Raw genomic sequence first — 114,954 nt, forward strand, 5'->3', positions numbered from 1 at the left:
CGGTGAGCACATTGCGGTGCGCCTCGATCGAGATCTCGTCTTCCGAGAAGCCGGCAACCGCCATCGAGATGCGATAGGCGTTCTCGCCGGTGCGCTCGATGTTATAGGGCGGATAGGTCTGCGCGCTCTCGGGCTGGCCGAGCGTGTCGAGCATGGTGAACAGCCGGTCGAAACCGACGGTCGAACGATAAAGCGGGGAAAAATCAACGTGACGCATGATGTGTTCTCCTGTTGAGCAACATGGTTTGCGTTTGACCCGGTACGAAACCCTCGAAAGGCGTTCCGGATAGGCCAGCGGCCCCGACATCGGCGGCCGCAACCTCCATTTGGGAAGCGGAAAAGCCCATTTCAAGAACTTCGCGCACCAACTTTCCCTTCGATTTTTTCGCTCGATGAACGCCAGATGAACCGAGGCTTCGGCATCCGTTCAGCCTGGGCTCGCTAGGCTGCAGTCGACAATACGGATATGCGGCGCCTCGATCGGTGCGCCGCGACGAGGCCGACCGGGTGTAACGTCCCTTCCTCCCGGATCGACAGAGGCCGGAAGCGCGCCGCAGGTGCTTCCGGCCTTCCCGTTCAGGAAAGCGCGCATCCCGGACCTTTGCTTTTGGCGCATGGGCGTCTATCACCGTGGCGACGCCTGGCCCGCTCGGGCAAGAAGCAATCAACGAAGCGCCGAATGACGGACCTTTTCTATCTGACTGAGGGCAATCCGCCGCCGCAGAACGCTGCCGGCGGCTTCTTCACCACCCGCGACGGCAGGAAGATCCGCTACGGCGTTTTCGCCGCCGTCGCCCGCCCGCTCCAGGGCACGGTGGTGCTGCTGACCGGCCGCAACGAGTGCATCGAGAAATATTTCGAGACCATCCGCGATCTCGCCGACCGCGGATTCGGCGTCGCCACCCTCGACTGGCGCGGCCAGGGCGATTCCAGCCGCCTGCTGCGCGACCGGCAGCGCGGCTATGTCCGCAGCTTCCGCGACTACACCCGTGATCTCGAGCAGTTCTTCGAGGAGATCGTGCTGCCCGATTGCCGCGGCCCCTATTACATCCTCGCCCATTCGACGGGAGCGGTGATCGCGCTGCTTGCCTCGCCGTCGATGGTCAACCGGGTGCGACGCATGGTGCTGATCGCGCCTTTCCTGGCCGTGCCCGACTTGCGGGTTTCGATCGCCACCATAAGGCGCGTCTGCGCGGTGTTCTGCGCGCTGGGCCTCGGCCGCCTCTATGCCGCCTGGGGGCCGCGCCCGAAATTGCCGACGCCCTTCGAAATGAACAAGGTGACGTCCGACCCGGAGCGCTACCGGCGCAATACCGACATTTACAGGGCCTGGCCCCACCTTGGACTCGGTGGTCCGACCATCCGCTGGCTGAAGGCCGCCGCCGCAGCCGCGGAGGCGGTCAGCGACCGCGATTTCATGGCAAGGATCCAGGTACCGACGCTGATCGTCGGCGCCGGCGCCGACCAGGTGGTCTCGACCAAGGCGGTCGAATCCTATGCCAGACGGCTGCGCGTCGGCTCGTTGTTGATGATCGACGGCGCGCATCATGAGATCCTGCAGGAGAGGGATCTCTTTCGCGAGCAGCTCCTGGCGGCCTTCGATGCTTTTGTTCCGGGAACCGGCGACGCTGCCTGATCACGGAACGACGCCGCGGATCAGCCGCGCAGCGCCGCCATTGCCGCGGCGTGCAACTCCGGCGTCGCCGCCGCCAATATGTCGCCGCCGTTTTCCGCCGGCCCGCCTTCGAAGGTGGTGACGACGCCGCCCGCCTTCTCGATGATCGGGATCAGCGCCACGATGTCGTAGGGTTTCAAACCCGGATCGGCGACGATATCGACGCTGCCCGCCGCCACCATGGCGAAGGCGTAGCAGTCGGTGCCGTAGCGGGCGAGCTGCACCTGTTTCTCGAACGCGTCATAGCGGTTGCGCGCCGCGCCCTTGAACAGCGCCGGCGTGGTGGTGAACAGGGTCGCCTGCGAAAGCTGCGTCGTCTTGCGCGTCGCGAGCCTGCGCGGGCCACCCGGGCCTTCGTAATGCGAGCCGGAGGCATTGGCATAGAACAGCTCGCCGGTGAAGGGCTGCGACATCAGGCCGGCTACGGCATCGCCGTCGATCGTCAGTCCGACCAGCGTTCCCCAGACCGGCAGGCCGGAAATGAAGGCGCGTGTGCCGTCGATCGGGTCGATGACCCAGACATGCCGGCTCGAAATGTTCTCGCTGCCATGCTCCTCGCCGAGGATGCCGTGATCGGGATATTCCGCCGAGATAAGCGCCCGAATCGCCCGCTCGGCCTCGCGATCGGCCTCCGTCACCGGATCGAAGCTCTCCGCCAGCTTATTGGCGACTGCGGCCTGGCTGCGGAAGCGAGGCAAGGTTTCGGCGGCGGCGGCACGCGCGATGCGCCGCATGAAGTCGATGCTGATATCCAAACCACTCTCCCCGTTGCGGCAACCATCTCGCAGCCGCTGTCTTCTTGTCGGACCGGAGCGTGAAACCGGGTCAGGCGCCCTCGCCTGTTGCCTCAAAGTCACACGTCAGGCGCCGAAACCGGATTTGCACATCATATTGAATTAAAAAAGCCTGAAGTCGATTGACATTTGTGCATCGCACAATACTTTTGTTCTCGGACAGCTTATCCTGTCCATGCCCTCCTTGGGCGTTTCCTCCCTAGACTTCGACCGTGTCGTGAAAACGATGCGGTCTTTTTTTGAGCTGCGGTTCCCAGCGCCGCCGTCATTCGGCGGCGAGCGGCAGGTCGAGGAAATGATAGCCGGGCATCGAAATCAGTTCGGCCGAAAACCGCGTCAGGTCGTCGGCTAAAGCGTCGAAGCCGGCCGATTTCTGGAATGTCCGCTCGTTCATGTAGAGCCCGCGATTGACCTCGATCTGCAGCGCGTGGAGATGACGCGCCGGCCGCCCGTAATGTTCGGTTATGAAGCCGCCGGCATAAGGCTTGTTATGCGCGACAGCGTAGCCCATTCCGGTGAGCAGGCCGATCGCCCTCTCGGTTAGAGCCGCGCTGGCGGAAATGCCGAAACGATCGCCGATGATGAAGTCCGGCCGCGCGCCATTGTCGCCGACCCGGACGCTGGCCGGCATCGAATGGCAGTCGATCAGCACGGCATAGCCGAACCTGGCGTGGGTCCTGGTCAATAGCCGCTTCAGCGTCTCGTGATAGGGCTTGTAGACGGCCTCAATGCGTCCCACGGCCTCGGAGAGCGGCAGACGCCCGGGATAGATGTCGAGCCCCTCCCCCACCAGCTTCGGCACGGTGCCCAGCCCGCCCGCGACGCGGGCCGAACGGATATTGCAGAAGGACGGCACCGGCTCCGCGAACATGCGCGGATCGAGTTCCCACGGTTCGCGGTTGACGTCGAGATAGGCGCGCGGGAAATTTGCTGCCAGCATCGGCGCGCCGAGCGCGACGGCGCCGCCGAACAGTTCATCGACATAGCAATCCTCCGAGCGGCGTATGGCGTTGCGGTCGAGCCGCACCATGGCCAGGAAGCGCTCGGGATAATGGCGGCCGCTATGCGGCGAGTTGAACAGGAAAGCTACGCGTTGCTCGGCGCCCGATCGGATTTCGAAGGGTGGTGTGACCGAAAAATCCTCGGCTGCCGTCTTCAATTTGAACGAACCAGGACGAAGCACTGCATCATGATGCGAAACTGCCATCTTGCGCCCGGCATGTCCAGCATTTCAGCCCCGCGAAACGCACAGTCTAAGTGGTCGCGACAAGGCCAACGTTCACTTGATGTTTACCGTCTCCTCCTCATATACAGGATGGTTAACGGGCTTGCCCGGCGGCAGGCTTGGGGCGGGTGATTCGGACGGGATACGATGGCACGCATTCTTCTGGCGGAAGACGACGACGATATGCGCCGGTTCCTCGTCAAGGCGCTGGAACGCGCCGGCTACCAAGTGAGCGATTTCGACAACGGCGCCAGCGCCTATGAGCGGCTGCGCGAAGAGCCTTTTTCGCTGCTTCTGACCGACATCGTCATGCCGGAGATGGACGGCATCGAGCTTGCCCGCCGCGCCACCGAGATCGATCCGGATCTCAAGGTCATGTTCATCACCGGCTTCGCTGCCGTCGCGCTCAATCCGGATTCCAAGGCGCCCAAGGACGCCAAGGTGCTGTCGAAGCCGTTCCATCTGCGCGATCTCGTCAACGAGGTCGAGAAGATGCTTCAGGCCGCCTAAAGGGTTTTTCCGGCCGACGCATGTCGTCCAAAACGGCGCAGCGGCTGGGAAAACGACATCCACAAAAACAAAGATCTAAGCGCGTCACTCGAACCCGTTTCGACGCGACGCGCTTTAGGCATCGGCGCTTCCGCCGCTGCGGCAAACGGAGCTTTCTTTTCTTGTTCCTGCTATTGACGCGCCGGACCAAAAATGGTGTATGCGCGGCTTCGGATGGGCGTGTAGCTCAGCGGGAGAGCACTGCATTGACATTGCAGGGGTCACAAGTTCAATCCTTGTCACGCCCACCATCCTTTCAACAACTTAGCTAAGCCGTTGTGCCGATTGCACAGAAACTCCGGGTCGAAGATTTCCAACCGCGACCCGGAACCAAAGCGGACGCGTTCCGTTGCACGCCAAATGGGGACTGGCTGCAATGGCCGAAGACGACGACCGTTTCTGGAAGGTCTATATAGATTCCATCAAATTGCGCGCCGAGCGGTATCGGCTTCGAGCCGAAGTCGATGCCGAACGGCAACAAGCGCGACGGATCCGCAGCGAACTGCAATCGGCCCGAGAGCGAGCCTGGATATTCCGGCAAGGCCCAGAAGATCTCTAACGCACCGTGCAACTGATCTGACGCTCGCGAGTTCACCTTCATCGTCGGCAACTAGCAAAGGACGCCGGCGGCTGAGAGACAGCGACCGCGCTCCCGTCTGAACCAAGACCGGAGACGCGCCATGCGAGACCGATTTCCCGACAATCCGCGTCCGCGCCCTCTTCAAGCCGAGAGCGACAGGAAACTCCTCGCCCAAACGCGAGATGTGATCAATCGTTCGAGGCAGAAGCTCATCGACACAGAACCGCAGATCGATCCGCACCGGTTGAAGCGGATTTCTCGCAAAGCCACTGGGGTCTAGACCTCGGCCTGCGGGAACATGCCGCTACTGCCGATCGGCCGGCCTAATGATGGTCCACGACCGCGGTGCCAACCTCCTCCAGTTGAAGTTCGACTGCTGCCGGTCCAAGCCCGATATCAGGGTTACAATTTTCGCCAGCGGCAGGGAAGCGAGAGGCGACCCTCTCAGACGCCCGAGACGGCGCAAAGCGCTTTCATCCTGGCGACGGCGAGATCTGGATCGGCCAGCAATCCCGCCTGATCGGCGAGACGGAAGACATCGGCGTAGTGGCAGATGCCGCGCGCCGACTGCATGCCGCCGACCATAGTGAAATGATCCTGGTGGCCATTCAGCCAGGCCATGAAGACGATGCCTGCCTTGTAAAATTCCGTCGGGGCTTCGAAGATCTTGCGCGACAGCGGCACGGTCGGCGCCATCAGCGCGTCATAGCCGGCCCGGTCGCCCTCGGCGAGCCTGGCCAACGCGGCGTTGGCCACCGGGGCGATGGCATCGAAGATGCCGAGCAGCGCATGCGAGTGCCTCTTGCCGTCCCCCGCGATCAGCTCCGGATAGTTGAAATCGTCACCCGTGAACATCACCACGCCTTCAGGCAAGCGGTCGCGCAGCAGCACCTCCTTATGGGCGTCGAGCAGCGATATCTTTATGCCTTCGACCTTGTCGGCGTGCCGCTCGATGATGGCGACCACGGTGTCCAGGGCGGTATCGAAATCATTGCTGCCCCAATAGCCCTTGAGCGCCGGATCGAACATGTCGCCCAGCCAGTGCAGGATCACCTTGCCGGAGGCTTGGCCGAGGATGCGGTCGTAGACGCGGGCATAGTCGTCCGGGCCTTTGGCCACGGCCGCCAGCGCGCGGCTTGCCATCATGATCGCCTTGCCGCCCCCGCCTTCGATAAAGGCGAACTGCTCCTCATAGGCTCGGATCACATCGTCCAGCGACTTTGCCGCGGCCGGCGCCAGATGGTCGGTGCCGGCGCCGGAAGCGAGATCGGCGCCTTTCACCGTGCGCGCCTCGGCGATCGAGCGCCGGATCAGTTCTTTCGCGCTCGCCCAGTCGAAACCCATGCCGCGCTGCGAGGTGTCCATCGCCTCGGCGATGCGGAAGCCGAGCCGCCACAGGTGATGACGGAACGCCATGGTCTTGTCCCAGTCGACCGCCGGCCGCGACCAGGGATCGGTCATGGCGAAGGGGTTGGCGACGACATGGGCAGCGGCATAGGCGACGCGCGGGAAATCCGCGCCGATGATGGGCTGCGCCGGTTGGCCGACCAGCCGGTAGCCGACACGATCGCCATTCTTCGCAGGCAGGATGATGTCCATCGAAATCTCCCTTTGTGGCAGCCTATAGATGGAACGTTCCAATAAATCAAGAACCTTTATGATCCCTGCGACTGAAGCGATCCAACGCAGCGCTGCGGCCCTAAGCCCATACATTTTCTGGCCATCGATCAATTTTTCGAAATCGACATGATTCCCAGTTGACTCCGGTTTGACGCAATGTTTAGAACGTTCCAATAAATTTTAGCGCCGGACGCGGAGGAAGCACGGATATGGCCAGCCGGGCCAAGGCGACGATCCTGGATATCGCCCGCGAGGCCGGCGTGTCCAAATCGACGGTATCGCTCGTGCTGCAAGGCAGCGGGCTGATCCGGCCTGAGACCGCGGTCAAGGTCCGCAAGGCGATCGAGGATGTCGGCTATGTCTACAACCGCGGCGCCGCCAACCTGCGCAAGGCGCATTCCAACGTCATCGGCATGGTGATCAACGATCTCACCAATCCCTTCTTCGCCGAGCTGGCTGTCAGCATGGAGCGCGTCTTTCAGGCCGCAGGCATCGTGCCCTTCATCGCCAACACCGCGGAAAATCCGGTCCGCCAGGAAGAAGTGCTGAAGTCGCTGCTGGAACAGGGCGTCGCCGGTCTGATCGTCTCGCCGGCGCGCGGCACCACGCCCGGCGCCTTCCGCCGCATCGAGGCTGCCGGCGTGCCGGTCGTCTTCGCCATGCGCCGCCTGCCCGAGAGCCGCATCCCCGCAATCGCGCCCGACAACCATCGCGGCGCCTATCTCGCCACCCAGCATCTGATCGGCAAAGGCCACCGCCGGCTGGCTTTCTTCGGCGGTTCGTCCGACCTCGTTGTCTATCACGACAGGCTCGGCGGCTTCATCGAGGCCTGCGAGGCGCTTGGCATCCCGGCCGCCAACCGAACGATCGTCGAAGGCGAGACCAGCCGCAGAGGCGGCATGGCCTGCCTGGAGACCGCGCTTGCGGCAGCCGAGCCGCCGACAGCCGCGCTTTGCTTCAACGACGCCGTCGCTTTCGGCGTCATGCTCGCGCTGCGCAAGCGCGGCCTGGAGGCCGGGGCCGACTTCGCCGTGGTCGGTTTCGACGACGTGGCCGAGGCCGAGCACTACATGCCGGCGCTGACCAGCGTAGCCGTCGACACCCCAGGCCTTGGCGAGCGCGCCGCCCACGTCATGCTGAAGATGATCCAGTCGCGCACGACGCGCGCCGAGGACCATATCGGCGCGGTCAGCCTCGTGGTCAGGGAAAGCTGCGGCCCGAGCCGCAGCGCGCGCGGCACTGGAATGGGAGACGCGGCATGAGCGTGAGATGGGGCCTGATCGGCGCGAGCACGATCGCCAGGCAGTTCATGATCAATGCCATTCGCGCGCAGGCCGACGGCGAGGTTGCCGCCGTGATGAGCTCCAGCGCAGAGCGGGCTCAAGGCTACGCCAAGGAAAACGGCATTCCTAAAGCCGTCTCGACGCTCGATGCGCTGCTTGGCTCGAACATTGATGCCGTCTACATCTCGACCACCAATGAGTTGCATCTCGAACAGGGGCTGGCCGCCATCAAGGCCGGCAAGCATGTGCTCTGCGAAAAGCCGCTGGCCCTGACCAGCGCCGATGCGCGCAAGATGGTGGCGGCGGCCAGGAAAGCCGGCATCGTGTTCGGCACCAACCATCATCTGCGCAATGCCGGCGCGCACCGCGCGATGCGCGAGGCAATCGCAACCGGCCGTATCGGCAAACCGATCGCCGCGCGTGTCTTCCATTCCGTCTATCTGCCTGAAAGCCTGCAGGGCTGGCGCATCACCAGGCCCGAAGCCGGGGGCGGCGTGGTGCTCGACATCACGGTGCATGATGCCGACACGCTGCGCTTCGTGCTCGGCGACGATCCGGTCGAGATCTCGGCCTTCACACAGTCGGCCGGCATGGCCGGCGGCGGGCTGGAGGACGGCGCGATGTGCATCTGGCGCTTCAAGTCCGGCGTCATTGCGCAATCGCATGAAGGCTTCACGACCAAATTCGCCGGCATCGGTTTCGAAGTGCATGGGTCGGAGGGCTCGCTGATCGCCACTGATGTGATGACGCAGAAGCCGGTCGGCTCGGTGCTGCTGCGCACTGCAAATGGCGAGGAAGAGCTGAGCTTCGATCGCGAGGACCTCTACACCCGCTCGCTACGCCAGTTCCATGCCGCGATCCGCGGCGAAGGCCAGCCTTCGGCCACCGGCGAGGACGGCATCTGGTCGCTGGCATCCGCCGAAGCAGCGCTGCAATCCTCGAAGACCGGCAAGGCCGTGATCATCGATCCGCAACTCGGGAGCCTCGCGTGATGAAGCTCGTCACGGCAGCGCATGCCGCCAGCCTGATCAAGGACGGCATGGTTGTCTCGGTGTCGTCCTCGAGCGGCCTCGGCTGCCCCGACGCCGTGCTCGCCGCCATCGGCGAGCGCTTCGATGCGGAAGGGCATCCGAGAGCGATCACCACGCTGCACCCGATCGCCGCCGGCGACATGTACGGCATCAAGGGCATCGACCATCTCGCCAAGCCTGGCCTGCTCAAGCGCACGCTCTGCGGCTCGTATCCGTCCGGCCCCTCCTCCGCCGAGCCGCCGCGGATCTGGCAGATGATCGGCGACAACTCGGTCGCGGCTTACAACGTGCCCTCCGGCATCCTCTTCGACATGCATCGCGAGGCGGCCGCCAAGCGTCCCGGCGTGCTGACCAAGGTCGGCCTCGACACCTTCGCCGACCCGCGCCACCAGGGTTGCGCCATGAACGCCGCCGCCAGCGAGCCGATCGTCTCGGTGCAGCAGTTCGACGGCGAAGAGTGGCTCTATTTCCGCGCAATCGTCCCCAACGTCTCGATCATCCGCGCCACCTCCGCCGACGAGCGCGGCAACCTCACCTACGAGCATGAGGGCGCCTATCTCGGCGGTCTCGAACAGGCATTGGCTGCCCGCAACAATGGCGGCATCGTCATTGCGCAGGTGAAGCGCATCGTCGAGAACGGCACCCTCAAGCCGCACGATGTGCGCGTGCCCGGCGTCTTGGTCGACCATATCGTGGTCGCCCCCGATCAGTTGCAGACCACGCAGACGGCTTACGACCCGGCGATCTCGGGCGAGATCTTCCGGCCGCTCTCCACCTTCCGCACCCCGGAGATGAACATCCAGAAGGTGATCGCGCGCCGCGTCGCCATGGAGTTGCGCGACGGCATGGCCGTCAATATCGGCTTCGGCATCTCCGCCAACGTGCCGCGCATTCTTCTCGAGGAAGGCCAGCACGGCAAGGTCACGTGGGTGATCGAGCAGGGCGCGGTCGGCGGCGTGCCGCTGCTCGACTTCAAGTTCGGCTGCGCCTCGAATGCCGAGGCGATCATGCCCTCGCCGCACCAGTTCATCTATTTCCAGGCCGGCGGCTTTGACGCCTCGCTCCTGTCCTTCCTGCAGATCGACCGCCACGGCTCGGTCAACGTGTCGAAGCTTTCGGCGAGACCGCATGTGACGGCCGGCGCCGGCGGCTTCGTCGATATCACCGCGCGGGCGAAGAAGATCGTCTTCTCCGGCTTCTTCAATGCCGGCGCCAAGCTTTCGCTGGCGAACGGCGCCCTCCGCATCGACCAGGAAGGCAAGGTGAAAAAGATCGTCGAGGAGGTCGAGCACATCTCCTTCTCCGGCAAGCGCGCGGTCGCGCAAGGCCAGGACATCACCTATGTCACCGAACGCTGTGTGATGAAGCTGACCCAGGCCGGGCTGATGGTGACCGAGCTGGCGCCCGGCATCGATCTCGAACGCGATGTGCTGGCGCAGGCCGACACTCCGCTCGCCGTCGCAAACGACGTCAAGATCACGCCGGCGTCGCTCTATCAGGATCGGCCGATCGGCCTGTCGCTCAACGGCGGCGCTTCGCTTGGAGGGGCGCATGGCTGAGCGCCTCGTCACCTTCGAGCAGGATGGCGCGATCGGTACCGTGACGCTCAGGCGGCCGGAAAAGTTCAACGCGCTCGACATTCCGATGCTGCGCGCGCTCGAAGCCGCGCTCGACAAGGCCGAGCTGGCCGAGGGTGTCCGTTGCCTGCTCATCAGCGGCGAAGGCAAGGGTTTCTGCGCCGGCGGCGACGTCGAGGCCTGGGCACAATTAAGCGCCGCCGATTTCCAGGTTCAATGGGTGCGCTACGGCCATCGTGTCTTCGACCGGCTGGCGCGGCTTCGGCAACCGACAATCGCCGTGCTGTCCGGCCATGCGCTGGGCGGCGGCTTGGAATTGGCCGCCGCCTGCGATTTTCGCGTCGCCGAAACCCAGATCAAGCTCGGCTTTCCCGAAACCTCGATCGGCGTCGTGCCCGGCTGGTCTGGTACGCAGCGCGCCGTGCGCCGCTTCGGCGCGCAAACGGTGCGGCGCATGGCAATAGGGGGCGAAGTCCTGCTGGCGAACGAGGCGCTTGCCCTCGGCGTCGTCGACCGCGTCGTCGAAACCGGCAAGGCCTTGGATGAAGCAAAAGCCTGGGGAGAAAAGATCGCCGAGCGTGGTCCGCTCGCAACCGAGGCCGCCAAGCTGATGATCGGCATTGCCGAAGGCGAGGAAGACGCCGCCGCGACGGAAGCGCTGGCCAGCGGCTTCATTGCGCTCACCGGCGATCTCAAGGCCGGTGTCGGCGCCTTCAAGGCCAGGCACAAGCCGGACTTTTCGAGATCTTGAGAGAAGATACGATGAACGCACCGCTTAACATTTCCATGCCGGTCGAAGCGTCTCGGGCGCCGAAGAGCTACAAGCTTCTGATCGACGGCAAACATGTCGGTGCCCGGGATGGCCGCACGATCGAACGCAACAGCCCCGGCCACGGTTTTGCGGTTTCACGCTATGCGCAGGCGGGTGCTGCGGAAGTCGACGCTGCGGTGCAGGCCGCGCACAAGGCCTTCGAGGCCGGCGCATGGCCGCGCATGAAGGCTTCGGAACGCGCCGCGGTGCTGCTCAAGGCGGCCGATCTGATCGAGGGCCGACTGGAAGAGATTGCCAGGCTCGACGCGTTGGAATCCGGCAAGCCGATCGCGCAGGCGCGCGGCGAGATCGGCGGCGCCGTCGACATCTGGCGCTATGCCGCTTCGCTTGCCCGCACGCTCCATGGCGAGAGCTACGCCAATCTCGGCGATGACATGCTGGGCGTGGTCGTGCGCGAGCCGATCGGCGTCGTCTCGATCATCACGCCGTGGAATTTTCCCTTCCTGATCGTCAGCCAGAAACTGCCCTTCGCGCTCGCCGCCGGCTGCACTGCCGTGGTCAAGCCGAGCGAGATGACCTCGGCCTCGACCTTCGTGCTCGGCGATATCCTGCTGCAGGCCGGCCTGCCGGCGGGTGTCGTCAACATCCTCGCCGGCCTGGGTAGCGATGTCGGCGCGCCGATGGTCAGCCATCCGCTGGTTGAGATGGTGTCCTTCACCGGCTCGACCCGCGTCGGCAAGATGACCATGGCGGCGGCGTCCAGTTCGCTGAAGAAGGTGTCGATGGAGCTCGGCGGCAAGAACGGCCAGATCGTCTTCCCCGACGCCGATCTCGAAGCAGCGGCGGATGCCGCAGTCTTCGGCGGCTTCTTCAACGCCGGCGAATGCTGCAATGCCGGCAGTCGGCTGATCGTGCATGAGGCGATCGCGGACGACTTTCTCGGCGCAGTCAAGGCGCTGGCCGAGAGGGTGAAAGTCGGCGATCCGCTTGACGACCGCACCAAGGTCGGCGCGATGATCTCGGCCGACCACATGGCGAAGGTAGCCGGCTATGTGACGGCGGCCAAAACCGGCGGCGGCAGCGTCTTCAGCGGCGGCGGACAGCTCGCCTCCAACGCCGGCCAGTATCTCGATCCGACCATTGTCCGCAACGTTACCGAGGACATGGAAATCGCGCGCGAGGAAGTCTTCGGGCCGGTGCTGTCCGTGCTCACTTTTGAAACGATTGAAAGAGCATTGCACATCGCCAACAACACGCCCTATGGTCTGTCTGCGGGAGTGTGGAGCGCCAGCATCGACACATGCATGTCGGTGGCGCGCGGTGTGCGTTCGGGGACGGTTTGGGTGAATACGTTCATGGAGGGTTATCCCGAACTGCCCTTCGGCGGCTACAAGCAATCCGGTCTCGGACGCGAACTCGGCAAACGCGCCGTGGAGGACTATACCGAGGAAAAGACAATCCAGTTTCATCGCGGCCAGCGCACCGGATGGTGGCTCGGCTGAGTTGGGAGACCCCGGCGGTCACTCCGCCGGTTATGTGAATGCAACAAGGGAGGTAGTACATGTTGCGCAAACTGCTTATCGGAACGGCTCTTGCGACGAGCTTTGCGTTCTCGGCGCATGCCGCGGACGTCAAGGAAGTGCAGATGCTGCATTGGTGGACATCGGGCGGCGAAGCGGCTGCTCTGAACGTGCTGAAGCAGGATCTGGCCAAGGAAGGCTATGCCTGGAAGGACGTGCCGGTGGCCGGCGGCGGCGGCGACGCCGCCATGACCGCTCTGAAGGCGATGGTCGCGGCCGGCAACTATCCGACTGCCTCGCAGATGCTGGGCTACACCGTGCTCGACTATGCCGCTGCTGGCGTCATGGGCGACCTCACCGAGACCGCCAAGAAGGAAGGCTGGGACAAGAGCGTTCCGGCCGCCCTGCAGAAGTTCTCCGTCTATGACGGCAAGTGGGTCGCGGCTCCGGTCAACGTCCACTCGGTCAACTGGCTGTGGATCAACAAGGCCGTGATGGACAAGATCGGCGGCACCGAGCCGAAGACCTTCGACGACTTCATCGCCCTGCTCGACAAGGCCAAGGCCGCTGGCGTCATCCCGCTGGCGCTTGGCGGCCAGAACTGGCAGGAAGCGACAATGTTCGACTCCGTCGTGCTGTCGACCGGCGGACCGGAATTCTACAAGAAGGCGATGAACGACCTCGATGAGGAGTCGCTCAAGTCCGACACGATGAAGAAGTCGTTCGACAACCTTGCCAAGCTCGTCACCTATGTCGACCCGAACTTCTCGGGCCGCGACTGGAACCTCGCCACCGCCATGGTCATCAAGGGCGATGCGCTGGTTCAGGTCATGGGCGACTGGGCCAAGGGCGAGTTCCACGCCGCCAACAAGACCCCGGGCACGGACTTCCTCTGCTACCGCTTCCCGGGCACCGACGGCTCGGTGATCTACAACTCCGACATGTTCGGCATGTTCAACGTTCCGGACGACCGCAAGGCCGCCCAGGTCGCTCTGGCCACCGCCACCCTGTCGAAGAGCTTCCAGTCGGCTTTCAACGTCGTGAAGGGCTCGGTCCCCGCTCGTACCGACGTGCCGGACACCGACTTCGATGCTTGCGGCAAGAAGGGCATCGCCGACCTTAAGGCGGCTAACGAAGGCGGCAAGCTGTTCGGTTCGTTGGCCCAGGGCTATGGCGCGCCCCCGGCTGTCGCCAACGCCTACAAGGACGTCATCTCGAAGTTCGTCCATGGCCAGATCAAGACCTCGGACGAAGCCGTGACCGAATTGGTCAAGGCGATCGACGACGCCAAGTAAGGCGTTTTTGCTGGAGCAATTCCAGGAAAAGTGCATAGCGGTTTTCCGTTCGGAATTGCATAAACAAAACCACTCGAGTTTCCCCCGCTCCGGCGGGGGAGGTCTCCTGTCGAGACGATATACGGGATTGCTGCCTTGTGTGCGCCGCACGCTGGCTGGTCCCCAATAACCGGTACTGGATGAGCCGATGAGCACAGTCGCCGAAACCCAAATCAAGCTGACGCCGGAACACGACGCCCGTCCCGGCGCCTCCGTCCGCTCGCGATTGCAGGACCTTTTGCCGAAGATCGTCCTGGCGCCGAGCTTCGCGGCGACGATCGTCTTCGTCTATGGCTTCATCCTGTGGACGATCTATCTGTCGTTCACCAACTCCAAGACCTTCCCATCCTACGACATCACCGGCGCCCGCGCCTATCAGCGGCTGTGGCGCTGGACCTTCGAGAGCGACCCGCCGTCGAGCTGGTACACCTCGATCACCAACATGGGCATTTTCGGCTTCCTCTACATCCTGATCTGCCTGGCGCTCGGCCTGTTTCTGGCCATCCTGCTCGACCAGAAGATCCGCGGCGAAGGCATGCTGCGGCCGATCTATCTCTATCCGATGGCGCTCTCCTTCATCGTCACCGGCGTCGCCTGGAAATGGTTCCTCGACCCCGGCCTCGGTCTCGAGCAGACGCTACACCAATGGGGCTGGACGAGCTTCCATTTCGACTGGATCAAGAACAAGGATTTCGTCATCTACACGGTGGTGATCGCCGGCGTCTGGCAGGCTTCCGGCTTCATCATGGCGATGTTCCTGGCCGGGCTTCGCGGCATCGACGGTGAGATCATGAAGGCCGCGCAGATCGACGGCGCAACCACCTTCCAGCTCTACCGCCGCATCGTCATTCCGCTGCTCAGGCCGGTGTTCCTGTCGGCCTTCATCGTGCTCGCGCATCTGGCCATCAAGTCCTATGACCTTGTCGTGGCGCTGACCAGCGGCGGACCGGGCGGTTCGGCCTGGCTGCCCTCCAACTTCATGTATGAGTTCACCTTCAAGCGCAACGAGATGGCGGTCGGCTCGGCCAGCGCGGTGATCATGCTGATGACGCTGACCGCGATCATCGTGCCTTATCTCTATTCCGAGCTCAGGGAGAAGCCGCGATGAGCGCCGTCACCTCACCGGCCCGCCAGGCATCGAGCGGCGTCAGCGCCAGGACGATCAACCGCATCGTCATCTACGGACTGCTTGCGCTGTTCGCACTGTTCTACCTGATGCCGCTCTTCGTGATGCTGGTCACCTCGTTCAAGACCATGGACGAGATCCAGAACGGCAACATGCTGGCGCTGCCGCAGTCGCCGACCATCGCGCCATGGTTCAAGGCCTGGGGCGAAACCTGCGTCGGTCTGACCTGCGCCGGGATCAAGGGCTATTTCTGGAACTCCATCAAGATGGTGGTGCCGGCGGTGCTGATCTCGACGCTGCTCGGCGCGCTCAACGGCTATGTGCTGACCAAATGGCGCTTCCGCGGCCACACGCTGGTCTTCGCGATGATGCTGTTCGCCTGCTTCATTCCGTTCCAGTCGGTGCTCTTGCCGATGGCGACCATCCTCGGCAGCATCGGCCGCTTCGGCGCCAGCCTGCAGAACGCGACGGGGTTCAACTTCGGCCTCGGCAACTCGACGGTCAACCTGGCCTTCGTCCATGTGGTCTACGGCCTCGGCTTCACCACCCTGTTCTTCCGCAACTATTACGAGGCCTTCCCGACCGAACTGGTGAAGGCGGCGCAGGTCGACGGCGCCTCCTTCTTCCAGATCTTCCGCCGCATCATGCTGCCGAACTCGATGCCGATCTTCGTCGTCACCGTCATCTACCAGTTCACCAACATCTGGAACGACTTCCTGTTCGCTTCCGCTTACGCCGGCACCGGCGACGTGATGCCGATGACGGTGGCTCTCAACAATGTCGTCAACACCTCGACCGGCGTCGTCGAGTACAACGTCAACATGGCCGCGGCGATGATCGCCGCGCTCCCCACCCTGATCGTCTATGTCGTCGCCGGCCGCTATTTCGTGCGCGGGCTGATGGCCGGCGCGGTCAAGGGCTGACCCTATTTTCTGAAGGAACGACCATGGCTTTTCTGGAAATTGATGGGCTGAAGAAGCGCTTCGGGAATGTCGAGATCCTGAAGGGCATCGATGTCGAGCTCGAAAAGGGCGGCTTCCTGGTGCTGGTCGGCCCGTCCGGCTGCGGCAAGTCCACCCTGCTCAACACCATTGCCGGGCTGGAAACCATCACCGAGGGCCAGATCCGCGTCGACGGCCGCGCGATCAACGATCTGCATCCCTCGAAGCGCGACATCGCCATGGTCTTCCAGAGCTACGCGCTCTATCCGAACATGACGGTTGCCGGAAACATCGCCTTCGGCATGGAGATGCGCGGCGTGCCGGCGGCGGAGCGCCAGGCGGCGATCGACAAGGTGGCAAAGATACTGCAGATCGGTCACCTGCTCAACCGCAAGCCCAGCCAGCTTTCCGGCGGCCAGCGCCAGCGCGTCGCCATGGGCCGGGCGCTGGTGCGCGACCCGAAACTCTTCCTGTTTGACGAGCCGCTTTCCAATCTCGACGCCAAGCTGCGCGTCGACATGCGCATCGAGATCAAGCGCCTGCACGCCACGACCGGCACCACGATCGTCTATGTCACCCACGACCAGATCGAGGCGATGACGCTGGCGACCAAGATCGCCGTGATGCGCGACGGCGAGGTACAGCAGTTCGGCACGCCGGCCGAAGTCTACAACAACCCCACCAATGTCTTCGTCGCCGATTTCATGGGCTCGCCGGCGATGAACCTGATCCCGGCCAAGATCGGCGCCAATGGCGGCGGGCTCTCGGTCGTTCTCGATCGTGAGGCGCGCCAGCCGATCACTCTGTCGCTGCCCGGCGCGCCGACCGGCCTGGCGGCCTTCAAGGACAAGCCGGTCATTTTCGGCGTGCGCCCGGAAGCGCTGACCGATCCAGAAGGCGCCGAGCGCAACGGATCCGAAATCGCCACCGCCGACTGCCACATCGAAGTGGTCGAGCCGGCGGGATCGGACACATTCGCCGTCACCAATCTCGGCGGCAAGGGCGTGGTGGCGCGGCTGCGCGCCGACGCCAGGATCCAGCCCGGCACCAGCACGCCGCTGGCCTTCAATCTCAGCAAGGCGGTGTTCTTCGACCCGGCGACCGAGAAGCGCATTCTCTGATGCATGTCGCCCAAAAGTGGATCCGGTTTTGGGGCAGCGACATGCGTCAAGACAAAGATCTAAAGCGCGTCGTTCCCGTCGGTTCAGTCACGACGCGCTTTAGACCATGACAAATCCAGATATCGTCATCATCGGCTCCGGCATCGGCGGCGCCACGATCGCCTCCGGCTTGGCCGGCAGCGGCGTCTCGATCCTGATCCTGGAACGCGGTGAACCGCTGCCCGCGACGCCGCATGCGCGCTCGACGCGGTCGATCTTCGTCGACGGGCATTACCGGCCGAAGGAGATGTGGCGCGAGGCCGGCGGCGCCGCGTTCAACCCCGGCAATTACTATTATGTCGGCGGCAACTCGAAATTTTTCGGCGCGGTGCTGATCCGCTACCGCAAGGAGGATTTCTCCGAGCTGGAGCATTTCGGCGGTGTCTCGCCGGCCTGGCCGTTCTCCTATGACGAGTTCGAACCCTGGTATTCGAAGGCCGAGCAGCTTTTCCGCGTGCGCGGCGCGCTCGGCGAGGATCCGACCGAGCCGTTCCATTCGATTCCCTATGCCTTCAAGCCGGTGCCCGACGAACCTTCGATCGCGCGTGCCCGCGCCGAGCTCAAAGGCCTCGGCCTGCATCCGGCCTCGCTGCCGCTCGGCGTCGACATCGAAGCCTGGCTGAAGGAGGGCAAGACCGGCTGGGATGCTTTTCCGAACACCGGGCAAGGCAAGGTCGACGCCCAGACCGGGCCTCTGGCGGCGGCGCTCAATGACAAGAACATCAAGCTCGAAACCGGCGCCCATGTCGACTGGCTCGAGGCCTCGCCGGACGGCAAATCGATTGCCGCCATTCATTACACGCAGAACGGCGCGCAAAGGACGCTCTCGCCGAAGCTGGTCATCCTGTCGGCCGGCGCGATCAACTCCGCCGTCATCCTGCTGCGCTCGCCCTCGACAAACGGCAAAGGCCTCGCCAACAGTTCCGACCAGGTCGGCCGCAATTTCATGAACCACAATTCGAGCGCGATGCTGGCGATCGACCCGCGCCGCCGCAACGACGCCGTCTACCAGAAGACGCTGATGCTCAACGACTATTATCTGTCGGACGGCAAGGGCGGTAAACCACTCGGCAACGTGCAACTGCTCGGCAAGATCGACGGCAACATGCTGCGGGCCAATGTGAAGCTGGCGCCGAGATTCGCGCTCGATTTCATGGCCGGCCACGCCGTCGATTGGTACCTGATGTGCGAGGACCTGCCCGATCCTGAAAGCCGCATCCTGGTCGACGGCAAGGAGATCGTCATGCAGTGGCGGCGCTCCAACATGCAGTCGCTGGAAGGCCTGACCAAAGTGATGCGCGAAAACTTCCGCGCCTGCGGTTACCCGATCGTGCTGTCGCGCCCCTTCGACAAGCGCACGCCCTCGCACCAGTGCGGCACGGTGCGCATGGGCAACGACCCCGCGACGGCGCCACTCGATACGTTCTGTCGTGCTTACGACCATAAGAACCTGTTCGTCGTGGACGCCGGCTTCCTGCCGACCTCGGCGGCGGTCAATCCGGCGCTGTCGATCGCAGCCCAGGCGCTGCGCGTGGCAGACCATATCCGCAAGAGGGAGTTCGCGGCATGACCCGCCCGGCAGCCATCGTCACCGGCGGCGCGCGCGGCATCGGCCTTGCCTGCGCCGAGGCGCTGGCCGATGCCGGCTTCGATATTCTTGTTGCCGACCTTGCGGACAAGCCGGCCGATGGACTTGCCGAAAGCATCGCCGCGCGCGGCGCGAAGTTTGCCTATGCCAGCTGTGACATCGCTGATCTCGCCGGCCATCCAAAACTGGTCGCGACGGCGGTGGACGCCTTCGGCAGCATCGATTGCCTCGTCAACAACGCCGGCATAGGCGCCGTCGTGCGCGGCGACCTTCTGGAAATGAAGCCTGATAATTTCGACCACGCGCTAAACATCAATCTGCGCGGCACGGTGTTCCTCAGCCAGGCCGTCGCCAAGGCGATGCTGGCGACACCCGCCAGCTTTGCGAGGTCGATCGTCACCATCACCTCGGTCAGCGCGACAATGGCCTCGCCGGAGCGCGCCGACTACTGCATCTCAAAGGCAGGGCTTTCGATGTGGGTGAAGAACCTGGCGCTGCGGCTCGCCGCGGAAAACATCGGCGTGTTCGAGGTGCGGCCGGGCATCATCCGCACCGACATGACGGCAGGCGTATCCGCCAAATATGACGCGCTGATAGAAGGCGGGTTGGTTCCGGCCAAACGGTGGGGCGAGGGCGCCGATATCGGCGCTGTGGTGGCCGCACTAGCGAGCGGAAAATTCGGCTTTGCAACCGGATCGGTCATCGATGTCGACGGCGCGCTCTCCGTGCCCCGTTTGTGAGTGAGTGGAACCATGGCTGACTACATCATCGTTGGCGCCGGACCGGCCGGTTGCGTGCTGGCCAACCGACTGAGCGAGGAGCCGACCAATTCAGTCCTGCTGCTCGAAGCCGGCGGCAAGGATTGGCACCCGCTGATCCACATGCCGGCAGGCTTCGCCAAGATGACCAAGGGCATCGCTTCCTGGGGCTGGTCGACGGTGCCGCAGAAGCACATGAAGGACCGCGTCTTCTGGTACACCCAAGCCAAGGTTGTCGGCGGCGGCTCGTCGATCAACGCCCAGATCTACACGCGCGGCAACGCCCGCGACTATGACGCCTGGGAGAAGGAAGAGGGCCTAGCCGGCTGGGGCTATCGCGATGTGCTGCCCTATTTCAAGCGCGCCGAGAACAACCAGCGCTTCGCCAACGATTATCACGGCGACCAGGGGCCGCTCGGCGTTTCCAACCCGATCTCGCCGCTGCCGATCTGCGAGGCCTATTTCCGCGCCGGCCAGGAGATGGGAATCCCCTTCAATCCGGATTTCAACGGCGCCAGCCAGGAAGGCGTCGGCTATTACCAGCTCACCCAGAAGGACGCGCGGCGCTCCTCCGCCTCGGTCGCCTATCTGAAGCCTATCCGCGCCCGCAAGAACCTGACGGTCAGAACCGATGTACTCGTCACCCGCGTCGTCGTCGAGAAAGGCCGCGCCATCGGCGTCGAGATCGTCGACAAGCCGGGCGGAGAGAAGACGATCCTGCGCGCGGAACGCGAGGTGATCATCTCCTCCGGCGCCATCGGCTCGCCAAAGCTCTTGATGCAATCCGGCATTGGCCCGGCCGATCATCTGAAGTCGGTCGGCGTCACGCCGGTCCATGACCTGCCCGGCGTCGGCTCCAACATGCAGGACCATCTCGACCTGTTCGTGATCGCCGAATGCACCGGCGACCACACCTATGACAACTATGCCAAGCTGCACCGCACGATGTGGGCCGGCCTGCAATACGTGCTTTTGAAGAAGGGCCCGGTCGCCTCCAGCCTGTTCGAGACCGGAGGCTTCTGGTACGCCGATCCGACCGCCGCCTCGCCCGACATCCAGTTCCATCTCGGTCTCGGCTCCGGCATCGAGGCCGGGGTCGAGAAGCTGAAGAATCCCGGCGTGACGCTGAACTCCGCCTTCCTGCGCCCGCGCTCGCGCGGCACGGTGCGATTGAAGAGCGACGATCCCGCCGATCATCCGCTGATCGACCCGAACTACTGGTCCAATTCCTACGATCGCGACATGTCGATCAAGGGCCTGCGGCTGGCGCGCGAGATCATGCGGCAGAAGGCGCTGCAGCCTTTTGTGCAGCGCGAGGTGCTGCCCGGCCCTGCCCTGCAAAGCGACGCCGATCTCTTCGACTATGCCTGCCGCTCGTCCAAGACCGATCACCATCCCGTCGGCACCTGCCGCATGGGCCATGATGCGATGGCTGTGGTGGCGCCCGATCTCAGGCTGCGCGGCATCGACGGCCTGCGGGTCTGCGACGCGTCGGTGATGCCGCGTGTCCCTTCCTCCAACACCAATGCGCCGACCATCATGGTCGGCGAGAAGGGCGCCGATCTGATCCTCGGACGCGAGCCGCTGCCGCCGGCCGTGTTCAAGGGCAATAAGGCGGCTTGAGGGAAGAACAATGATCCGCCACTGCGTCTTTGTCCGCTTCGGCGACCGCACCTCCGCGGCCGAGCGCGCCGCGATTCACGCCGATCTCGAAGCGCTGCGCTCGGCCATCGACGGCATGGGCAAGGTTCATTTCAGCGCCAATGTCAGCCCGGAGTCGTTCGCGCGCGGCTTCGGCCATGGCTTTACCATCGATTTCCGCGATGCTGCCGCCCGCGACGCCTATTTGGCGCACGAGGCGCATCAGCGCGCCGGCGCTCGCCTGGTGGCCGCGCTCGAAGGGGGCACCGACGGGCTGATGGTCCTCGACTTGGAGTTTACGGAAATGTGACCGCCGGTTGATCGGAAACCGGCAAATGACCCGTTCTCTTTTGCACCGCATGGAACATATCGTTCCTTTCGCGGATGCAAAGGAGCAGCGAATTGAGTCTCACCTCGGAGCAGAAGAAAACCGTACTCGCATCTTTCCTGGGCTGGACGCTCGACGCTTTTGATTTCTTCCTTCTGACATTCCTGCTCACCGATATCGCCGCTGAATTCCACACCGATGTCCCGGCGGTCTCCAAGGCGCTGTTCCTGACCTTGGCCACGCGATTCATCGGCGCGTTCTTGTTCGGCATGCTGGCCGATAGATATGGGCGCAAACCGCTGCTGATGCTCAACATCGTCAGCTATTCGGTGATCGGGGCGCTGGCGGCCTTCTCGCCCAATCTCGGCATATTCCTGGCGCTTCGGGCGCTGTTCGGCATCGCGATGGGCGGCGAATGGGGCCTTGGCAGCTCGCTCGCCATGGAATCCATTCCGCCCAGCGCCCGCGGCATGGTTTCGGGCATACTGCAATGCGGCTATCCGGCGGGATATCTGCTGGCGGCAGTTGTCTATGGGCTGCTCTACGGCCAGAAGATCGGCGATTTCACCTTCGGCTGGCGCGCCATGTTCCTGCTGAGCTTCGTGCCGGCGCTGATCGTGCTCTTCATCCGCTCGCACGTGCCTGAATCGCCCGCCTTCGTCTCAGGCCGGGCGCAGGCGCGGCCAGGCCTCCTCGTAACGCTGCAGAAGCACTGGGGCATCGCGCTCTATGCCGTGGTGCTGATGATGTTCTTCAACTTCTTCAGCCATGGCACGCAGGACCTCTACCCGACCTTCCTGAAGAAGCAGCACGGCTTCGATCCGCACACGGTGAGCTGGATCACCATCGTCGCCAATATCGGCGCCATTGTCGGCGGTCTGGCGTTCGGCGCGCTGTCGGAAAAAATCGGGCGCATAAACGCCATCACGCTCGCCTGCGTCATTGCCCTGCCGGCTATTCCGCTCTGGGCCTATACGACGACGCCCTTCATGCTGGCGCTCGGCGCCTTCATCATGCAGGTGGCGGTGCAAGGCGCCTGGGGCGTCATTCCGGTGCATCTCAACGAGCTATCGCCGGGCTCCGTGCGGGCGACCTTGCCTGGCTTCATCTACCAGGCCGGCAATCTGGCGGCCTCCTATGGCGGCCCGTATCAGGCCGGCATCGCCGAAGCGCCGGGAGGCAGCTATGGCTATGCGCTGGCATTGTTTGCCGGCGTGGTCGCCGTCTGCATCATCGTCGTGATCCGCTTCAGCCCCGAGAAGCGTGGCGAGGTCATGACCGTGATCGACCGGGAAGTCAGCCCAGTCTGAGCGCCACCACGCCCGCGACGATGCCCAGCGCCGCGGCGGCGCGCCATGCCGTCATCTTCTCGCCCAGCGCCAGCACCGAGATCAGCATGGCGAACAGGATCGAGGTCTCGCGCAGCGACGCGACCGAGGCGATCGGCGCCTTGGTCATCGCCCACATCACTATCCAGTAGGCGGCGCCGCTGAGCACGCCGGTGAAGAGGCCCGCCTTCCAGTCCCGCGCCAGCAGGGGCAGCGACTGCGGCCCGCGAAAGGCGATGCACAGCACCAGCGCCCAGAGGGCGTCGCAGACGAACAGCCAGGCCGCATAGCTTTGCGCGGTTGCCGCCAGCCGCGCGCCGCTGCCGTCCGACAGCGTGTAGCTGGCAATGAAGATCGATGTGCCGAGCGCGAAGCTGACGGCGCGCAGATTGAACCGTTCAAGATGCACACCGCCGCGAAACGACATGACCAGCGTGCCTGCCGACAGAAGCACGATGCCGAAGATGGAGAGTGGCGCCGGTATCTCTCCGAGCAGAACGATGCCGCCGAGCGCGGAGAGCAGCGGCGCGGTACCGCGCGCCAGCGGATAGGTCTGAGCGAAATCGCCGGCCTTGTAAGCGCCGATCAGAAACGTCCGGTAGCCCATATGGAAGAAGACCGAGGCGAGGATGAATGGCCAGACCTCGGCTTTCGGCACTTCAACGAAAGGCAGCGCCAGCAGCGCCGCAGCCCCCATGCCGAGCGTCATCAAGGTGATCGACAGGAAGCGGTCGAGGTGCACCTTGACCAACGCGTTCCAGATCGCGTGCATGGCGGCCGCCGACAGCACCGCGAGGAAGACGAAAAGCGTCATGCCCGCCTCACCCGCCTGCAAGCCCAGCGGCGATGCCTGGCGTTTCCAGATCGATATCGACCCTGAGCGGGAAATGGTCGGAGGCCACTTCGCCGATATCGGCGCTCACGGAACGCACCCGCCCGGCCAGCATGCCGCCAACGAAGCAATGATCGAGCCGGCGTTTCGCCAGCTTGCCCTCGATGATCTTTTCATGCGTGTGGAAGTCCGCCACCGGCTTGGCGGCGACGGCTGCGGCATCGACGAACCCGTCGATATAGACGGCGCCGCGATGATAGGGCGTGCTGCCGACGATGCGCCGGTATTCCGCACTTCCCGGCTCCATGTTGAAATCGCCGAGCCAGATCGCCGCCAGCGGGTTTTCCGGCTCCGGCTCGCCATTCGCCCAGTTGCGCTGCGGCTCGTCATCGGCGCCGCTCCAGGGACCGCCATCGGACGGCGCGCGGCGCTGTTCGGCGAGCAGATAGTCGATCTGCTCCAGCCGCTCTTCGGCCGCGATATGGGCAAGATGCAGCGAGAAAACCCGCACCGATCCCGCCGGCGTCCGGATCATGCACTCCAGTGCGGCGTTGCGCGTGTTGAGGGGCTTGAGCGTGCGGCGCAGCGGCAGCGCATGCAGCCGCGACCAGACGATCGGCAGCTTCGACAGAAGCATCGTGCCGAACTGCCTGCGTCGGTTGACGATGCGCCCGTCACGCTTTTCGCTGGCGTCCATGTCGAAGGCCGGACCGTACACCCAGTGATAGTCGGGCAGCAGCTTGGATAGGATTTCCGGCTGGTCGTCGCCGTTGCTGCGCTGCCAGTGCCGCTCCACTTCCTGCAGGGCGACAATGTCGGCGCCGTCGACGAGGCGCGTGGCGCGCGCCAGATCGTAGCGGCCGTCGCTGCCGTAGCCGTACTGGATGTTGTAGCTGACCAGCTTCATCGATTAACCGGCTGAATATCCGGCCACGGCACTAGCGCCTCGGCCATCGCGTTGCAATGGACGCCATCGACGTGCGGGATGGTCCAGTCATGACCGCCGACCCTGGCATCGTCTAGGTCGTGAGCGACTGGAACCGCCCCGCCGGCGATGCTGCCAGCTCGGACCAGTCGATTTCTTCTTCCAGACGGTGATAGGCTTCGTCGCCGATCGTACCGTCGCGGCGCAATTCTTCGAGCCTATCGCGCTGCCGCTTGATGGCATAGAGGCGCAGCCGGTCGTATTCGGTGGCCGCCTGCGCATCCTCAGGATTCTCGGCGATCTTTCGTTGGGCCTCGTACTGCTCGCGCACGACGTCCGCAGCGGCAGACGTCTTGCGGCTCAGGACGTCGAGCGCGGCTTCCATGATGGCAACGCGTGCCTGCGCCACTTCGCGATCTATCGTCGTATCCTCTTCGAAATTGAGCCAGCGCAGCAGCGGCTTCAAGCTCATGCCTTGCAGCACCAGCGTGCCGAGCACGACCGCAAAGGCGGCAAGCACGATCGGGTCCCGGCCAGGGAAATTGGCCGGCAATGCAATGGCCACCACCAGGCTCACCAGCCCACGCATGCCGCACCAGCCGACAAGCAAGGCGCCCCCGAATGTCGGCGCATCCCGCCTTTGCTCTTTGCTGTCGAAGCGGGCGAACCGCCGTATGATCGCGACGTAGCCAAACACCCAGACGAGGCGTGCCACGACGACAACGGCCAGCACCGTTGCGGCGAAGACAAATTCATCGCCCTGCCCATCGCCGGAGAGCCTGCCGACGATCGACCGGGCCTGCAGGCCCATCAGCACGAAAGCCAGCACATTGAGCACGAACACTGCCGACTCCCAGACCGAGTAGGTGCTGACGCGGCGTCTGGCCGACATCTGGCGCGGCGCGGTGCGCGCGATGGTGATGGCATAGACGACGATGGTGATGATGGCGGAAAGGCCGATCCTGTCGGCGATGATCCAGACGGCAAAGGTTCCGGCAAACTGCACCACGGTGCTGCTTGCCGCATCCTCGATGCGCGTCAGCGTCAGCAGCGAGAGGCGGCCGAACAGATAGCCGGCGGCGACGCTGCCGACCGTCGACAGAAGGATCACCGGCACCGCATCGCTCAGCATGACCGAGCCGACCGCGGCCGAAACGGCGATGCGGTAGATCAGAAGCGCCGTGGCGTCGTTGAGCAGGCTCTCCCCTTGCAGGATGGCGTTGAGGCGGTGCGGCACCTTGAACTGGCCAAGCACGGCGCTCGCCGCCACGGCGTCCGGCGGCGCGACGATGGCGCCGAGCGCGATCGCCGCCGCGATCGGCAGACCGGCCATCTTCCAGCCGACGAAGGCGACGACCACGGTGGTGAAGACAACCGCGCCCAACGCCAGCAGCACCAGCGACAGCCGGTAGCGCTTCAGGTCGCGCAGCGACGTATCATAGGCGGCATCGAGAAGCACCGGCGCGATGAACAGGGCAAGCGCCAGTTCCGGATCGATCTCGATGGTCGGCGCACCTGGCAGAAAGGCGATCCCCACTCCGGCCAAGGCCAGCAGGGAGGGATAAGGTATCCCCAGCCATCGCGACAACGCCGTCAGCCCGACGGCGATCAGAAGCAGAATGAGGGTGAGCTCGAAAAGCGCCATGACTCATCGTAGCGATGGAACCAGGCCTTTGGCACTGCAAAAAACGAATGGTGAATGGTGAATGGTGAACGGGCATCATCAGAGAGAATTCGAGCACGTAACGTGCTCTCTTCGCCGACTACCATTCACTTATTCACTATTCACCCTAGTGCAGCACCAGCATGTCGCCCGACGAGAAAGAGATGTCCGCCTTCTCGCCGACGACAGGCGGCGGCGTCGCCGAGTTGTTGAAGGTGTCGAGCGATACCGTGTTGCCGCCGATGCCGACGCGCACCCGGATGACCGAGCCGAGGAAATGCACTTCGGCGATCTCGCCCGAAAGGCTGGTGTCGTGGCCGGGCTGGCGTCCGAGCGAAATCGCTTCGGGCCGCAGCGCCAGCGACAGCGTGTCGCCGGACTTCGACCCGTTGAGCTTGCCCTTCAGCGAGACTTCCTGCGTGTTGACCCGCACCTTGCCGGACGCGGCATCGGTGACCTTGCCTTCCAGCACGTTGAGCGTGCCGACGAAATTGGCAACGAACTTGGTCGCCGGCCGGTTGTAGATCTCGAACGGCGTGCCGACCTGTTCGGCCTTGCCGCCATACATGACCGCGATGCGGTCGGAGATCGACAGCGCCTCTTCCTGGTCATGCGTCACGAAGATGGTGGTTATGCCGAGCTTCTTCTGGATCGAGCGGATTTCCTCTCGCAGCGAAATGCGCACTTTGGCGTCCAGCGCCGACAGCGGCTCGTCGAGCAGCAAAAGCTTCGGCTTCGGCGCAATGGCGCGCGCCAGCGCGATGCGCTGCTGCTGGCCGCCGGAGAGCTGGTAGGGATAGCGGTCGGCCATCTGCGGCAGCCTGATGATGTCGAGCATCTCCGCGACACGGGAATCGATGGCCGCCCTGGGCATGCCCGCCACCTTCAGTCCGAACCCGATATTCTGCGCCACAGTGAGGTTGGGAAACAGCGCATAGGCCTGGAACACCATGCCGATATTGCGCTGGTTGGGCTTCAGCCTGGTGATGTCCTTGCCGCTAACCACGATCTTGCCGGCCGAGGGCTCCTCGAAGCCGGCCACCATGCGCAACACCGTCGTCTTGCCGCAGCCGGACGGACCGAGGAAGGAGACGAATTCGCCCGGCGCGACATCGAGGTTGAAATCCTCGACCACGGTTGTGGCGCCGAAGGACTTTCGCACATGCTGGATGGAGAGGAACGGCTCGGCCATGGCTTTTTCTTTCGGTCGGTACTTCGCTCAATTGGGGCGGTTCGCCGATTTCGGCGCGAAACGGGACAAGATCTGGATCAGCGACATGCAGCCCCAGGTTATGACGAACGCGATGATCGACAGCGCCGCCGGCTCATAGGCGCGGTTGGCCACAAGATTCTGCAAATACGGGCCGAATGCCGGCCGGTTGAGCAGGCTGGCCATGGTGAATTCGCCGATCACGATGGCGAAGGTCAGGAATGCGCCCGAAAGCACCGCGATCAGCACATTGGGCAGGATCACGCGGCTGATGATCGTGCCCCAGCCGGCGCCCAGGATCTGCGCTGCTTCCGTCAACGTGCGCACGTCGATGGTGCGAAGCCCGGTGTCGACGGCGCGGTACATGTATGGCAGTGCAAGCGTTGCATAGCCGATGACCAGCAGAGCATTCGCGCCTGGATTGGTTGCCAGGAACGGCAGCGGCGAATTCGACCCATACATCCTGATATAGCCGAAGACGATGACGATGGCCGGGATCACCAGCGGCAGCAGCGTGATGAACTCGACGATCGGCCTGATCTGCGGCATGCGAAGGCGGATCCAGTAGGCCGTAGGCACGACGATCAGCACGCCGAGGAGAATGGTGAAGATGGCGACGACCACCGAAAACATGAAGGTCGCCTGGAACTGGCTGTCGCCGAGCACGACCTTGTAGGCGTCCAGGGAATAGACGCCGCGGCGCATGCGCAGCGAGAACTCGATCGTCGCGATCAGCGGGATGAAGAAATACGCCGTGCCGAGGACAAAGACGACCCAGGCCCAGAACCTGCCGGATTTCATTTCAGCCACCTCTCCGAGCGCGTCCGGAACCAGATGTAGAAGATGTTGGCAAGCCCGGTGATGACGATCATGCCGAAGGCGATCGCGTAACCGAGATGGGCATTGTGCAGCACGTCGCCGCGGATCTGGGCGTAGAGCAGGATCGGCACGATGTTGAGCGACGAGCCGGTCAGCGCATAGGCGGTGGCGATCGCCCCGAAGGCATTGGCGAAGAGCAGGATGACGGTGCCGAGGAAGCTCGGCCAAAGCACCGGGATGACGACCAAGCGCCAGTATTGCGCCTGGGTGGCGCCGAGCGTGGCGGCGGCTTCGCCCCATTCCCTTTTTAGCCCGTCGATCGCCGGCACGATGATGACCACCATCAGCGGAATCTGGAAATAGACATAGGTGATCGTCAGACCCCAGAACGACAGCAGGTTGAAGCCATGCGCATAGATGTTGAACCCGACCAGCGTGTTGAGCAGCACGGTGACGAGGCCCAGCCGGCCTAGCGTCGCGATGAAGGCGAAAGCCAGTGGCACTCCGGCGAAATTGGACGCGACACCGGAAAACGTCAGCGTCCCCGACCGTATCCAGTTGGGCAGGCCCCCGCGCACGATGGCGATGGCGATGGCAAGACCGGCGAAGGCGCCGATCAGCGATGACGCCAGGCTGACCTTTATCGAAATCCAGTAGGCGGCAACGATGTTGGCCGAAAAAAGCGCGACGATGTTGGCGAACGTGAACTCGCCCGCCTCGTTCTGGAAGGCGCCCAGCATCAAGTAGAGCGTGGGCAGGATCAGGAACATGACGGCGAAGACGAAGAACGGCGTTACGCCAAGCCAGTGCGTCGGCAGCCGCATTGCGCGCGCTTCGCCGGGGGGTGCGGCCTTGCCCGCAATTGCCTGATTGGAAACCGAGAAATCGGTCATGCGCCGGCTACCGTTTTTGGGAAGGAGTCCGGGCGGCCATCGGGCCGCCCGGACCATCTTGATGCTTACTTCACATTGGCGCCGACAACGGCGTCCCAGTTCTTGGTGATGGCTTCTTTCGCCTTGCCCTGTTCATCGAGCGTCGGAAACACCGCGGCCGCATAGGACTCGGCCGGAGGCATCTTCGCCAGCATATCCGCCGGAACCTTGCCGTTCTTGGCGAGATCGTTGAAGCGGATCGGGTGGCAATAGCCCTTCAGCCAGCCGATCTGGCCTTCGTCGGAGTAGAGATATTCCAGCCAAAGCTTGGCCGCATTCGGATGCGGCGCGTAAGCGCTGATCGCCTGCACGTAAACGCCGGCGACAACGCCGGTCTTCGGCACAATGACGTCAACGGGGGGATTGCCCTTCAGCGTGTCGCGACCGGAGAGCGCGTTGTAGTCCCAGGTGACGAGGATCGGCGTCTGGCCCTGGGCGAGCGTCGCGGTTTTGCCGATGACCGGCACGAAGTTGCCGGCGGCATTGAGCTTCTTGAAAAACTCGAGCCCGGCAGTGCCTGCGGCTTCGCCAGCGGCAGCGCCGCTGGCAAGGCCGGCGGCGTAGACGGCCTGGATAGCCTGGTTCGAAGCGCGCGGATCGCCGGCAAGGGCAACCGAGTTGGCGAATTCAGGCTTCAGCAGGTCGGCCCAGTCGGTCGGCGATTCCTTGACCAGATCCTTGTTCACCTGGAACGAGAGCACGCCATAATAGTCGCCTGTCCAGTAGCCGTCAGCGTCCTTGGCGCTGTCCGGAATGGAATCCCAGGTCGAGACTTTATAAGGCTGGATCAGGCCGTCCTTCTTGGCGGACGGACCGAAGGACAGGCCAACGTCGATGACGTCAGGTGCCTGCGGGCCCTTGTTGTCCTTGTTCGCTTTGATCGCCTCGATCTCATCGCCGGAGCCTGCATCCGGGTTGAGCTCGTTGACGGTGATCTCCGGATACTTCGCCTTGAAGCCGGCGATGACGTCGCCGTAGCCGCACCAGTCGTGCGGCAGCGCGATGGTGGTGAGCTGGCCCTCGGCTTTCGCCGCCTTGACGAGATCGTCCATCGCGTCGGCGGACGAAATCACCGTCGACGCAAACAGCGCCGCGGCCGAAAGGGAAAGCACTTTCCCCGTGAATTTGAACATGTGTTCTCTCCGTTGAACTGACGCCATTGGACGCCTGCGATGCGGTATCGTTTTCGTATGACAGCCAGATGAAAGCTTTGTGAAAGCGGCACCCCGCAACACGAAAAAGTAAACTCTCTTTAACCGGCTGTAGCAATCGCTTCGCGATTCTTTTTCCGGCTAATTATTCTCGTCCTTGCATTCCGCCCGTTGCCCTTTCCTTTCCCCTCGTTTCCAGATCAACTTTCCGCTGCAAATTGGTTTACACAGACCCTGCGATGGCATTTTCGAGCAGAGCAAGCGCCCCTTTCTTGGTGAGCTTGACCGGATTGCCGCCGGCGGTCGGATCGACCACCGCCATGTCGGCGATCAGTGTCTTGCGGTTCTTGTCCATGTCGAGGCCCTTGATCAGGCCGGGCAGCGCATGCGGCACCTTGAGCTCCTTGCGCAATTTGATGACGGCTTTTGCGAAGCCATCGAAGCCGCCCTTGATGCCGCAATAGGCCGCGAGCCGCGCGATGCGGTGCTCGATCGCATCGCGGTTGAAGGCGAGGACATAGGGCATGAACACCGCATTGGTCATGCCGTGATGGGTGTCGTAGAGCGCGCCGATCGGATGCGACAGAGAGTGGATGGCGCCCAGCCCCTTCTGGAAGGCGGCCGCGCCCATCGCGGCCGCGCTCATCATATTCGCGCGGGCGACCAGATCCTTGCCGTTGGCGAAGGCCTTGGGCAGGTTTTCGAACACCAGCCGGATGCCTTCCACGGCGATGCCGTCGGCCATCGGATGATAGCCCGGCGCGCAATAGGCTTCGAGGCAGTGGGCAAGCGCGTCCATGCCGGTGCCGGCCGTGATGAAGGGCGGCATGCCGACCGACAGCTCCGGATCCGCAATCACGATCGCCGGCAGAAGCTTCGGATGGAAAATGACTTTCTTGGTGTGGGTCTCTTCATTGGTGATGACGCCGGCGCGGCCGACCTCGGAACCGGTGCCCGCCGTGGTCGGCACCGCGATGATCGGCGCGATCGCCTCCGAGTTGGCGCGCGTCCACCAGTCGCCGATGTCCTCGAAATCCCATACCGGACGCGTCTGCCCGGCCTGGAAGGCGATCAGCTTGCCGAGGTCGAGCGCCGAGCCGCCGCCGAAAGCGACGACCCCGTCATGCTTGCCTTTCTTGAACACGGCGATGCCGGCGGTCAGGTTGGACTCGACCGGGTTCGGCTTCACCTCGGAAAAGACGCCATAAGGCACCTTGGCATCGTCGAGGATCTTCAGTGTCGAAGCGACGACGGGCAGCTTCGCCAGGCCCGGGTCGGTGACGAAAAGCGGGCGCTTGATGCCTGACGCAGCCAGCGCGTCCGGCAGTTCCTTGATGCGCCCCGCGCCGAAGCGGACGGTGGTGGGGTAGTTCCATTTGGAGGTGAGCTTGGACATGGATTGTCTTTCGAATTCAGATCGCTTCGCGCAGGTGGTAGGATTTCGGCCGGGTCAGATTGTCGTAGCCGATGGCAGACAGCGCCGCGCCCTTGCCGGTGTCCTTGACGCCGGTCCAGACCAGCGCCGGATCGAGATAGTCGCAGCGGTTCATGAACACGGTGCCTGTCTGGACCCGGTCGCCGATCGCCACGGCGCGCTCGGTGTCGCGCGTCCAGATCGAGGCCGTCAGCCCATAGGGGCTGTCGTTCATCAGTGCGATGGCTTCCTCGTCGTCGCGCACCTTCATGATGCCGACGATCGGGCCGAAGCTTTCCTCGCGCATGACGCTCATCTGGTGGTCGACACCGGTCAGCACTTCCGGCGCCAGATAGGGCGAGCCCGGCCTGTCGTTCTCCACCTTCATGTCGATATGCGCCTTGGCGCCCTTGCGCAGCGCCTCTGCCTTTTGCTCGCGGATCAGGTCGGCGAAGCGTGCCTGCGCCATCGGACCCATGGTCGTCGCCTGCTCCAGCGGATTGCCGACGACATAGTTCCTGGTCTCGGCGACAAAACCTTCGACGAACTCGTCATAGACCTTTTCGTGCACGTAGACGCGCTCGATGCCGCAGCAGCATTGGCCGGAATTGTAGAAGGCGCCGTCGACCAGATTGGCGACCGCATGGTCCATTTTGGCGTCGGGAAGGACATAGGCCGGATCCTTGCCGCCGAGCTCGAGACCGAGCGTCATGAAGGTGCCGGCCGCGGCTTTCTCGATGGCCCGGCCGCCGGCGACCGAGCCGGTGAAGTTGACATGATCGATCTTGCCCGAGCCGAGCAGCCTTTCGGTCTGGTCGTGGTTCATGACCAGGTTCTGGAACAGGCCTTTCGGCAGGCCCGCCTTGTCGAACGCCTGCTGGAAGCGCTCGCCGACCAGCAGCGTCTGCGCCGCATGCTTGAGGATGACCGCGCTTCCGGCCATCAGCGCCGGCACGATCGTGTTGACCGCGGTGAGATACGGATAGTTCCACGGCGCGATCACCAGCACGACGCCGAGCGGCACCTTCTTGACATAGCGGCGAAAGCCGTCCTTCGGATTGGAGGCCATGATCGGCTTCAGCGCGGCTTCCGCGATCTCGACCATGTAGCTGGTGCGTTCCTTGACGCCGCCGAACTCGCCGCCATAGCGCACCGGCCGCCCCATCTGCCAGGCGATCTCGGGCACGATCTCGTCGCTGATGCCGACCAGCGCTTCCAGCATCGCCAGCATGTACTTGCCGCGCTCCGCGACCGGTGTCTCGGCCCACTTCTCCTGCGCCGCCCTGGCGCGCTCTACCGCCGCGTTGATCGCCTGATCCGTCGCGACCGGCCGCTCGGCATAGATCGAGCCGTCGATGGGTGATTTGAGTTTTACGGTATCCAAGAAGACGTCTCCAAATTGACTCTTTCAGCAGGCGATGGCTCTGACATGACCCTGCGCGGCATAGGCCAAAATGGCCCTGTCACGCGTTACGATAGTCAAATCGCGCTCCCGCGCGGTCGCTATCAGAATTCGATCCATTGGATCGCTGTGAACGACACCTGGAAGGTAGGAGGCCGCTATGAGAATACGTGGCGTCACCCCTTCCACTGTGACGGCCGCCGCCTCAACGAACTCGTCGAACCAACGGTCGGGCGTCTTCGTGGACGGCAACCTGCCCTTCGACACCAGCATGCCCATCTCCCATGCCGACATGACCGATACGTTCAGCGTGCCGGACTGAGGAGCCTTGCTGATAGCCGTTGTCGCCGCATCGGCTATCGGTTCGTCCTGCGAGATCCAGATGACCGCGCAAGTGTCCAACAGAAGGTTCTCAGTCTTCATAGACCTTGCCCCAATCCTGCTCGACAGGCTCCGTCAGATCGACCTCTGGGAGGATAGTAAGCGTTCCCTTCATGCAGCCGAAGATCGGGTGCCGTGTCGGCGTCCCGCCGATCTCGGCCTGAGCCGATTCGCCGAACCCCTTTGAAGTGCCGGAACCTGGCTGAACGCGCCGAAAGACCAGATTTTCGCCCGCTATATTGACGGACTCAGTCTGGAACCCCGCGGCCAGCCACTCCTTTGTCATTGGATTGTTGCTGGGGTTATTGCTCCACCAAGCCGGATACTGCTTGGACGCCGGCAGCTTTTCGCCAAGCAGCTTCTCGATGTCGCTGAACGACATCGGAACCCGCTCGCCGGTTTGAGCCATAAGATACGAACGCAAAGGCGAATACTTTCCCATTCTCACGCTCCCGAACTCAACCAGCCAAGGCTACAGCTTTAGTTAGGTTCAGTCAACGTCGACTACAGCTTTAGTAGCGTTCAAACCCCCGGTGCAGTTCCCAATCCGTGATCCGGCGGTCGTATTCGAACTGCTCCCAGCGGGCGGTGTGGACATAGTGCTCGATCACCTCCTCGCCGAAGGCCTGCTTCAGCATCGTGGAGCCTTCCAGCGTCTCGGCGGCATCGCGCAGCGTCTTCGGGATTTCCGGCAGTTGCGACGCCTGATAGGCGTCGCCGACAAACGGCTTCTGCAGCTCCAGCTTCTCGTCGATGCCGGCGAGACCGGCCGCGATCAGCGCGGCGAAGGCGAGATAGGGGTTGAGATCGGCGCCGCCGATGCGGCATTCCATGCGGATGCCTTTGGTACCCTCGCCGCACAGCCGGAATCCCGCCGTGCGGTTGTCCTCGCTCCACATGATCTTGGTCGGTGCGAAGGTGCCGGCCTGGAAGCGCTTGTAGGAGTTGATGTACGGCGCCAGGAACCAGGTGAACTCCTTGGCGTATTTGAGCTGGCCGGCCGCCCATTGCTGGCCGAGGCTCGACAGCGTCCATTCGGCGTTTTTGTCGAAGAACAGCGGCGTCCCGCCGTCGGCGCTCCACAGCGAATTATGGATGTGGCTGGAATTGCCGGCGAGCCCGTAATTGTACTTGGCCATGAAGGAGATGGCCTTGCCTTCGGAATCGGCGATCTCCTTGGCGCCGTTCTTCAGGATGACGTGGCGATCCGCCATCTCGAGTGCTTCGGCATAGCGCACATTGATCTCTTCCTGGCCCGGACCCCACTCGCCCTTGGAATTTTCGATCGGGATACCGGCTGCCTCCATCTCGTTGCGGAGCCGGCGCATGACGCCTTCTTCCTTGGTGGTGATGCCGATCTGGTAGTCGCCGATATAGGGCGAAGCGCTGTCGAGCCCTTGCCAGTGCTTCCTGCGCGCCGATTCATAGGTTTCGCTGAACAGGTAGAATTCGAGCTCGGAGGCGAAGTAGCCGATATAGCCGCGCTCGCTCAGGCGCTTGACCTGCTTCTTCAGGATCGCGCGCGGCGAATGCGCAAGGTCCTCATGGTCGTGATGATCGAGCACGTCGCAGATGACCAGCGCCGTCTTCTCCAGCCATGGGACGCGCCGCAACGTCGACAGGTCGGGTTTCATGACAAAGTCGCCATAACCCTTCGACCAGCTCGCCGCCTTGTAGCCTGGCACCGGCTCCATATCGATGTCGCAGGCCAGCAGATAGTTGCAGCCATGCGTCTCGCCATGCGCGGAATCGACGAAATACTGGGCCAGGAAGCGCTTCCCCGCGAGCCGGCCCTGCATGTCGACGATGCAGGCCAGCACCGTGTCGACCTCGCCGTTCGAGACCGCTTTCTTCAACTGATCGAACGAGAAATTCCCGGCCATTCCTTTGGCACTCCAACACTTGTCGATTGAAAGGGAGAAACGAAGCCCTGGCCGGCGTGACGCCGGCCAGGGCGATGACGTTCGATATCAGTGGCCGGTCTCGCCGACCGCCTGCTCTGCCGCCTTGATCGCCGCCTGGCGCGCCGCGATAATGTCGCCGAGCGGCGGCCCCTGGAAGCGGTTGCGCTCGAAGGCGAACCAGACGACCGCCGTCAGGATGAAGAAGCCGACGGTGATGTAGAGCGCCCAGTCGTTCGGCGGCTGGATGCCGATGACGAAGATCAGGATCATCGACACGATCGAGAGCAGACCGAACAGCATGAAGATGCCGCGGCCCATGTTCCACGGCCCCATCTTGTCCCACTTCGGCGTCCCCCAGGCCATCATGCCGAGCACGATCGGCACGGTGAAGGAGAGGAACAAGAAGATGACGGTGCAGGACACCACAATCGTGTAGGCCGAGGTGCCGGCGACCGAGACCACCGACGAGCCCCACACGAACAGCACCGACAGGATCGAGGCTGTCCAGATCGCCGCCACGGGCGTGCGATAGGTCGGGCTGACCTTGGAAAGCGCTGCCGAGCCCGGCAGGCCGCCGTCTCGCGAGAAGGCGAAGATCATGCGCGAGGCCGAAGTGACGGTGGCAAGGCCGCACAGCAGCTGTGCCAGGAACACGACGAGATAGACGAACTCCTTCAGTCCGGTTCCGACGCGCTGGTCGAAGGCCCAGAAGAACACGTTCCAGCCCTGCTTGGCGGCCTCGTCCATGTTCGGGATCATCAGCACGAAGGCAGCCAGGAACAGGTAGCCGAACAGCGCCGACCAGATGACCGACATGACCATCGCGCGCGGCACGGAAGAAGCCGCCTTGATGGTTTCCTCCGACGTGTGCGCCGAGGCGTCATAGCCGGTGATCGTATAGATCGGCAGCAGGAGGCCAAGCGCGAAGACCCAGGCGTTCGAGACCTGCGGCCACACGCCGCCTCCGGCATCGCCTGAGTAGTTGTGGAAGGTGAAGAGGCGGCTGAAGTCCCAGGTCTCGGCCGAGAGCAGGCAGACCACCGCGATCAGGATCGAGCCGAAGAAGATCAGATAGCCCGAAAAGTCGGTGAGCTTTGCCGTCAGCTTGATGCCCAGATGGTTGATTAGCGCCTGCGCGCCGGTGATGATGACCAGGAAGATCGTCTGGGTGGTCAAGTTGTTTTCAATGCCCAGCGCCGGCCCGAAAGCGCCGACGAAGAAAGTCCAGGTGCCGACATTGATGGCGCCGAGCACGGTGATCAGGCCAAGCAGGTTGAGCCAGGCGGTAACCCAGCCGGTGCCGCGATTGCCGAGGATCGAGCCCCAGTGATAGAGGCCGCCGGCCGTCGGATAGGCCGAGCTGATCTGCGACATGGCGACCGCGAAGGTGAGCGACACGAAACAGCCCACCAGCCAGCCGATGCCGATGCCGATGCCGCCGGCGCCGGAGGTCGCCTGCGCCAGCGAGTTGATGCCGCCGGACAGGATGCAGATGATGGAGAAGGAAACCGCGAAATTCGAGAAGCGGCTGAGGCGCCGCTCCAGTTCCTGGGCATAGCCCATGCTGTGGAGGACTTGTATGTCCTCAGCCTTGTCGACTTCGGTGTAGTCATTTGCTGCCATGTTGGAAGTCCCCTGTGGTTTCTTAGCTGGCCGACTGTACTGACTTTCCCATTGCGCGTTGTCGGGAGCCCCTGGCCTCCTCGGGCTCCAGATTCGAGAATATGCCTGTGAGCAGATCCGCCCATTTCCGCTGCCCGGTCTCGCCGGAGATCTCGTCGTTGCGGATTTCGATCATCGCGCAGGCAAGGCCGCGCGAGCGCGCGTGCCGTTCCAGCGTGAAATAGACGCGGTCGGCCGGCGAATAGGGTTCGTTGACGCCAACGGTGACGCCGGAGAGCCGCTTGAGCGCCGATATCAGCGGCGCGGCGAGCCGGCGATCGTCGTCATGGATGATGCCGATATGCCAGGGACGGGTCCTGCCCTTATAGACCGGCGTGAAGGAGTGCACCGACACCAGGCGCGTTTCCTGGCCGAGCGCCAGCCGCTGCTCGATGATCTCGGCGATCGTGTCGTGGAACGGACGCCACGCGAGATCGATCCGCTCCGCGCGTTGCTTGCCGGAGAGATTCGAATTGCCCGGAATGGCCGTCGCCTCGCTGACCGGCGGCACGAGGTCCGGCGCGTCGAGCGGGCGGTTGCAGTCGATCACCAGGCGCGAGATGCGGGTTTCGACCAGCGTGGCGTCGAGCGCGTCGGCCATCCGGCTGGCGACCGGCAGCGCGCCCGGATCCCAGGCGATATGCCGGGAGAGATCCTCGGCGGGCAGCCCGAGCGTTCCGAATTCGGCGGGCAGGAAGTTCGAGGCGTGGTCGCAGGTGAGGACGAAGGGGCTCGAGCCGCCGGGGTTGGTCACCCTCACGGTCTCCGACGGTGCAAGGCTGGCGCGCCGTGCTTTCTCCATACTGCCGTCCCCTCGGGAGCGCTGTATCTTATGTTACGTAATTTGCCTCATTGCGCCCCTGTGAATGATTTCATACAGTTTACGCGGCTTTGTCAAACGCGGAATTCCGAAAACGGCGGCGACCGGGTCAAAGGGTGGGGAAAACGATGATCTCCAGTATTGCCGAACTGATTTCGGACCGCATCGGCACCATGCCGGCAGGCGAGCGCCGCGCCGCGCAGACGCTGATTGCCAACTATCCGCTGACCGGGCTGAAGACCGTGGCCGAATTCTCGACCGCGGCGGGAGTCTCCTCACCGACGATTCTGCGTTTCGTCGCCAGGTTGGGTTTCCAGAACTATCCCGAATTCCAGTCGGCGCTGCAGGATGAACTGGCCGCGCAATTGCAGTCGCCGGCCTCTCGCACGCTCAACTCGGCGTCGCCCGCCAATGGCGGCGCCGTTTCGCCGATGCTGGAGGCGACGCTCGACAACATGCGCGAGACGTTCCGGCACCTTACCGACAAGCAGTTGGCCGACATTGCCGCACGGCTTGCCGAGCGCCGCGGCAAGACCTTTCTGATCGGCGGCCGCTTCACCGATCCGCTGGCGCGCTACATGGCAGCCCATCTCGCCATCATCCAGCCAGACGTCTACCACCTCGCGGGCCAGGAGAGCATCTGGCGCGACCGGCTGATCGACATGGGCAAGCGCGACGTGCTGGTTATCTTCGACATCAGGCGCTACCAGGAAAGTCTGCTCCGCTTTGCCGAGAAGGCGCACCAGCGCGGCGTCCAAATCGTGCTCTTCACCGATCAGTGGCTCTCGCCGATCGCCCGCTTCGCCCGCCATGTGATCGCCGGGCGTACCGCCGTGCCTTCGGCCTGGGATTCATCCGCCGCCCTCTTTGTCGTCGCCGAAACGCTGATCGGCGCGGTCACAAGGCAACTCGAAGCCGCCGGCGCCAAGCGCATCCGCGACCTGGAGAGCCTGCGCTAGGCAGTTCCAGGTAGCGTGCAACGGCTTCCGTTCGGTTTTGCTTTAACCGAATGGCGGCCGGCGCCCCCCAAATTGCGGCAAAAGATGCGACCGAAGCGATGATCCCGCTTCACGTTACCGAGATTTAATGTGCACGTTTGCGTGATAATTGCCATAAAACGCTGATATTATGATGTGGCGTGGCCGGTATCGCTCTCACGCCGTATCGTCGCTCAGCCTGCTTCCACTTGGAACCGGCGGACGATTCTGCCGCTGGAGTGTCAATGTCGAGCTGGAAACAGATTGTTCTTGCGTTTGTGATCGTGGTTGCCGCTGCGGCCGCCTGGGCGCGCTTCTATCCCGGCGCGCCTGAGGTATTGGCACGCTGGGGTATGGACTGGGCGATTGCGGCGACGCCCCCCGCCACGGGAAGCATCGAGACCGGTTCGGCCCGGTCCGGTCGCAACCGCGGCGGCCAGATCGTGACCATTGTCGCCTCCCCTGCCGGCACCGCCACCATCAACGACAGGCTTCAGGCGATCGGGACCGGCCGCGCCAATGCGACAGTCACCGTCAATCCATACTCTTCCGGCCGCCTCACCGAACTGCCGGTGCAGTCCGGCACCCATGTCGAAAAAGGCGATGTCATCGCCAGGCTCGATTCGGAGACGGAAGTGATTTCGCGCGACCGTGCCAAGGTCGCGCTCGACGACGCCCAGGCGAAGCTCGATCGGGTCAAGTCGCTGCGAGCCTCCAATGCCGCCACGCAAGTTGCCGTCGCGGATGCCGAGGTGGCGCTCGCCAATGCCAAGCTGGCACTGCGCGACGCCGAGCTCGCGCTCGAGCGCCGCTCGGTCGTCGCGCCTATCGAAGGCACTGTCGGCATCCTGCCGATCGCCGCCGGCAACTATGTCACCAGCCAGTCGGCGATCGCCACGCTTGACGACCGCTCGAGCATATTGGTCGATTTCTGGGTGCCGGAGCGTTTTGCCGCGGCTGTAAAGGTCGGACAGCGATTGTCGGCCACGCCGCTGGCCAACCCCAACCAGGTCTATTCCGGCACGGTTTCGGCCATCGACAACCATATCGACGAGAACAGCCGCACGCTGCTCGTCAAGGCGACGATCGCCAACCCGGCGGATTCGCTGCGCGCCGGCATGTCGTTCCAGATCGCCATGAAATTCCCCGGCGACACCTATCCGGCCGTCAGCCCACTGGCCATCCAGTGGGGCACCGACGGCGCCTATATCTGGACCGTCGAAAACGGCAAGGCAAAGCGCGTGCCGGTGCGCATCATCCAGCGCAACACCGAGACGGTGCTGATCGATGCTCCCGTCGAGAGCGGCGATATGGTCGTGACCGAAGGCACGGAGAGTGTCAGCGAAGGCGGCGACGTCCGGATCGCCGGCGAGGACCGCGCCACCGCGGCCGAAGGCTCATGAGCGCCGCCGGCGACCAGACCGCGGGATCGGGCCTGACCGCGCTCTTTATCCGCAGGCCGGTCATGGCCTTCGTGCTCAATACGCTGATCGCGGTCGCCGGCCTCGCAGCCTTCTGGGGCGTCGAAATCCGCGAACTGCCGGATGTCGACCGCCCGGTCATCACCGTCAACACCACCTTCGAGGGCGCGGCCGCCGAAACCGTCGACCGCGAGTTGACCGACCCGATCGAAGGCGCCGTCGCGCGCGTCTCGGGCGTCAAGTCGATCTCGTCGACTTCATCTTTCGGCCAGAGCCGCGTCACCATCGAGTTCAACGACGGCGTCGATCTCAATGTCGCCGCCTCCGATGTCCGCGATTCCGTCAGCCGCATCACCAACCAACTGCCCGAGACCGCCGATGCGCCGCGCATCGTCAAGGCCGACGCCAATTCCGACCCGGTGATGCGGCTGGCGGTCACGTCCGACACCATGTCGGTGCAGGACATGACGGTGCTGGTCCAGGACCGCATCGAGGACGAGCTCGCCGCCGTCCCAGGGGTCGCCGACGTTCAGGTATCCGGCGACCGCGACAAGATCTTCCGCATCGACGTCGACCAGAACAAGCTGGCAAGCCATGGCTTCACCGTGGCGGATTTGCGCAAGGCGCTCGCCTCCGTCGCCTTCGATTCCCCGGCCGGCTCGATCACCACCACCAACCAGGACCTCGTCGTGCGCACGACGGCCGACGTGACCACGCCGGAGGAATTCGAGAGCATCGTCATCGGCGGCGCGACGCGCATCCGCGACGTCGCCACCGTGACGCTCGGCCCCGACATCGGCCAGACCTCATTGCGCTCCGACGGCAAAACCGGCATCGGCCTCGGCATCATCCGCCAGGCGGAATCGAACACGCTCGATATATCGACCGGCGTCAGGGCTGCCGTCGAGAAACTCCAGGCAAATCTTCCGCAAGGCATGTCGATCAAGGTCACAAGCGACGATGCCGTCTTCGTCAACGGCGCGGTGCACGAGGTTGAGATCGCGCTCGCGCTTTCCGTCTCGATCGTGCTGATCGTCATCTACGCCTTCCTGCTCGACTGGCGCGCGACGCTGATCCCGGGCCTGTCGATGCCGGTCGCCATGATCGGCACCATCGCCGCGATCTATCTCGCCGGCTTTTCCATCAACATCCTGACGCTGCTGGCGCTGGTTCTGGCGACGGGCCTCGTCGTCGACGACGCCATCGTGGTGCTCGAAAATATCGTGCGCCGCCGCAACGAGGGCATGGGGCCGCGCGCGGCCGCCGTGCTCGGCACCCAGGAAGTCTTCTTCGCCGTCATTGCCACGACGCTGACCCTGGTCGCCGTCTTCGTGCCGATCTCCTTCCTGCCGGGACAGACCGGCGGGCTCTTTCGCGAGTTCGGCTTCGTGCTGGCGATGTCGGTACTGCTCTCCTGCGTCGTGGCGCTGACGCTCTGCCCGATGCTCGCCTCGCGCATGCTGACCAGCGCCTCTCTTCACCACGAAGGCGGCAGCGGCGTGGGCGCTCGCATCGGCGGCGCATTGCATCGGCTCTACAAGCGCTGCCTGCATGCCTGCCTCGGCGCCCCCTGGATCGTAGTGCTCGTCGCTATGCTCTTCGCTGGCACCGCCTTCACTTTGTTCGGCACGATACGTCAGGAGCTGACGCCGACCGAAGACCGCGCCGTCGTTTTGCTGCGCATCAACGCGCCGCAAGGAGTCAGCCTCGACTACACGACCGAGCAGATGCGCAAGATCGAGCGGCTGATCCAGCCTTTGCGCGATTCCGGCGAGATCCGCAGCACCTTCGCGAATGCCGGCAACAACGGCGCCTACAATAGCGGCTTCATGGTGATGACGCTGGCGCCGTGGGCCGAGCGGACGCGCAGCCAGCAGGAGATCATGGCTGAGATCAGCCGCCTGACGAAGCAGGTGCCAAGCGTCCGCGTTTTCCCGGTTCAGCCCAACAGCCTTCGCATCCGCGGCGCCGGCAGCGGCCTGCAATTCGCCCTGGTCGGCAACGACCGCAAGGCGCTAAGCGCGGCGGCGGTGCAGATCGTCGAGGAGATGCGGCAGGATCCACGCTTCCAAGCACCGCGACTCTCCGTCGACCTTACGCAGCCGCAGCTTGCCGTTGCCATCGACCGCGAGCGCGCCTCCGACCTCGGCATCGACATCACCGGGCTTGCGGACACGCTGCAGGCGATGCTCGACGGCAACGATGTCGTCGACGTCTACATCGCCGACCGCAGCTATGGCGTGAAGTTGGTCTCGACCACCAATCCAATCAACGATCCGACCGATCTGGAAAACATTTTTCTGAAAACGTCGGACGGCCGCTTCGTGCCGATGTCGACCATCGCCACGCTGACCGAGCGCGCCGTGCCGCCGTCCCTCACTCGCGAGCAGCAGCAGCCGTCGGTGGCGATCACCGCCAATCTGGGCGGCAGCTTCGCGCTCGGCGATGCGCTGACGCGCGCCGAGGAAATCGCAACACCGCTGCTGCCGTCGGACGCGCGGATCGTGCCGCTGGCCGAGGCGGCGACGCTCGGCGAGAGCAACAGCGCCATGGCGACCATCTTCGGTTTCGCGCTGGTCATCATCCTTCTGGTGCTGGCGGCCCAGTTCGAGAGCTTCGTCAGCGCCGTCATCATCATGGCGACAGTGCCGCTCGGGCTCGCCTGCGCCATCTTCGCGCTGCTTTTGTCGGGCACCAGCCTCAATGCCTACAGCCAGATCGGCCTGGTCCTCCTGGTCGGGGTCATGGCCAAGAACGGCATCCTGATCGTCGAGTTCGCCAACCAGCTGCGCGACCGCGGGCTTGGCGTGCGCGAGGCGATCGAAGAGGCCGCCACCATTCGCCTTCGCCCGGTGATGATGACGATGATCTGCACCGTGCTCGGCGGCGTGCCGCTGGTGCTGGCTTCGGGCGCAGGCGCCGAAGCGCGCGTGGCGCTCGGTTGGGTGATCGTCGGCGGCCTTGGCCTGGCGACCGTCTCCACGCTGTTCCTGACCCCTGTCGCCTATCTCTTGCTTGGCCGCTTCGTCACGCCCAAGGCGCATGAAGAAGCCCGCGTGAAGCGCGAACTCGAGCAAGCCGCCTATGCCAATGTCGAGCCGGCGGAATAGTGGACAGGTACCAGCCAGGCAGCTCAGCTACTTGCCGGTGAAATCGGGCAGCTGAATGTATGGATTGCGCTGATCGTAGGAATATCGTGGCTCGCCTTTGCCTGACGAAACGGCACCCGCTATGAGCACTCCTTTCGGCCCAAACTGATAATCGATGCCGGCACAAAGATGCGCGAGCGTTTCATAGTCGAAGTTGCGCAATTCGCTGCCGGCTGCGAATGCAGCCGCTTTCAATGCATCCGACGAAAGCGAGCCGAGCATGCTATCGCGATAGGCCCTGACCTTGGCCTTGCTGAGCCGCGATGACTGGCATTCAGAGCCGACGACGCGCGCCAACATGATATTTCTAATTGCGGTCGATGCTGCATCATTCAAAGAGGCCGAATATTTATTGAGAAAATAGTTCGTACCGGGATCATTGGTCATCGACTTGCGCCAAATGGGCGGGAACTTGTCGGCGGCCTCGGCACTAAATGTACCTGCCATGGACACCAGGAGGAATCCGACAAACCACCGTAACCTCATAGACGCGACCTCGAGTTATTTTGATCAGGGCTTAACAAACACCTTGCCGTTCGGCTTGGCCAGCTCGTCCGACAGACTGGCCATGGCCTCGTCCAGCGGCATCACCGCTGTCACATCCGTCGACCAGCGCCCGTCGGAAAATCTCTTTTGTGCCTCCAGCACCGCCGGGCCGAGCCGGTCGCGGAACTGCCGCATCCATTCGGCCAGCCAGAAGCCTTCGATGCGCTTGTGCTGGAAGATCAGTTGGCCGGGCTCGCGGATGACAGTCGCCTCGGCGTCGAGCCTCCCATAGACGATCCAGCGCGAGCGCTTCGGCATGACGTTGAAGATGACCGAGGCAAGCGGTCCGGTGACTGCGTCCAGGAAGATGCGGGGCTGCTCCGCCTTCATCACCTCGCGCAGCGCGGCCTCGAAATCCGCCGCCTTCTCGTTGAGCGCATGGGCGGCGCCCAGCTCTTTCAGCAGCGGGATCTGCTCGTCGCGGCGCACGGTGACGATCGGCCGAAAACCCTCCTCTTTCGCCAGTCCGATGATCAGCTTGCAGAGCTGGCTGGCGCCGGCAGTCATGATGAAGGCCTTCTCACCCTCCTCTCTGACGATGTCGAACATGGCTAAGGCGGTCAGCGGATTGACGATCATCGCCGCGGCGTCCTCGTCGCGCACCGTGTCGAGCAGTGGAATGCAGGAAGCTGCCTCGGCGACCGCGTATTCTGCCCAAGCACCCCAGTTCGATACGCCGGTGGCGAAGGCGACGCGCTTACCCGCAAGGCTTTTTGCGTAGGCGTCCTCACCAGTCGCGACGACAACGCCTACGCCCTCAAATCCGGCCGGCCGGCCCTGCACACGGGGCTGGCCGTATTGCCCTGTGATGAAGGCGATATCGGACGGGTTGATTGAGGCGAGACTGACCTTGATCAGCGCTTGTGTCGGACCAGGCGCCGGCACGGCGATGCTGCCGGCCTTCAAATAAGGCTCCATCGCCTCCAGCACGCTGGCCGAAGGCGTTTTGCTGTAGCCGTCGCCGACAAGCAGCAAGCCTCGCATTTCCGATGGAAGCGTCATGGCGGTCAGATCTTCTCCTGGGTGTATTTCCTGAGCTCGGCGCGCGCCACCTGCCGCCGGTGCACGGCGTCCGGCCCGTCGGCCAATCGCAGAGTTCTCAGATGCGTCCACGAGCGGGCGAGCGGTGTGTCCTGGCTGATGCCTTGCGCGCCGAACATCTGCACCGCCTCGTCGGTGACCTTGAGCGCGACGCTCGGCGCTACCACCTTGATCTGGCTGATCCAAGGGGCCGCAGCGCGTGCATCGCCCTGGTCGATCATCCAAGCCGCCTTGAGGCACAAGAGCCTCGCCATCTCTATCTCCATGCGGCATTCGGCGACGATGTCGAAATTGGCGCCGAGCTTTGCCAGCGATTGGCCGAACGCCTCGCGCCGCACCGAACGCTGGCACAGCATCTCCAGCGCCATCTCGGCCTGGCCGATCGCGCGCATGCAATGATGGATGCGGCCTGGCCCAAGCCGTCCTTGCGCGATCTCGAAGCCCCTGCCCTCGCCGAGGATCAGGTTCGCCGCCGGCACCCGCACATCCTCGAACCTTAGATGCAAATGGCCATGCGGCGCGTCGTCGTCGCCATAGACCTGCATTGGACGGAGCTTGGTGATCCCCTCGCTCTCCGCCGGCACCAGGATCATCGAATGCCGGCGATGCTGCGGCTCCTCGTCCGAGCCGGTCCTCACCATGACGATATAGATGGCGCAGCGCGGGTCGCCGGCCCCGGACGCCCACCATTTCTCGCCGTTAAGCACATAGTCGTCGCCCTGCCGCTCGCAGCGCATCGAAATATTGGTGGCATCGGATGAGGCGACGTCCGGCTCGGTCATCAGATAGGCCGAGCGGATCTTCCCTTCGAGCAGCGGCTCCAGCCACTGCCGCTTGTGCTCTTTTGAGCCGTAGCGCTCCAGCACTTCCATATTGCCGGTATCGGGCGCCGAGCAGTTGAAGGCCTCGGCGCCGAGATGCGCCTTGCCCATCTCCTCCGCCAGATAGGCATATTCGACCGTCGACAGGCCGTAGCCGCGCTTGGAATCGGTCAGCCAGAAGTTCCACAGCCCGCGCTCCCGCGCCGTCTTCTTCAGCCCTTCGAGGATTTCGGTCTGCCTGGCCGTGTAAGTCCAGCGGTCACCGTTTCTGCCGACCTCGGCGAGAAACTCCTCGCCGAGCGGCGCGATCTCGTCGCGCACCATCGCGGCCACGCGCTGATGGATCGGCTTCAGCCGCTCGGTCATGCCGAGGTTCATGTCCGCCATCGGTTCCGACCCTTTCGCTCCTTTATCCGTGGCAAGGATGACCGTACTTCGGCTAGCCTTGTCAACGCGAGTCCTTCGGTTCCGGCCGGGACGAGGCGCGCGGGAGGAATTATGATGAGCTATCTCGACAAGCTGTTCTCGGTGGTCGGCAAGACCGCGCTTGTGACCGGTGCCGCAACAGGCATCGGCCGCATGGTCGCGACCGGACTGGTGCAGGCCGGCGCCTCCGTGATGATCGCCTCGCGCAAGGGCGAGGACTGTGTGCGGGTCGCCGACGAAATCAACGCGCAGGGCGGCTCCGGTCGGGCCGAGGGATTTGCCGGCGACGTGTCCAGCGAAGCGGGCATCGCCGCGCTGGTTGCCGAGGTGAAGGTCCGAACGGACCGGCTGCACATCCTGGTCAACAATGCCGGCATTTCCTGGGGCGCGCCGCTCGCAGAGTTTCCCTACCACGCCTGGGCCAAGGTGTTGGGCGTCAACGTCACCGCCGTCTTCCATCTGACGCGCGAGCTTTTGCCGCTGCTCGATGCCGCAGCAAGCGACGATGACCCGGCCCGCGTGATCAATCTGGGCTCGGTGATGGGCACGCAGCCGCTGGCCGACGATGCCTATTCCTACACCGCCTCCAAGGCTGCGGTGCATCACCTGACGCGCACGCTGGCGATCGAATTCGCCGCCCGCCGCATCACCATCAACGCCTTTGCGCCCGGTCCCTTCCAGAGCCGGATGACGGCCTTTGCCACCGCCACGGAGGAGCAGGCGAAACGTGTCGGTAGCCATGTTCCGCTCGGCCGCATCGGCGTGGCGGATGACATTGCCGGCGCAACGCTCTATTTGTGCAGCCGTGCCGGAAGCTATGTCACCGGCGCCATCCTGCCGATCGACGGCGGCCAGTCGGTGCAGCACGGGATGACATTGTTCAAGGAGTAGGACGCCCGGTTCAAGCAATCGCGATCCGGGCGGGGTGCGGAGGACATCAGCGTGGAACCGATCAGTCTCGATACGCTTCTGGCCAGCGTCGGCAAGGAAGTCGGCGTGTCGCCCTGGCGCACGGTGACGCAGCGCATGATCGATCAGTTCGCCGACGCCACCGACGATCACCAGTTCATCCATTGCGATCCGGAACGGGCCGCGCGCGAGACGCCGTTCGGCGGCACCATCGCGCACGGCTTCCTGTCGCTGTCGCTGCTGTCGGCCATGACCTTCGAGACCATGCCGCCGATCGAAAACACCAAGATGGGCGTCAATCACGGCTTCGACACGCTGCGCTTCCTGGCGCCGGTGAAGACCGGCTCGCGCATCCGCACCCATTTCGTGCTGGCCGACGTCAAGGTGCGGCCTTCGGGATGGGTGCAGACGGCGCACGACGTCACCATCGAGATCGAAGGATCGAAGAAGCCGGCGCTCACCGCGCGCTGGCTGACCCTGACGCTGATCGAGCGCCAGCCCGAGACCGCATGAGCGGCGACGCCAACGCGCTCGACCAAGCAGCGCTTGCGCCTTATCTCGAAGCGCATGTGCCTGGTTTTTCCAAGCTTTGCGCGGCCGAAAAATTCAAGTCCGGACAGTCGAACCCGACCTATCTGCTGACCGCCGCCAGCGGCCGCTACGTGCTGCGCGCCAAGCCGCCGGGGCAGTTGCTGAAATCGGCACATCAGGTCGACCGCGAATTCCGGGTCATGCAGGCGCTGAGCACGACCTCCGTGCCGGTGCCGCGCATGCTCCATCTTTCAGGTGAGATGACGCCGATCGGCCGCATGTTCTACGTCATGGAGTTCCTCGACGGGCGCATCTTCTGGGATCCGTCGCTGCCGGATACATCCGGCAATGACGAGCGTGCCGCGATCTACGACGCCATGAATGCGACCCTCGCCGCCCTGCACCAAGTCGATGTCGAGGCTGTGGGCTTAGGCGATTTCGGCAAGCCCGGCAGCTATTTCCAGCGCCAGTTCGCGCGCTGGACAAGTCAGTACCGCGCCTCCGAAACCGAAAGCATAGCCGCTATGGATCGGCTGATGACCTGGCTAGAGACGCATATGCCGGCCGATGACGGCCGGGTCTCGCTGGTGCATGGCGACTACCGATTGGACAATATGATTTTCGCCAAGGACGAGCCGAAGGTCATCGCCGTGCTCGACTGGGAACTGTCGACGCTTGGCCATCCCTTTGCCGACCTCGCCTATCAATGCATGCAATGGCGGCTGCCGCATGGGTCGGGCTTTCGCGGCCTAGACGGCATCGACCGCGCCTCGATCGGCCTGCCGTCCGAGGAGGCCTATGTCGCCGCCTATTGCCGCCGGCGCGGCATCGACGGCATCGGCAACTGGACCTTCTTCCTCGCCTTCTCCTTCTTCCGCCTGGCGGCGATCTGCCAGGGTGTCTACCGCCGCGCGCTGGACGGCAATGCCTCCAACCCGGAAAAGGCCAGGACCTATGGCGAGGCGGTGAAGCTGCTCGCCGCGCTGGCGGTGGAACTGATTGACAAGAAAAGTTGAGGGAGCCAAGCCACGGGCCGTTTCGATGGAGCGACGGTGTTTTAGCCGGTGCGACAGGCGGCCTCGGCAGCGGCGCGGCCAAAGCCTTCGCCACTGAGGGCGAGCGGCCATGCGCTGGCGCTGGACGGCGGCATTAGCGCGATCTAGTTCGGAAAAAGTGGGTAGCGGCTTTCCTGTTCAAAGCGTTAGGGCGTATCTTGGGGAACCAGGCCGCTCCCTTGTCCGTTTCCGTACAGCGTATATAATTTTGTCAGGCAACCAACCATAAAGGCAGGCGGAAATTGCCGCTGAGCGTTCAGAAACGCCGCGAGAAACAGAAAGCCGAGCTTCGTTCCGAACTGGTCGACGCAGCTCACAAGCTCGTCCAGGAAGAGGGTTACGAAGGGCTTACCATCCGCAAGCTTGCTAAGCGGGTCGGCTACGCGCCGATGTCGGTCTATTCCTATTTTGCCGACAAGCAGGACATCCTGTTCGCGCTCGCCGAGGACGCGTTCGAAACGCTTGCCCGCCGCATCGAGGAGCACCCGGCTGACAATCCCGTTGAGGCGCTGAGGGCTGTTATGACCGAGTATGCCGCCTTCGGGCTCGGCAATCCCAATGAATACCGCACCGTCTTCATGACAGAGAAGACCCGGCTGCCGGAGGGCCGCAGCTACGAGGACATGGAAGAGAGCAACCCGGCGATGAAGGTGCTGATCAAAAGGGTCGAGGCCTGCGTCGCAGCCGGCAAGCTCAAAGGCGACCCGCGCGCCATAGCCACCATGCTGTGGACCGTCGGCCACGGCACGATCTCGCTGCTGATCACCTTTCCCTTCTATCCGTTCGGCGACCCCCAGGCCTATGTGAAGCGGATGTGCGACTTCATGCTGGCCTCGTTGTCGGCGCAGGACATATCCCCGCTCACCGAAACACCGGTCAACTGCTGACCGGCTTCGCCGGTTTGACACAACGCCGGTCGCTTGATTCGCGACGCCGGTTACTCGGTTCAAGCTAATTTGTCGTACGCGTACAAATTCCCTCTTGAATTCAGCCTCCATTAACCGTATCTGTACGCTGTGACGTACATGTACGATCGGAGACGGAAAGATGAAAAAGACAATCCTCGCGCTCGCTGCCTTGCTGGCTTTCTCGGGCGCCGCTTTCGCTGGCGGGAGCCAGCCGGCCAAGCACGCCCCTGCGGCCTGCACCCAGACTCACACCAATCAGGCGCTCGACTGCGCCGCGACCGGCTCGGTGGAAAAGCCCGATGCCGCCAATATCCAGACGACCAGGGGCCCGCGGCTCGGTATCGACGTGAACCCTTGGTTCGTACCCGGCCTCTAATCAGGCCAAATCGCGAACGAAAACCGGCGGCGCTTGGCCGCCCGTTGTTCGTTTCGCCTGAAGCCCAATTTGACTGCGGCGGCGGCTCTACTTCTTGCGCGACTTCATTCCAGGCAAGGTCTTGGCCCTGCCAGGCTTTGCCGGCCCGCCGGGGATGGTGGTGCTGGTAATCGACACCGGATCGCTGGCCGGGAAGGTGTCCTCGAGGCCTTCCTCGAGCTCTTCTTCCTCGATCTCGCGATCCCGCTCCAGCGAACGGACCGCCTCTGTCTTCTTGGGCGTCTTCGGCGCGGATTTGGACGGCATCGGCAGTCTCCTCGCAAGCCGCAGAAACGGCCCGGACCGGTGAAGGTTCCCCGAGGCCGGCCCTTTCGGACCGGTTGGCGCAGGATCAGTTCGCCGCGTCGCTCGCCGCTTCCGACAGCAAAGTAAATACATAGTCCGAGAAGGAACGCCAGCATTCCACCCGGAACGTGTCTTCAGCGGTACGCAGCAGCACGATCTCGGACTTGCCGAGAATGGTGCGCGATGCTGCCCCGACCGGGAAGGCCTCCAGCGACAGGTCCTGTGGGCAACCGGAACTGACCGTCACCGCGGCCGCCGGGCCGGCAACCGAGATCGCCACATTGCGATGCGAGATGCCGACCGCGGAGTGCAGCGCCGAGACCGTGGCGCAGTCGGCCAGCGGATCGTTGCCGGCATCGTCGATGACCAGCCATTCGTCCGGCCCGAGCCACAAGGCGGTGCGCCCGCCTTTCGCCGCCGAGCTCTTCGGCTTCGCCGGCAGCGTCACGCCGAGCGCCTTGGAGAGAGCGGCGACGGAAGCTTCGGGCGCGCGCAGCGAGATGCGTTCGGCCGGCGGCAGGATCTCGACCTTGACGCCCGGCGCCGACACCGCGCGGCCAGCAAGTGCCGGACGCCGTTCGACGGCAGCTGAAGCGTCGGCGGCTTTTGTCTTGGCGGCAGCCTTAGCCATTGAGGCGCTCCCCCTTTTCGTCGACGAACACCATGCCGGTGACCTCCACCTCGATCGTGCCGTTCGGCATCGGCACATAGAGCGTCTGGCCCATGCGATCACGGCCGCCGGCGACCAGCGCCAGCGCGATCGAGCGCCCGCAGTTCTCCGACCAGTAGCTGGAGGTGACGTGGCCGATCATCTTCATCGGGATCGCCTGTTTCGGATCCTCGACGATCTGCGCGCCTTCTTCCAACACGACCTTCGGATCCTTGGCCTTCAGGCCGACCAGTTGCTTGCGGCCCTTGGCGACGAGATCCGCGCGCATCATACCGCGGATGCCGACGAAGTCGGTCTTCTTCTTGCCGACCGCCCAGTCGAGACCGGCATCGTTCGGCGTCACCGTGCCGTCCGTATCCTGGCCGACGATGATGTAGCCCTTTTCGGCGCGCAGCACGTGCATTGTTTCGGTGCCGTAAGCGGTCGCGCCATACTTCCGGCCTTCGGCCCACAGCGCTTCCCACACCGCTTCGCCGTAGTCGGCCGGCACGTTGACCTCGAAGCCGCGCTCGCCGGTGAAAGACATGCGGAACAGCCGCGTCGGCACGCCGCAGATCTTGCCTTCGCGCACCGACATATGCGGCAGTGCCTCGTCCGACATGTCGATGCCTTCGACCAAAGGTTCGATGATTTTCCGCGCGCTCGGCCCCTGCACGGCGATCACCGCCCATTGCTCGGTGATCGAGGTCAGCCAGACATTGAGATGCGGGAACTCGGTCTGGAGATAGTCCTCCATGTGATGCATGACACGCGGCGCGCCGCCGGTGGTCGTCGTCACATGGAAGCGGTCCGGCGCCAGCCTGCCGACGACGCCGTCATCATAGATGAAGCCGTCCTCGCGCAGCATGATGCCGTAGCGGCAGCGGCCGGGCTCCAGCTTCTCCCACGGGTTGGTGTAGAGCAGTTCCATGAACTTCGCCGCATCCGGCCCGACCACCTCGATCTTGCCGAGCGTCGAGGCGTCGAACAGGCCGGCCGCTTTGCGCACCGTGACGCATTCGCGGTTGACGGCGGCGTGCATGTCCTCGCCGGCCTTGGGGAAATACCAGGCGCGCTTCCACTGGCCGACATCCTCGAACACGGCACCTTGGGCGGCCGCCCAGCCATGCGTCGCCGTGCGGCGCGTCGGGTCGAACAGCGCGCCACGCGCATGGCCGACGATCGAGCCGAAGGTGACCGGCGTATAGGGCGCGCGGAATGTGGTGAGACCAACCTGCGGGATCGGCTTGCCGAGCGTCTCGGCGGCGATCGCCAGGCCGTGCATGTTCGACGTCTTACCCTGGTCGGTCGCCATGCCGTTGGTGGTGAAGCGCTTGACGTGCTCAATCGAGTGCATGCCTTCATGCACCGCCTGGCGAATGTCCTTGGCGGTGACATCGTTCTGAAAATCGACGAAGGCCTTGACCGTGGTGCCCGGCCCGGCGCCGGGCGCAGCGCCAAGCATGCCGCGTGACCAGCTTTCACTGGCATCGACCTTCGGCTTGGCGCCCTTGCCCATCTTGCCGCTGGAATCCTTGCCGCCGGCGTCCCTTGCCGCCTGGGCGCCTGCCGCATAGGCCTCGTCGACCGTTGCCTCCAGACCGTCCGTGCCGTTGCAGGCGCCGACCGAGACGCAGTCCTGCGCATAGGTCCCCGGCACGAAGCGTCGCGCCTCCTCGTTGAAGGCGACCTTGCCGCGCGACTGCGAGAACAGATGCACCGACGGCGTCCAGCCGGCGGACATCAGGATGGCGTCGACCGCGATCCTGCGCTCGCCGCCGCCGTTCTTCGGCTGCACCGTCATCGACGATACGCGCAGCTTGCCGCCGGCGCTAACCACAGCGCGACCGAAATTGATCTCGATGCCGAGGCTCCTCGCTTCGTCGATCACCGCCCCCGACGGGTTGTCGCGCAGGTCGACGATGGCAGCGACATTGACGCCGGCCTTCCTCAGGTCGATCGCGGCCGCGTAGGCCGAGTCGTTTGCCGTATAGACGCCGACATTCCTGCCGACCGCCACGCCATAGTGGTTGAGGTAGGTGCGCGCCGCCGATGCCAGCATGACGCCCGGCCGGTCGTTGTTGGCGAACACCATGTGCCGCTCGATGGCGCCGGTCGCGAGCACGACCCGCTTGGCGCGAACCTGCCACAGGCGCTCGCGCGCCAGCTCCCGGCCGGGGCTCTTGAGATGGTCGCTGACCCGCTCGACCAGGCCGACGAAGTTCTGCGCGTAGTACCCGAAAGCTGTCGTGCGCGACAGCACTCGGACATTGTCCATCGCCTTGAGTTTGGCGATCGCGGCTTGTGCCCAGGCAAAGCCGTCCTCGCCATCGATCCTGGCGCCGCTCTCGAAGCGCAGGCTGCCGCCGAATTCGGCCTGCTCGTCGGCGAGGATCACCCGCACGCCGGTTTCGGCTGCGGCAAGCGCTGCGGCGATGCCGGCCGCACCGCCGCCCAGCACCAGCACGTCGCAATGCGCGTAGCGCGCCGCATAATGGTCGGGATCCGGCCGGTCGGGAGAAACGCCAAGGCCGGCCGTCGCGCGGATCTTCGGCTCATAGAAGTTCAACCAGGCCGACTTCGGCCACATGAAGGTCTTGTAGTAAAAGCCGGCCGAGAACATCGGCGAGGCAATGTCGTTGACCGCGCCGACATCGAAGGCGAGCGAGGGCCAGCGGTTCTGCGAATTGGCGGTGAGCCCGTCATAGAGCTCCTGCACGGTCGCGCGCACATTCGGTGTCTTGCGCGCGTCGTCGCGAACGATCTGCACCAGCGCGTTGGGCTCTTCCGCGCCGGCCGACAGGAAGCCGCGCGGCCTATGGTATTTGAAGGATCGGCCGACCAGATGGACGCCGTTGGCGAGCAAGGCCGAGGCCAGCGTGTCGCCTTCGATGCCGAGATAGGACTTGCCGTCGAAGCTGAACGAGGCTGTCTTGGCCTGGCTGAGGCGCCCGGCGCCGGAGATGCGGAACGACGCGTTCATTTCGAGGCTCCAGGCAGCTTCGCGGGCCTCGGCTCGCCGGCCTTGTAGGTCATGACGAACTTGTCGGTGACGGTGTCGCGCACGGCGTTGAAGAAGCGGGCGCAGCCATGGATATGCCGCCAGCGCTCATAGATGACGCCTTTCGGGTTCGAGCGGATGAAAAAGAATTTCTCGAAATCGTCTTCGCTTTCGGCGGCAATGTTGGTCGGGCGCGCGATATGCGCCTCGCCGGCATTGCGGAACTCGAGTTCCGGGCGCTCTTCCTCGCAATAGGGACAGCGGATGAGAAGCATCTAGGTTGATCCTACAATTCTCCATGGCCGACGCGGACGCCGGCCGGTTGATCGCAAAGCCTCTGGCAGGCCATCTCGGCCATCATCAATGCGCCACCGCCGCCGCCGCCGCTTCGTCGATGAGACGGCCGGTGCGGAAGCGCTCGAGCGTGAAGGGCGCGTTGATCGGGTGCGGGTCGTCCCTGGCGATGGTGTGGGCAAAGACGTTGCCCGAACCTGGCGTCGCCTTGAAGCCGCCGGTGCCCCAGCCGCAATTGACATAGAGGCCCTTGACCGGCGTCTTAGCCAGGATCGGCGAGCGGTCGGGGGTCACGTCGACGATGCCGCCCCAGGAGCGCAGCATCTTCATGCGGGTGAAGATCGGGAACATTTCGCAGATGGCGTCGAGCGTGTGCTGCAGGATGTGCAGGCCGCCGGTTTGCGAATAGGAGATATACTGGTCGGTGCCGGCGCCGATGACCAGCTCGCCCTTGTCCGACTGCGAGATATAGGCGTGCACCGTGTTCGACATGATGACGCATGGCACCACCGGCTTGACCGGCTCCGAGACCAGCGCCTGCAACGGATAACTCTCCAACGGCATGCGCACGCCGGCCATATCCATGATGACCGACGAATGGCCGGCCGCGACGACGCCGACCTTCTTGGCGCCGATGACGCCGCGCGTCGTCTCGACGCCGGTGACCGCGCCGTTGGCCGCACGCTTGACGCCGGTGACCTCGCAGTTCTGGATGATGTGCACGCCGCGCGCCGAGGCGCCGCGCGCATAACCCCAGGCGACCGCATCGTGGCGGGCCGTGCCGCCGCGGCGCTGCAGCGCGGCACCCATGACCGGATAGCGCGCCTCCTTGGAAATGTTGAGCGGCGGACAGAACTCCTTCGCCTGTTCCGGCGTCAGCCACTCATTGTCGATGCCGTTGAGGCGGTTGGCATGGATGTGGCGCTTGAACACCTGAACGTCATGCACATTGTGCGCGAGCATCATGACGCCGCGCGCCGAATACATGACGTTGTAATTGAGCTCCTGCGAGAGCCCATCCCACAGCTTCAGCGCATGGTCATAGATGCCGGCGCTCTCGTCATAGAGATAGTTGGAGCGGATGATGGTGGTGTTGCGGCCGGTGTTGCCGCCGCCGAGCCAGCCCTTTTCCAGCACCGCGACATTGGTGATGCCGTGCTCACTCGCCAGATAATAGGCGGTGGCCAGGCCGTGGCCGCCGGCGCCGACGATGATGACGTCGTATTCCTTCTTCGGCTCGGGTGAGGTCCATTGCTCTTCCCAGCCCTTGTGGCCGCGCATCGCCTCGCGGGCAATGGCGAATACGGAGTATTTCTTCACGTTCAGCCTCGCGCCAAAAATCGCGGATCTCGGCCGGGCATCCCCCGGCGCGCGTGGTGTATCACTAGCGAAAGCGCGTAGCCACCCTTGCGCTGTTTGCGACGGCGCTTGCCGTTTTGCGCCGCGGCTGCGCGGCGCATGCCCGACAACTCGCATTCCGATCGGCCAGTCAGCTTTCGGGTGGCTGCCGAAATGCCGATTTGCGACCAAGCATCCCACCACCGGCTGGACCGGCATAGAGAAAGGATGAGAAATGTTCGCACTCACCAACAAGGTTGCCATCGTCACCGGCGCCAGCTCCGGCATCGGCCGCGCCACGGCCGGTCTATTCGCCGAGCAGGGCGCCAGTGTCGTCGTCGCGGCGCGCCGCCGGGCCGAGCTCGATGCACTCGTCGGCGAAATCGAGACGGCCGGTGGAACCGCAATTGCACTCGCCGGCGATGTCCGGGACGAAGCCTATGCCAGAGCTCTGGTCGAGCTTGCGGTCGAAAGGTTCGGCGGCCTCGACATTGCCTTCAACAATGCGGGCGCCGTCGGCTTGATGGCGCCGGTACCGGAGATGGCGCCGGCGAATTGGCACGACACGATCGACACCAATTTGACCAGCGCCTTCCTCGCCGCAAGGCACCAGATCCCGGCGATGCTGGAGCGCGGCGGCGGCTCGCTGATCTTCACCTCGAGTTTCGTCGGCTATACCGCCGGCATGCCGGGCATGGCCGCCTATGCCGCCGCCAAGGCGGGGCTGATCGGGCTGACGCAGGTGCTGGCCGCCGAATACGGCCCGAAAGGGCTGCGCGTCAACGCGCTGTTGCCCGGCGGCATCGACACGCCCGCAGCGACGTTCAAGACGCCGGAATCGCGGACATTCGTCGAAAACTTGCATGCCTTGAAGCGTGTGGCCCGGCCCGAGGAGATCGCCCGCTCAGCGCTCTACCTTGCCTCGGACGCCTCAAGCTTCACCACTGGCACGGCACTGTTTGCCGATGGTGGCGTCTCGATCAATCGGACGTGAATCATCTGACGGTCGGCAGCCATGCTCATCCGCTGAAATCGCTCGACGGGGCCTTGCATTCCGGTCCGTTTTGACGATTTGGTTTCCCGTCGAAAACGGATCGGAACGATGCTGCTGATCAGAACCTATGTAGCCCAGAGCGCCATCGAAGGCGTCGGCGTTTTCGCCGCCGAGCCGGTCAGGAAAGGTGCCTCCATCTGGCGGCTCGATCCCGATTTCGACCGGCTGATCCCCATGGAGAAATACGAGAAGGCGCCGCCGCATCTCAAGGAATTGCTCGACCGCTACGCCTATCCGAGCCCGGACAAGCCGGGTTTCATGGTATATGAGGTCGACAATGGCCGCTTCATGAACCATTCCGAGCGGCCGAACACGGATTTCTCCCAATATGGTGGCGCCACAGCGACCCGGGATATCGCGGCCGGCGAGGAAATCACTTGCGACTATGGCGAATTCTTTGAGGATTTCGCCCGTCTGCATCTTGCGACCGCCTAAGGCTCAGACCGGCAAGGCACGGCGCTCGGGCTTCCGATCGTGGTTTCCTGCAATCAACGGTGGACAGCACGGCCTGATTCTGCTATCAGCCGGCACAATTCGCGGTGCAGGTCACTGCGGAGGCATGTGGCTATGGGCTGCTTGCCTGAGATTTCAAACCCGAAGACAGGATTGCACGTGCAGGTACTCGTCCGCGACAACAACGTTGATCAGGCGCTTCGCGCGCTGAAGAAGAAGATGCAGCGCGAAGGTATTTTCCGCGAAATGAAGATGCGCGGTCACTACGAAAAGCCGTCCGAGAAGCGTGCCCGCGAGAAGGCGGAAGCCGTCCGCCGCGCCCGCAAGCTGGCCCGTAAGCGCGCCCAGCGCGAAGGCCTGCTGCCGATGACCCCGCGCCCGGCTCCGGCTGGTGCTGCCGGCGCATCGCGTTCGCCGCGCTGATACCGTCAATTTTTCGTCCTTTTCGAAGGATACCGAGGGTGGCGCGATGCGGAATCGCCGCCACCTTTTTGTTTATGTGTTCGAGCCGGTTCGGAGAGGGAACGGACCTGACGGCGCGGCGCCAGTGAGGACTGAGATGAACGCAATTACCGTGGAGCGCAGAACCGCTTTTCGCGGCTTCGCCCTGACGGCGGCCCTGCTTTCGGGCCTGACCCTTGCAGCATGCCAGACGGCCCCGACGGGGGAGTTCAACAGTATCGACAAGGCGCAAGGCTCGACCGAGAACATCTCCTCGCTGTCGGCTGTCATCCAGCGCAATCCTCAGGATCCCGAGGGTTACAATGTGCGCGGCTCGGCCTATGGCCGCGGCGGCCAGTACCAGGCGGCGCTCAAGGATTTCGACACCGCCATCCAGCTCAATCCGAACTTCTATCAGGCCTATTCGAACCGGGCGCTCATCCAGCGTTTCCTGGGCAACCAGCAAGCAGCGCTTGCCGACTATAACCGCTCGATCCAGATCAACGCCAATTACGACGCCGCCTATATCGGCCGCGGCAATCTCTATCGCAAGGCCGGCCGCGTCAACGACGCCTTCAACGATTTCCAGAAGGCGATCCAACTCGACACGACCGACGCCCGCGCCTACCACAATCGCGGCCTGATCTATCAGAGCCAGGGCCAGCATAAGTTCGCCATCGAGGATTTCTCGACCGCCATTTCGCTGGCGCCGGACGCAGCCGAGCCCTACAACGGCCGCGGCCTGTCCTATCTGGCCATGAATGACGAGGACAACGCCTTCGCCGACTTCAACATGGCCATCAAGCTCGACGGCAAGAACGCCGAGGCCTGGGCCAACCAGGCGCTGATCTACGAGCGACGCGGCGACAAGGAAAGGGCGGCCAAGTCCTACCGCGAAGCTGTCCACCTCGACCCGAACTACCAACCCGCCAAGGACGGCCTGTCGCGCACCTCGGCCGGCGCCAGCTGATCGGAAGCTAAGGCCGCCCGGGGGTCCGGTCGCCCGCGATGGGTCTATTGCGGCGCTGACACGCCGATGTGGCCGTTAGTCGCCAACGGCGATGTGTTGGCTCGCCATGCTCGCGCCAAGTTTTGGGCGGAACGCTCCTCGCACCTCGACCGTTTAACCGGGGCCGTTTGTTGCGAAAGGACCTTTCCGATGATCAAGACACTTGCCTGTGCCGCCGCCGCGCTTGCCGCCACGGTCCTCGCTTCTCCGGTCAGCGCCGGCACGCTCCGGCTCGGCACGCTCGATTGCACCATCGACGGAGGCACCGGTTACGTCATCACCTCCAACAAGGGCGTGTCCTGCGTCTTCCGCCCCTATCATCACGGCCCGGCCGAGCTATACACGGGCATGATCTCCAAGCTCGGCGTCGATATCGGCCGGACGCATCAAGGTCAGCTTGTCTGGGCGGTTCTCGCCGCCACCCGCCACCATGACGCAGGCGATCTCGCCGGCAGCTATTACGGCGTCAACGCGGAGGCGAGCGTCGTGACCGGTGGCGGCGCCAATCTTTTGGTCGGCGGCCTCGACGGCGCCTTCATGCTCGAGCCGCTGAGCGTCCAGGCGCAGACCGGCGTCAACCTCGCTGTTGCCGTGGCTTCGCTGGACCTCGTCCACTCCTATAAGTGAAATTTCAAATCAGTTAGCACCGATACGGCCCGGGACTCTCGCTCCGGGCCGAATTTTTAGCGCGCTGCTCGCCGATATCGCCGAAATGCCTCTTGAGCTCAACAGCGCTTGAGGTTCTACAAGCCCTGCCGAACTGGATCTGGCGCTTCGTTCGCAATGTGGATGAGGTTGCGGAAAACAAGCGGGAGATCGACGTGACGGCAGCAGGCGGCGGCAAGGTGGCCGGCAACAAGGTGGACTGGCGAGCACTGTGGGCAAGCGGCGACCTGGCGCGTTTCTGCTTTGTCAGTCTCGGCATCCTGCTGCATGCCACCAACGAGACCATGGTGGCGACGGTGATGCCGGCCATGGTCGGCGAGTTGGCCGGCGTGCAGCTCGTGGGCTGGTCGCTGGCGATCTATGAGCTCGGCGCCATCGTCGCGGGTGCGGCCGCCGGGCGGCTGGTGAGCTATGTCGCGCTGCGCTCCAACATGATGGTCGCCGCCCTGCTCTACGCAGCAGGCGCGCTGATCTGCGCGGCGGCACCCTCCATGCCGTTCTTCCTCGCCGGGCGGCTGGTCGAGGGACTTGGCGGCGGCGCGCTGGTGTCGCTCGCCTTCGTTTCGGTCGAGCGTCTCTTTCCGCGCAACATCTGGCCGCAGCTCTTCGGCATCATGTCGGCGATCTGGGGCGTCGCCGCCTTCAGCGGACCGCTGCTCGGCGCTGTTATGACCGAGTTCCTGTCGTGGCGCTGGGCCTTTGGCGTCTTCACTTTCGGCGGCGCGGCGATGGCGCTGGCGAGCTTCATCGTGCTGGACACGCCGGAGGCGACGAGGCCGCAGGCGGGCAGCGGCACGGCGACGCCCTTTCCCTATCCGGCGCTTGCCTGTCTCGCCATCGCCGTCGTGCTGATCGCTGCCGCCGGCATCGACATCGCCCTGCTGCGCTCGTCGCTGCTGCTGGCCGTCGGGCTGATCGGCCTGGCGCTTTTCTTCCGCATGGATGCCCTCAGGCCGCGCTCGCGCCTGTTTCCGGCACCTTTGTTCTCATGGCGCTCGCCGCTTGGCTCAGGCATGACGATGGTTGCGGCCTTCTCGGTAGCGACCTGCACGTTCACCATTTACGGGCCGCTGCTGCTCACCACGCTGCACGGCATTCCGATCCTGACCACCGGCTATATCATCGCTGCCGAATCCATCGCCTGGTCGATCCTGTCGATCCTCATCGCCAATGCGCCGCTGGAACGCGAAAGACTGATCATCGTCGTCGGCGCGCTGATGATCGCCTCCGGTCTTGCCGGTTTCGCCTATGCCATCCCCGCAGGTTCGATCCCGCTGATCCTGCTCTGCGCTCTGCTGCAGGGCGGCGGCTTCGGCGTCTGCTGGCCGTTCCTGACGCGCGTCATCGTCGCTTCGGCCCGCGACGGCGAGCAGACGATCGCTTCGGCCGCCGTGCCGACCATGCAGCGGATCGGCTACGCGGTGGGCGCGGCCGTTGCCGGCATTGTGGCCAACGCCAGCGGCTTCTCGCAAGGCCTCAATCGTGACGCGGCTGCAGGCGTGGCCGGCTGGCTCTTCCTCGCCTTCGTGCCGCTTGGGATCCTCGGCTGCATCGCCGCGCTGCGGATCGCGCTGCCGCCAATGCGACCGCAGGCAGCGGCCAGCTAAACCACTGTCGTTTTCAGCCGCTCGGCAATCGATGCGGCGAGCCGTGTCGCCACCTCGTCCTTGCCCATCTCCGGCCACTCCTCGACGCCCGTGCGCGAGACGATGCGCACCTTGTTGCGATCGCCGCCCATAACGCCGGAAGGGCCGATGCCGCTCCCATGCGAGACGTCGTTGGCGACGATGAGATCGGCGCCCTTCTTCCTGAGCTTGGCCTCGGCGTTGCCGATGAGGTCCTGCGTCTCGGCGGCAAAGCCGACGACAAGACCGGGCCTCTGCGCATGATGGCCGACGCCCGCCAGGATGTCGGGATTCTCGACCATCTTGAGCGACGGCGGGCCCTTCCCTGCCACCTTCTTGATCTTTTCACCGGCGGCATTCGCGGTGCGCCAGTCGGCGACGGCCGCGACGAAGACAGCCGCGTCCGCCGGCAAAAGGCTCTCGACCGCTTCCTTCATCTCGGCCGCTGTTTCCACATGCGTGGTCTTCACCCCGGCCGGATCGGCGATGTTGACCGGACCGGACACGAGCCGGACATCGGCGCCGAGCTTCGCCAGTGCCGCCGCGATCGCATGGCCCTGCTTGCCGGACGAACGGTTGGCGATGTAGCGCACCGGATCGATCGGCTCATGCGTCGGCCCCGAGGTGACGATGATCTTGCGGCCCGCAAGCGGCTGCGGCTTCTCATCGAGCATCGCCTCGATCGCGGCCACGATTTCCAGCGGCTCGGCCATGCGGCCTTCGCCCGCCTCGTTGCTTTCCGCCATCTCGCCCTTGGCCGGCCCGACAAAGGCGATGCCATCCTTCTGCAAGGTCGCCCGGTTGCGCCGCGTCGCCGGATGCGACCACATCTTCGGATTCATCGCCGGCGCCATCAGCACTTTCTTGTCGGTCGCAAGCAGCACCGTCGAGGCAAGATCATTGGCATGGCCGTTGGCGAGCTTCGCCATCAGGTCGGCGGTGGCCGGCGCCACGACCAGCAGATCGGCCTCGCGCGACAGCCTTATGTGGCCGACATCGTGCTCGTCATTGCGGTCGAAGAGTTCGGTGAAAACATGGTCGGCCGAAAGCGCGCCGACGGACAACGTGGTGACGAATTCCTGCGCGGCTGATGTCATTACCACCCGGACAGAAGCGCCGCGCTCGCGCAGGCGCCGGGTCAGATCGAGCGATTTGTAGGCGGCGATCCCGCCGCCGATGACGAGAAGGACGCGTTTGCCGGAGAGCGTTCCGCGAACTGACGGCCTGCCGGGCATGTCGGCGATAGGCGGTGCTTGCTGGCCGGGGCCGGTCAGCGCGCGCAACGTCTTCTCGATCTGGTCGATGCGGTCGGCCTGTCCTGCCCGGCCCTCAACCGCCGCCCTGATCATCGCCCGGGCCTGCTCCTCCATCGAGCAGCCATTTTCGGCAGCCAATTGGCGCAGCAGGTCCTTAACTCCATCGTCAAGGTTGCGGATCGTGATGCTGGCCATCTGATTGCACCCGCTTCAAACTAGCGCCGGCAATGATAGCAATGCAATCAAACCGCAGCAAGGCGGCGGGCGGTCAGAAAATCCGCCACGCGATGTAAATCAGCGTCAGCGCAATGATCCACAGCGCCACGCGGCCGGAGCGGGTGTGGCGCGCCTCCGCCTTGCCGATCGCGCGCGCGGTCGCCTCGTCGAAGCGCAAGCCATGCTCGGCCATCAGGTCGATCTCACGCGACAGCCGCTCGGTGCGAACCGCAATGTCCGGCGCCTGCCTCGCCAGCGAGATCAAAGCCTTGCCGGCGTCCCGCGCGTCCGAGAGCACGCCGCGCGGGCCGAGATTGCCCGCGATCCAGTCGCTGACCACCGGCTCCGAAGTCTTCCACATGTTGAACGCCGGATCGAGCGTGCGGGCCACGCCTTCGACCACCACCATGGTCTTTTGCAAAAGCACCAGCTCGGTCCGCGTCGCCATGTCGAAGAGGTCGGTCACCTCGAACAGCAGCGTCAGAAGCTTGGCCATCGAGATCGTGTCGGCCGACTGGCCGTGGATCGGCTCGCCGATGGCGCGGATCGCCTGCGCGAAGGCCGAGACATTGTGCTGACGCGGCACATAGCCGGCCTCGAAATGCACCTCGGCGACGCGCCGGTAGTCGCGCACGATGAAGCCGTAGAGGATCTCGGCCAGAAAACGCCGCTCCTTCTTGCCGAGCCTGCCGGCGATGCCGAGATCGACGGCAACGATGGTGCCGTCCGGTTCGACGAACAGGTTGCCCGGGTGCATGTCGGCATGGAAGAAGCCGTCGCGCAGCGTGTGCCTGAGGAAAGACTGGACGAGATTGGCTGCGATCGCCTTGAGGTCGTGACCGGCGGCAGCAAGGCCGGTCAGATCGTTCATCTTGACGCCGTCGATCCACTCCATGGTGATCACGTCGCGGCCGGTCCGCTCCCAATCGACCGCCGGCACGCGGAAGCCCGGATCGTCCTTGGTGTTCTCAGCGAGCTCGGAAAACGCGGCGGCTTCGAGCCGCATGTCCATCTCGACCTTGGTGGTCTGCGCCAGCGTCTGGGTCACCTCGATCGGCCGCAGGCGGCGCGATGAGGGGATGTACTTCTCCTGCAGGCGGGCGGCGAGGAAGTAGCTCTCGAGATCCTGGAAGAAGCGATGGCGCACGCCGGGGCGGATGACCTTCACCGCGACCCGTGAAGCCTTTCCGTCGCGAACGACTTCGGCGCCGTGCACCTGTGCGATCGATGCCGCCGCGACCGGCTCGCCGAACGTTGCGTAGAGATCCTCGATCCTGCGCCCGAGCGAGGCTTCGATCGCCGCGACCGCTTCCGCCCTCGGAAAGGTGTGCATCTTGTCCTGCAGCAGCGCAAGGTCGACCGCCATGTCGTTGCCGACGACGTCGGGCCGCGTGGCGAGGAACTGGCCGAGCTTCACATAGGACGGCCCCAGCCGCACCACCGCCTGCGCCAGCCGGTCGCCGCGCAGATGGCTTCGGGCGCGGCGGCGGGTGAGCACGCGCGCCAGCCGCCAGCCGAGCTTCGGCATACCGGAAAGCTCTTCGCCGGGCAGCGCCGCGACGACGCCCTCGCGGACCAGCACCCAGCCGGCCCTGGCGAGCCGGAAGCCGGCGCCAACGCTGGTCATCGGACGCCCTGCCTCAAAGCTTCCAGCCCGAATGGAGCGCCGCGATGCCGCCCGAATAGTTGCGGAAAGTGACCCGATCGAAGCCGGCCCGACCAATCATAGCCGCGAAGTTCTGCTGGTTGGGGAACTTGCGGATCGATTCGACCAGGTAGGAATAGGGCTCGCCGTCGCCGGTCACCGCCCTGCCGATTTTGGGAATGGCGTTGAACGACCAGGCCTCGTAGGCCTTGTCGAGCAGCGGCATGTCGACCTCGGAAAACTCCAGGCATAGGAAGCGCCCGCCGCGCTTCAGCACACGAAAAGCCTCGCTCAGCGCCACATCGATGCGCGGCACATTGCGGATGCCGAACGCGATCGTGTACGCATCGAACGTGCCGTCATCGAAGGGCAGCGCTTCGGCATTGGCCTCGACGAAATCGGTCTTTTCCGAGAGGCCTTTCTTCTCGGCCCTGTCGCGGCCCACTTCGAGCATCGAGCCGTTGATGTCGAGCACCGTGGCATGCGCATGGCGCTGGCTTGCCTCGATGATGCGAAAGGCGATGTCGCCGGTGCCGCCGGCGACGTCGAGCACCTTCCAGCCCGGCCGCTTCGGGGGGTTGAGCCAGGCGACCATCGCGTCCTTCCACACGCGATGCAACCCACCCGACATCAGATCGTTCATCAGGTCGTATCGATTGGCCACCTTGTGAAAGACGTCATTGACGAGCGACTGCTTGTCGCCCGCGCCAACCTTCCTGAAACCATAGGAGGTTTCCATGCCGCCCGCGGCCGTGGTTCTCTCAACTGACATTATTTCGATCCGCCATAAAACCGGCGGGACCATAGCCGATCGATGGGGCGGGCGCTATTGTCCAAGGCGCGGTTTTCGGCCGCGCTTTCAGAACGGGTCGGGGAAGAGTTTGCCACGATTTTCCACCCGGAATCGGCGCCACGACAGAAGAATACCGCACGGGATGGCCGCATGATCTTGAAAGCCGAATTGCACTGCCACATCGAAGGGGCAGCGGCGCCCGACCTCGTCGTCAGCCAGGCCCGCAAATACGGCAAGGACCCTTCGCTCTACATCCAGAACGGCTCTTTCGTCTGGCACGATTTCACGTCTTTCCTCGCCGCCTATGATTTTGCTTCCGACCTGTTCCGCACCGAGGAGGATTACGCCCGTCTAACCGATCATTATCTCACCAGCCTCGCTCGCGACGGCGCCATCTATTCCGAGGTCTTCACCTCGCCGGATCACGCGAAAAAGGCCGGGCTTTCGCCCAAGGCCTATACGGACGCGCTGGGCGAAGGCATGGCCCGCGCCAAGGCGAGGACCGGCATCGAGGGGCGCATGATCGTCACCGGCGTACGCCACGTCGGCGTCGAGGCGATCGAGCAGGCGGCGCGCTTTGCGGCGCGCTGCGGCCATCCGCTGGTCACCGGCTTCGGCGTCGCCGGCGACGAGCGCATCGGCGATTTCGAGGATTATGTGCGGGCTTTCGAGATCGCGCGCGAGGCCGGCCTCGGCATCACCATCCACGCCGGAGAACTGATGGGCTGGGAAAGTGTGGCGGCAGCGCTCGACCATATTCGCCCGTCGCGGATCGGCCATGGCGTGCGCGCCATCGAGAACCCGGACCTCGTTCGCCGCATCGCCGCCGAGGGCGTGGTGCTGGAATGCTGCCCCGGCTCCAACATCGCGCTCAAGGTGTTCGATAGTTTCGCCACGCATCCTTTTCCGGCGTTGCGCGCGGCCGGCTGTAAGGTGACGCTCAATTCCGACGACCCGCCCTATTTCTGGACCTCGCTGAAGCGCGAATACGACATCGCCGCCGAGCATTTCGCGATGGACGACAAGGCGCTTGCCGCCGTCACCAGGACGGCCATCGAGGCCGCCTTCGTCGACCGGAAGACCAAGGCGATGCTGATGAGCCGGCTCGACCCCAAGGGCTGGTGAAGGTGAATGGTGAACGTTTGCCGGCGGCTTCAGCGTGTCAACCAATCATCGGCCCATCAGGACTCGCAAACCGGCTCACTATTCACTATTCACTACTCACCATTCACTGGAGAAGATCATGCAGGGCGTCACCGTCGTCGACCACCCCCTTGTCCAGCACAAGCTGACCATCATGCGCAAGAAGGAGACCTCGACGGCAGGCTTCCGGCGGCTGCTGCGCGAAATCTCCCTGCTTCTCGGCTACGAGGTGACCCGCAACCTCGAACTGACGACCACCACGATCGAGACCCCGATCGAGGAGATGGAAGCGCCGACGCTGGAGGGCAAGAAGCTGGTTTTCGCCTCCGTGCTGCGGGCCGGCAATGGCCTGCTCGAAGGCCTGCTCGATCTGGTGCCGGCGGCGCGCGTCGCCCATATAGGCCTTTACCGCGACCATGAGACGCTCGAGGCGATCGAATATTTCTTCAAGGCGCCGAGCGACCTTGCCGACCGTCTGGTGATCGTGGTCGATCCGATGCTTGCGACGGCCAATTCCGCGATCGCGGCGATCGACAAGCTGAAGGGGCGCGGCGCCACCAACATCCGCTTCCTTTGCCTGCTGGCCGCGCCCGAAGGCATCGAGCGCTTCACCAAGGCGCATCCGGATGTCCCGATCTTCACCGCTTCGATCGACCGCCAGTTGAACGACAAGGGTTACATCATGCCTGGCCTCGGCGACGCCGGCGACCGCATGTACGGAACCAAGTGAGATCTTTTCTTAACCGGTCGTTTACGAAACGCCGTGGTTCCGGCGCGCGTTAAAGCCGAAAACACCATGTCGGCTTAAGGATCGAACCTTCACGAAGGTCGATCCATGCTGCGCAAGCTTCTTCTCCTTGGCGTCTTTGTCGGAAGCTCGGCATCGATTCCGATCGTCTATCAGTCGAACCCGCAGATGGTGGAAACCCTGCTGAGATCGGCGGTTGCTTCGAAGCCGGCGCCGCCTGAGGCTCAGCCGGACGTCAATCTCGCTTCGGTTCCAGCCAGGCCGGCGGCGCCGATGCCGCTCGGCCGCCAGGTGCTGGTCAATGCCGACCAGCGCGGCCATTTCACTTCCGCCTTCAAGTTCAACGGCCGTCAGATAGACGGCATGATTGACACCGGCGCCACGCTGGTCGCGATCAACATATCGACGGCGCGCCGGATCGGCATCTCGCTCAATCAGTCGGATTTCAATCAACAGGTGAACACGGCGAACGGCGCCATCAAGGCCGCCGTGGTCACCGTCGACCGGCTGCAGATCGGCAAGATTTCCCTCGACAACGTCCAGGCGGTGGTGCTCGACGATCGAGCGCTGCAAACCAATCTGATCGGCATGAGCTTCCTGCAGCGGCTGCAGAAATACGAAGTCCAGGACGGCGCGCTGTTGCTCGTTCAATAGGCGCGATTTTACAGCGGCAGTATCCGCCTGAGCACCGTCTTTTCTGCGGGCGGCTTCGAGTGACCGACCGTATAGGCGGCGCGCACCGCGACGGCGGCAGCCTCGGCGTCGGCCTCGGTCCGCGCATGGACCAGCGCCAGCGCCTCGCCCGCATGCACCTCCGCGCCGACCGGCATCAGCCGGGTGAGGCCAACGGAATGATCGATCTTGTCGTCCGGACGGATGCGCCCGCCGCCCAGCGCAACGACGGCGAGCCCGATTTCGCGCGTCGCGATCCCGGTGACGAAGCCGTCCTCGGCCGCTTTGACCGCCGATTCCACTGCCGCCTTCGGCAGATATTTCTCCGGATTCTCGACGAAGTCGGCGGGGCCGCCGAGCGCCGTCACCATGCGTGCGAACACCGCCGCGGCGCGGCCGCCGGCAAGCGTCTCGGCCGCGCGCCTGATCCCGTCCTGGTTGGACGAGACAATTCCCGCCGATTGCAGCATCTCGGCGGCAAGCGCCAGCGTGACGTCCTCCAGCCGGCGGTCGCGGAAGCGGCCGGTGAGAAAGTCGACCGCGTTCTTCACCTCGACCGCATTGCCCGCTGCCGAGGCCAGCGGCTCGTTCATGCCGGTCACCAGTGCCGAAGCGTTCAGGCCGGCGCCATTGGCGACCTCGACCAGGCTGTTCGCAAGTGCGGCCGCATCGCGCGACTTCTCCATGAAGGCGCCGTTGCCGACCTTGACGTCGAGCACAAGCGAGCCGAGCCCGGCGGCAAGCTTCTTCGACAGGATCGAAGCCGTTATCAGCGGCACCGATTCCACTGTGCCCGTCACGTCGCGGATCGCGTAGAGCCGGCGATCGGCCGGCGCCAGGTCGGCGGTCTGGCCGATGATGGCGCAGCCCGTCTCGAGCACCGTCCTGCGGAACCGCACCAAATCCGGCTGGCTGACGTAACCGGGAATGGCATCCATCTTGTCCAGCGTGCCGCCGGTATGGCCAAGCCCGCGGCCGGAGATCATCGGCACATAAGCGCCGCAGGCCGCGACGATCGGCGCCAGCATCAGCGAGACATTGTCGCCGACGCCGCCAGTGGAATGCTTGTCGGTGACCGGCCCCGGCAAATCGGACCAGTCGAGCACGTCACCGGAATCGCGCATCGCGAGCGTCAGCGCCACTGCTTCCTCGCGACTCATGCCTTTGAGGAACACCGCCATGGCGAAGGCGCCGATTTGGCCTTCCGAGAGCGTGCCGGCCGTGATCCCCTGGATGAAGGCCGCGATCTCGGGCATCGAGAGCTTGTGGCCGTCACGCTTGCGCCGAATGATTTCCTGGGGCAGCATCAGCTTTCCGGCAAATCTTCCTCGAAGACGCGCCGCAGGATCGTCGCCAGCCGCGCGCCGCCGACCGGCGCCATGTCCTTGGTTTCCTGGTGCGAGAGTTCCGCCCCGGTCATGCCTGCCGCAAGGTTGGTGATGACCGAGCAGGCTGCGACCTTGAGGCCGAGGAAGCGGGCCAGGATCACTTCGGGCACGGTCGACATGCCGACCGCGTTGGCGCCCATGACGCGCGCCATGCGGATTTCGGCCGGCGTCTCGAAACATGGTCCGGAAAACCACATGTAGACGCCCTGGTGGAGCGCGGTGCCGGTCTCCTTGGCCGCCGTCTCGATCGCCTTGCGCAACCCCGCATCATAGGCCTCGGTAAGGCCGACGAAGCGGCGGTCGCTCGGCTCGCCGATCAGCGGATTGGAGCCGGAAAAGTTGATGTGATCGGTGATCATCATCACCGAGCCCGGTCCCATCTCGGAATCGACCGAGCCGGCGGCGTTGGTGAGGATGAGATGCGAGATGCCGATGCCGGCAAGCACCTCGAGCGCCGGGCGCATCGCGGCGGCATTGCCGTGCTCGTAATAGTGCGCGCGCCCGGAAAGCATCAGCACCGGCGTGCCGGCGAAACGCCCTGCCACCACCTCGCCGGCGTGGCCGGAGACGCCGCTGCGCGGGAAGCCCGGCAGTTCGGCATAGGGGATGCGCCTTGCGTCCTCCACCTGGTCGACCAGCCCACCAAGGCCGGAGCCAAGCACAAGCGCCGCGGTCGGGGCCAGCCCGTCCAGTTTCTCGACCAAATGATCCAGCGCTTCCTTCATTTCAGGATATCGCCCCTGAAGCCGTAAGGCAGCATGTCGCCCATCGTGACCGTCTCGGCCACGCCGGTATTGTCGCAGAGATAGAGCTTCGTCTCCGGCCGGCAGAATTCCGCCAGCCGCTGCCGGCAGCCGCCGCAGGGCGAGCATTTGGCCATGCGCTCGGCGATCACCGCGATCTCGGTGATCTTGCCGCCGCCGCCCATGATGTAGTGGCCGAGCGCGGTGGTCTCCGCACACCAGCCTTCCGGATAGGATGCCACCTCGATGTTGGCGCCGGTGAAGACGCGACCGTCCTCGGTGCGCAGCGCGGCGCCTACGGGAAACTTGGAATAGGGCGCATAGGCCTTGGCCATCGCCGTCCTGGCCGCTTCGAACAGATCATGCGACATTTGCTTCTTCTCTCCCACGATCTTGTTCAAATTGCCGGTTGCCGAGACTGCCCGAGCCTCAGCGTTCCTTGACATAGGGCACGCCGCCGGCGCGCGGCGGGATCGCCTTGCCGATGAAGCCGGCGAGCAGGATGACGGTGAGCACATAGGGCAGCGCCTGCATGAACTGCACCGGCACTTTGCCGAGGATCGGCAGCGGCGAGCCCTGCAAGCGGATCGATGCCGCGTCGAGGAAGCCGAACAGCAGGCAGGCGAACATCGCGTTGACCGGCTTCCATTTGGCGAAGATCAGCGCGGCAAGCGCGATATAGCCCTTGCCCGCGGTCATGTCCTTCACGAAGCCGCCATTCTGGACCATGGAGAGATACGCGCCGGCGACGCCGGTAAGGATACCGGTGCAGATCAGCGCCCGGTAGCGCAGCCAGGCGACCGAAATGCCGGCGGTGTCGACGGCGGCCGGGTTTTCGCCCACGGCGCGCATCCTGAGACCGAAGCGGGTGCGGAACAGCACCCACCAGGTGAACGGCACCATCGCGAAGGCGAAGTAGACCAGGATCGAATGGCCGGAGATCAGCTCGGCATAAACGGGCCCGAGGATCGGCACGTTGCGAACGGCTTCGGCGCCTGGCCACACGATCGCCTCGAAGCGCTCGCCCGGCTGCAGCGCCGGCGTGCGGCCGCCCTGCTCGAACCAGGCCTGGCCGAGGATGATGGTCGAGCCGGCGGCGACGAAGTTGATGGCGACGCCGGAGACGATCTGGTTGCCGCGATGCGTGATCGAGGCGAAACCATGCACCATGGCGAAGGCGACCGAGATCAGGACGGCGGTGCCGAGACCGATAAAGGCCGAATGGAAGACCGATGCCGCTGCAGCGCCGGCGAAGGCGCCGACCAGCATCTTGCCTTCGAGACCGATATCGAAGATGCCGGCCCGCTCTGAATAGAGGCCGGCAAGACAGGCAAGCAGCAGCGGCACCGACAGGCGGATGGTGGAATCCAGGACCTGGACGATCGCGTTGAAACTGTCCATCTCAGGCCCCTTTCCCCTTGACCGCCTGCATGCCGACCGATTTCGGGCTGACCGATGCGAACAGCGCCTGGATATAGGGCCTGAACATATGCTCCAGCGCGCCGGCGAAGAGGATGACCAACCCTTGAATGATGACGATCATGTCGCGGCTGATCGCCGGCATCTCGAAGGCTAGCTCGGCGCCGCCCTGGTAGAGCATGCCGAACAAGATCGCCGCCAGCACGATGCCGACCGGATGCAGCCTGCCCATCAGCGCGACCGCGATGCCGACATAGCCTGCGCCCGAGACGAAATCGATCGCCACATTGTGCTGGTCGCCCATCACGGGGTTGAGCGCCATCATGCCGGCCAACGCACCCGAGATCATCATCGCGGTGAGGATGATGCGGGTTTCCGAAATGCCGGCATAGCGCGCCGCTTTCGGACTATGGCCGTAGGTGCGCATCTCGTAGCCGAGCTTGGTGCGCCAGATCAGCAGCCAGACCAGGAACGCCATCGCCAGCGCCAGCAGGAAGCAGATGTTGAGCGGCGCCGAGCGGATCTTGGCGCCGAACAATTCGATCATCCAGTTGAGCTTCGGCAATTCCGCGCCGGCCAGGAAATTGCGTGTCTGCGGGGCCTGCGATCCGACCGGCTTCAGCGGACCGACCAGTAGATACACCATCACCGAGGCGGCAATGAAGTTGAACATGATGGTGGTGATGACGATGTGCGAGCCACGCTTGGCCTGCAGGTAGGCCGGGATGAAACCCCAGAGCGCGCCGAACGCCGCCGCGGCGACGATCGCCATCGGAAATATCAGCCACCAGGGCAGGACGCTGTCGAAGCTCAGGCAGACGAGCGCGATGCCGAGGCCGCCGATATAGGCCTGGCCTTCGGTGCCGATGTTGAACAGGCTGCAATGCGCCGCCACCGCCACCGACAGCCCGGTGAAGATGAAGGTCGTGGCATAGAACAAGGTGAAGGCGATGCCTGTGCCCTTGCCGAAAGCGCCTTCGACCAGGATGACGGCGGCGCGGAACGGATTTTCGCCGACCAGCATGACGACGAAGCCCGCGACGATGAAAGCAACCGACAGGTTGATCAACGGAATCAACCCATAGTCGGCCCAGGCCGGCAGCTTGGCGTAAGGCGTGCTCATTCGGCGGCCTCCTGGTGCTCGACACCGGCCATCAAGAGGCCAAGCTCGCCTTCCGTCGCTTCCGGTCCGCGTTCGCCGACGATGCGGCCGGCGAACATTACCAGGATGCGGTCGGACAGCGAGCGGATCTCGTCGAGCTCGACCGACACGACCAGCACCGCCTTGCCCTGATCGCGCATGGCGATCAGCCGCTTGTGGATGAATTCGATGGCGCCGACGTCGACGCCGCGCGTCGGCTGGCCGACGATCAGCACGCCGGGATCCTGCTCCATCTCCCTGGCCAGCACGATCTTCTGCTGGTTGCCGCCGGAGAAATTTGCGGTCTTCAGCCGCGGATTGGCGGGACGGATGTCGTATTTCTCGATCTTGTCCTTCGCGTCGGCCATGATGGCATCGACGTTCAGGAACGGTCCCTTGAGATAGCGCTCGTCGTCGTGATAGCCGAGGATCGAGTTCTCGTTCTCCTCAAAGGCGAGCACCAGCCCGACATGGTGGCGGTCTTCCGGCACATGGGCGAGACCGCGGTCGCGCAATTCGCCGGGATCGGCCTTGCCGGTCAGCTCGATTGGCTTGCCTTCGAGCATGACCTCGCCCGAGACGGCGTGCCGGATGCCGGAGATCGCCTCGAGCAGCTCCGACTGGCCGTTGCCGGCCACGCCGGCGATGCCGACGATCTCGCCGCCGCGGACGTCGAAGGAGACGTCGTCGACCATGGTGACGCCGCGTGAATCCTTGACCGTCAGGTTCTTGACCGAGAGTTTTATCGCACCGGTCTCCGACTGGCCCTTCTCCACCCGCAAGAGCACGCGCCGGCCGACCATCAGTTCGGCCAATTCGCCGACCGTCGTTTCCCTGGTCACCCTGGTCGCCACCATGGTCCCCTGGCGCATGACCGAGACCGTGTCGGTAACGGCCATAATCTCGCGCAGCTTGTGGGTGATCAGCACCACCGTTTTTCCCTGTTCCTTCAGCTGCTTGAGGATGCGGAACAGATGGTCGGCCTCGGCTGGCGTCAGAACCCCTGTCGGCTCGTCGAGGATCAGGATCTCGGCGCCGCGATAGAGGGCCTTGAGGATCTCGACGCGCTGCTGCAGGCCGACCGGCAGTTCCTCGATGATGGCGTCGGGATCGACCTCGAGGCCGTATTCGCGCTCCAGTCGTTCGAGTTCGGAGCGCGCCTTGGCGATGCTGCTCTTCAACAGCGCGTCGGTCTCGGCGCCGAGGATGACGTTCTCCAGCACCGTGAAATTGTCGACCAGCATGAAATGTTGGTGCACCATGCCGATGCCGAGCGCTATCGCGTCGTTTGGGGTGTTGATCGACACCGGCTTGCCCGCCACGCGGATTTCGCCGCTGTCGGCCTGGTAGAAGCCATAGAGGATCGACATCAGCGTCGATTTGCCTGCGCCGTTCTCCCCGACAATGCCATGGATGGTGCCGCGCGTGACTTCCAGGTTGATGTCGCGGTTGGCGCGCACGGCGCCAAAACTCTTGTTGATGCCTATGAGCTCGATTGCGGCTTGCGCCATGCAGCCTGTCCCACTCGTTATTTTTTTATCGCTTGGTCAAAATGCCTAGCATGATGCCCCGCCCGTGCCAATTGGCCGGAACGCCATTCACTCTCGACAAATCCCCCCGCGCTTGTCAATTTCGAAGGTGGCCGGGAGCTTCACATTCACAGAGACCGGGATGATGACGATGCCTGACGATCGGCTGACGACGCTGGAAATCCGCGCCGCCGAGCAGGAAAAGACGATCGAGGAACTGTCCGGCCAGATCGCCGAGCAGTGGACGGTGATCGAGCGCATGGAACGCAAGCTGGCCGCCCTTGCCGACCGATTCCTGGCACTGGAGGAGCAGGCCGCTCCCGACGTGCCGGTGACCAAGCCGCCGCACTACTGAGCCTGCAGGGGGAGCGAGCGAGTTCGAGGAGAACGGTCATGGCCGGTGAAGGAGACCGCATCGCAAGGGCCGGCGACTATGTCTTCGGCCTAATGGACGAACGGGAACGCGCTCGCGCCGAGCGCGACCTACAGATCGATCCCGCCTTTCGCGACGCGGTGCTGCGGCTTGCCGAGCGCATGCGTGCTTTGGAGCCGCAGGGAGCGTCGGGCACGGCTTCGGATGAGCGCTGGCAGCTTGTCCAGCGCCGGCTTGGCGAATTGCCGCAAATGCGGTTTGCCAGGCTGGACAAGCGCGATGCGAAGCCGCAGCCGATCGTGATCAACAAGATCGAGCGCAAGCCTTATGGCGTCGGCCTGCATTCCCTTGGCGGCCGGCTCGGCCTGGCTATCGCGCTCGCCCTGGCGGCCGCCTTCGCGCTGGGCTATCTCGCCGGCACGCTATAGGGCGCACGACATCAAAAGCATCGGCTCGCCCTGCTGCTCGAAAGCTTCCGCTGCGGTCCAGCCAAGCGCTTCGTAGAAGGATCGTGCCTGCCAGGTGTAGAGATAGAGCCGGTTAACGCCGGCCGACGCGGCGTGGCCTTTTATGGCCCTGACCAGCGCCGTGCCAACGCCCTGCCCTCGATACGCCTCGTCAACAACAAGCCCGGCGAGCCACGGCGTCAGATCATGCGCCGGGTCGATCTCGTTGCGGACGAAGAGGCAGCTTCCGATCGGCGATCCGCCGAGGCGGGCGACGACAGCCGCCTCGAACCCGTCGCCTGCGATCAGCCCGCGAAGTCCCGCAATATCCTCTGCAAGCGTCCGCCCGGTGCCTTCAAAGAAGGCGGCCAGGCGCAGCTTGGCGATCGTCTCCACATCGCGCTCCCTCATGGCTTCGATAATCGGTTGCATGATGCTGGTCCGAAAAACAAACCGCCGGGCAAAAAGCCCGGCGGTCGAAGAAGCCTCGTGCAGTTGCCGATCAATATGGGCAGTTGTTGTCGGTGGTGTAGTCGTGCACCTGGACCTTGCCGGCGATAATGTCGGCCTTGGCCTTCTCGACGGCCGCCTTCATCTCGTCCGTCACCAGCGCCTTGTTGTTGTCGTCCATGGCGTAGTCGACACCGCCTTCCTTGAGGCCGAGATTTTCGACGCCGCCCTTGAAGGTGCCGTTCTTGCCGTCCATGAAAGCATTGTAGACGGCAACATCGACGCGCTTCATCATCGAGGTCAGCACCTTGCCGGGCTGCAGGCCGTTCTGGTTGGAATCGACGCCGATGCCGAGCTTGCCGGCATCCGCGGCCGCCTGCAGCACGCCGACGCCGGTGCCGCCAGCCGCGGCATAGACGACGTCCGCGCCCTGATCGATCTGCGTCTTGGCGATCTCGCCGCCCTTGGCGGGGTCGTTCCAGGCAGCCGGGGTATCGCCGGTCATGTTCTGGATGACCTCGGTGGCCCCGGCAGACTTGGCGCCGCCGACATAGCCGCATTCGAACTTGCGGATCAGCGGGATGTCCATGCCGCCGACGAAGCCGACCTTCTTCGACTTCGACGCCATCGCAGCCAGGATGCCGACGAGGTAGGAGCCTTCGTTCTCCTTGAACACCAGCGAGCGGACATTGGGCAGGTCGACGGCATCGTCGATGATGGCGAAGTTGAGGTCGGTATATTCGGCCGCGACCTTCTTCAGCGCATCTTCCCAGGCAAAGCCGGCCATCACGATCGGGTTGCGGCCGTCCTCGGCGAAGCGGCGCAGCGCCTGCTCGCGCTGCGAAGCGTTGGAGACTTCGAACTCGACATAAGCGACGCCGGTTTCCTTCTTGAATTTCTCGGCGCCGTTATATGCAGCCTCGTTGAAGGATTTGTCGAACTTGCCGCCGAGATCGTAGAGGATGGCCGGCTGGACATCCGCGGCGAAGGCCGGGAGAACCATTGCGGTTGCGGCCAGGAGGCCGAGAACGATACGTTTCATGTGATCCACACCCTGTCGGTTATTTTCCGTTTGCACCGCAAACCCTGCCCGGTCCTCCGGCAGGCATGCGACGTCAGGCAGGAAGTGTATGCCCCTCCCGCTCGCGGCCAATCTGGCACGGCCCGAAACAAAATTCACGTGGAATTTTGACCTGTTGGAAAAAGCGTGAAGGCCGACCGTTTCGGGCGGAGTCCGCGTCAGTTGGTTGGGGCGAATTCGTGGCGCCGCCGGCGGTAGCCGAGGGCGTAGAGCAGGAACGCCAATACCGCGAACACGGCGAATCCCGGCTGTCCGAGCACCCAGGCGATGATCCCGTCCCAGACCAGCGGACTGGCCTTGGCGCGCACATAGGTCTCGAACGCAGCGCGCGTGTCGGGCGATACCGCCAGCCAGCTTGCGTTGAGCGGCGTCATGACCGGCGCCGACGCCGCGACGGAGCGCGTGGTGTCGATCACCGCCATGATGACAGAAATCGACAACGCAACCATAGCCGCCAGCCGAAAGATGAAACGCAGCATCCAACGCACTCCCCGGGAAAACTCCCATCTGCCCCGCCAAACGACATAGAGCGTGCAAAACCGCCACGCAATCGCGACACGTGATTTTGAGTTAGGTGCTCCGCGCCGCTTTGCGCCGGTTGACGCGCCAGATGGCGAAAATCCCGCCGCCGACGGCGCCGGTGATCAGGACGCCCAAGCCGATGAAGACAGCAAAAAACCCGCAGGCGCCCTCGAAGCAGCTCATATGGGTGGCGTCGGCGATTAGCGACCCCGCCAAAAATCCGATGCAGGCGCCGATGGCGCCGCCAAGGATGATGCCGAGCAACGCGGCGACGAGCGAGACCAGGAGCGGCGGGCGTTCGGCCTCGGCATTCGCATACACCGTCTCGGCGCCGGCGCCGCGCCGCAAGAGGTAGATGCAGAGCAGGCCGATGGCGATCTCGGCGACCGTGAAGCCCAGCGCTTCGGCCGAGAAGACGAAATCGGGCACAAGAAGCGTGTAGGCCTGACGCACGACGAGCCAAAGGATGATGGCGACTTGCCAGATCGTATAGTGACGCGGGAAACGCGCCGACCGGTTGAAGGCGAGGCCGAGCAGGTAAAGCCCCCACAGAATGGTCACGACGCCACCGGTCAGCCCGCCGTAGATCAGGAAGAGCACGCTTTCCGGCAGATTGAAGTCGCCGATCAGCCGCCAGCTCGAGATCAGGCCATAGGCCGATAACCCCATCACGATGAGCAGCCACGCCACCGGGATGAAGGAGAGCCCGCTGTCGGGCCGGCCCGCGGGCTGCTGGTTGATCGATGCCATGTCAGGACAATGCCCCTCGCAAAGCCCAAGCAGTTCCGGGAACTGCGTCGTGGTTTTCCGTCCGGAAGTGCACAAAAACAACGCCTCAGGCAGTCGACAGGCGGCCAGAGCCGAAGTCAAGCGCGGGAAACTCCGCCGGCCAGCCTGTGCACAGCATTCGGCTGCATGGCAGGCCACCGGAGCAGCTTTCGCGCCATCCACGGCAAAAGCCACGGAATGACTTGGCATTCGCTTTCGGATCGACTAGATGAGCCCCGCGCCTGTTTTGCCTAGACGGCTAGAGGTGCCGGGAAAGGGTTGCCTGCCGGTTGAAGGCACCCCAACTTTAGGCCGAGAGGCCTTCCCGAGGGAGATGCATCTCCCCAACCCGCGCGGCGAAACCGGCCGACGCGACATGCAAGACGGAGAGGTGGCCGAGTGGTTGAAGGCGCACGCCTGGAAAGTGTGTTTACGGGAAACCGTAACGCGGGTTCGAATCCCGCTCTCTCCGCCAGCAATTTTCCTAATACTATGATGTTTTCAAGCTGTTAGCGAAGAGGGAAGGCACCTCAAAGCCGAAGCATCCTTGAACTGTGCAACAAGCTGCTCCGAATCCGCTTAGTCCGCCAAGACACCACTGACCGGTGACGGTATGGCTGCCCCAATCAGGATTGCCTGCAATGGGGCCGGGTAGCGGCATGGCTGGTTGTCGATAACTCCGTCCCGAAAACGGAAGCGCAGGTTTCTGCTGCCAGGGCAATGTGCCTAATAATGGTCGCTCAGCATCCCTCCGCCACTATCTGAAAGCGCAGGTCGCCGACCTGCGTCTCGGCAGTTGTAGCGGTAGGATGGCATGATTGCGGCATCGCGACGGCTCTCGAACATGAATGTGCGCAATTCGACAGCCACGTGCCACAATCCCTTCGTATCTTCATCGGGACAAGCAAGGCAGATATTGGCGTCGACGGCGCATTTGCGACATCCTGTTCCCGATATCGGACGTGACCGCAGTGAACATAGCCGAACATCCGATCAAGCGCTCTCTCTTCTTCTTTCTGGTGCCGGATTTCACCATGGTCGCCTTTGCGACCGCGCTGGAGCCGATCCGCATAGCCAATCGGATGCTCGGCTACGAAGCCTACAAGTGGCGGCTGGCCAGTATCGACGGGCAGCCCGTGTCCGCTTCGAACGGGGTGTTGTGTGCGGTAAACACGTCATTGAAAGACGAGCGGCGAAAGTTGGCTGGCCTCGATAGGCTATCGATGGTCATCGTCTGCAGCGGCACCAACATCGAACGATATTCGAACAAGTCGGCCTTTGCATGGTTGCGCGAGGAACATAGTCGCGGCGTTGCAATCGGCGGTCTCTGCACCGGCGCCCATGTGCTGGCTGCTGCCGGGCTGCTTTCCGGCAAACGTTGCGCCATCCATTGGGAAAATCTGCCAGGCTTCGCCGAGGCATTTCCGAATGCGCATGTGTTTGCCGACCTTTTTGAGGTCGATCAAGAGATCCATACATGCGCCGGCGGCACGGCCGCTCTCGATATGATGTTAAAGCTGATCGGCGATGATTTCGACGAAACTCTCGTCAGTCGCGTATGTGAGCAGGTGCTGACCGATCGAGTGCGGAGCGCAAGCGATGGCCAGCGGCTTCCTTTGCGCGCGCGGCTCGGCATTCAGAATTCAAAAGTGCTGACCATCATCGAACTTATGGACGCCAATCCGTCCGAACCAATATCGATACGCGATATTGCCAAGCAAGTCGGACTGTCGCGGCGGCAGATCGAGCGTCTTTTCCGGGATGAGATGGGGCGCTCCCCCGCCCGCTACTATTTGGAGATACGCCTCGAGCGCGCACGGCACATGCTGATCCAGTCATCCGTGCCCATAGTCGAAGTAGCTATCAAGTGCGGCTTCGTTTCGGCGTCGCATTTTCCAAATGCTACCGCGAACTCTACGCCCAAACGCCGCAGCAGGAACGATTGGACAGGAAATATCCCTCCGCGGCGTGAACGGTATCAGTTTTGCCGCTTCAGGCCGGTTCGGCCACTCAATTTGTACGTCTACAGGCATCGCGCCGCGCAAGCACAGCGACCAGGCTGACTCGACGTCGGGTTTTCACAGCGAGCGTTCTTGACGCGCCGCAGCATGGCGCGCCTTGCCCGGGTGGGCATTGCCCTACCCGAAATCGAAGAATCCCTACTGACTCGCCGGCTTCCTCCTATCCCCTTTTCCCGCCCTTTCTACCCTGACGGGTGTGGTGGGGGAGGGGCAAATCCGACACTTCCAGAACGACGTGAATGGCCGGAGCTTCTCATTGCGAGGCGACCTGAGCCGTCCCTGATTTTGGCCCTCAGAAAGGTCAGTATTTTTCGCGTACGCACAATTCGAAGGAAAGTATTGAAGAAATAGTTCCAATAGATATCGGAGAGTCAAGCATGTCCAGTACAAGCAGGCTACGAGGCATAGATCCGGCGGTATTCTGGCCGGCCATAGCGATAACTGCCGCGTTCATCTTATGGGGAGCTGCCGCCCCGGATAGCCTCGCCACTGTGACGAAAGCCACGCTTGCAGCGATCATCAATGGTTTCGGGTGGGGCTTTGTTGTCTCGACGGCGATGTTTCTGGCCTTTGCCGGGTTCCTGGCGATCAGCCGTTTTGGCAAGATCAGGCTTGGAGCCGACGACGAGCTGCCGGAGTTCAGCACCGTTTCCTGGGTATGCATGATGTTCAGCGTCGGCATGGGCATCGGACTGATGTTCTGGGGCGTTGCCGAGCCAGTTTTCCATTTTGGCGCGCCGCCTCACGGGTTGGCGGCCCCGCAGTCTAAGGAAGCTGCGCTGATCGCGATGGAATATGCCTACTTCCATTGGGCCCTGCACCCCTGGGCGATCTACGCCATTGTGGGTTTGGCGATCGCTTACTTCACCTACCGCAAGGGCCTGCCTATCCTGATCTCAAGCGCATTCACCCCTTTGCTTGGTAGCGCCGTCAACGGACCGATTGGCAAGACGATCGATATTCTCGCCCTTATCGCCACGCTATCGGGACCGCGACATCGCTGGGTCTTGGCGCACAGCAGATCAACAGCGGTCTGAATTTTCTCTGGGGAACCGGCGAGGGGACAGGCATTGCCCTGGCGATCATCGCCGTGCTGTCGGTGCTGTTCATACTTTCGGCAGTGTCAGGGGTCGGCAAGGGCGTCCAGTTCCTAAGCAACATGAACATGGTGGTCGCCGCCGCGCTGCTGCTCTTCTTGGCCGTCGTCGGCCCGACCGTCTTCATCCTCAACACCTTCACCGAAGCGCTCGGCGAATACCTCACCAATCTCGTCGCCATGTCGTTCCGCACCGCCGCCTTCAGCGACGGCAAATGGCTGAGCAGCTGGACCATCTTCTACTGGGCGTGGTGGATTTCCTGGGCGCCTTTCGTTGGCGTTTTCATTGCGCGCATCTCCAAGGGACGGACCATCCGCGAATTCGTCATCGGTGTTCTGCTCATCCCGAGCGGCGTGACCTTCCTCTGGTTCACCATCATGGGCGGTACCGCTCTGCACTCCGAACTGGTGGGGGTCGGCGGCCTTGTCGAGGCCGTTAACACCAAGGGGTCCGCCATCTCACTTTTCGCCTTGCTCGAACAATATCCGGGAACTGCTATCACCTCGTTCGTTGCGATCTTTCTTGTGGCGATCTTCTTCATCTCGGGAGCGGATGCCGCCTCGATAGTGATGGGTATGCTGTCATCTCGGGGCACGCTTGAGCCCGCACGGCTCATTGTCGTCCTCTGGGGTATCCTTGCGGGAGCATCGGCCTGCGTGTTGCTGGTGATGGGAGGCTTGGAGGGCCTGCAGACCGCGTCGATCATCGCGGCAGCCCCCTTCCTCGTCGTCATGGTCGGGCTGTGTATCTCGCTGTGGATTGCACTGCTGGATGACCTCGAAGGGCGGGCCGAACCGGTCGCTCCCCTGCCCGAAGCGTCGCCTCTCATCGCGACAGTCGCGGCAGAGTAGGCTAAGCCGCAGCCGGCCAACAACCGCACCTGAGAAATCAACTTCAGGTGCGGTTTGTGGCGGTACGCGAATGCGATCGGTGCTGCTCATCGTCGCCGCCGGGTCAAGCCAGAACCAAATGCAACTGGGTGCTCGAAGGGAGGGCGAAGATGATAACCGACCCGCAAATCTGGCTCAGCCTGCTGACGCTTAGCTGACAACTCGAAGGACGCTCTCTCCGCCAGCACTCTAATGGTCGGGATGGCGGCAAGCCTGATCGTGGGCGGCTCAGATTGCACGCCGCTCTGAGGTGTGGATCGGCCTATGGTTCGTCCTTGTCGATCCCGATGCTCTCGCCCTCGCCATGCACCTGGTTCCGGTCCCAATCGTTGGTCTTGTCAGGCGTTTTCGCGGCAGCTTTTTGGTTTTCCCGTTCCTTGTCCTTGCGGGGCTCAGGACCGGGCAGATCGCGCGATGATTTGGGTTCCATTGAGGTGTGTCCCTGTCGGTCGAACAGAACCCAACGTTGGCTGCGTTCGAATGTTCCGGCGCTCTGCCGGCGATATGCATTGCAAGGACATCCCGGCGTCCTGCGGAAGGAACCGGGCAGCCCACAGATACGTTCTGGCGCTCATGGATGAGCTTGTTGAACGTTTCGGGCAGCAAACCTGGCTGCCATTTTCCGTAATTTCAGCCAGGCTTTTGCTGGCTGCGGTTCTTGGCTCACTCGTCGGCATGGAGCGCGAATGGCGTAACCGGCCGGCCGGGCTGAGGACGCATATCCTGATCTGTCTGGCAACCGCCTTGATCGCCATACTGGCCATCGAAATCACCCATCTCCCCGTCTTCGATGGGCAGGAGATAGCCATTGACCCCATCCGCCTGATCGAAGCCACAACTGCCGGCGTCGCATTCCTGGCTGCAGGGCTAATATTCTTCTCCAAAGGGGAGGTTCAGGGGCTGACGACCGGCGCGGGAATGTGGCTGGCCGGTGCCATTGGATTGGCAGTGGGTCTCGGGTTCTGGCAGATCGCAATTCTTGGCACAGTCTTGGCGCTGATCGTGCTAGGGCTTTTGCAGCTGGTGCAGGTTGCCCCAAAGGACGAGCAATAGTCGGAGCATTTGGAGGCAGGGCGTCCAATCCCTGCGCTTGTCGGCGGTACAGGGTTTTTGCTGAGTTGCAGATTCCGACCGTCTCGGCCGGCGCACTCGTGGCAGATCATGACCTGTCACCAGATCCCAGTGCAGACACCCATGGTCTGGCCCGACAAGGCAGGAATCTTCCTAGCCATTTTCGGCTCTGCGCAGCAGCCGCGACAGGTGCTGCCGATGCATCGCCTGCATGTCTTCAAGCAACTGGAGGAAGCGCAGGGCGTCATCGGTCGGCAATCCCTGATCGCTGAGGTCGGCAACCAGCTCGTGCTGGCGGCGAAGGTGCCGCTCGCCTTCGTGAACATGCCGCCTGGCCATTTCGATGTCATCGTCGATTGCCATTTACCGGAACGTCGCTGGTGTCGTGACGTTCCTCGGGTGGGCTGTCCAAGATTGGAACTGATTGCGCGGCCATGACTTGTTATGGGAGCGGTCGTTTCCCGTTGGGACGTAGCCGTCTCGGCAGCACAAAGCCCGTCGCTTGCGCTCATTGGCTGCGACGGGCTTTTCAAGTCTTAGAAAATGTTAATGTCGGTCGCCGCAAGCGCGGCGCATAATGGAACTCTGCCCCGCTGCGCGGGGTAAGGGCCCGGCCTGTATGTCAAGCCCCCAACCCCGCCCGGCAGGCCGGGCTACTTTGATCCACAAAAGCGAACTTTTGCATCGTCCGGTCCGCCGCGTGGCGAACGGCGGCCTGCGGCACGTGAAGGCAGCCGAACGTCGTCAGCGTCTGGCGAGACAACGGATCGGCGCGCAACGCGAATGCACGGCGGAACCAATAAGCAAGGGCGCGGTTGGGACAGATGGTCGCCTATAACGAAACAACTGATCCCGCGCTTACCGGTGCGCGCGGTCGAGGCCGGATTTTGCGCCCTCGTTTCTGGCCGTTCGGAAGGAAACGAGGCCATCCTCACGAGCGGCATCTGTGTCGGCCTCATTCTTATGAGAACCGGGAAGCAGTCGCGCACGCCCTTGGTCTTAGTCACCAACAGACAAGTTCGTTTGCCGGGCACGAGCCGCTTGCAATAGCTCTGCATCACCTCCCGGGAGTTCTTTGGTGATCGAAGACGATAGCGTCTGTCAGTGGGAACGAATTGACTGCTTGGTTATCGGTGGCGGTCCGGCCGGCTTGGCAGCAGCGACGTATCTCGGGCGCTTTCGCCGCCGGGTCGTCGTTGTCGATTGCGGTCAAAGCCGCGCGAAGCTCATTCCGATTACCCGCAACTGTCCCGGCTTCCCCGACGGCATAGCCGGCGCCGAACTGCTGAATCGGCTGCGGCAGCAGGCTTTGCAGAGCGGAGCCGATCTTAGGCACGATATAATCCACGAGATTGGCCGCGACGGAACGGATTTTATTGCGATCGGTTCGACAGCCATTCGTTCCCGCGCGGCGCTCCTGGCTACTGGCATTGTCGATAAGCTTCCAGAGACGCCTTCGGCAGACGATATGATCAGAGCCGGCACCTTGCGCCTCTGTCCGATCTGTGACGGCTATGAGGTGATCGATAAGCGCGTCGCAGTCCTGGGCCCGGCGGAAGAGGCGGTGAAGAAGGCATTGTTCATGCGGACCTACACTCGCGACGTCACCGTACTGACGACCGATGCTTCGAGTGAAATTGATGCAGATGCCGGCCGACTGATCCACGAAGCTGGAATCCGGCTCGAGCCCTGCATCCCTCATTCGCTACGACCCTCGGGAGAGCAGGCCACCATTCAACTCTCCAACGGAACAGCATCCTCATTCGATACCGTCTATCCAGCCATGGGATGCAGGGCAAGGTCGCAACTTGGCCTAGATCTCGGGGCGACATGCGACGAGCTTGGAAATCTTGTCGTGGATGCGCATCAGCGCACGGTCGTGCCAGGCCTGTATGCCGCTGGCGATGTGGTCAACGAAATCAATCAGATTGCTGTCGCATTCGGCCACGCCTCGATCGCGGCCACCGACATGCATAACTATCTCGACGATGCCAAGTGCTAGAATTCACCGGTGGATTGCGATGCATCTTGTTCAGATCCTGCTTCCCTGCTCGGACAATGACGGCCAGCCTTTCGCTCAAGAAGATTTCGACCGCGTGAAGGAAGAACTGGCGAGTCGCTTCGAAGGCGTTACTGCTTACCTTCAGGCGCCTGCCGACGGTTTGTGGAAAAAGGGTGCCGAGTCCAACGCCGACAAGATTGTGATCTTCGAAGTCATGGCCAACGAGGTCGATCTCATCGACTGGCGTGAACGCCGGATCGCACTCGAGCGGTGGTTTCGACAGGAGAAGGTGGTTATCCGCTACATGCCGATCGCGCTGGTGTAGTCGTTCTTGTCCATGCACGGAAAATCAAAGCCGGCGCCTCTCCTCCCGGCGTAGCTCAGATGAGCTCGCTCGGCCCGTCGGCATCAGCCGGTCCCGAACCATTCGATGGCCGGGCGGGTGATCATCAGCCATAAGATAGCGGCGACCGCGCCGAAGGCCGGAAAGCCGAACATGAACCAGAGCCGGAAAAGCCGGTGATAGCGCGGCGGAAGCAGCTGGCCGGCTTTCGCCGCCGCCAGGGCAAGATCGCGCATCTCCATCTGCATCCAGACCACGGGAAGCCAAAAAACACCGGTCACGACGTAGAGAAGGATCGACAGCGCGATCCAGCCGTCCCAGAGCGAATAGCCGACGAGCCAGGCAAGCGCGACGCCGGTGATCGGTTGCGCCACAACTGCCGTTGCCGTGAACAGGAAATCGGCAACCACGACAATGCGCGCGACAGCGGCCACGGTAGCCGGGTTGCCGGTCCGGTGTGCAAGCAGCATGAAGAAGGCGATGCCAGCGCCCGTCCCCAGCAGAACCGCCGCGCCCACGATATGGAGATATTTGAGACCGAAGTAGAGCATCAGCGCTCCTCCAGGATCGCCAATGCGACGAAGTGCAGAAGAACGATCGGCAGGATCTTCATCAGCGGCCCGAGCGGTTCATTCCACAGATCGGGCCGCAGGAGCGTGCCGGCCAATGCATAAAAAACGCATACGCCGATCGCTCCCCAGAGCCCAACGCGCGCGGTTTTGCGAAGCGCGATGAGAAGGCCGATGACCAGGTCGGCCAGCGCGCCGGCGATGACCAACGGCGCCGCCAGCGCGCTCACCGCGGTACCGATCAGGAGTTGGACGCCGCTCTGCCATCCGGTTGTCAAGGATATGATTCCGGTCATGATCCAGAAGAACGGCAGCACCGTGAAGATCGCGGGTTTGATGAAGTAGAGGCCGGCAAACCACCTGTCCTGCACCGTGGCTGGGTTTGCGGCGAGTGCTGTCGGGAGACCTCGCGGCTCGATCCCGGTTGTCGCCTTCCAGGGTCCGGGATCACCGGTTGCTCCCCGGCTGATCTCAAGGGCGGCGTTGGTGCGCATGGGAGGGCGCCATCCCAGCACACTGACGGCGTCACCCAGCCGATAAAGTAGACGCGCCGCCCATCTCGGGAGAGCCAGGACGCGAGCCTCGTCCCATCCAAGCCACCTGCGGTAATGCGCGACTACCTCCTCCATGGCGAAGGCGTCCGGACCAGCAAGGTCGAGAGCGATCCGTGACGGGCTGTCAGGGCTGAGGAAAAACGCCACCGTTTCGACCACGTCCTCAAGTTGAACCACCTGCAGACGGCCGGAGCCGGGCGTGGAGGGCAGCAGAGGAAGCGCGGCAAGGCCGCGAAACAGGGCGCTCGCTCCAAAAACGGGGCGGCCCAGAACGACGGAGGGTCTCAGCACGACCCAATCCAAGTCGAGCGTCATCAAGGCCTCCTCGCCGGCATATTTGCTGGCGGAGAAGGCCGAGGCTTGCTCACGATCGACGCCGATAGCGGAAAAGTGGATGACCCGGCGCACCCCGGCTTGCTGGCAGGCACGAAACAGCGCCGCTGCGCCCAATGCATGAACCCCTGTCGTATTTTCGCTGGCGCTGTCCTGCAGAACACCGGCACAATTCACCACCACGTCAACGCCTTGAAGAGCACTGCCCCAGTTCTCGGGGGCGAGCGCCTTCGCCATATCGATGGCGACCGTTCCCACCTCCCCCGCCCGGCTTGGTCGGCGTCGTGAGGCCCGCACGACCTCGTGCCCTGACGCGACCAAACGCGCGCACACCGCTGTGCCGATGAGACCGTTCGATCCCGTTACGAGAACCTTCATTGCCGATGTCCCGCCGGACAAGACAGCGCGGCGGGCCGAAGGGTCGGATCGTTCCGCAGAACGCGCCGCCCGGTCACCGGCTTCTCCTCTCGGCTTGCTGGTCGCGCCCTGTTGGCCGGTTGCCGGAGGAGTCGAACGCCTCGATGGCGGCGCGTTCCATTTCTCTCAGTGATCTCGAAAGCGTCAGGCCCCAAACGACATGAGCTGCAATCATCAGCATGTTTCTCCTGATGGGGTGACGGTGCGCCGGGGTCAGAATGCGGGCGGCGGGAATCCAACCGAGATAGCTCAGCGCCCAGATGCATAAGCCGTAGGCGACCCCACTCCCTCCAGTGGTGGGCAGCAGGGCAAACAAAGCACCGGTGAGACCGCCAAACCCGAAATGCGCAAGCAGTGTTCTTGAACGTGCTTCGCGCTCGTCAACGGCTGGAAAAGTGCGGTCGACGATCTCGCGAGGCGGAAGCGAATAGCGCTCGTCGTCGGGCAGGACTGCGTGCAGGCGCCTCATCGTTGCTGTCATCGCCATGGTCGCCGCGACGCCTGCCACAGCCCCAAGCAACGCCTTATCGAGCGGCCGCATTGCTCACCATCTCTTCTCCATTGGGATCGAAAGACGACCTTTGCGTCCAGCCTGACGTCGACGCTTCAGGCCAGAAGCAAGAATCAACGCCGTCGTCCTCGACCCTCACTTCGCTTTAAAACCTCCATCAACCCGGCAAGCCGGTCAGGGAGCCACCTCTCGGTCCGAAACAGCGGAAGTGCACGCAGATGGCGCCTCATTATCTCACTGGAAAACTGGCGCCTCAGTAGCTGCGCAACCTGCTCATTATTATGTCTTCCATGTCCAACCATTTTCGTGACCGCAATCGGTTCGGTCACCAAACCGGCAAGACTTGCAGTTTGTTCCTGGACAGCTGAGCTCTTCTGCCAGCTCCATTATGCTAAGTGCTCGTCGTCCTGTTCTGAGGTTGGCCATCCGTGTTTTCGCCGAATTGCACCCGACGACGGGCGCCGATATTGGAGCACGACCGGGGCGGGTCGCACCAAGAATGGTGACATGGGCGGCGCCGCCAACATCCAGAAGGCGCCGGCGCGGGCAGCAGCCGCCACTCGCAGAACCAGGTAATCCTATTGGCCGCGAAGCAAGCTCTCGAAAGCTTCCTCGAACAGCCTGGCCATCTCGGCATAGCCGTCGTCGGACGGATGCAGGCCGTCGCCGCAATCGAAGGCGGCGAGCAGCCTCGACGGGTTGGCGGGATCGGCCAGCGCGCGCTCGAAATCGACGACGGCATCGGCTTCGCCCGATGTCCTGATCCAGGCGTTCACCGCCTCGCGGTCGCGCTCCTTGGTCGGAGAGTAGAAGGTTCTGAGCGGCTGGCCTCCGAAGGCGCCCCCGAAGGGCGGCAGGGTGCCAAGCAGCACCTTGATGCCGTTGAGGCGGGCGCGTGCGATCAATTGCCGGTAAGCCGCGATCAGGCTTTCGACGGCGACGGCCTCCTGACGGCCGGCAAGCATGGTTTCCGGCCAGCCGATGTCGTTGATGCCTTCCAGCACCGAGACCCACCGGACGTTGGGAAAGCCCAGAACGTCGCGGTCGAATCGGGCGAGCGCGTTGGCGCCGCGGGCGCGGCTGGCAAGCACGCGGTTGCCGCCGATCCCCTGGTTGAGGACGCCGATGCCTGACAGCCGGCCGCTTTTCGCAAACCGCTCCGCCAGCCGGTCCGGCCAGCGCGCATTGCCGTCGACGGTCGAGCCGAAGCCGTCGGTGATGGAATCGCCGAGACAAACCAGAGAGCCACTGTCCGGCCCGCTCTCGACCAGCACGGCGCTGAGGAAATAGCGGCTGGTCGAGGTCTGCTGCACCGGCAGTTCGGCTGCGTCGGCGAAGTCGCCGATTTCGGAAATGTAGGCGGTCTGCTGCGCCTCGTAGTGATAGGTCTCGATCGGCGCGAAATCGGGGAAATAGAGGCTGATCGCGATCTGCCCGAGATCGGCAACCGATAGGTCCACAACATCGCCGAGAAGCGGCGCGCCGGGCGCCAGATCTGCCTGCGTCTCGCCGCCGAACGTCACCTGCCGGATGCTGCCGGCGCCGACCGCGCCGTCTTTCGCGGCAAGCGCGACGGTCGCGGCGCCGATCCGTATCGGCGAGGCGCCATATTCGTTGGACAGCCTCAATCGCAACCTCTCACCGCCGGTGCTGACGCGCACGACTTGGCGTACCGTCTGCCGGTGGAAGCCATAGAGCACGGCGTCTCCCGGCCAGACGTTCATCGGGCTTGCGCTCCAGGTTCCGATCCAGTGCTTCATTCTCTCCATCCCTTCGGTTTCGCCGCGCTGCCCTCGCCAGACAGATAGTCGCGGCTTGCGGCGCGAGCTACCGGTTGCGCTTTCCGCGACACATAGATTTTTGACTCCGAATGCAACGCGCCGGAGGTCGAGCATGTTGTAGCGCAGTCGTAATCGCGGCCTCGGCTTTCACTAGCGGAATCAAAAAAGTACTAACACCCGCCCCGGAACGTGGTGGCTGGCCGGATAGCGCGCGCCTAGCCTGATCAGATCGTCCGGTGGAGGAAACGTTCCGGGGGATGTTTGGGGCTGAGTGCCCCGCCGGGCGGGCTTGGTGGAAAGCTCTACCGGCAAAGATTCCAACCATTTCAGGGAGCGAGACATGGGTTGCGAGACCAAGAGCTTAACATTGAACCGCCGCGCGCTTTTGCAGGGCGCGGCAGCCACTGCCGGCGGCCTGTTGCTGGCGGGCGGCGAGCGCGCCGCGGCGCAGGGCACGACCTCCAAGGTTGTGGCCTGGGAGACCGGCTATCTCGGCTTCTTCTTCTTCGTCGTGCTGCAGGAGGCGCTGAAGCGCAAGGTCGAAGGCCTCGGCCTGGAATTCGTCGGCAAGGACGCCAATGGCGATGCCAACGCGCAGGTCAACGACTGGAACAGCCTGCTCTTGCAGAAGCCGCGCTACCTCATTTCCGACGCGCTGGATTCGGAGCTGCTCATCCCACTGAGCAAGAAGGCGAAGTCGCTCGGCGTGCCGCTCGGCATGGTCGACACCGTGCTTACCGGCGGAGAGGTAGCCGCTTCGGTGACCTTCGACAACAAGCAGTCGGGCGTCATGGCGGCGGAGAAGACCGCCGAGCTGCTCACCAAGAAGCACGGCTCGCCGAAGGGCAGCGTGCTCAACAATTACGGCTCGCTGACCGCCGTGGCGCTGCGCGACCGCAAAGACGGTTTCGAGGACACGCTTAAGAGCAAATATCCCGACATCGAGATCATCTCGCGGCCGCAGAACAACCAGCATGAGCAGGCGCTCGCCGTGGTCTCGGCGACGCTGCGCGAGCGGCCGGACCTCGACGCCATCCACATGCCGACCGACATCTTCGTCGTTGATGCCCGCAAGGCACTCGAAACGCAGAAACGGCTGTTCCCGGTCGGCCATGAGAAGCACATCATCCTGACCAGCATCGATGCCTCGCCGAATGCGCTGGAGTGGGTGAAGGCGGGTGAGATCGACGCCGACATTGCGCAGGACCCGATCGCCTATGTCGAGATCGTCGTTGACCTGCTGGAAGAGTACACGCTGAAAGGGAAGCCGGTTCCGATCGGACCTTACGAAAACAAGAAGTATTTTTGGGAGAAGGGCACGATCGCCGACAGCCCGTCCGGCCCGCTGCTCACCATCCCGCCCTACTTCCTCACCAAGGAAAATGCCGACGACCCGCGCCACTGGGCCAATGTCGTGACCCAGGTGTGGAAGATGCAGCAGAACGCCGGCTGAGATCGCAGCCGACGAGGCGGGTGAGAACGCGCCCATCGCGTTCTCACCTCATTTCGAGATTGCCGGTTATCCCAATGGTCAACGCCGACGGCACGATCGTGCCCGATAGTCTTGCGCAGGACGGCGCCAACGCTGTTCTGACCGTCGACAATGTCTTCAAGCGCTTCGGCCCGCTTGCGGTGTTGGACGGCGTCTCGCTGAGCGTGTCGCGGGGCGCGATCCATGGCCTGCTCGGCAAGAACGGCGCTGGCAAATCGACGCTGTCCAACATCATCGCCGGGCTGTTGCGTCTCGACAGTGGCACCATCCTGTTGAATGGGGAGGACGTGTCGGCTCTGCCGTTGACGGCGCGCAAGAAGCGCGGGCTCCACCTTCTGTCGCAGCATTCGGAGATCTTCGAAGACCTCTCGATCGGCGAAAATCTTCTGCTGCCGGATCTGCCGAGACGCTACGGCCTGACCGACTGGCCCGCGCTCCGCCGCCTGGCGGTGCGCCAGCTCGAAAGCCACGGCATGCCGGTCGATCCGAGGCGGCGCGCCGGCGACCTCGGCGCCAGCGACAGGCGCAGGCTCGCCATCATCAAGGCGGTCGCGGCCGAAGCCTCGCTGATCATCCTCGACGAGCCGACCGCAGGCCTTGCGGCGGCCGAGCGGCTGCATCTGCTGGAATGGGTCGAAAGCCTCACCCAACGCGGCACGTCTTTCATCTACATCTCGCACCACAACGACGAGGTGCGCCAGCTCTGTTCGGAATACACGGTGCTGCGCGACGGCAAGGTGACCGCCAGCGGCAAAGCGGCGGAGCTTTCGGCCGAGGCCATGGCGCGCGTCATCACCGGCGCCGACGTCGCCGAATTCCACCGCGCCCGCAAGGATCATGGCGCGGCCATCGAGCTCAGCGGGCTATCCTTTTCCGGCGGCGGCCCGGTCGATCTTGCGATCGGCCACGGCGAGATCGTCGGCCTCGTCGGCCTGCTCGGCGAAGGGCCGCAGGAATTGATGCGGGCGCTGGGCGGCCTGCTGCCCGTCGAGGCCGGTGCCGTCCTGATCGATGGCCGGGAAGCGCGTCTCGGCTCGCCGGGGCAGAGCCTCGGCTCGGGCATTGCCTACCTCACCCATGACCGCATCGGCGAAGGCCTGGTCGGCTCGATGTCGGTGACCGAGAACCTTAATCTCGGCAATTGGCCGCTATCGCTCGGCTGGCTGGTGAGCGGCGCCGGCATGAACCGCCGCATGCGCGAGGCGCGCGGCGCCATGGAGATCGTCATGGGCAGCGGCGCCCAGGAGATCGGCGAGTTGTCTGGCGGCAACCAGCAGAAGGTGCTGCTTGGCCGGCTGCTGGAACGCAAGCCGAGATTGCTTCTGCTCGACGAACCGACCGTCGGCGTCGATGTCGCCGCCAAGGAGCAGATCCACCGCCTGATCGACGATGCGACGAAGGAGGGCGTTAGCGTGCTTCTGCTCGCGCAGGACCCGGAAGAGATGCAGCGCCTCGTCGACCGCGTGGTGATCTTCTCCAAGGGTCGGATCGCGCGGATGCTGCGCGGCGCCGAGATCACCATCGATGCGATCGCCGAAGCGAGAGCGGCGCGATGACAGGGGCAGTATCGGACATGACCAGCAAGAAATTCCTTCTCGACAATGTGGTCTGGATCCTGATCATCGTGTTCAGCATCCTCGCCGGCTTCCTCAATCCCTTCTTCCTTTCGGAAGGCAATCTGCAGAACGTGCTGGTGCAGGCGACCACGCTGGGCGTGCTGGTGCTTGCGGTCTCCTTCACGCTTCTGATCGGCGAGATCGATCTCTCGGTGGTCGGCAATCTGGTCTTCTCGAGCATGGTCGGCGCCTATGCCATGCAGCAGTTCGGCGTCCACTGGACGCTGGCCGTGCTCATCACCATCGTTGCCGGGGTGCTCGTCGGTCTGCTCAACGGCTACTTCGTCGCCTATTTGCGCATGAATTCGCTGATCGCGACGCTGGCCATGGGGCTTTTTCTTCAAGGCGCGGTGCTCGGCGCCACCCAAGCCCGCACCATGGTGGTGACCGATGAAGGCTACAGCTACATAGGCAGCGCCACCATCGGCAGCTGGCCGGTAATGCCGATCGCCCTCTTCGTCGCCTATCTCCTGGCGCATGTCGTGCTTGCTTATTCGGCCTGGGGTCGCAACCTCTATGCCACCGGCGGCAACCGCCGGGCGGCGAATGCCGCAGGCATCAACGTCAAGCGCGCGAGGCTTGGCGCCTTCAGCGCTTCCGGCTTCCTCGCTGGAGTGGCCGGCTTCCTCTACACCTCCTATCTCGGCGGCGTCAGCGTGACCGTCGGCAGCACGACGCTGCTCTATGCCGTGGCAGCACCCGTCATCGGCGGCGTCTCGCTGTTCGGCGGCCGCGGCCGCGTCATCGGCATGCTCGGCGGCACGCTGCTCATCACCGTCATCCAGACCGGCCTGCAGCTCATCAACGTCTCGGCCTATTACATTCAGATGATCGGCGGCGCGATGATCCTGCTTGCGATCGCCGTCGATGCCTTCCGCATAAGGAGCGAGGAACGCGGCGTCGTTTGAGGCGCCGCTCAGCGCCGTGGAGGCTCAGAATAGTCAAAAAAGTACCAATGGAGTGACGCGAACATGGTGGCGAAGATCTTGTCGGCTCGATAGCTTGGCTGACATGAGGCCGAAACCGACGGCGCGTCGTAGAGGGGACGCGCCTTGGCTTCAATACGGGAGGAGCAGCGATGAAACCCGATCTTGAAGTTGTGCAGATCAGGCCGGGCGAGTCTTTCACTGCCTGGTCGCACGGTTACCCGTTCCGCACGGTGCGCTGGCATTTCCATCCGGAATACGAACTGCATCTCATCGTCGCCACCCGCGGCCGCTATTTCGTCGGCGACTTCATCGGCGAGTTCGAGCCGGGCAATCTGGTGCTGACCGGCCCCAACCTGCCGCACAACTGGGTGAGCGATGTGCCGAAGGACGCGACGGTGCCGCTCCGCTGCCGCATCATTCAGTTCAATGAGGGCTTTATCGACGGCGTCATCAACACCTTCCCCGAGCTCGCGGCGCTGACGCCGGTGCTCGAAGCCTCGCGCCGCGGCGTGCTGTTCAGCCGCCAGACCAGCAAGCAGCTTGGCCCGCTGATGGAAGAGATCATGAATTCGCAAGGCGTGCGCCGCATTGAGCTGTTCATGATGATAATGGGTCTGCTCAGCCGCGCCGAAGGCGCGCGCATGCTGGCCAGCGCGAGCTACCTGCCCGATCCGTCGGGGTATATGTCGGCCGGCATCAACAAGGCGCTTGCCTATCTGCGCGAGAACCTGACCCAGCCCTTCAGCGAGACGGACCTAGCCGCCATCGCCGGCCAGTCGCCCAGTGTGTTCTCCCGCTCCTTCCGCCAGCACACCGGTATGACGCTGGTTCAGTATGTGAAGCGGCTGCGCATCAACCTGGCCTGCCAGATGCTGATGAGCGACGAGCAGGCTTCGATCACCAGCATCTGCTTCGAGGTCGGCTACAACACCCTTTCCAACTTCAACCGGCAGTTTCTCGCCGAAAAGGGCATGACGCCCTCGCATTTCCGGCGGCTGACACTGCACAACATCAACCTGGCGAAAGCGGCCTAGCCAGCCGGCACGACAAGCAGCGGCGTCGAATTGGCATGGGCAAACGTGCGCGGCAAGGCAAAGCTTTGCCTGCGCCGCTAGCCGGAACGGCAACACCGATAGGGAACGAAGGTGACATCACCGTCCGCGACCTTGTCATCCTGCGGCAAAGCAATGACCTACAGCAACCGAACGGATCGGGCGAAGGATCTGAAGTCATGAGCAGTCATTTCATCGGCATCGACATCGGCACCGGCAGTGCCCGCGCGGGCGTCTTCGACGAAGCGGGCGCCATGCTTGCGTCCGCCAAGGCCGACATCGCCACCTGGCATGCCGAAGGCCATATCGTCGAGCAATCGAGTAATGACATCTGGCGCGCCGTTGCTACGACCGTCCGCGAGGCGGTGTCGCTTGCCGGCATCTCGGCGCAGTCGGTGCATGGCATCGGCTTCGACGCCACCTGCTCGCTTGTCGTTCTAGGGCCGGGTGGCGAGCCGCTGACGGTCAGCCCATCAGGGGATCGCGAGCGCAACATCATCGTCTGGATGGACCACCGCGCCACCGAGCAGGCGCGCAGGATCAACGGCACCGGCGAGGACGTGCTGCGCTATGTCGGCGGCACAATCTCGCCCGAGATGGAAACCCCGAAGCTCTTATGGCTCGCCGAGAACATGCCGCGGACCTTCGCCGCGGCATGGCAGTTCATGGATCTCGCCGATTTCCTCACCTGGCGCGCCACCGGCAGCCTGGCGCGCTCGACCTGCACGGTGACTTGCAAGTGGACCTATCTCGCGCATGAGGCACGCTGGGATGATGCCTATTTTCGCAAGGTCGGGCTCGGCGCGCTCGCGGATGAGGAATTTGCCCGGATCGGCACCGAGGTCGTGGCGCCGGGGAGCGCGCTCCCCAACGGCTTGACGAGCGAGGCGGCGGCCGAGCTTGGCCTTTTGCCCGGAACGCCGGTCGCCGCCGGCATGATCGATGCGCATGCTGGCGGCATCGGCTCGGTCGGCGCGCGCGGCGGCGCCGGCGATGTGACCACGCGCATGGCCTATGTCTTCGGCACTTCGGCCTGCACCATGACCACGACCGAACAGGCGGCTTTCGTGCCGGGCGTGTGGGGGCCCTATTTCTCCGCCATGGTGCCGGGGCTGTGGCTGAACGAAGGCGGCCAGTCGGCCGCGGGCGCCGCCATCGATCGCCTGGTCGGCATGCACCCCGCCGCCGTCGAGCTGGCAGGGATCGCGGCGCGAGGCGGCCAGAACCTCAGCCAGTGGCTGGCGCAGGAGGCGGAGCGGCATGGCGGTGCGGCGAAGGCGGACAGACTGGTCGGCGGCTTGCATGTCGTTCCCGAATTTCTAGGCAATCGTGCCCCCTTGGCCAATCCCGACGCGCGCGGACTGATCGCCGGCTTGGACATGGCGACCGGGGCCGACAGTCTCGTCGCGCTCTATGTCGCCGGCCTCTGCGGCCTCGGCTATGGCGCCCGCCAGATCCTGGCGGCCATGCATGGCCGCGGCATCAACATCGATACGATCGCCATCAGCGGCGGCGCAGGGCAGAGCCCGCTCGTGCGACAGCTCATCGCCGACTCCACCGGCAAGGTGGTCTACGCGCCAACGTCCCCCGAGCCGGTGCTGCTCGGCTCAGCGATGCTCGGCGCGGTCGCCGCCGGGCGCCACTCCAACCTTCCCGCGGCCATGGCGGCGATGTCGGAGGTGGGCGAGGTCTATTCGCCGAACGCCGCGCTCGCTGCCTGCCACGACAGGCGCTTTGCCGCGTTCGAACGCCTGCAGGCTGCTGCGCTGTCAGTGTTGACTGTGTGAGATATCCAGCCGTCGCCCGCCGACGTTTACCGTCACTTGCCCTCCTGGCCGGAACCATCGCCGGGCGGAGGGGTTGTGTCGTCAGACTTCGAGACATGGAAGGAAAGACGATGCGGACGGTGACGATGATGCTCGCTCTTTCGACCCTTGCCCTGGCGCAGCCGGTCTCGGCTCAACGCGCCGATCCGCAACCGCCCCAGGTTCTGCCCCCGGCTGAACAACCTCGGCTCGACCAGGTGCAACCCGATCCGGGAAGTTCCGGCCAGACCGTTACCAACGTCGTGGTGGTGGCGATGGAGGACCTGCCCGCGGAGATCAAGGTCCAGGCCGAAGCCGTGGTCACCAGGACAACCGCCACGGACCTGGCCAAGCTGCAGAAATCGATCGATGCCTCGCCCGAGGCGGTATCGGTGCTGCATGCGAACGGGCTGAATTCCTCGCAGGTCGTCGCGGCCAACATCGATGGCGACGGCACGCTGACGCTGATCATCCAGACCACGACATGATCGGCGCCGCCGCGCCCCAAACAAAACGAGAGTCCGCGAAGAGGCCGCCATGGCCGAAACCGCAATTCGCAACTTCACGCTCAACTTCGGACCGCAGCACCCCTCGGCGCATGGCGTGCTCAGGCTGGTGCTGGAACTCGACGGCGAGATCGTCGACCGCGCCGATCCGCATATCGGCCTGCTCCACCGCGGCACCGAGAAGCTGATCGAATACAAGAACTATCTGCAGGCCCTGCCCTATTTCGACCGGCTCGACTATGTGGCGCCGATGAACCAGGAGCATGCCTTCTGCCTCGCCGCCGAGAAGCTGCTCGAAATATCGGTTCCCCGGCGCGGACAGCTTATCCGCGTCCTGTTTTGCGAGATCGGCCGGCTGCTGTCGCACCTGCTCAACGTCACCACGCAGGCGATGGATATTGGCGCGCTGACGCCGCCGCTCTGGGGCTTCGCCGAGCGGGAGAAGCTGATGGTCTTTTATGAGCGCGCGTCGGGCGCGCGCATGCATGCCAACTATTTCAGGGTCGGCGGCGTGCATCAGGATCTGCCGGGAGAGTTGCTCGACGACATCTGGAATTTCTGTGATCCGTTCCTGGGAACATTGAGCAATCTCGATGAACTCCTGACCGAAAACCGTATCTTCAAGCAGCGCAATGTCGACGTCGGCGTGATCGGACAGGACGATGCTTGGGCATGGGGTTTCTCCGGCCCGATGGTGCGCGGCTCGGGCGCGGCCTGGGATTTGCGCAAGGCGCAACCCTATGAATGCTACCCCGAAATGGATTTCGACATTCCGGTCGGCAAGCACGGCGACTGCTACGACCGCTATCTCGTGCGCATGGAGGAGATGCGGCAGTCGGTTAGGATCATGAGGCAATGTCTGGAGAAGCTACGCTTGCCCGACGGGCACGGCCCGGTCGCCGTACCGAACCAGAAGATCACGCCGCCGCCGCGCGCCACCATGAAGCGTTCCATGGAGGCGACGATCCACCATTTCAAGCTCTACACCGAAGGCCATCATGTGCCGCAGGGCGAGGTCTACGCCGCGGTGGAGGCGCCCAAAGGCGAATTCGGCGTATATCTTGTCTCTGACGGCAGCAATGTTCCGTACCGCTGCAAGATACGTGCGCCGTCTTTCGCCCACCTTCAGGCGATGGACTTCCTGTCGCGCGGGCACATGATCGCCGATGTCGCGGCCATCATCGGATCGCTGGATATCGTGTTCGGAGAGATCGATCGCTGAGTGGAGGTGCGGCGCGGGCAGCCCTAAGAGCAAATTCCAGACACAGTCCCAAACTTCGCGCGGGGAATTGCATCAACAGCCGAATGAGCGAAAGCAAAAAGATAGAGCGGTTCGACGTTCTCGCAAAACGGTGAATCGCTCTAGCTACCGACGGCTGGGGACAACTCCCCTCCGTCTCCGATAAGGATTGAACTTGCCGCGGTTCTTCGAACCGCGGCAGTCGTCTTAGTGCATGAACACCGATCTCAGCCAGGCAAGAATGCCCGAGCCTGGAGAGATGGCCGCGCGAACGCGGGACGCCGCCCAGCGTGCCGGCAGATTGGCGCCGACATGGCAATGGCAGACGACCTCGTGCAGTTGCCAGTCGCTGAGTTCGAAGAAGCGCTTTGCTTCGCCGTAGGTGTCGTCCTTCAGGCCCTGAGCACGAAAGATCGGGTCTTCGAAGGCGACAGTAATCGGCGATCCGGTGGAACGCATCTTTTCGCGCACGTCGGGTGTGGCGTATTCGGTGCCCGCAAGCGCCATAAGGCGCCGGCCGGGATCCTGCTCGAGAAGTTGCGCCCAGCGTTCGAGGCGTTGGCCACGACTGGCGATGAGAACCGCTGCTTCAGCATGAACGTCGGCAACGGCATTGAGTTGGTCTACGGTTTGGTGCTTCAAGGCCGCCTCCTATGTCGGCAGATGATCACCCGCCCCGCAAACGGAACTAAGGCGCTGCATGGCGCCGGCAAGGGCGAAATGGGCGACGGGAAATCATTTGATCGTCATTCGTGTCCGACCCCGCCGAAGCGCGGCGGGATCGCTGTGGAACCATCCCCGGTCGAGGCCGTTCTGCCATGCGTCAGCCGCCGGTGATCAGGTGTCGATGAAGCGTCGGATGAGGCGGCTCTACCCATCATGTTCTGGTCGGGCAGATACCGGTTGCCCAAACCGCATCTCGCGGACTGCTCTGCCAGCGCAACGAGGGACCACCTTATGGCTATTCTCCCCACTCCCGACCCCACGCCAACGCCGGTCCCCACGCCGCCGCCGTTTCCCGACCCAAAACCGATGCGCGAACCAGATCCGGAGAAGCTGCCGGACGAGGAACCCGTTCCCAATCCGGATGAGAACGACGTGCCTCCCAAGCACTCGGGTGCGCTCGGTGCAGGGCCACGAGGCCATATCGGTGCGGGACATCATCGATGAGGCCGACCTCGGCCGCTCGGCTGATTGGCCACACGTCGGCCGGTCGCGCCGCCCCGCATTGTAAAGCGGATTGAACGATTCAAAGCACCAAGCCGGCGTCTATTCAAACCGCGCCGGCGCCCAGGCTCCTCCAGCCGTGTTCGACTCCACTGCCGCCGCCACGAACTTCACACCACGAGCGCCGTCGACGACGTCCGGTACCTGCGCCGCGCGCCCAACATCGACCGCAGTGCCCGCTCGATGCGCGCGGATGATGTCGGCGGCATCGCGGTAGAAATTGGCGAAGGCCTCGATATAGCCCTCGGGATGCGCTGCAGGCATGCGCGAGACGCGCCGGGCTTCCGCCGTCGAGCCGTGGCCGCCGCGCACCAGCGTGCGGACCTCCTCCCCATACGGCGCGAAGCGCAGTTCCTCTGGCCGCGTGCCCGACCATTCGAGCCCGGCCCGGTCGCCATAGATGCGCACCGAAAGGTCGTTGTAGTGGCCGGGCGAAGTCTGGCTGGCGAGGATGGTGCCGCGCGCCCCGCCGGTCCAGCGCACCAGGACATGCGCGTTGTCGTCGAGGCGACGACCTGGCACGGCGGTGAAAAGGTCCGCCGATACGGCGTCAGCCTCGAAGCCGGAGATGAAGCTCGCCAGGTTGAAGGCGTGCACGCCGATGTCGGCAAGCACCGCCGATTGCCCGGCGCGCGCAGGGTCGGTGCGCCATTCGGCCTGCTTCTGGCCTTGCGCGTCGATCGGCTGCGTCAGCCAGTCCTGGATGTAAGCGCCGTGCACCGACACGATGCGGCCGAGTTCGCCCGCTGCCACCATTTCGCGCGCCTGCCGCGCCATGGCGTAACCGGTGTTGTTCAACGTGACTAGGAAGCGGCGCTTCTTGGCCTCCGTCAACGCCACCAACGCCTCAGCCTCGGCAAGCGTCGTCGACAGCGGCTTGTCGCAGATGACGTCGATGCCGGCTTCCAGGAAAGCAGTGGCGATCGGCGCATGCAGATGGTTGGGCGTGACGATGACCACCGCCTCGATGCCGTCCCTCCGCGCCGCTTCGGCCTTTGCCATGCCACGGTAGTCGCCATAGCTGCGCTCCGGCGCGATGCCGATCTCGGCGGCCGATGCCGCGGCGTTTTCGGCATTCGAGGACAGCGCACCCGCCACCAGCGCGATCTGGTCGTCGAGCCGCATGGCCAACCGATGAACCGCGCCGATGAAGGCGTTGCGACCGCCGCCGACCATGCCGACCGTCAGGCGTTTGCGTAGGGTTCCGTCAGCGGTTGCGTAGACCATGGTTCGAGTCCTCCCGGATGCCTCCAGCGCAGGGACTATAGGAGGCGCCTCGCCAATTTCGAACAGCTTTTCCAAATTTTGTTTTGTAAAATGATCGTGCCGCACTAGCCTTATGCGAACCGGTGGAGGAGGGTTCGAATGGTGAAGCGTCGCATGGCTACCCGCCGGCTTGTCGAGGCGATGGAAGCAAGACAATCGCTTCAGGTTTTGAATTGTCCCCTTTCTCCAAACGTCGACAATTGGCAATCTTCACCGCAAGTTCGGGTCGCCTCACGTACAACAGCTCAAATCCGGCCCATCTTATGAGCGGCGCACGAACCTCACCCGGCGAGAGCGTTCCCCGCAAACGCGGCCGTTCGCTGGCGGCACTTGGCTACACGAAACCACAAACCTATGAGGAGCTGCGCGCGGTGCTCTCTTCCGGCACCGTGCATTTCCCGAAAAGGATGCGCCAGGTCGCCATCTTCCTATGGCAGCATCCGAGCGACGTTGCGCTCGGCACCATCGCCCAGGTGGCGGCGCAGGCAGGCGTGCAGCCCTCGACGCTGGTACGCTTCGCGCAGATCTTCGGCTATGCCGGCTTTTCCGACTTCCAGGGCCTGTTCAAGGACCATTTGAAAGGCTCCTGGCCGGAAGGACGCACGCGCGACAACAAGGAACCGGCAGCAGCCGAACCCCACGCCGACTTGCATTTCCTCAACGGCATGGTCGGCGCCTCGCAGGCTTCTCTCAACCGCATCGGCAATGGTTTCGACACCGACAGCTTCGAGAAGATGGCCGACCTGCTGGCGGGAGCCGAGCTGATCTACGTGATCGGCAGCAAGCGCGCTTTCCCGGTCACCACCTATCTGTCGCTGACGCTGTCGCAGCAGGGCGTGCGCAACGTGTTGGTCGACAATGTCGGCTCGACCGCGCTCGATCAGGTCGGCTGCATAAGCCAGTGCGACGCGGTGCTCGCCGTTTCCTTCAGCCCTTACAACTCGATCACGCCAGACCTGGTCGCCCTCGCCCATGATCGCGGAGCACGCATCGTCGCCATCACCGACAGCACCTTCTCACCGCTGGTGAAACTCTCCGACACCTGGCTGGAAGTGGTGGAACAGGACTTCGCAGGCTTCCGCTCGCTCGCCGCTTCGCTCGCCGTCGGCATGGCTTTGGTCCACGGCGTCGTCGCGCGGCGGACAGGCTGATCGGCGCAGTTGACTGCAAGGAACTGCCGTTCCATATTCGAGAAAATAGAAACTTTGTTCCGGGAGGAGGAATGGAGGTTCGGCTCGACGGCAAGGTCTTGTTGATCACCGGTTCGACCCAAGGCATCGGCCGCGCGATTGCCTGGACGGCCGCCCGTTCCGGCGCCGAAGCTTTGCTGATCACCGGCCGCAACCGGCAGCGCGGCGAAGCGGTCGCGGCGGAACTGTCGGCGATCGGGGCGCCGTCCGCTTTCCTGGCGGCCGACCTCGGCGACCCGGAGACTCCGGCCCTGCTCGCCGCCGCATGCACCGAGCGCTTCGGCCGCATCGACGGGCTGGTCAATGCAGGGGCTCTGACCGACCGGGCCTCCTTCGTCGATGCCGGCCTCGACGACTGGACATCATTGTTCGCCGTCAATGCGCGTGCGCCGTTCTTCCTGATGCAGGCGGCGATCGCCGACATGAAAAAGCGCGGACAAGGCGGCGCCATCGTCAACATCCTGTCGATCAATGCGCATTGCGGCGCGCCGGACCTCGCCGTCTATTCCGCCACCAAGGGCGCTCTGGCGACGCTGACCAAGAATGCCGCCAACGCGCACCGCTTCGATCGCATCCGCGTCAACGGCATCAATGTCGGCTGGACCGACACGCCCGCCGAACGCGTCATGCAGGCCGAAACGCTCGGCCACGGTCCGGGCTGGCTAGACGCGGCCAATGCCGCGCAGCCCTTCGGCCGGCTACTCTCCGTTGCCGACGTAGCGAACCTCGCCGTCTTCCTGCTTTCCGACGCGGCCGGGCCGATCACCGGCGCGCTGATCGACCAGGAGCAATGGGTGATCGGAGCGAACCGGTGAGCATCTCACCCTCCGCCAATCTCGGCCCCGCCCTGCTCGGCGTTGTGCCGCCTGAAGTCCGCAGACCGGCTTACGCTCGCTCGGCGCTGCAGCCGGGCATTGCCCATATCGGCGTCGGCGCCTTTCACCGCTGCCACCAGGCTGAATACACCGATGACCTCCTGGCGGACGATTTCGACCGCTGGGGACTGGTCGGCATCAACATCCGGCCTCCCGTGCTCGCCGCGACGCTCGGCCGGCAGGACGGCCTCTATACGCGGCTCATCCGTCAGAACAACGAGATCGAGGCCCGCGTCATCGGCAGCATCGTCCGTGTGGTCGACAGCCAGCACAGCGCCGCGCCCGCACTCGAGGTGCTCGCCTCGCCCGATATCGAGATGGTCACGATGACGGTGACCGAAAAGGGCTATTGCCACATCCCGTCGAGCGGCGCGCTCGACCTAGACCATCCCGACATTGTCCACGACCTCGCCAACCCTGAGGCCCCGCGCAGCGTGCCCGGCATCCTGGCACGAGCGCTTGAGCTGCGCATGGGCTCGCATGGCCGCCCGGTGACGCTGCTTTCCTGCGACAACATCCCGGCCAACGGCACTATCCTCGGCAATGTCGTGCAGACATTCGCCGAGCGGCGCGGCAACGGCTTGGCGGACTGGATCGCCGCCAATGTCGCCTTCCCCTCGGCCATGGTCGACCGCATCGCGCCGGCAACGACCGAGGCCGATATCGAGGCGGTCGAGCAGCGCTTCGGCTATCGCGACAGCGCCGTCGTCGTCGGCGAGCGCTTTCGGCAATGGGTGATCGAGAACCGCTTCGCCGGCCGCGTGCCGCGCTGGGACCGCGTCGGCGCCGCTTTCGTAGACGACGTCACGCCGTTCGAGCATCTCAAGATGCGGGTGCTGAACGGCGCCCAGACGGCACTCAGCTATCTTGGCGTTTTGGGCGGCTTCGAGCACACATCGGACGCCATGGCCGACCCATTGCTTGCCACCTTCGTCCGCCGCATGCTGACGGAAGAGACGCTGCCGACGCTGATGCCCGTGCCCGGCATCTCGCCGTCAGCCTATGTCGAGCAAAGCCTTTCGCGCCTCGCCAACACGGCGATCCGCCACCGCAATCACCAGATCGCTACCGACGGCTCGCAGAAGATCGTCCAGCGCCTGCTCAACCCGGTCAGTGATCGCCTGGCTAAGGGCCAAAGCATCGCGCTGCTGTCGGTTCCGGTCGCGGGCTGGATGGCCTATCTGATCAAGGCATCGTCGCGCTTCGGCCGCGCCTGGCAGGTGTCCGATCCTTTTGCCGAAAAGATTGCGGCCATCGCCGACCGCGTTGGTTCGGACAGCAAGGCCCTTGCCAATGCAATCCTTGCCATCGAAGCCATCTTCCATCCGTCACTTGCCGCCAGGGACATGTTCCATGCAAATGTCGTCACCAGCCTCGATGGTTTGCTGTCAGATGATCCGATGGCCTTTGTCAGACATGTGTGCGCTGATCCAACAGATGCACGGTTGAAGCGACCAGCACGATCTGCATAGTACGAAGCGGGAGGCATCATGAAGCTTGGACTTCTCACGGCACCATTTCCGGATACTGCCCTCGGCGATGTCGCCGACTGGGCGAACTCGGCCGGCTTCGAAGCGCTCGAGATCGCCTGCTGGCCGAAGACTTCGGGCGCCAGCCGCCGCTATGCCGGCACCAGCCATATCGACGCCGCCGGCACCTCCCCCGCGCAAGCCAAGGACATTGCCGCCGAGCTCGCCGGCAAGGGCCTGACGATCTCCGGTCTCGGTTTCTATCCCAATCCGTTGCATCCCGATCGGGCGCATCGCGATGCGGTGATCGATCACCTGAAGAAGGTGATCGTGCTGGCAAGCCGAATGGGTGTCTCGCTCGTCAACACCTTCTGCGGCGGCGACGCCTCGAAGACTGTCGACGACAACTGGCAGGCCGCGCAGAAAATCTGGCCCGCGATCATCGCCCACGCGCGCGAGCACGGCGTCAAGCTCGCCTTCGAGAACTGCCCGATGATCTTCAGCTATGACGAATGGCCGGGCGGACACAACATCGCCTATTCGCCCTATGTCTGGCGCCGGATTCTCGAGGCCTGGGGCGGCGACGTCGGCATGAATTTCGACCCCTCGCATCTCGTCTGGCAGATGATCGACAAGGAACGCTTCATCCGCGAGTTCGGCCCGCACATGCTGCATGTGCATGCCAAGGACCTGATGATCGATCATGATGGTTTGTATGAGCGCGGGATCCTTTCCGCAGGCATAGGCTGGCAGGTGCCACGCATGCCGGGGCTTGGCGACATCAACTGGAGCAGCATCTTTTCGGGCCTTTACCGGGCTGGATATGACGGGCCGGTGGTCATCGAGCATGAGGACCGCCGGTTCGAGGGAAGCGACGAGAAGGTCAAGCGCGGTTTTCTGCTGGCTCGCGACGTGCTGCGCCCCTTCGTCAAATGAGGGGACAAACGGCTAGGCTTCGATCGTTTCGGAGCCCAGGAACTGAAATCAATGTGGAGGAGTACTGAAATGAAGAAATACCTGACCATGGCCCCGCTGCTTGCCGGCGCTGCCTTGCTTGCCTCGGTGGGCGTGTCGTCCGCCGAAGGCAAATACACGATCGGCATCTCCAACACCGTGCAGGGCAATGGCTGGCGTGAGGAAATGATCTGCGCCATGAAGGCCCAGGCGCTCGCCTCCGGCGAAGTGGCGAAGCTCAACATCGCCCACCGCAACACCGACGCCGCCGGCCAGCTCGAGGACATCCGCAATCTGATCAGCGCCAAGGTAAACGCCATCGTCGTCAACCCGGCCGATCCGGCCGGCATCAAGGCCGGTCTGGAGGAAGCCACCAAGGCCGGTATCGTCGTCGTCGCTGTCGACCAGGCGGTGACCGAGCCGTCCGCATACATCATCTCCAACAACCAGGAACAGTATGCCTATCTCGGCGCCAAGTGGCTGTTCCAGCAGATGGGCGGCAAGGGCGAGGTGCTGTACATGCGCGGCGCCGCCGGTGCTTCCGCCGACAGCGACCGCGACAAGGGCTTCAAGAAGGCGCTGGCCGAATTCCCCGACGTGAAGGTCGCGCAGGAAGTCTTCACCGGCTGGCAGCAGGATCAGGCCAAGCAGCAGATCCTGTCCTTCCTCGCCACCGGAACGCCGATCAACGGCATTTGGACCTCCGGCATCGACAACGTCATCGTCGACGCTCTGGTCGAGCAGCAGGCGCCGATGGTGCCGGTTGTCGGCGCCGACAATGCCGGCTTCGTCGGTCAGTTGAACACGGTTAAGGGTCTGGTCGGCGCTGCCGTCACCAATCCCGGCTCGATCGGCGGCGCCGGCGTTTCGCTCGCACTGCAGATCCTCGACGGCAAGAAGCCGGCGCAGCAAACCGTTCTGGTCGAGCCGCAGCTCTGGGAAAATGTCACGGAGGAAGGCAAGGCCAAGCTGAAGGCGGCCGCCGACCCGTCGCTCAGCCCCGAATGGCCGGTCTCGATCTCTATCCCGGACTGGACCACCTACACCAAGGAGCAGATCGTCGCCTGCAAGGGTCCGGGCGAATAGTCGCCTGAGCGACTTCAACTCCGCAGATGTCGCAAAAAGCATCCTACGGTTTTGCGATAAGGAGCTGCGGGAGATAGGGTCGCCGGGACGGCAGGTGCGAACCTGCCGTCCTCGGTGCTTGATGCGAGAACGCTGGTTTTGACGACGAACGAATTGCCGAACAATACATTGCTGGACGCCACCGGCGTGGCGAAGAATTACGGCGCGGTGTCGGCGCTGCGTGACGCATCATTATCGGTGCTGCCGGGCGAAGTGCATGCGCTGATGGGCGCCAACGGCGCCGGCAAGTCGACCCTTGTTAAGATCCTGACCGGTGCGATCCCGGCGGATGCCGGCCGCATCCTGATCCGCGGCGAAGCTCGCGATGTCCGCTCTCCGGCCGCCGCGCGTCGCGCCGGCCTGCTGCCGGTCTACCAGGAACCGGCGCTGATCCCTGACCTCGATGTGCTTTCCAATCTCAGGCTCACTGGCACGCCGGTCGAGCCGTTCCGCGCCTGGGTGCGCGAGCTCGGCATTCCGAACCTCGACATACGCGAGACCGCGCGCGACATTCCGCTGGCCGTCCTGCGTGTGCTCGACCTGGCGCGCGCGCTCGCCGCTGAGCCCGACGTTCTGCTGCTAGACGAGATGACGGCCGCACTGCCCGCCAACCTTGCCGAAAAAGTGCTGGAAGTCGTTCGCCGCCAGGGCGACAGCGGCCGCTCGGTCATCTTCATCTCGCACCGTTTCGTCGAGATCTCGGCGCTGTGCGACCGCGCCACGGTGCTGCGCGACGGCGCAACCGTCGGCGTCGTCGACATCGAGCCCGGCGTCGAGGAAAGGATCGTCGAGATGATGCTTGGCGCCCGTATCGAGAAGACCAGCGTCGCCGCGGCGCGCACGGCAAGCGAAGCGCCGGTCGTGAAGGACAGCCACCCTCGGCTTTCGGTCCGCAACCTGCAGCTCGGCACGAAGCTGCATGACGTCTCTTTCGATCTCGCCAATGGCGAGGTGGCCGGCGTCGTCGCGCTCGAGGGCCAGGGCCAGGACGAGCTCTTCGCCGCCCTTGCCGGCTCGATCCGCCCGGCCGGCGGCACGATCGCCGTCGATGGCGCGCCGGTGAAGTTCTTCCATCCAAGCGATGCCATCCAGGCCGGCCTCGCCTACGTGCCGGGTGACCGCACAGAGGCTTTAGCCATGCAACGTTCGGTGCGCGAGAACATCGCGCTGCCTTTCAGCGCTGCGCTGCGCAAATGGGGACCGATCAAGGTGCGCCGGGAGCATATGGTGGTTTCAAGCGCCATCGCCCGGCTGCAGATCGACACCCGCGCGCAGGGCGAGGTCCAGCGCCTTTCCGGCGGCAACCAGCAGAAGGTGACGATTGCCCGCTGGATCGCGGCAGATGCCCGCACCATCCTCTGCTTCGACCCGACGCGCGGCATCGATGTCGGCACCAAGCAGGAAATCTACAAATTGCTGCGCGAGCTCGCCGGCCTCGGCAAATCGGTCCTCTTCTACACATCCGAGCTGGAGGAAGTGCAGCGTGTCTGCGACCGCGTCATCGTCATCTTCGGCGGCCGTGTCGTCGACACCTTCCCGGTCGAGCTCGCCGACGAGCCGGCTCTGATGCGGGCCGCCTACGGCCTGCCGCGCGGCGCCAGGGCGGATGTCGGCATCCTTGCCGATGTCAGGCCAACGTCCGACGCGGAGACCGCGCCATGATGCGCTTCCTGCGCCGCCAGGGCTGGGTCGCCGGCCTGCTCGCCCTGCTCGTATTCCTGTTCGTCGTCACCAAGCTGATCCAGCCGGGCTACGGCAGCGGCGACTTCGGCTCGCTGGCGCGGGCGGTTCTGCCCTACGCCTTCGCCGTCGCGGCGCAGACTGTGGTGGTCATCGCCGGCGGCATCGACTTGTCAGTGGCCGCCATGATGGCGCTGACCAGCGTCACCGCCGCCTCGATGATGAACGGCGCCAGCGAGGAGTATGCGTACTTCGTCGTGCCCTTCGTGCTGGCCATGGGCCTTGTGCTCGGCGCGCTAAACGGCCTCCTAATCGTCGTGACCCGAGTGCCGGATATCGTGGTTACTTTGGCCACGCTATTCGTCCTGCAAGGCGCGGCCCTCCTGGTGCTTGACGCGCCCGGCGGCGCAGCCGCCGAGTGGCTGAAGGCCACCGTCGTCGGCACCATGCCGATCCCCGGCCTGCCGGATTGGGCCGATGCCTGGATCCCGAAGGCACTGGTGCTGCTGCTTGTCTGCCTCTTCGTCATCTGGATCCCGCTCAGGCGCTCGCGGCTTGGCCTCTCCATCTACGCCATCGGCAGCAACGAGCTCGCCGCCTTCCGCAGCGGCGTGCCGGTGGCCCGCACCAGGATCGTCGCTTACGCGCTCTCCGGCCTGTTCGCAGCACTTGGCGGGCTGTCGCTCACCATCAGCACCGGCATCGGCGCGCCGATCCCCGGTCCCTATCTGCTGGCCAGCGTCGCGGCGGTGGTGCTGGGCGGCGTCGCGCTCGGTGGCGGCAAGGGTGGGCTGCTCGGGCCGATCATCGCCGTCTTCGTGCTCAGGCTGGTGCGCACCGACCTGACGCTTCTGGCCATCGATCCCAACGTCACGGCCATCATCGAGGGCGCGATCATGGTCGCCGTGGTGATGTTCGGCGCCTTCATCACCATCCGGGGCCGCCCGGCAGGAGCAACACCATGACGAACAGCGCGACCATGCCCCAGCCGGTCTCGCTCGGCGGCCGCCTGAAGCGCTTCATGGCAGACCGGCCGCTCATCCCGCTGATCATCCTGCTCGTCATCCTGGTGCTGATCCTGCAGGTTCTTCGCCCCGGGATCGTCAATGAACGCTGGATCGCCAACACCGCCAAGTTCGCCATTCCGCTGGCAATCCTCGCCGGTTGTCAGACCATGACGATGCTCACCGGCGGCATCGACCTCTCGGTCGGCACGGTGGCGACGATGAGCGCCTTCATCATGGCGACGCAAATCGTCAACCAGGATCCGACGGTGGCTTTCATCCTCGCCATGCTGCCGGCGGTGCTGATCGGCCTCGTCAACGGCGTCGGCGTCGGCGTCTTCCGCGTCCATCCGCTGATCATGACGCTCGGCACCAGCCTGATCGGCACCGGCTTCCTGCAGGTCTACCAGCGCACCGTGATCGCCTCCGGCGCCAAGATTCCGGATTTCCTCAACTGGCTGGGCACCGGCCTCACTTACGGCTTCCCCAACGCGCTCTTCCTGTTCGTGCCGGTGGCGGTGCTGATCGTCTTCACCTTGAACCGTACAGGCTTCGGCCGCCTGCTCTACGCCGTCGGCGACAATGAGCGCGCTGCACGGCTTTCGGGCGTCCGCTACTGGCAGGTGATCACGGCGCTCTACGTCATCTCCAGCCTGCTCGCCGGCATCACCGGCCTGCTCTATATCGGCCTGATCAAGGCGCCCTCGCTGTCGCTCGCCGAGCCGCTGGTGCTGCCTTCGGTGGCTGCCGCCGTCATCGGCGGCACCTCGATCTTCGGCGGCCGCGGCGGCTATATGGGAACCATTGTCGGCGCGCTGATCCTGACCGTGCTGACGACGCTGCTCACCATCCTGCATATGCCCGAAGGCGGCCGCCGCATCCTCTTCGGCTTCATCGTGCTGTTCGTGACCGCGGCCTATTTGAGGATCATCGAGGACAGGTAACAGGCGAAGCTATGCCGAGGCGTTGATTAGACTAGCTTGCCACGCGCTGCGGCATGTATGGCCACAACAAGGTCCTTTTCGTCGAACGGCTTGCCGACAAGCGCGACATCGAGGGGGCGCTCCACGATTTTCTCCGCATCCGCATAGCCGGTGATCATGACCGCCGGCCAGCCGGCACGCAGATTGCGGGCAAACCGGATCACGTCTATGCCCGAGATAAGGGGCATGGCAAAGTCGGTGACGATCACGTCGAATCGATCCGGCTCTCTCTCAATGGCGGCAAGCGCTTCGGCTCCGCCGGAGGCCCCTACGACCTCGAAGCCGGACTGCCTGAGCGACATGGCCGTCATTTCTCTCAAGGAGTGGCTGTCATCGATGAGCAGAACGGTCAGTGATCGTTCGCCAACCGCCGTGGCGCGCTCCGCGTCGGCAGCCTCGACAGCCTCTGCGCCGGCAACAGCGATAGCCTCGGTGACATCCTGCGGCTGATTGGATCGGGGCAGCCACAGTTCTATGATGGTGCCGCGGTCCACCTCGCTCTCTATCCTGAGCGTGCCGCCCGACTGCTTGGCGAAACCATAGACGGTGCTGAGACCCAGCCCCGTGCCCTTCCCGATCGGCTTGGTTGTAAAGAACGGCTCGACCACCTTGCTTATCATGTCGCCGGCAATTCCGGTCCCGGTGTCCTCGACAGCGACCACCACATAGTCGCCGGCCGGCAGTTCGTCGCCCGCGTGGCCGACGCTGCGGTTGCTCGTCCGGACGAGAACCGTGCCTCCCGAAGGCATTGCGTCTCGCGCATTGAAGATGAGGTTCATCAAGGCGAGCTCGAGCTGCGCCGCATCCACATACACGGGCCATGTGTCGTCACTCACCAGCCACTTGAAGCGCACGAGGCCTCCAAGGACCGGGGCAACCAACCCGTTCATCGTATCCCCAAGGCTCGACAAGGGTACTGCCACGGGCTTCAGGTCCTGGCGTCGCGAAAAAGCGAGCATGCGCTGGACGAGATCCCTGCCTTGCCCGGCGGAGCGGCGTGTCATGTCGAGGATCTTGGTAGCGTTGCCGTCCAGCGTCAGCTGTCGCTCGAGCAGGCTTAGGCCGGAAAGGATCGCCGCGAGGAGATTGTTGAAGTCATGGGCGAGTCCGCCGGTCAGTTTGCCGATCGCATCGAGCCGCTGCGACTGCAGCAGCTGGCTCTCCAGGCGGCGTTGCTCTGTTATGTCTTGCATGGTGCCAAGCAACTCGAGCCCAGCGTCATCTTTGGAAACCACGCCCCGATCGAAGAAGATGCGATATTCATCATTGGCGCACCGCCAGCGAAATTCGCAGCCATAGGACCCCGTCTCGCATGCCGCCGAAAGCGACCTGGTTACCTCCTCGCGATCGTCGGGGTGAACCCGGCTGAGCCCGAAATCCGGATGCGACAGGAAACGGCTCGGCGGGAACCCTGTCAGCCGCTCGACGCCTTTCGAGACGTAGCGTGCGGCGAAAGGCGCCTCAGCCGAGCGGGCATGAAAACAAATTGGAAGCGAGGCAAGAATAGCCTCCTGCCTTGCTTCCGAATGGCGCAGCGCCCGCTCGGCATCGAGTTTGTCCGACTTGGCCTTCAGCGCCTGTTCGAGCAGCCGCTGCTCCCGCGCCGCGTTTCGCTCGATCTCGCGCGTCTTCTCATGAAGATCGACGAAGACCATAACCTTGGAGCGAAGCATCACCGGGTCGAACGGCTTGAACAGGTAGTCGACAGCGCCGACGTCATAGCCGCGCAGCATATGCGCCTCTTCCTTGCTGATCGCGGTAAGGAAGATGATCGGCGTGTTTTTCGATCGTTCACGCCGGCGGATCAGCGTGGCCGTCTCGTAGCCGTCGAGGTTCGGCATGAGCACGTCGAGCAGGATGACGGCGAAATCTTCCTTGAGCAGGAAGCGCAGCGCTTCCTCACCCGACTGGGCGCAGACGACCTCGCCGACTTCGCCAAGCACCTCCGCGATGGCAAGCAGATTGCGTTCGTCGTCATCGACCGCGAGAACGCGTGCCCGCAATCCTTCGACCGGTTCGCTTCTTTCTGCCTCGATCGCGGCCATTCCTTTTACCTGCCGGAGTGCTTTCAGATGGCGGTCATCAATGCCGGCGCGAAGGGCTCAGCCCGCGCTCGCGCGCGACCGATCCAAACCCGCAGCAACGCAAGCAGCAGATCGAGATCGACCGGTTTGGCGATGTAGTCGGATGCGCCGGCGTCCAGGCATTTCTGACGGTCGCCTTTCATCGCCTTGGCGGTAACCGCGATCAATGGGATGTGGGCTATCGCCGGCATTGCCCGAATCCGACGCATGGTCTCGTAGCCGTCCATTTCCGGCATCATGATGTCGATCAAGGCGACATCGACGTCGGGTGTTTCTTCGAGCAACGCGATGCCGTCCCGGCCCCGTTCGGCATGCTGCACATCAATGTCGTAAGTCTCCAGCACGCTGGTCAACGAGTAGATGTTGCGAATGTCGTCGTCGACGATCAGAACCTTGGCGCCGGCGAGATCGGCATTGTCGACCTGCTCGGTGGCCAAGATCTGTTCGCTCTGCGTGTCGCTTGGCAGTGCCGCCGAGATCAGGAGCCCGAGCTGGCCGAAGTTATCGGCACGTGGGACATCGCCCAGTGCCGGATGCAGCGCGACCTGCTGCAGAAACGCGTCCGGGTGCGGCGTGAAGAACAGCAGGCGCGGTAGAGCGTCGCTGAATTGAGACACGATTTCGTCGAGCATCTGGGCGTTGTCCTTGGCCGAACGCCCAAACCCGAAAACAATCGCGTCATAAGCGGCGGCGCCCGGCTCGTCCACGTTGGCGGCGACACGACCGACCGCGGTGACCGAGGTGATGCCATCTCGAATGGCTTCCACCAGGGCCAGGCGGCGCTCGGGGTCAGGATCGGCGATCAGCACGTTGCGCTGCACCCTCAGGTTCCGCGAATGGATTTCCCCGAAAACGCGGGCGAGCTCGCCGGCCGAAACCGGCTTGCTCGAAACGCTTGCAGCGCCCCTGCGCGTCAGCACTTCGAGATCTTCGGCGCCGGAGATGACATGGATCGGAATGCTCCTGGTCTTCTGGTCATGCCGCAGAAGGTCGAAAAGCACCCAGCCGTCGATGTCTGAAAGGCCGAGATCGAGCGTAATGGCATCGGGCATCAGCTTGCGGGTCAGCGCAAGCGTGCCGGAGCCGGCGGTTGAAAGCACCCCCTTCAGTCCGGCGGATCGAGCAAGACCGAGCAGCAGCCCTCCGAAAGTCGGGTCGTCCTCGACAATAAGCACCACCCTGTCCGAGGGATTGATCGAGTCACGATCGTCCGCAAGTTCTGGGGTACCCGAGCTGTCTGCTGGCTGGACGCCCGCCGCGATGACTTCGGCAGGCGAAAGCTCGATCGGCGCCGCCAGGCTGCTGCTGCGCGGGCCGTCGAAGGGGATGACCAGGGTGAAGGTCGATCCCTTGCCTGGCTCGCTTTCGACGCGCAGCTCACCGCCGAGCAGCCGGGCGATTTCCCGGCTTATGGAAAGGCCGAGGCCAGTGCCGCCATATTTGCGGCTGGTCGTGCCGTCGGCCTGCTGAAACGCCTCGAAGATGAGCTTTTGCTTGTTTTCCGGAATGCCGATCCCGGTATCGGTAACGGCGATCGCCAGTGCCCGGGGCGGCGCCGCACCGTTTTTGCGGCCGGTTCTCTCGGCATGGATGTTCAGCATCACCTCGCCGTTGGACGTGAATTTGAAGGCATTGGACAGCAGATTGAGCACGATCTGCTGCAGCCGCTTTTCGTCCGTGCGGATCGTGTCAGGCAGGGCTTGCTCAATCTTGATGGTGAAGCCGAGCCCCTTGTCAGCCGCAAGCTGTCTGAAAGTCCGCTCCATATGCTGGCGCAGGTGTGCGAGCGGCATGTCGTTGATTTCGATCGACACCGTGCCGGACTCGATCTTGGAAAGATCCAGTATGTCGTTGATGAGGCTGAGCAGGTCGGTACCTGCCGAGTTGATAGTACGCGCGAAATCGATCTGCTTGTCGTTCAGATTCCCCTGCTGGTTGGTCGCAAGCAGATTGGACAGGATCAACAGCGAATTCAGCGGCGTCCTCAGCTCATGACTCATGTTCGCCAGGAATTCGGATTTGTATTTGGAGGTCAGCGCCAGTTGCTCGGCCTTCTCCTCCAGAGCCCGCCTGGCCATCTCGATCTCGAGGTTCTTGTTTTCCACCTGCTTCTTTTCATTCTCGAGCAGTTGCGCCTTTTCCTGCAGCTCCTCATTGGTGGCGTGAAGCTCTTCCTGCTTCTTGGTGAGCTCGGTCTGACGCGACTGCAGTTCGGACGTCAAAAGCTGCGATTGCTTGAGAAGCCCTTCCGTGCGCATGGTCGCGGCGATCGTGTTGAGCACGATGCCGACCGATTCCATGAGCTGCTCCAGGAAAAGGCGGTGCGTATCGCTGAACCGGCTGAACGAAGCGAGTTCGATAACCGCCTTGACCTCGTCCTCGAACAATGCCGGCAGGACGATGGCGCTCGCCGGCGGGGCCTCGCCCAGGCCGGAGGTGATGCGCAGGAAGCTCGATGGGACGTCATCGAGCATGATTGCCCGTTTGTCGGCGGCGCACTGCCCGATCAGGCCTTCGCGGAAGTCGACCCGTTGGCGGACGGTGGCCTTGCCTTCGGCGGCGTAGGACGCGGCTAGTTCCAGATAGGATTCTTCCTCGTCCCGATTGGTGACGTAGAACAGGCCGTATTGCGCGTTCACCAGTGGCGCGAGCTCGGAAATGATCATCCGCGAAACCGTGGCAAGGTCCCGCTCGCCCTGCAGCATGCGCGAGAAACGGGCGAGATTGGTCTTCAGCCAATCCTGCTCGGCATTCTTCAAGGTCTGGTCCTTGAGGTTGCGGATCATCTCGTTGATGTTGTCCTTCAGCGCCGCGACCTCGCCGGAGGCCTGCACGCTGATCGAGCGGGTGAGGTCGCCCTTGGTCACCGCGGTCGACACTTCGGCGATGGCCCGGACCTGGGTCGTCAGGTTCGCCGCCAGCTGATTGACGTTGTCGGTCAGGTCGCGCCACAGGCCGGCGGCGCCCGGCACCCTGGCCTGGCCGCCGAGCTTGCCCTCGATGCCGACCTCGCGAGCCACGTTGGTCACCTGATCCGCGAAGGTCGCCAGCGTCTCGATCATGCCGTTGATCGTGTCCGCCAGCGAAGCGATCTCACCCTTGGCATCGACCGCAAGCTTGCGCTTCAGGTTGCCCTGGGCAACGGCGGTGACGACGTCTGCAATGCCGCGCACCTGGTTGGTCAGATTGGTCGCCATCAGATTGACGTTGTCGGTCAAGTCCTTCCAGGTGCCGGCCACACCCTCCACCCGAGCCTGACCGCCGAGCTTGCCTTCGGTGCCGACCTCGCGAGCCACGCGCGTCACCTCGCCGGCGAACGAGTTAAGCTGGTCGACCATGGTGTTGATGGTCGACTTCAGCTCCAGGATCTCGCCTTTGACATCGACGGTGATCTTCTTGGACAGGTCGCCTCGCGCCACCGCTGTGGTAACTTCGGCGATGTTGCGAACCTGACCGGTGAGGTTCTCGGCCATCGAGTTGACGTTGTCGGTCAGGTCCTTCCAGGTGCCGGCAACGCCGCGCACCTGTGCCTGACCGCCGAGCTTGCCTTCGGTG

The 114,954-nt window shown here is 63.8% G+C and carries 103 protein-coding genes, 2 tRNA genes and 2 pseudogenes (2 of these 107 only partly in view); 59 read left to right on the top strand and 48 right to left on the bottom strand.

Features of this window, described 5'->3' with window-relative positions; genetic code table 11:
• Positions 1-217, bottom strand: the start of a protein-coding gene (locus CK215_RS09435; protein ID WP_067002526.1) for an Hsp20 family protein. The gene continues 251 nt to the left of window position 1, outside the view; only the first 217 of its 468 coding nucleotides appear in the window; it begins with the start codon at positions 215-217; the stop codon falls past the left edge of the window.
• 462 nt (positions 218-679) lie between these two features.
• Here CK215_RS09435 and CK215_RS09440 point away from each other — a divergent pair, with 462 nt between their 5' ends.
• Positions 680-1,636 carry an alpha/beta hydrolase gene (locus tag CK215_RS09440; RefSeq protein WP_095830767.1) on the top strand — a complete coding sequence of 319 codons (957 nt, stop codon included), beginning with the start codon at positions 680-682 and terminating at the stop codon, positions 1,634-1,636.
• A gap of 20 nt (positions 1,637-1,656) precedes the next feature.
• Here CK215_RS09440 and hisN read toward each other — a convergent pair whose 3' ends face one another.
• The gene (hisN, locus tag CK215_RS09445) at positions 1,657-2,430 is read right to left on the bottom strand and encodes a histidinol-phosphatase (protein ID WP_067002530.1); all 774 of its coding nucleotides are present in this window, start codon (positions 2,428-2,430) and stop codon (positions 1,657-1,659) included.
• A gap of 304 nt (positions 2,431-2,734) precedes the next feature.
• Positions 2,735-3,676 carry an N-formylglutamate amidohydrolase gene (locus tag CK215_RS09450; protein ID WP_095830768.1) on the bottom strand — a complete coding sequence of 314 codons (942 nt, stop codon included), beginning with the start codon at positions 3,674-3,676 and terminating at the stop codon, positions 2,735-2,737.
• Positions 3,677-3,841: 165 nt separating this feature from the next.
• Between CK215_RS09450 and CK215_RS09455 the strand changes: the two genes are divergently transcribed.
• The 3 genes from CK215_RS09455 (at position 3,842) to CK215_RS09465 (ending at position 4,802) form a co-directional block, all read left to right on the top strand.
• A complete protein-coding gene (locus CK215_RS09455; RefSeq protein ID WP_006199474.1) occupies positions 3,842-4,204 on the top strand; it encodes a response regulator in 363 nt (120 codons plus the stop codon).
• Between the two features lie 215 nt (positions 4,205-4,419).
• Positions 4,420-4,494 (top strand) — tRNA-Val (locus CK215_RS09460).
• Between the two features lie 125 nt (positions 4,495-4,619).
• Positions 4,620-4,802, top strand: a complete 183-nt coding sequence (locus tag CK215_RS09465; RefSeq protein ID WP_095830769.1) for a hypothetical protein — start codon at positions 4,620-4,622, stop codon at positions 4,800-4,802.
• Positions 4,803-5,267: 465 nt separating this feature from the next.
• Here the strand turns inward: CK215_RS09465 and CK215_RS09470 are convergent, their stop codons facing one another.
• Entirely contained in the window at positions 5,268-6,422 is a 1,155-nt protein-coding gene (locus CK215_RS09470; protein ID WP_067002534.1) for a dihydrodipicolinate synthase family protein, read from the bottom strand.
• A 230-nt stretch (positions 6,423-6,652) separates the two neighbouring features.
• On the opposite strand from CK215_RS09470, the gene CK215_RS09475 reads away from it, so the two are divergent.
• The 14 genes from CK215_RS09475 (at position 6,653) to CK215_RS09540 (ending at position 22,812) form a co-directional block, all read left to right on the top strand.
• Positions 6,653-7,705 (top strand): LacI family DNA-binding transcriptional regulator, encoded by a 1,053-nt coding sequence (locus CK215_RS09475; protein ID WP_095830770.1) that lies wholly within the window; start codon positions 6,653-6,655, stop codon positions 7,703-7,705.
• The gene (locus tag CK215_RS09480) at positions 7,702-8,718 is read left to right on the top strand and encodes a Gfo/Idh/MocA family oxidoreductase (protein ID WP_095830771.1); all 1,017 of its coding nucleotides are present in this window, start codon (positions 7,702-7,704) and stop codon (positions 8,716-8,718) included. The genes CK215_RS09475 and CK215_RS09480 overlap by 4 nt, the downstream gene beginning before the upstream one ends.
• On the top strand, positions 8,718-10,316 hold the full coding sequence (locus tag CK215_RS09485; protein WP_170950270.1) for an acyl CoA:acetate/3-ketoacid CoA transferase: 1,599 nt from the start codon (positions 8,718-8,720) through the stop codon (positions 10,314-10,316). The genes CK215_RS09480 and CK215_RS09485 overlap by 1 nt, the downstream gene beginning before the upstream one ends.
• Entirely contained in the window at positions 10,309-11,085 is a 777-nt protein-coding gene (locus CK215_RS09490; protein ID WP_095830773.1) for an enoyl-CoA hydratase/isomerase family protein, read from the top strand. The genes CK215_RS09485 and CK215_RS09490 overlap by 8 nt, the downstream gene beginning before the upstream one ends.
• Positions 11,086-11,096: 11 nt before the next feature.
• Positions 11,097-12,608: an aldehyde dehydrogenase family protein gene (locus CK215_RS09495; RefSeq protein ID WP_095830774.1), complete on the top strand. Its 1,512-nt coding sequence runs from the start codon at positions 11,097-11,099 to the stop codon at positions 12,606-12,608.
• Between the two features lie 59 nt (positions 12,609-12,667).
• Positions 12,668-13,921: an ABC transporter substrate-binding protein gene (locus CK215_RS09500; protein ID WP_067002546.1), complete on the top strand. Its 1,254-nt coding sequence runs from the start codon at positions 12,668-12,670 to the stop codon at positions 13,919-13,921.
• Positions 13,922-14,108: 187 nt separating this feature from the next.
• Complete coding sequence (locus CK215_RS09505) at positions 14,109-15,068, top strand: sugar ABC transporter permease (protein WP_067002547.1); 960 nt, start codon at positions 14,109-14,111, stop codon at positions 15,066-15,068.
• Positions 15,065-16,009, top strand: a complete 945-nt coding sequence (locus tag CK215_RS09510; protein ID WP_067002549.1) for a carbohydrate ABC transporter permease — start codon at positions 15,065-15,067, stop codon at positions 16,007-16,009. The genes CK215_RS09505 and CK215_RS09510 overlap by 4 nt, the downstream gene beginning before the upstream one ends.
• 23 nt (positions 16,010-16,032) lie before the next feature.
• Positions 16,033-17,148 carry an ABC transporter ATP-binding protein gene (locus CK215_RS09515; protein ID WP_095800491.1) on the top strand — a complete coding sequence of 372 codons (1,116 nt, stop codon included), beginning with the start codon at positions 16,033-16,035 and terminating at the stop codon, positions 17,146-17,148.
• A gap of 106 nt (positions 17,149-17,254) precedes the next feature.
• The gene (locus CK215_RS09520; RefSeq protein ID WP_095830775.1) at positions 17,255-18,757 is read left to right on the top strand and encodes a GMC family oxidoreductase; all 1,503 of its coding nucleotides are present in this window, start codon (positions 17,255-17,257) and stop codon (positions 18,755-18,757) included.
• A complete protein-coding gene (locus tag CK215_RS09525) occupies positions 18,754-19,515 on the top strand; it encodes a 3-ketoacyl-ACP reductase (RefSeq protein WP_095830776.1) in 762 nt (253 codons plus the stop codon). Before CK215_RS09520 ends, CK215_RS09525 begins: the two co-directional genes overlap by 4 nt.
• A gap of 12 nt (positions 19,516-19,527) precedes the next feature.
• Complete coding sequence (locus tag CK215_RS09530; protein ID WP_095830777.1) at positions 19,528-21,156, top strand: choline dehydrogenase; 1,629 nt, start codon at positions 19,528-19,530, stop codon at positions 21,154-21,156.
• Between the two features lie 10 nt (positions 21,157-21,166).
• On the top strand, positions 21,167-21,484 hold the full coding sequence (locus tag CK215_RS09535) for a Dabb family protein (protein WP_095830778.1): 318 nt from the start codon (positions 21,167-21,169) through the stop codon (positions 21,482-21,484).
• 92 nt (positions 21,485-21,576) lie between these two features.
• Entirely contained in the window at positions 21,577-22,812 is a 1,236-nt protein-coding gene (locus CK215_RS09540) for an MFS transporter (RefSeq protein WP_170950264.1), read from the top strand.
• Here CK215_RS09540 and CK215_RS09545 read toward each other — a convergent pair.
• From CK215_RS09545 to CK215_RS09610, 14 genes are all read right to left on the bottom strand, one after another.
• Positions 22,799-23,644: an EamA family transporter gene (locus CK215_RS09545; protein ID WP_067002559.1), complete on the bottom strand. Its 846-nt coding sequence runs from the start codon at positions 23,642-23,644 to the stop codon at positions 22,799-22,801. The two genes, CK215_RS09540 and CK215_RS09545, sit on opposite strands and share 14 nt — an antisense overlap.
• A gap of 7 nt (positions 23,645-23,651) precedes the next feature.
• Positions 23,652-24,569 (bottom strand): endonuclease/exonuclease/phosphatase family protein, encoded by a 918-nt coding sequence (locus CK215_RS09550; RefSeq protein ID WP_095830780.1) that lies wholly within the window; start codon positions 24,567-24,569, stop codon positions 23,652-23,654.
• A gap of 112 nt (positions 24,570-24,681) precedes the next feature.
• Complete coding sequence (locus CK215_RS09555) at positions 24,682-26,232, bottom strand: sodium:proton antiporter (protein WP_095830781.1); 1,551 nt, start codon at positions 26,230-26,232, stop codon at positions 24,682-24,684.
• A gap of 145 nt (positions 26,233-26,377) precedes the next feature.
• On the bottom strand, positions 26,378-27,442 hold the full coding sequence (locus CK215_RS09560) for an ABC transporter ATP-binding protein (RefSeq protein ID WP_067325862.1): 1,065 nt from the start codon (positions 27,440-27,442) through the stop codon (positions 26,378-26,380).
• Positions 27,443-27,469: 27 nt separating this feature from the next.
• Positions 27,470-28,261 (bottom strand): ABC transporter permease, encoded by a 792-nt coding sequence (locus CK215_RS09565; RefSeq protein WP_095830782.1) that lies wholly within the window; start codon positions 28,259-28,261, stop codon positions 27,470-27,472.
• On the bottom strand, positions 28,258-29,103 hold the full coding sequence (locus CK215_RS09570; protein WP_170950271.1) for an ABC transporter permease subunit: 846 nt from the start codon (positions 29,101-29,103) through the stop codon (positions 28,258-28,260). The genes CK215_RS09565 and CK215_RS09570 overlap by 4 nt, the downstream gene beginning before the upstream one ends.
• Positions 29,104-29,237: 134 nt before the next feature.
• Positions 29,238-30,344 carry an ABC transporter substrate-binding protein gene (locus tag CK215_RS09575; RefSeq protein WP_067002568.1) on the bottom strand — a complete coding sequence of 369 codons (1,107 nt, stop codon included), beginning with the start codon at positions 30,342-30,344 and terminating at the stop codon, positions 29,238-29,240.
• A 241-nt stretch (positions 30,345-30,585) separates the two neighbouring features.
• On the bottom strand, positions 30,586-31,758 hold the full coding sequence (locus CK215_RS09580) for an iron-containing alcohol dehydrogenase (protein WP_095830784.1): 1,173 nt from the start codon (positions 31,756-31,758) through the stop codon (positions 30,586-30,588).
• 16 nt (positions 31,759-31,774) lie between these two features.
• Positions 31,775-33,160, bottom strand: a complete 1,386-nt coding sequence (locus CK215_RS09585; protein WP_095781103.1) for an aldehyde dehydrogenase family protein — start codon at positions 33,158-33,160, stop codon at positions 31,775-31,777.
• Positions 33,161-33,184: 24 nt separating this feature from the next.
• A complete protein-coding gene (locus tag CK215_RS09590; protein ID WP_095781102.1) occupies positions 33,185-33,601 on the bottom strand; it encodes a type II toxin-antitoxin system VapC family toxin in 417 nt (138 codons plus the stop codon).
• Positions 33,591-34,001 carry a hypothetical protein gene (locus tag CK215_RS09595; protein ID WP_067002576.1) on the bottom strand — a complete coding sequence of 137 codons (411 nt, stop codon included), beginning with the start codon at positions 33,999-34,001 and terminating at the stop codon, positions 33,591-33,593. Before CK215_RS09595 ends, CK215_RS09590 begins: the two co-directional genes overlap by 11 nt.
• A 70-nt stretch (positions 34,002-34,071) precedes the next feature.
• The gene (locus tag CK215_RS09600) at positions 34,072-35,442 is read right to left on the bottom strand and encodes a glutamine synthetase family protein (protein ID WP_067002579.1); all 1,371 of its coding nucleotides are present in this window, start codon (positions 35,440-35,442) and stop codon (positions 34,072-34,074) included.
• A gap of 87 nt (positions 35,443-35,529) precedes the next feature.
• Positions 35,530-37,086 carry an amino acid permease gene (locus tag CK215_RS09605; RefSeq protein WP_067002581.1) on the bottom strand — a complete coding sequence of 519 codons (1,557 nt, stop codon included), beginning with the start codon at positions 37,084-37,086 and terminating at the stop codon, positions 35,530-35,532.
• 22 nt (positions 37,087-37,108) lie between these two features.
• Entirely contained in the window at positions 37,109-37,927 is an 819-nt protein-coding gene (locus CK215_RS09610; protein ID WP_067002583.1) for an N-formylglutamate amidohydrolase, read from the bottom strand.
• A 146-nt stretch (positions 37,928-38,073) separates the two neighbouring features.
• Between CK215_RS09610 and CK215_RS09615 the strand changes: the two genes are divergently transcribed.
• The 3 genes from CK215_RS09615 (at position 38,074) to CK215_RS09625 (ending at position 43,453) form a co-directional block, all read left to right on the top strand.
• Positions 38,074-38,904 carry a MurR/RpiR family transcriptional regulator gene (locus CK215_RS09615; RefSeq protein WP_067002767.1) on the top strand — a complete coding sequence of 277 codons (831 nt, stop codon included), beginning with the start codon at positions 38,074-38,076 and terminating at the stop codon, positions 38,902-38,904.
• Between the two features lie 263 nt (positions 38,905-39,167).
• Positions 39,168-40,325, top strand: coding sequence for an efflux RND transporter periplasmic adaptor subunit (locus CK215_RS09620; protein WP_095830785.1), 1,158 nt, complete (start codon positions 39,168-39,170; stop codon positions 40,323-40,325).
• Complete coding sequence (locus CK215_RS09625; protein WP_095830786.1) at positions 40,322-43,453, top strand: efflux RND transporter permease subunit; 3,132 nt, start codon at positions 40,322-40,324, stop codon at positions 43,451-43,453. The genes CK215_RS09620 and CK215_RS09625 overlap by 4 nt, the downstream gene beginning before the upstream one ends.
• 27 nt (positions 43,454-43,480) lie before the next feature.
• Here CK215_RS09625 and CK215_RS09630 read toward each other — a convergent pair whose 3' ends face one another.
• Genes CK215_RS09630 through CK215_RS09640 form a run of 3 tightly spaced genes read right to left on the bottom strand, consistent with a single transcriptional unit; the run spans position 43,481 to position 46,287 of the window.
• The gene (locus tag CK215_RS09630) at positions 43,481-43,945 is read right to left on the bottom strand and encodes a hypothetical protein (protein ID WP_170950265.1); all 465 of its coding nucleotides are present in this window, start codon (positions 43,943-43,945) and stop codon (positions 43,481-43,483) included.
• Positions 43,946-44,002: 57 nt separating this feature from the next.
• Positions 44,003-45,040 (bottom strand): zinc-binding dehydrogenase, encoded by a 1,038-nt coding sequence (locus tag CK215_RS09635; protein WP_095830787.1) that lies wholly within the window; start codon positions 45,038-45,040, stop codon positions 44,003-44,005.
• 5 nt (positions 45,041-45,045) lie between these two features.
• Positions 45,046-46,287, bottom strand: a complete 1,242-nt coding sequence (locus tag CK215_RS09640) for an acyl-CoA dehydrogenase family protein (protein ID WP_095830788.1) — start codon at positions 46,285-46,287, stop codon at positions 45,046-45,048.
• A gap of 114 nt (positions 46,288-46,401) precedes the next feature.
• On the opposite strand from CK215_RS09640, the gene CK215_RS09645 reads away from it, so the two are divergent.
• The 5 genes from CK215_RS09645 (at position 46,402) to CK215_RS09665 (ending at position 50,105) form a co-directional block, all read left to right on the top strand.
• Positions 46,402-47,217 carry an SDR family oxidoreductase gene (locus CK215_RS09645; protein ID WP_095830865.1) on the top strand — a complete coding sequence of 272 codons (816 nt, stop codon included), beginning with the start codon at positions 46,402-46,404 and terminating at the stop codon, positions 47,215-47,217.
• Between the two features lie 45 nt (positions 47,218-47,262).
• On the top strand, positions 47,263-47,748 hold the full coding sequence (locus tag CK215_RS09650; RefSeq protein ID WP_277816115.1) for a MaoC family dehydratase: 486 nt from the start codon (positions 47,263-47,265) through the stop codon (positions 47,746-47,748).
• On the top strand, positions 47,745-48,782 hold the full coding sequence (locus tag CK215_RS09655; RefSeq protein ID WP_067002595.1) for a phosphotransferase: 1,038 nt from the start codon (positions 47,745-47,747) through the stop codon (positions 48,780-48,782). The genes CK215_RS09650 and CK215_RS09655 overlap by 4 nt, the downstream gene beginning before the upstream one ends.
• A gap of 281 nt (positions 48,783-49,063) precedes the next feature.
• The gene (locus CK215_RS09660) at positions 49,064-49,708 is read left to right on the top strand and encodes a TetR/AcrR family transcriptional regulator (RefSeq protein ID WP_095830789.1); all 645 of its coding nucleotides are present in this window, start codon (positions 49,064-49,066) and stop codon (positions 49,706-49,708) included.
• 160 nt (positions 49,709-49,868) lie between these two features.
• Positions 49,869-50,105 (top strand): DUF680 domain-containing protein, encoded by a 237-nt coding sequence (locus CK215_RS09665; RefSeq protein ID WP_095830790.1) that lies wholly within the window; start codon positions 49,869-49,871, stop codon positions 50,103-50,105.
• 87 nt (positions 50,106-50,192) lie between these two features.
• Here CK215_RS09665 and CK215_RS09670 read toward each other — a convergent pair whose 3' ends face one another.
• The 5 genes from CK215_RS09670 to CK215_RS09690 all read right to left on the bottom strand — a co-directional run bounded on the left by CK215_RS09670 (position 50,193) and on the right by CK215_RS09690 (position 55,714).
• Complete coding sequence (locus tag CK215_RS09670; RefSeq protein ID WP_095778807.1) at positions 50,193-50,411, bottom strand: hypothetical protein; 219 nt, start codon at positions 50,409-50,411, stop codon at positions 50,193-50,195.
• Between the two features lie 85 nt (positions 50,412-50,496).
• On the bottom strand, positions 50,497-51,081 hold the full coding sequence (locus CK215_RS09675; RefSeq protein WP_095830791.1) for a sarcosine oxidase subunit gamma: 585 nt from the start codon (positions 51,079-51,081) through the stop codon (positions 50,497-50,499).
• Positions 51,074-54,082: a sarcosine oxidase subunit alpha gene (locus CK215_RS09680; protein ID WP_095830792.1), complete on the bottom strand. Its 3,009-nt coding sequence runs from the start codon at positions 54,080-54,082 to the stop codon at positions 51,074-51,076. The genes CK215_RS09675 and CK215_RS09680 overlap by 8 nt, the downstream gene beginning before the upstream one ends.
• Positions 54,079-54,375, bottom strand: coding sequence for a sarcosine oxidase subunit delta (locus CK215_RS09685; protein WP_095781087.1), 297 nt, complete (start codon positions 54,373-54,375; stop codon positions 54,079-54,081). The genes CK215_RS09680 and CK215_RS09685 overlap by 4 nt, the downstream gene beginning before the upstream one ends.
• An 85-nt stretch (positions 54,376-54,460) precedes the next feature.
• Positions 54,461-55,714: a sarcosine oxidase subunit beta gene (locus CK215_RS09690; RefSeq protein ID WP_095830793.1), complete on the bottom strand. Its 1,254-nt coding sequence runs from the start codon at positions 55,712-55,714 to the stop codon at positions 54,461-54,463.
• A gap of 253 nt (positions 55,715-55,967) precedes the next feature.
• On the opposite strand from CK215_RS09690, the gene CK215_RS09695 reads away from it, so the two are divergent.
• From CK215_RS09695 to CK215_RS09720, 6 genes are all read left to right on the top strand, one after another.
• On the top strand, positions 55,968-56,726 hold the full coding sequence (locus CK215_RS09695; protein ID WP_095830794.1) for an SDR family oxidoreductase: 759 nt from the start codon (positions 55,968-55,970) through the stop codon (positions 56,724-56,726).
• 108 nt (positions 56,727-56,834) lie between these two features.
• Positions 56,835-57,221 (top strand): SET domain-containing protein-lysine N-methyltransferase, encoded by a 387-nt coding sequence (locus CK215_RS09700; protein WP_095781084.1) that lies wholly within the window; start codon positions 56,835-56,837, stop codon positions 57,219-57,221.
• Positions 57,222-57,398: 177 nt separating this feature from the next.
• On the top strand, positions 57,399-57,662 hold the full coding sequence (gene rpsU / locus CK215_RS09705; protein ID WP_040969057.1) for a 30S ribosomal protein S21: 264 nt from the start codon (positions 57,399-57,401) through the stop codon (positions 57,660-57,662).
• Between the two features lie 136 nt (positions 57,663-57,798).
• Positions 57,799-58,650, top strand: coding sequence for a tetratricopeptide repeat protein (locus tag CK215_RS09710; protein WP_095826741.1), 852 nt, complete (start codon positions 57,799-57,801; stop codon positions 58,648-58,650).
• Between the two features lie 189 nt (positions 58,651-58,839).
• Positions 58,840-59,316, top strand: a complete 477-nt coding sequence (locus CK215_RS09715; protein WP_067002615.1) for a DUF992 domain-containing protein — start codon at positions 58,840-58,842, stop codon at positions 59,314-59,316.
• Between the two features lie 194 nt (positions 59,317-59,510).
• Positions 59,511-60,962, top strand: a complete 1,452-nt coding sequence (locus CK215_RS09720; protein ID WP_245418653.1) for an MFS transporter — start codon at positions 59,511-59,513, stop codon at positions 60,960-60,962.
• Here CK215_RS09720 and coaBC read toward each other — a convergent pair.
• The 3 genes from coaBC to ubiE form a co-directional block, all read right to left on the bottom strand.
• The gene (gene coaBC / locus CK215_RS09725; protein ID WP_210201670.1) at positions 60,959-62,431 is read right to left on the bottom strand and encodes a bifunctional phosphopantothenoylcysteine decarboxylase/phosphopantothenate--cysteine ligase CoaBC; all 1,473 of its coding nucleotides are present in this window, start codon (positions 62,429-62,431) and stop codon (positions 60,959-60,961) included. The genes CK215_RS09720 and coaBC overlap by 4 nt on opposite strands.
• Positions 62,432-62,504: 73 nt before the next feature.
• A complete protein-coding gene (ubiB, locus tag CK215_RS09730) occupies positions 62,505-64,079 on the bottom strand; it encodes a 2-polyprenylphenol 6-hydroxylase (protein ID WP_067002619.1) in 1,575 nt (524 codons plus the stop codon).
• A gap of 13 nt (positions 64,080-64,092) precedes the next feature.
• On the bottom strand, positions 64,093-64,869 hold the full coding sequence (ubiE, locus tag CK215_RS09735) for a bifunctional demethylmenaquinone methyltransferase/2-methoxy-6-polyprenyl-1,4-benzoquinol methylase UbiE (RefSeq protein WP_095830795.1): 777 nt from the start codon (positions 64,867-64,869) through the stop codon (positions 64,093-64,095).
• 171 nt (positions 64,870-65,040) lie between these two features.
• Between ubiE and CK215_RS09740 the strand changes: the two genes are divergently transcribed.
• The 3 genes from CK215_RS09740 (at position 65,041) to CK215_RS09750 (ending at position 67,435) form a co-directional block, all read left to right on the top strand.
• On the top strand, positions 65,041-66,015 hold the full coding sequence (locus CK215_RS09740; RefSeq protein WP_095830868.1) for an adenosine deaminase: 975 nt from the start codon (positions 65,041-65,043) through the stop codon (positions 66,013-66,015).
• 118 nt (positions 66,016-66,133) lie between these two features.
• Positions 66,134-66,763: a uracil phosphoribosyltransferase gene (gene upp / locus CK215_RS09745; RefSeq protein ID WP_067002624.1), complete on the top strand. Its 630-nt coding sequence runs from the start codon at positions 66,134-66,136 to the stop codon at positions 66,761-66,763.
• A gap of 105 nt (positions 66,764-66,868) precedes the next feature.
• Positions 66,869-67,435, top strand: a complete 567-nt coding sequence (locus CK215_RS09750; protein WP_067002626.1) for a TIGR02281 family clan AA aspartic protease — start codon at positions 66,869-66,871, stop codon at positions 67,433-67,435.
• 8 nt (positions 67,436-67,443) lie between these two features.
• Here CK215_RS09750 and deoA read toward each other — a convergent pair whose 3' ends face one another.
• From deoA to CK215_RS09780, 6 genes are read right to left on the bottom strand one after another with little or no spacing between them, the layout of a single operon-like run.
• The gene (gene deoA, locus CK215_RS09755) at positions 67,444-68,760 is read right to left on the bottom strand and encodes a thymidine phosphorylase (protein WP_095830796.1); all 1,317 of its coding nucleotides are present in this window, start codon (positions 68,758-68,760) and stop codon (positions 67,444-67,446) included.
• Positions 68,760-69,566 (bottom strand): purine-nucleoside phosphorylase, encoded by an 807-nt coding sequence (locus CK215_RS09760; RefSeq protein WP_095830797.1) that lies wholly within the window; start codon positions 69,564-69,566, stop codon positions 68,760-68,762. The genes deoA and CK215_RS09760 overlap by 1 nt, the downstream gene beginning before the upstream one ends.
• On the bottom strand, positions 69,563-69,955 hold the full coding sequence (gene cdd, locus CK215_RS09765) for a cytidine deaminase (RefSeq protein ID WP_067002633.1): 393 nt from the start codon (positions 69,953-69,955) through the stop codon (positions 69,563-69,565). Before cdd ends, CK215_RS09760 begins: the two co-directional genes overlap by 4 nt.
• Before the next feature lie 58 nt (positions 69,956-70,013).
• Positions 70,014-70,985: an ABC transporter permease gene (locus tag CK215_RS09770; RefSeq protein ID WP_095778796.1), complete on the bottom strand. Its 972-nt coding sequence runs from the start codon at positions 70,983-70,985 to the stop codon at positions 70,014-70,016.
• Position 70,986: 1 nt separating this feature from the next.
• Positions 70,987-72,126: an ABC transporter permease gene (locus CK215_RS09775; RefSeq protein WP_095781077.1), complete on the bottom strand. Its 1,140-nt coding sequence runs from the start codon at positions 72,124-72,126 to the stop codon at positions 70,987-70,989.
• Positions 72,123-73,655, bottom strand: coding sequence for an ABC transporter ATP-binding protein (locus CK215_RS09780; protein WP_095781076.1), 1,533 nt, complete (start codon positions 73,653-73,655; stop codon positions 72,123-72,125). Before CK215_RS09780 ends, CK215_RS09775 begins: the two co-directional genes overlap by 4 nt.
• Positions 73,656-73,818: 163 nt before the next feature.
• On the opposite strand from CK215_RS09780, the gene CK215_RS09785 reads away from it, so the two are divergent.
• Together CK215_RS09785 and CK215_RS09790 are read left to right on the top strand one after the other, a co-directional pair.
• The gene (locus CK215_RS09785) at positions 73,819-74,028 is read left to right on the top strand and encodes a SlyX family protein (RefSeq protein WP_067002641.1); all 210 of its coding nucleotides are present in this window, start codon (positions 73,819-73,821) and stop codon (positions 74,026-74,028) included.
• A 38-nt stretch (positions 74,029-74,066) separates the two neighbouring features.
• Complete coding sequence (locus CK215_RS09790; RefSeq protein ID WP_095830798.1) at positions 74,067-74,474, top strand: hypothetical protein; 408 nt, start codon at positions 74,067-74,069, stop codon at positions 74,472-74,474.
• On the opposite strand, the gene CK215_RS09795 is transcribed toward CK215_RS09790, so the two are convergent.
• From CK215_RS09795 to CK215_RS09810, 4 genes are all read right to left on the bottom strand, one after another.
• The gene (locus CK215_RS09795; RefSeq protein WP_095830799.1) at positions 74,469-74,924 is read right to left on the bottom strand and encodes a GNAT family N-acetyltransferase; all 456 of its coding nucleotides are present in this window, start codon (positions 74,922-74,924) and stop codon (positions 74,469-74,471) included. The genes CK215_RS09790 and CK215_RS09795 overlap by 6 nt on opposite strands.
• A 70-nt stretch (positions 74,925-74,994) precedes the next feature.
• A complete protein-coding gene (locus CK215_RS09800; RefSeq protein WP_067002774.1) occupies positions 74,995-75,984 on the bottom strand; it encodes a BMP family ABC transporter substrate-binding protein in 990 nt (329 codons plus the stop codon).
• A gap of 197 nt (positions 75,985-76,181) precedes the next feature.
• Positions 76,182-76,502, bottom strand: coding sequence for a hypothetical protein (locus CK215_RS09805; RefSeq protein WP_095781074.1), 321 nt, complete (start codon positions 76,500-76,502; stop codon positions 76,182-76,184).
• Positions 76,503-76,593: 91 nt separating this feature from the next.
• On the bottom strand, positions 76,594-77,295 hold the full coding sequence (locus tag CK215_RS09810; RefSeq protein ID WP_095830800.1) for a hypothetical protein: 702 nt from the start codon (positions 77,293-77,295) through the stop codon (positions 76,594-76,596).
• A 403-nt stretch (positions 77,296-77,698) separates the two neighbouring features.
• Between CK215_RS09810 and CK215_RS09815 the strand changes: the two genes are divergently transcribed.
• The 3 genes and pseudogenes from CK215_RS09815 (at position 77,699) to CK215_RS09825 (ending at position 81,282) form a co-directional block, all read left to right on the top strand.
• A tRNA-Ser gene (locus CK215_RS09815) sits at positions 77,699-77,788 on the top strand.
• A 559-nt stretch (positions 77,789-78,347) separates the two neighbouring features.
• Positions 78,348-79,285: pseudogene (locus CK215_RS09820) on the top strand (GlxA family transcriptional regulator).
• A 426-nt stretch (positions 79,286-79,711) separates the two neighbouring features.
• Positions 79,712-81,282, top strand: a pseudogene (locus CK215_RS09825) (BCCT family transporter).
• Between the two features lie 301 nt (positions 81,283-81,583).
• Here CK215_RS09825 and CK215_RS31280 read toward each other — a convergent pair.
• Complete coding sequence (locus CK215_RS31280; protein WP_170950258.1) at positions 81,584-81,751, bottom strand: hypothetical protein; 168 nt, start codon at positions 81,749-81,751, stop codon at positions 81,584-81,586.
• Positions 81,752-81,894: 143 nt separating this feature from the next.
• Between CK215_RS31280 and CK215_RS09830 the strand changes: the two genes are divergently transcribed.
• The 4 genes from CK215_RS09830 to CK215_RS09845 all read left to right on the top strand — a co-directional run bounded on the left by CK215_RS09830 (position 81,895) and on the right by CK215_RS09845 (position 84,719).
• The gene (locus CK215_RS09830; protein ID WP_067319603.1) at positions 81,895-82,374 is read left to right on the top strand and encodes an MgtC/SapB family protein; all 480 of its coding nucleotides are present in this window, start codon (positions 81,895-81,897) and stop codon (positions 82,372-82,374) included.
• A gap of 141 nt (positions 82,375-82,515) precedes the next feature.
• Entirely contained in the window at positions 82,516-82,830 is a 315-nt protein-coding gene (locus tag CK215_RS30690; protein ID WP_141245464.1) for a hypothetical protein, read from the top strand.
• A gap of 640 nt (positions 82,831-83,470) precedes the next feature.
• Positions 83,471-84,394, top strand: a complete 924-nt coding sequence (locus CK215_RS09840) for an NAD(P)/FAD-dependent oxidoreductase (protein WP_245299826.1) — start codon at positions 83,471-83,473, stop codon at positions 84,392-84,394.
• A 19-nt stretch (positions 84,395-84,413) separates the two neighbouring features.
• Positions 84,414-84,719 (top strand): hypothetical protein, encoded by a 306-nt coding sequence (locus CK215_RS09845; RefSeq protein WP_067003911.1) that lies wholly within the window; start codon positions 84,414-84,416, stop codon positions 84,717-84,719.
• Between the two features lie 83 nt (positions 84,720-84,802).
• On the opposite strand, the gene CK215_RS09850 is transcribed toward CK215_RS09845, so the two are convergent.
• From CK215_RS09850 to CK215_RS09865, 4 genes are all read right to left on the bottom strand, one after another.
• Positions 84,803-85,288: a DUF2269 family protein gene (locus CK215_RS09850; RefSeq protein WP_067003913.1), complete on the bottom strand. Its 486-nt coding sequence runs from the start codon at positions 85,286-85,288 to the stop codon at positions 84,803-84,805.
• Positions 85,288-86,571, bottom strand: coding sequence for an SDR family oxidoreductase (locus CK215_RS09855; protein ID WP_095830801.1), 1,284 nt, complete (start codon positions 86,569-86,571; stop codon positions 85,288-85,290). Before CK215_RS09855 ends, CK215_RS09850 begins: the two co-directional genes overlap by 1 nt.
• Before the next feature lie 73 nt (positions 86,572-86,644).
• Entirely contained in the window at positions 86,645-87,151 is a 507-nt protein-coding gene (locus tag CK215_RS09860) for a hypothetical protein (protein WP_095830802.1), read from the bottom strand.
• 548 nt (positions 87,152-87,699) lie between these two features.
• Complete coding sequence (locus CK215_RS09865) at positions 87,700-88,881, bottom strand: SGNH/GDSL hydrolase family protein (RefSeq protein WP_141245465.1); 1,182 nt, start codon at positions 88,879-88,881, stop codon at positions 87,700-87,702.
• A 361-nt stretch (positions 88,882-89,242) separates the two neighbouring features.
• Between CK215_RS09865 and CK215_RS09870 the strand changes: the two genes are divergently transcribed.
• The 7 genes from CK215_RS09870 (at position 89,243) to CK215_RS09900 (ending at position 97,524) form a co-directional block, all read left to right on the top strand.
• Complete coding sequence (locus CK215_RS09870; protein WP_095823464.1) at positions 89,243-90,355, top strand: sugar ABC transporter substrate-binding protein; 1,113 nt, start codon at positions 89,243-89,245, stop codon at positions 90,353-90,355.
• Positions 90,356-90,429: 74 nt separating this feature from the next.
• A complete protein-coding gene (locus tag CK215_RS09875; protein WP_095830804.1) occupies positions 90,430-91,950 on the top strand; it encodes a sugar ABC transporter ATP-binding protein in 1,521 nt (506 codons plus the stop codon).
• A gap of 17 nt (positions 91,951-91,967) precedes the next feature.
• Positions 91,968-92,918, top strand: coding sequence for an ABC transporter permease (locus CK215_RS09880; RefSeq protein ID WP_164747628.1), 951 nt, complete (start codon positions 91,968-91,970; stop codon positions 92,916-92,918).
• 170 nt (positions 92,919-93,088) lie between these two features.
• Entirely contained in the window at positions 93,089-93,973 is an 885-nt protein-coding gene (locus tag CK215_RS09885; RefSeq protein WP_095778782.1) for an AraC family transcriptional regulator, read from the top strand.
• A 197-nt stretch (positions 93,974-94,170) separates the two neighbouring features.
• Positions 94,171-95,778: an FGGY-family carbohydrate kinase gene (locus CK215_RS09890; RefSeq protein ID WP_095830869.1), complete on the top strand. Its 1,608-nt coding sequence runs from the start codon at positions 94,171-94,173 to the stop codon at positions 95,776-95,778.
• 110 nt (positions 95,779-95,888) lie between these two features.
• Positions 95,889-96,284 (top strand): hypothetical protein, encoded by a 396-nt coding sequence (locus CK215_RS09895; protein WP_095830870.1) that lies wholly within the window; start codon positions 95,889-95,891, stop codon positions 96,282-96,284.
• 49 nt (positions 96,285-96,333) lie between these two features.
• Positions 96,334-97,524, top strand: a complete 1,191-nt coding sequence (locus tag CK215_RS09900; RefSeq protein ID WP_067004196.1) for an NADH-quinone oxidoreductase subunit D — start codon at positions 96,334-96,336, stop codon at positions 97,522-97,524.
• A gap of 225 nt (positions 97,525-97,749) precedes the next feature.
• On the opposite strand, the gene CK215_RS09905 is transcribed toward CK215_RS09900, so the two are convergent.
• Positions 97,750-98,184 (bottom strand): hypothetical protein, encoded by a 435-nt coding sequence (locus CK215_RS09905; protein WP_067003930.1) that lies wholly within the window; start codon positions 98,182-98,184, stop codon positions 97,750-97,752.
• A 627-nt stretch (positions 98,185-98,811) separates the two neighbouring features.
• Entirely contained in the window at positions 98,812-99,996 is a 1,185-nt protein-coding gene (locus CK215_RS09915) for a Gfo/Idh/MocA family oxidoreductase (protein ID WP_095830806.1), read from the bottom strand.
• Positions 99,997-100,298: 302 nt separating this feature from the next.
• Here CK215_RS09915 and CK215_RS09920 point away from each other — a divergent pair, with 302 nt between their 5' ends.
• The 8 genes from CK215_RS09920 to CK215_RS09955 all read left to right on the top strand — a co-directional run bounded on the left by CK215_RS09920 (position 100,299) and on the right by CK215_RS09955 (position 109,276).
• A complete protein-coding gene (locus CK215_RS09920) occupies positions 100,299-101,186 on the top strand; it encodes a MurR/RpiR family transcriptional regulator (RefSeq protein WP_095830807.1) in 888 nt (295 codons plus the stop codon).
• Between the two features lie 71 nt (positions 101,187-101,257).
• A complete protein-coding gene (locus CK215_RS09925; protein WP_095830808.1) occupies positions 101,258-102,040 on the top strand; it encodes an SDR family oxidoreductase in 783 nt (260 codons plus the stop codon).
• Positions 102,037-103,572 (top strand): mannitol dehydrogenase family protein, encoded by a 1,536-nt coding sequence (locus CK215_RS09930; protein ID WP_245418654.1) that lies wholly within the window; start codon positions 102,037-102,039, stop codon positions 103,570-103,572. Before CK215_RS09925 ends, CK215_RS09930 begins: the two co-directional genes overlap by 4 nt.
• Before the next feature lie 18 nt (positions 103,573-103,590).
• Positions 103,591-104,505, top strand: a complete 915-nt coding sequence (locus CK215_RS09935; RefSeq protein ID WP_095830810.1) for a sugar phosphate isomerase/epimerase — start codon at positions 103,591-103,593, stop codon at positions 104,503-104,505.
• 69 nt (positions 104,506-104,574) lie between these two features.
• A complete protein-coding gene (locus tag CK215_RS09940) occupies positions 104,575-105,609 on the top strand; it encodes an ABC transporter substrate-binding protein (protein ID WP_095783499.1) in 1,035 nt (344 codons plus the stop codon).
• A gap of 153 nt (positions 105,610-105,762) precedes the next feature.
• Entirely contained in the window at positions 105,763-107,310 is a 1,548-nt protein-coding gene (locus tag CK215_RS09945; protein WP_095778839.1) for a sugar ABC transporter ATP-binding protein, read from the top strand.
• Positions 107,307-108,293: an ABC transporter permease gene (locus CK215_RS09950; protein WP_095778774.1), complete on the top strand. Its 987-nt coding sequence runs from the start codon at positions 107,307-107,309 to the stop codon at positions 108,291-108,293. Before CK215_RS09945 ends, CK215_RS09950 begins: the two co-directional genes overlap by 4 nt.
• Positions 108,290-109,276, top strand: a complete 987-nt coding sequence (locus tag CK215_RS09955) for an ABC transporter permease (protein ID WP_095830811.1) — start codon at positions 108,290-108,292, stop codon at positions 109,274-109,276. Before CK215_RS09950 ends, CK215_RS09955 begins: the two co-directional genes overlap by 4 nt.
• A gap of 26 nt (positions 109,277-109,302) precedes the next feature.
• Here CK215_RS09955 and CK215_RS09960 read toward each other — a convergent pair whose 3' ends face one another.
• Positions 109,303-111,360: a response regulator gene (locus CK215_RS09960; protein WP_095830812.1), complete on the bottom strand. Its 2,058-nt coding sequence runs from the start codon at positions 111,358-111,360 to the stop codon at positions 109,303-109,305.
• A gap of 23 nt (positions 111,361-111,383) precedes the next feature.
• Positions 111,384-114,954: the 3' portion of a HAMP domain-containing protein gene (locus CK215_RS09965; RefSeq protein ID WP_348628587.1), read on the bottom strand. The gene runs 1,916 nt beyond the window's last position; the window shows 3,571 of its 5,487 coding nt (coding positions 1,917-5,487); the start codon falls outside the window, past its right edge; it ends in the stop codon at positions 111,384-111,386.

This window comes from Mesorhizobium sp. WSM3864 (genome assembly GCF_002294955.1).
In the GTDB taxonomy this organism is placed as follows: domain Bacteria; phylum Pseudomonadota; class Alphaproteobacteria; order Rhizobiales; family Rhizobiaceae; genus Mesorhizobium.

Coding starts and splice junctions, on each gene's coding strand:
- CK215_RS09440 (WP_095830767.1), top strand. CDS start 680: ATGACGGACCTTTTCTATCTGACTGAGGGCAATCCGCCGCCGCAGAAC.
- CK215_RS09450 (WP_095830768.1), bottom strand. CDS start 3,676: ATGGCAGTTTCGCATCATGATGCAGTGCTTCGTCCTGGTTCGTTCAAA.
- CK215_RS09455 (WP_006199474.1), top strand. CDS start 3,842: ATGGCACGCATTCTTCTGGCGGAAGACGACGACGATATGCGCCGGTTC.
- CK215_RS09465 (WP_095830769.1), top strand. CDS start 4,620: ATGGCCGAAGACGACGACCGTTTCTGGAAGGTCTATATAGATTCCATC.
- CK215_RS09470 (WP_067002534.1), bottom strand. CDS start 6,422: ATGGACATCATCCTGCCTGCGAAGAATGGCGATCGTGTCGGCTACCGG.
- CK215_RS09475 (WP_095830770.1), top strand. CDS start 6,653: ATGGCCAGCCGGGCCAAGGCGACGATCCTGGATATCGCCCGCGAGGCC.
- CK215_RS09480 (WP_095830771.1), top strand. CDS start 7,702: ATGAGCGTGAGATGGGGCCTGATCGGCGCGAGCACGATCGCCAGGCAG.
- CK215_RS09485 (WP_170950270.1), top strand. CDS start 8,718: ATGAAGCTCGTCACGGCAGCGCATGCCGCCAGCCTGATCAAGGACGGC.
- CK215_RS09490 (WP_095830773.1), top strand. CDS start 10,309: ATGGCTGAGCGCCTCGTCACCTTCGAGCAGGATGGCGCGATCGGTACC.
- CK215_RS09495 (WP_095830774.1), top strand. CDS start 11,097: ATGAACGCACCGCTTAACATTTCCATGCCGGTCGAAGCGTCTCGGGCG.
- CK215_RS09500 (WP_067002546.1), top strand. CDS start 12,668: ATGTTGCGCAAACTGCTTATCGGAACGGCTCTTGCGACGAGCTTTGCG.
- CK215_RS09505 (WP_067002547.1), top strand. CDS start 14,109: ATGAGCACAGTCGCCGAAACCCAAATCAAGCTGACGCCGGAACACGAC.
- CK215_RS09510 (WP_067002549.1), top strand. CDS start 15,065: ATGAGCGCCGTCACCTCACCGGCCCGCCAGGCATCGAGCGGCGTCAGC.
- CK215_RS09515 (WP_095800491.1), top strand. CDS start 16,033: ATGGCTTTTCTGGAAATTGATGGGCTGAAGAAGCGCTTCGGGAATGTC.
- CK215_RS09520 (WP_095830775.1), top strand. CDS start 17,255: ATGACAAATCCAGATATCGTCATCATCGGCTCCGGCATCGGCGGCGCC.
- CK215_RS09525 (WP_095830776.1), top strand. CDS start 18,754: ATGACCCGCCCGGCAGCCATCGTCACCGGCGGCGCGCGCGGCATCGGC.
- CK215_RS09530 (WP_095830777.1), top strand. CDS start 19,528: ATGGCTGACTACATCATCGTTGGCGCCGGACCGGCCGGTTGCGTGCTG.
- CK215_RS09535 (WP_095830778.1), top strand. CDS start 21,167: ATGATCCGCCACTGCGTCTTTGTCCGCTTCGGCGACCGCACCTCCGCG.
- CK215_RS09545 (WP_067002559.1), bottom strand. CDS start 23,644: ATGACGCTTTTCGTCTTCCTCGCGGTGCTGTCGGCGGCCGCCATGCAC.
- CK215_RS09550 (WP_095830780.1), bottom strand. CDS start 24,569: ATGAAGCTGGTCAGCTACAACATCCAGTACGGCTACGGCAGCGACGGC.
- CK215_RS09555 (WP_095830781.1), bottom strand. CDS start 26,232: ATGGCGCTTTTCGAGCTCACCCTCATTCTGCTTCTGATCGCCGTCGGG.
- CK215_RS09560 (WP_067325862.1), bottom strand. CDS start 27,442: ATGGCCGAGCCGTTCCTCTCCATCCAGCATGTGCGAAAGTCCTTCGGC.
- CK215_RS09565 (WP_095830782.1), bottom strand. CDS start 28,261: ATGAAATCCGGCAGGTTCTGGGCCTGGGTCGTCTTTGTCCTCGGCACG.
- CK215_RS09570 (WP_170950271.1), bottom strand. CDS start 29,103: ATGCGGCTGCCGACGCACTGGCTTGGCGTAACGCCGTTCTTCGTCTTC.
- CK215_RS09575 (WP_067002568.1), bottom strand. CDS start 30,344: ATGTTCAAATTCACGGGGAAAGTGCTTTCCCTTTCGGCCGCGGCGCTG.
- CK215_RS09580 (WP_095830784.1), bottom strand. CDS start 31,758: ATGTCCAAGCTCACCTCCAAATGGAACTACCCCACCACCGTCCGCTTC.
- CK215_RS09590 (WP_095781102.1), bottom strand. CDS start 33,601: ATGAAGACTGAGAACCTTCTGTTGGACACTTGCGCGGTCATCTGGATC.
- CK215_RS09595 (WP_067002576.1), bottom strand. CDS start 34,001: ATGGGAAAGTATTCGCCTTTGCGTTCGTATCTTATGGCTCAAACCGGC.
- CK215_RS09600 (WP_067002579.1), bottom strand. CDS start 35,442: ATGGCCGGGAATTTCTCGTTCGATCAGTTGAAGAAAGCGGTCTCGAAC.
- CK215_RS09605 (WP_067002581.1), bottom strand. CDS start 37,086: ATGGCAGCAAATGACTACACCGAAGTCGACAAGGCTGAGGACATACAA.
- CK215_RS09610 (WP_067002583.1), bottom strand. CDS start 37,927: ATGGAGAAAGCACGGCGCGCCAGCCTTGCACCGTCGGAGACCGTGAGG.
- CK215_RS09615 (WP_067002767.1), top strand. CDS start 38,074: ATGATCTCCAGTATTGCCGAACTGATTTCGGACCGCATCGGCACCATG.
- CK215_RS09620 (WP_095830785.1), top strand. CDS start 39,168: ATGTCGAGCTGGAAACAGATTGTTCTTGCGTTTGTGATCGTGGTTGCC.
- CK215_RS09625 (WP_095830786.1), top strand. CDS start 40,322: ATGAGCGCCGCCGGCGACCAGACCGCGGGATCGGGCCTGACCGCGCTC.
- CK215_RS09635 (WP_095830787.1), bottom strand. CDS start 45,040: ATGACGCTTCCATCGGAAATGCGAGGCTTGCTGCTTGTCGGCGACGGC.
- CK215_RS09640 (WP_095830788.1), bottom strand. CDS start 46,287: ATGGCGGACATGAACCTCGGCATGACCGAGCGGCTGAAGCCGATCCAT.
- CK215_RS09645 (WP_095830865.1), top strand. CDS start 46,402: ATGAGCTATCTCGACAAGCTGTTCTCGGTGGTCGGCAAGACCGCGCTT.
- CK215_RS09655 (WP_067002595.1), top strand. CDS start 47,745: ATGAGCGGCGACGCCAACGCGCTCGACCAAGCAGCGCTTGCGCCTTAT.
- CK215_RS09665 (WP_095830790.1), top strand. CDS start 49,869: ATGAAAAAGACAATCCTCGCGCTCGCTGCCTTGCTGGCTTTCTCGGGC.
- CK215_RS09670 (WP_095778807.1), bottom strand. CDS start 50,411: ATGCCGTCCAAATCCGCGCCGAAGACGCCCAAGAAGACAGAGGCGGTC.
- CK215_RS09675 (WP_095830791.1), bottom strand. CDS start 51,081: ATGGCTAAGGCTGCCGCCAAGACAAAAGCCGCCGACGCTTCAGCTGCC.
- CK215_RS09680 (WP_095830792.1), bottom strand. CDS start 54,082: ATGAACGCGTCGTTCCGCATCTCCGGCGCCGGGCGCCTCAGCCAGGCC.
- CK215_RS09685 (WP_095781087.1), bottom strand. CDS start 54,375: ATGCTTCTCATCCGCTGTCCCTATTGCGAGGAAGAGCGCCCGGAACTC.
- CK215_RS09695 (WP_095830794.1), top strand. CDS start 55,968: ATGTTCGCACTCACCAACAAGGTTGCCATCGTCACCGGCGCCAGCTCC.
- CK215_RS09700 (WP_095781084.1), top strand. CDS start 56,835: ATGCTGCTGATCAGAACCTATGTAGCCCAGAGCGCCATCGAAGGCGTC.
- CK215_RS09710 (WP_095826741.1), top strand. CDS start 57,799: ATGAACGCAATTACCGTGGAGCGCAGAACCGCTTTTCGCGGCTTCGCC.
- CK215_RS09715 (WP_067002615.1), top strand. CDS start 58,840: ATGATCAAGACACTTGCCTGTGCCGCCGCCGCGCTTGCCGCCACGGTC.
- coaBC (WP_210201670.1), bottom strand. CDS start 62,431: ATGGCCAGCATCACGATCCGCAACCTTGACGATGGAGTTAAGGACCTG.
- ubiB (WP_067002619.1), bottom strand. CDS start 64,079: ATGACCAGCGTTGGCGCCGGCTTCCGGCTCGCCAGGGCCGGCTGGGTG.
- ubiE (WP_095830795.1), bottom strand. CDS start 64,869: ATGTCAGTTGAGAGAACCACGGCCGCGGGCGGCATGGAAACCTCCTAT.
- CK215_RS09740 (WP_095830868.1), top strand. CDS start 65,041: ATGATCTTGAAAGCCGAATTGCACTGCCACATCGAAGGGGCAGCGGCG.
- upp (WP_067002624.1), top strand. CDS start 66,134: ATGCAGGGCGTCACCGTCGTCGACCACCCCCTTGTCCAGCACAAGCTG.
- CK215_RS09750 (WP_067002626.1), top strand. CDS start 66,869: ATGCTGCGCAAGCTTCTTCTCCTTGGCGTCTTTGTCGGAAGCTCGGCA.
- deoA (WP_095830796.1), bottom strand. CDS start 68,760: ATGCTGCCCCAGGAAATCATTCGGCGCAAGCGTGACGGCCACAAGCTC.
- CK215_RS09760 (WP_095830797.1), bottom strand. CDS start 69,566: ATGAAGGAAGCGCTGGATCATTTGGTCGAGAAACTGGACGGGCTGGCC.
- cdd (WP_067002633.1), bottom strand. CDS start 69,955: ATGTCGCATGATCTGTTCGAAGCGGCCAGGACGGCGATGGCCAAGGCC.
- CK215_RS09770 (WP_095778796.1), bottom strand. CDS start 70,985: ATGGACAGTTTCAACGCGATCGTCCAGGTCCTGGATTCCACCATCCGC.
- CK215_RS09775 (WP_095781077.1), bottom strand. CDS start 72,126: ATGAGCACGCCTTACGCCAAGCTGCCGGCCTGGGCCGACTATGGGTTG.
- CK215_RS09780 (WP_095781076.1), bottom strand. CDS start 73,655: ATGGCGCAAGCCGCAATCGAGCTCATAGGCATCAACAAGAGTTTTGGC.
- CK215_RS09785 (WP_067002641.1), top strand. CDS start 73,819: ATGACGATGCCTGACGATCGGCTGACGACGCTGGAAATCCGCGCCGCC.
- CK215_RS09790 (WP_095830798.1), top strand. CDS start 74,067: ATGGCCGGTGAAGGAGACCGCATCGCAAGGGCCGGCGACTATGTCTTC.
- CK215_RS09795 (WP_095830799.1), bottom strand. CDS start 74,924: ATGCAACCGATTATCGAAGCCATGAGGGAGCGCGATGTGGAGACGATC.
- CK215_RS09800 (WP_067002774.1), bottom strand. CDS start 75,984: ATGAAACGTATCGTTCTCGGCCTCCTGGCCGCAACCGCAATGGTTCTC.
- CK215_RS09805 (WP_095781074.1), bottom strand. CDS start 76,502: ATGCTGCGTTTCATCTTTCGGCTGGCGGCTATGGTTGCGTTGTCGATT.
- CK215_RS09810 (WP_095830800.1), bottom strand. CDS start 77,295: ATGGCATCGATCAACCAGCAGCCCGCGGGCCGGCCCGACAGCGGGCTC.
- CK215_RS31280 (WP_170950258.1), bottom strand. CDS start 81,751: ATGGAACCCAAATCATCGCGCGATCTGCCCGGTCCTGAGCCCCGCAAG.
- CK215_RS09830 (WP_067319603.1), top strand. CDS start 81,895: ATGGATGAGCTTGTTGAACGTTTCGGGCAGCAAACCTGGCTGCCATTT.
- CK215_RS30690 (WP_141245464.1), top strand. CDS start 82,516: ATGGTCTGGCCCGACAAGGCAGGAATCTTCCTAGCCATTTTCGGCTCT.
- CK215_RS09845 (WP_067003911.1), top strand. CDS start 84,414: ATGCATCTTGTTCAGATCCTGCTTCCCTGCTCGGACAATGACGGCCAG.
- CK215_RS09850 (WP_067003913.1), bottom strand. CDS start 85,288: ATGCTCTACTTCGGTCTCAAATATCTCCATATCGTGGGCGCGGCGGTT.
- CK215_RS09855 (WP_095830801.1), bottom strand. CDS start 86,571: ATGAAGGTTCTCGTAACGGGATCGAACGGTCTCATCGGCACAGCGGTG.
- CK215_RS09860 (WP_095830802.1), bottom strand. CDS start 87,151: ATGCGGCCGCTCGATAAGGCGTTGCTTGGGGCTGTGGCAGGCGTCGCG.
- CK215_RS09865 (WP_141245465.1), bottom strand. CDS start 88,881: ATGAAGCACTGGATCGGAACCTGGAGCGCAAGCCCGATGAACGTCTGG.
- CK215_RS09870 (WP_095823464.1), top strand. CDS start 89,243: ATGGGTTGCGAGACCAAGAGCTTAACATTGAACCGCCGCGCGCTTTTG.
- CK215_RS09875 (WP_095830804.1), top strand. CDS start 90,430: ATGGTCAACGCCGACGGCACGATCGTGCCCGATAGTCTTGCGCAGGAC.
- CK215_RS09880 (WP_164747628.1), top strand. CDS start 91,968: ATGACCAGCAAGAAATTCCTTCTCGACAATGTGGTCTGGATCCTGATC.
- CK215_RS09885 (WP_095778782.1), top strand. CDS start 93,089: ATGAAACCCGATCTTGAAGTTGTGCAGATCAGGCCGGGCGAGTCTTTC.
- CK215_RS09890 (WP_095830869.1), top strand. CDS start 94,171: ATGAGCAGTCATTTCATCGGCATCGACATCGGCACCGGCAGTGCCCGC.
- CK215_RS09895 (WP_095830870.1), top strand. CDS start 95,889: ATGCGGACGGTGACGATGATGCTCGCTCTTTCGACCCTTGCCCTGGCG.
- CK215_RS09900 (WP_067004196.1), top strand. CDS start 96,334: ATGGCCGAAACCGCAATTCGCAACTTCACGCTCAACTTCGGACCGCAG.
- CK215_RS09915 (WP_095830806.1), bottom strand. CDS start 99,996: ATGGTCTACGCAACCGCTGACGGAACCCTACGCAAACGCCTGACGGTC.
- CK215_RS09920 (WP_095830807.1), top strand. CDS start 100,299: ATGAGCGGCGCACGAACCTCACCCGGCGAGAGCGTTCCCCGCAAACGC.
- CK215_RS09925 (WP_095830808.1), top strand. CDS start 101,258: ATGGAGGTTCGGCTCGACGGCAAGGTCTTGTTGATCACCGGTTCGACC.
- CK215_RS09935 (WP_095830810.1), top strand. CDS start 103,591: ATGAAGCTTGGACTTCTCACGGCACCATTTCCGGATACTGCCCTCGGC.
- CK215_RS09940 (WP_095783499.1), top strand. CDS start 104,575: ATGAAGAAATACCTGACCATGGCCCCGCTGCTTGCCGGCGCTGCCTTG.
- CK215_RS09950 (WP_095778774.1), top strand. CDS start 107,307: ATGATGCGCTTCCTGCGCCGCCAGGGCTGGGTCGCCGGCCTGCTCGCC.
- CK215_RS09955 (WP_095830811.1), top strand. CDS start 108,290: ATGACGAACAGCGCGACCATGCCCCAGCCGGTCTCGCTCGGCGGCCGC.
- CK215_RS09960 (WP_095830812.1), bottom strand. CDS start 111,360: ATGGCCGCGATCGAGGCAGAAAGAAGCGAACCGGTCGAAGGATTGCGG.